This window comes from Variovorax sp. 22077 (assembly GCF_052044195.1).
Taxonomy (GTDB): Bacteria; Pseudomonadota; Gammaproteobacteria; order Burkholderiales; family Burkholderiaceae_C; genus Variovorax; species Variovorax atrisoli.
In genome coordinates this window covers 1-110,692 of the sequence record NZ_JBQEQC010000008.1, presented here as the reverse complement: position 1 = coordinate 110,692, position 110,692 = coordinate 1, and the positions used below count along the sequence as shown (strand labels likewise).

107 protein-coding genes and 1 tRNA gene (1 of these 108 cut by a window edge) are annotated in these 110,692 nt (G+C 68.7%); 70 read left to right on the top strand and 38 right to left on the bottom strand.

Going from position 1 to position 110,692, the window contains the following annotated elements:
• The 4 genes in view from tsaB to pyrF are tightly spaced (at most 33 nt apart) and all read left to right on the top strand, a layout consistent with a single transcriptional unit that may run on beyond the window.
• A protein-coding gene (gene tsaB / locus ACTJLF_RS13870) for a tRNA (adenosine(37)-N6)-threonylcarbamoyltransferase complex dimerization subunit type 1 TsaB (protein WP_440883261.1) crosses the window boundary here: on the top strand, positions 1-645 show its 3' portion. It extends 72 nt beyond the left edge of the window; only the last 645 of its 717 coding nucleotides appear in the window; its start codon lies beyond the left edge, outside the window; it ends in the stop codon at positions 643-645.
• 10 nt (positions 646-655) lie between these two features.
• Positions 656-1,198 carry a ribosomal protein S18-alanine N-acetyltransferase gene (rimI, locus tag ACTJLF_RS13865; protein WP_019653932.1) on the top strand — a complete coding sequence of 181 codons (543 nt, stop codon included), beginning with the start codon at positions 656-658 and terminating at the stop codon, positions 1,196-1,198.
• Positions 1,195-1,998, top strand: coding sequence for a uracil-DNA glycosylase family protein (locus tag ACTJLF_RS13860; RefSeq protein ID WP_440883260.1), 804 nt, complete (start codon positions 1,195-1,197; stop codon positions 1,996-1,998). The genes rimI and ACTJLF_RS13860 overlap by 4 nt, the downstream gene beginning before the upstream one ends.
• A 33-nt stretch (positions 1,999-2,031) precedes the next feature.
• The gene (pyrF, locus tag ACTJLF_RS13855; protein WP_019653934.1) at positions 2,032-2,853 is read left to right on the top strand and encodes an orotidine-5'-phosphate decarboxylase; all 822 of its coding nucleotides are present in this window, start codon (positions 2,032-2,034) and stop codon (positions 2,851-2,853) included.
• Positions 2,854-2,961: 108 nt separating this feature from the next.
• Here pyrF and ACTJLF_RS13850 read toward each other — a convergent pair whose 3' ends face one another.
• On the bottom strand, positions 2,962-3,696 hold the full coding sequence (locus ACTJLF_RS13850) for a helix-turn-helix domain-containing protein (RefSeq protein ID WP_019653935.1): 735 nt from the start codon (positions 3,694-3,696) through the stop codon (positions 2,962-2,964).
• 145 nt (positions 3,697-3,841) lie between these two features.
• Here ACTJLF_RS13850 and ACTJLF_RS13845 point away from each other — a divergent pair, with 145 nt between their 5' ends.
• The 7 genes from ACTJLF_RS13845 to ACTJLF_RS13815 all read left to right on the top strand — a co-directional run bounded on the left by ACTJLF_RS13845 (position 3,842) and on the right by ACTJLF_RS13815 (position 10,205).
• Positions 3,842-4,696: a hypothetical protein gene (locus ACTJLF_RS13845; RefSeq protein ID WP_019653936.1), complete on the top strand. Its 855-nt coding sequence runs from the start codon at positions 3,842-3,844 to the stop codon at positions 4,694-4,696.
• A 14-nt stretch (positions 4,697-4,710) separates the two neighbouring features.
• On the top strand, positions 4,711-6,669 hold the full coding sequence (locus ACTJLF_RS13840; RefSeq protein ID WP_440883259.1) for an MFS transporter: 1,959 nt from the start codon (positions 4,711-4,713) through the stop codon (positions 6,667-6,669).
• 125 nt (positions 6,670-6,794) lie between these two features.
• Positions 6,795-7,304 carry a YiaA/YiaB family inner membrane protein gene (locus ACTJLF_RS13835; protein ID WP_145759618.1) on the top strand — a complete coding sequence of 170 codons (510 nt, stop codon included), beginning with the start codon at positions 6,795-6,797 and terminating at the stop codon, positions 7,302-7,304.
• A 29-nt stretch (positions 7,305-7,333) separates the two neighbouring features.
• The gene (locus ACTJLF_RS13830) at positions 7,334-7,795 is read left to right on the top strand and encodes a hypothetical protein (protein ID WP_440883258.1); all 462 of its coding nucleotides are present in this window, start codon (positions 7,334-7,336) and stop codon (positions 7,793-7,795) included.
• 53 nt (positions 7,796-7,848) lie between these two features.
• Positions 7,849-8,592, top strand: a complete 744-nt coding sequence (locus ACTJLF_RS13825; protein WP_440883325.1) for a DUF2145 domain-containing protein — start codon at positions 7,849-7,851, stop codon at positions 8,590-8,592.
• Positions 8,593-8,614: 22 nt separating this feature from the next.
• Positions 8,615-9,685, top strand: a complete 1,071-nt coding sequence (locus ACTJLF_RS13820; protein ID WP_440883257.1) for a serine endopeptidase — start codon at positions 8,615-8,617, stop codon at positions 9,683-9,685.
• Positions 9,686-9,821: 136 nt separating this feature from the next.
• On the top strand, positions 9,822-10,205 hold the full coding sequence (locus ACTJLF_RS13815; protein ID WP_019653942.1) for a DUF3597 domain-containing protein: 384 nt from the start codon (positions 9,822-9,824) through the stop codon (positions 10,203-10,205).
• 133 nt (positions 10,206-10,338) lie between these two features.
• Here ACTJLF_RS13815 and ACTJLF_RS13810 read toward each other — a convergent pair whose 3' ends face one another.
• Positions 10,339-11,121: an SDR family oxidoreductase gene (locus tag ACTJLF_RS13810; protein ID WP_132754267.1), complete on the bottom strand. Its 783-nt coding sequence runs from the start codon at positions 11,119-11,121 to the stop codon at positions 10,339-10,341.
• Between the two features lie 122 nt (positions 11,122-11,243).
• Between ACTJLF_RS13810 and ACTJLF_RS13805 the strand changes: the two genes are divergently transcribed.
• Positions 11,244-11,621 (top strand): hypothetical protein, encoded by a 378-nt coding sequence (locus tag ACTJLF_RS13805; RefSeq protein WP_132754265.1) that lies wholly within the window; start codon positions 11,244-11,246, stop codon positions 11,619-11,621.
• A 9-nt stretch (positions 11,622-11,630) separates the two neighbouring features.
• Here the strand turns inward: ACTJLF_RS13805 and tgt are convergent, their stop codons facing one another.
• Together tgt and queA are read right to left on the bottom strand one after the other, a co-directional pair.
• Positions 11,631-12,803, bottom strand: a complete 1,173-nt coding sequence (gene tgt, locus ACTJLF_RS13800; RefSeq protein WP_019653944.1) for a tRNA guanosine(34) transglycosylase Tgt — start codon at positions 12,801-12,803, stop codon at positions 11,631-11,633.
• A gap of 5 nt (positions 12,804-12,808) precedes the next feature.
• Positions 12,809-13,852: a tRNA preQ1(34) S-adenosylmethionine ribosyltransferase-isomerase QueA gene (gene queA, locus ACTJLF_RS13795; protein WP_440883256.1), complete on the bottom strand. Its 1,044-nt coding sequence runs from the start codon at positions 13,850-13,852 to the stop codon at positions 12,809-12,811.
• Positions 13,853-13,987: 135 nt separating this feature from the next.
• Between queA and ACTJLF_RS13790 the strand changes: the two genes are divergently transcribed.
• From ACTJLF_RS13790 to recG, 3 genes are read left to right on the top strand one after another with little or no spacing between them, the layout of a single operon-like run.
• Positions 13,988-14,665, top strand: a complete 678-nt coding sequence (locus tag ACTJLF_RS13790; protein WP_354414497.1) for a DUF4166 domain-containing protein — start codon at positions 13,988-13,990, stop codon at positions 14,663-14,665.
• Positions 14,662-16,152 (top strand): TIGR01777 family oxidoreductase, encoded by a 1,491-nt coding sequence (locus ACTJLF_RS13785; protein ID WP_440883255.1) that lies wholly within the window; start codon positions 14,662-14,664, stop codon positions 16,150-16,152. The genes ACTJLF_RS13790 and ACTJLF_RS13785 overlap by 4 nt, the downstream gene beginning before the upstream one ends.
• A gap of 11 nt (positions 16,153-16,163) precedes the next feature.
• Entirely contained in the window at positions 16,164-18,296 is a 2,133-nt protein-coding gene (recG, locus tag ACTJLF_RS13780; RefSeq protein ID WP_354324947.1) for an ATP-dependent DNA helicase RecG, read from the top strand.
• 36 nt (positions 18,297-18,332) lie between these two features.
• Here recG and ACTJLF_RS13775 read toward each other — a convergent pair whose 3' ends face one another.
• Positions 18,333-19,043 carry a GntR family transcriptional regulator gene (locus tag ACTJLF_RS13775; RefSeq protein ID WP_019653949.1) on the bottom strand — a complete coding sequence of 237 codons (711 nt, stop codon included), beginning with the start codon at positions 19,041-19,043 and terminating at the stop codon, positions 18,333-18,335.
• Between the two features lie 310 nt (positions 19,044-19,353).
• Between ACTJLF_RS13775 and ACTJLF_RS13770 the strand changes: the two genes are divergently transcribed.
• The 16 genes from ACTJLF_RS13770 to ACTJLF_RS13695 all read left to right on the top strand — a co-directional run bounded on the left by ACTJLF_RS13770 (position 19,354) and on the right by ACTJLF_RS13695 (position 40,830).
• On the top strand, positions 19,354-20,097 hold the full coding sequence (locus tag ACTJLF_RS13770; RefSeq protein ID WP_026346307.1) for a DUF969 domain-containing protein: 744 nt from the start codon (positions 19,354-19,356) through the stop codon (positions 20,095-20,097).
• A 2-nt stretch (positions 20,098-20,099) separates the two neighbouring features.
• A complete protein-coding gene (locus ACTJLF_RS13765) occupies positions 20,100-21,056 on the top strand; it encodes a DUF979 domain-containing protein (protein WP_019653951.1) in 957 nt (318 codons plus the stop codon).
• A 9-nt stretch (positions 21,057-21,065) separates the two neighbouring features.
• Complete coding sequence (pcp, locus tag ACTJLF_RS13760; RefSeq protein WP_354423870.1) at positions 21,066-21,752, top strand: pyroglutamyl-peptidase I; 687 nt, start codon at positions 21,066-21,068, stop codon at positions 21,750-21,752.
• A gap of 22 nt (positions 21,753-21,774) precedes the next feature.
• Positions 21,775-22,539 carry a LamB/YcsF family protein gene (locus ACTJLF_RS13755; protein WP_019653953.1) on the top strand — a complete coding sequence of 255 codons (765 nt, stop codon included), beginning with the start codon at positions 21,775-21,777 and terminating at the stop codon, positions 22,537-22,539.
• A 5-nt stretch (positions 22,540-22,544) separates the two neighbouring features.
• On the top strand, positions 22,545-24,107 hold the full coding sequence (locus ACTJLF_RS13750) for a 5-oxoprolinase/urea amidolyase family protein (RefSeq protein WP_440883324.1): 1,563 nt from the start codon (positions 22,545-22,547) through the stop codon (positions 24,105-24,107).
• 10 nt (positions 24,108-24,117) lie between these two features.
• The gene (locus ACTJLF_RS13745; protein WP_132754257.1) at positions 24,118-25,848 is read left to right on the top strand and encodes an ATP-binding protein; all 1,731 of its coding nucleotides are present in this window, start codon (positions 24,118-24,120) and stop codon (positions 25,846-25,848) included.
• 10 nt (positions 25,849-25,858) lie between these two features.
• Complete coding sequence (locus ACTJLF_RS13740; protein ID WP_132754255.1) at positions 25,859-26,857, top strand: TRAP transporter substrate-binding protein; 999 nt, start codon at positions 25,859-25,861, stop codon at positions 26,855-26,857.
• Positions 26,858-26,893: 36 nt separating this feature from the next.
• A complete protein-coding gene (locus tag ACTJLF_RS13735) occupies positions 26,894-27,082 on the top strand; it encodes a hypothetical protein (RefSeq protein ID WP_126183769.1) in 189 nt (62 codons plus the stop codon).
• A gap of 69 nt (positions 27,083-27,151) precedes the next feature.
• The gene (locus ACTJLF_RS13730) at positions 27,152-34,675 is read left to right on the top strand and encodes an amino acid adenylation domain-containing protein (protein ID WP_440883254.1); all 7,524 of its coding nucleotides are present in this window, start codon (positions 27,152-27,154) and stop codon (positions 34,673-34,675) included.
• 1 nt (position 34,676) lies between these two features.
• Entirely contained in the window at positions 34,677-35,999 is a 1,323-nt protein-coding gene (locus ACTJLF_RS13725; RefSeq protein ID WP_145759630.1) for a glycosyltransferase, read from the top strand.
• A gap of 28 nt (positions 36,000-36,027) precedes the next feature.
• Positions 36,028-36,249, top strand: a complete 222-nt coding sequence (locus ACTJLF_RS13720; protein WP_132754249.1) for an MbtH family protein — start codon at positions 36,028-36,030, stop codon at positions 36,247-36,249.
• Between the two features lie 169 nt (positions 36,250-36,418).
• The gene (locus ACTJLF_RS13715) at positions 36,419-37,672 is read left to right on the top strand and encodes an acyltransferase family protein (protein WP_132754247.1); all 1,254 of its coding nucleotides are present in this window, start codon (positions 36,419-36,421) and stop codon (positions 37,670-37,672) included.
• Positions 37,673-37,746: 74 nt separating this feature from the next.
• Complete coding sequence (locus tag ACTJLF_RS13710) at positions 37,747-38,712, top strand: LysR substrate-binding domain-containing protein (protein WP_019653961.1); 966 nt, start codon at positions 37,747-37,749, stop codon at positions 38,710-38,712.
• 150 nt (positions 38,713-38,862) lie between these two features.
• Positions 38,863-39,438, top strand: coding sequence for a Dps family protein (locus ACTJLF_RS13705; protein WP_019653962.1), 576 nt, complete (start codon positions 38,863-38,865; stop codon positions 39,436-39,438).
• Entirely contained in the window at positions 39,428-40,327 is a 900-nt protein-coding gene (gene ubiA / locus ACTJLF_RS13700) for a 4-hydroxybenzoate octaprenyltransferase (protein WP_132754245.1), read from the top strand. Before ACTJLF_RS13705 ends, ubiA begins: the two co-directional genes overlap by 11 nt.
• A gap of 17 nt (positions 40,328-40,344) precedes the next feature.
• Entirely contained in the window at positions 40,345-40,830 is a 486-nt protein-coding gene (locus ACTJLF_RS13695; protein ID WP_019653964.1) for a MaoC/PaaZ C-terminal domain-containing protein, read from the top strand.
• Between the two features lie 16 nt (positions 40,831-40,846).
• On the opposite strand, the gene proC is transcribed toward ACTJLF_RS13695, so the two are convergent.
• Together proC and ACTJLF_RS13685 are read right to left on the bottom strand one after the other, a co-directional pair.
• Entirely contained in the window at positions 40,847-41,704 is an 858-nt protein-coding gene (gene proC / locus ACTJLF_RS13690; protein ID WP_019653965.1) for a pyrroline-5-carboxylate reductase, read from the bottom strand.
• Positions 41,701-42,882: an esterase-like activity of phytase family protein gene (locus ACTJLF_RS13685; RefSeq protein WP_132754243.1), complete on the bottom strand. Its 1,182-nt coding sequence runs from the start codon at positions 42,880-42,882 to the stop codon at positions 41,701-41,703. The genes proC and ACTJLF_RS13685 overlap by 4 nt, the downstream gene beginning before the upstream one ends.
• A gap of 220 nt (positions 42,883-43,102) precedes the next feature.
• Here ACTJLF_RS13685 and rplN point away from each other — a divergent pair, with 220 nt between their 5' ends.
• The 18 genes from rplN (at position 43,103) to ACTJLF_RS13595 (ending at position 52,035) form a co-directional block, all read left to right on the top strand.
• The gene (rplN, locus tag ACTJLF_RS13680) at positions 43,103-43,471 is read left to right on the top strand and encodes a 50S ribosomal protein L14 (RefSeq protein WP_009124801.1); all 369 of its coding nucleotides are present in this window, start codon (positions 43,103-43,105) and stop codon (positions 43,469-43,471) included.
• A 12-nt stretch (positions 43,472-43,483) separates the two neighbouring features.
• Complete coding sequence (gene rplX, locus ACTJLF_RS13675) at positions 43,484-43,816, top strand: 50S ribosomal protein L24 (RefSeq protein WP_019653967.1); 333 nt, start codon at positions 43,484-43,486, stop codon at positions 43,814-43,816.
• An 11-nt stretch (positions 43,817-43,827) separates the two neighbouring features.
• Positions 43,828-44,367, top strand: coding sequence for a 50S ribosomal protein L5 (gene rplE, locus ACTJLF_RS13670; RefSeq protein ID WP_019653968.1), 540 nt, complete (start codon positions 43,828-43,830; stop codon positions 44,365-44,367).
• Between the two features lie 8 nt (positions 44,368-44,375).
• The gene (gene rpsN / locus ACTJLF_RS13665) at positions 44,376-44,681 is read left to right on the top strand and encodes a 30S ribosomal protein S14 (RefSeq protein WP_019653969.1); all 306 of its coding nucleotides are present in this window, start codon (positions 44,376-44,378) and stop codon (positions 44,679-44,681) included.
• Positions 44,682-44,701: 20 nt separating this feature from the next.
• Positions 44,702-45,097 (top strand): 30S ribosomal protein S8, encoded by a 396-nt coding sequence (gene rpsH, locus ACTJLF_RS13660; protein ID WP_019653970.1) that lies wholly within the window; start codon positions 44,702-44,704, stop codon positions 45,095-45,097.
• Between the two features lie 24 nt (positions 45,098-45,121).
• The gene (rplF, locus tag ACTJLF_RS13655) at positions 45,122-45,655 is read left to right on the top strand and encodes a 50S ribosomal protein L6 (protein WP_019653971.1); all 534 of its coding nucleotides are present in this window, start codon (positions 45,122-45,124) and stop codon (positions 45,653-45,655) included.
• Between the two features lie 14 nt (positions 45,656-45,669).
• Positions 45,670-46,035: a 50S ribosomal protein L18 gene (gene rplR / locus ACTJLF_RS13650; protein ID WP_026346312.1), complete on the top strand. Its 366-nt coding sequence runs from the start codon at positions 45,670-45,672 to the stop codon at positions 46,033-46,035.
• Between the two features lie 18 nt (positions 46,036-46,053).
• Positions 46,054-46,572 carry a 30S ribosomal protein S5 gene (gene rpsE, locus ACTJLF_RS13645; protein WP_019653973.1) on the top strand — a complete coding sequence of 173 codons (519 nt, stop codon included), beginning with the start codon at positions 46,054-46,056 and terminating at the stop codon, positions 46,570-46,572.
• Positions 46,573-46,607: 35 nt separating this feature from the next.
• Entirely contained in the window at positions 46,608-46,790 is a 183-nt protein-coding gene (gene rpmD, locus ACTJLF_RS13640) for a 50S ribosomal protein L30 (protein ID WP_019653974.1), read from the top strand.
• 11 nt (positions 46,791-46,801) lie between these two features.
• Positions 46,802-47,233, top strand: coding sequence for a 50S ribosomal protein L15 (gene rplO, locus ACTJLF_RS13635; RefSeq protein ID WP_019653975.1), 432 nt, complete (start codon positions 46,802-46,804; stop codon positions 47,231-47,233).
• Between the two features lie 27 nt (positions 47,234-47,260).
• Positions 47,261-48,574, top strand: coding sequence for a preprotein translocase subunit SecY (secY, locus tag ACTJLF_RS13630; protein ID WP_019653976.1), 1,314 nt, complete (start codon positions 47,261-47,263; stop codon positions 48,572-48,574).
• A 64-nt stretch (positions 48,575-48,638) separates the two neighbouring features.
• Positions 48,639-48,752 (top strand): 50S ribosomal protein L36, encoded by a 114-nt coding sequence (rpmJ, locus tag ACTJLF_RS13625; RefSeq protein WP_013544106.1) that lies wholly within the window; start codon positions 48,639-48,641, stop codon positions 48,750-48,752.
• Positions 48,753-48,775: 23 nt separating this feature from the next.
• Complete coding sequence (gene rpsM / locus ACTJLF_RS13620; RefSeq protein ID WP_019653977.1) at positions 48,776-49,141, top strand: 30S ribosomal protein S13; 366 nt, start codon at positions 48,776-48,778, stop codon at positions 49,139-49,141.
• Positions 49,142-49,153: 12 nt separating this feature from the next.
• On the top strand, positions 49,154-49,558 hold the full coding sequence (rpsK, locus tag ACTJLF_RS13615) for a 30S ribosomal protein S11 (protein WP_009124825.1): 405 nt from the start codon (positions 49,154-49,156) through the stop codon (positions 49,556-49,558).
• 131 nt (positions 49,559-49,689) lie between these two features.
• Positions 49,690-50,313 carry a 30S ribosomal protein S4 gene (gene rpsD, locus ACTJLF_RS13610; RefSeq protein ID WP_019653978.1) on the top strand — a complete coding sequence of 208 codons (624 nt, stop codon included), beginning with the start codon at positions 49,690-49,692 and terminating at the stop codon, positions 50,311-50,313.
• A gap of 142 nt (positions 50,314-50,455) precedes the next feature.
• The gene (locus ACTJLF_RS13605) at positions 50,456-51,445 is read left to right on the top strand and encodes a DNA-directed RNA polymerase subunit alpha (protein WP_440883253.1); all 990 of its coding nucleotides are present in this window, start codon (positions 50,456-50,458) and stop codon (positions 51,443-51,445) included.
• A gap of 96 nt (positions 51,446-51,541) precedes the next feature.
• Positions 51,542-51,940 (top strand): 50S ribosomal protein L17, encoded by a 399-nt coding sequence (gene rplQ, locus ACTJLF_RS13600; RefSeq protein ID WP_019653979.1) that lies wholly within the window; start codon positions 51,542-51,544, stop codon positions 51,938-51,940.
• 18 nt (positions 51,941-51,958) lie between these two features.
• Positions 51,959-52,035 (top strand) — tRNA-Met (locus ACTJLF_RS13595).
• 167 nt (positions 52,036-52,202) lie between these two features.
• Here the strand turns inward: ACTJLF_RS13595 and ACTJLF_RS13590 are convergent.
• Genes ACTJLF_RS13590 through ACTJLF_RS13565 form a run of 6 tightly spaced genes read right to left on the bottom strand, consistent with a single transcriptional unit; the run spans position 52,203 to position 59,146 of the window.
• A complete protein-coding gene (locus tag ACTJLF_RS13590; protein ID WP_019654036.1) occupies positions 52,203-52,601 on the bottom strand; it encodes a RidA family protein in 399 nt (132 codons plus the stop codon).
• Positions 52,598-54,223 (bottom strand): AMP-binding protein, encoded by a 1,626-nt coding sequence (locus ACTJLF_RS13585; protein ID WP_440883252.1) that lies wholly within the window; start codon positions 54,221-54,223, stop codon positions 52,598-52,600. Before ACTJLF_RS13585 ends, ACTJLF_RS13590 begins: the two co-directional genes overlap by 4 nt.
• A gap of 5 nt (positions 54,224-54,228) precedes the next feature.
• Entirely contained in the window at positions 54,229-55,422 is a 1,194-nt protein-coding gene (locus ACTJLF_RS13580) for an acyl-CoA dehydrogenase family protein (protein WP_126183778.1), read from the bottom strand.
• A gap of 4 nt (positions 55,423-55,426) precedes the next feature.
• The gene (locus ACTJLF_RS13575) at positions 55,427-56,281 is read right to left on the bottom strand and encodes an enoyl-CoA hydratase family protein (RefSeq protein ID WP_145759635.1); all 855 of its coding nucleotides are present in this window, start codon (positions 56,279-56,281) and stop codon (positions 55,427-55,429) included.
• Positions 56,278-56,760 (bottom strand): MarR family winged helix-turn-helix transcriptional regulator, encoded by a 483-nt coding sequence (locus ACTJLF_RS13570; RefSeq protein ID WP_126183779.1) that lies wholly within the window; start codon positions 56,758-56,760, stop codon positions 56,278-56,280. The genes ACTJLF_RS13575 and ACTJLF_RS13570 overlap by 4 nt, the downstream gene beginning before the upstream one ends.
• 1 nt (position 56,761) lies before the next feature.
• Positions 56,762-59,146, bottom strand: a complete 2,385-nt coding sequence (locus ACTJLF_RS13565; RefSeq protein ID WP_440883251.1) for a bifunctional salicylyl-CoA 5-hydroxylase/oxidoreductase — start codon at positions 59,144-59,146, stop codon at positions 56,762-56,764.
• 132 nt (positions 59,147-59,278) lie between these two features.
• Here ACTJLF_RS13565 and ACTJLF_RS13560 point away from each other — a divergent pair, with 132 nt between their 5' ends.
• Together ACTJLF_RS13560 and ACTJLF_RS13555 are read left to right on the top strand one after the other, a co-directional pair.
• A complete protein-coding gene (locus tag ACTJLF_RS13560; protein WP_026346321.1) occupies positions 59,279-60,550 on the top strand; it encodes an SAM-dependent methyltransferase in 1,272 nt (423 codons plus the stop codon).
• A gap of 11 nt (positions 60,551-60,561) precedes the next feature.
• Positions 60,562-60,885: a DUF1840 domain-containing protein gene (locus ACTJLF_RS13555; RefSeq protein WP_019654043.1), complete on the top strand. Its 324-nt coding sequence runs from the start codon at positions 60,562-60,564 to the stop codon at positions 60,883-60,885.
• 124 nt (positions 60,886-61,009) lie between these two features.
• Here ACTJLF_RS13555 and ACTJLF_RS13550 read toward each other — a convergent pair whose 3' ends face one another.
• Both ACTJLF_RS13550 and ACTJLF_RS13545 read right to left on the bottom strand, forming a co-directional pair.
• Entirely contained in the window at positions 61,010-62,032 is a 1,023-nt protein-coding gene (locus ACTJLF_RS13550; protein ID WP_132801516.1) for a Bug family tripartite tricarboxylate transporter substrate binding protein, read from the bottom strand.
• A gap of 91 nt (positions 62,033-62,123) precedes the next feature.
• Positions 62,124-63,071: a LysR family transcriptional regulator gene (locus ACTJLF_RS13545; RefSeq protein ID WP_132801518.1), complete on the bottom strand. Its 948-nt coding sequence runs from the start codon at positions 63,069-63,071 to the stop codon at positions 62,124-62,126.
• Between the two features lie 126 nt (positions 63,072-63,197).
• On the opposite strand from ACTJLF_RS13545, the gene ACTJLF_RS13540 reads away from it, so the two are divergent.
• A complete protein-coding gene (locus tag ACTJLF_RS13540; protein ID WP_184606157.1) occupies positions 63,198-63,977 on the top strand; it encodes an SDR family oxidoreductase in 780 nt (259 codons plus the stop codon).
• Positions 63,978-64,043: 66 nt separating this feature from the next.
• On the opposite strand, the gene ACTJLF_RS13535 is transcribed toward ACTJLF_RS13540, so the two are convergent.
• The 7 genes from ACTJLF_RS13535 to ACTJLF_RS13505 all read right to left on the bottom strand — a co-directional run bounded on the left by ACTJLF_RS13535 (position 64,044) and on the right by ACTJLF_RS13505 (position 71,626).
• Positions 64,044-64,469 (bottom strand): MarR family winged helix-turn-helix transcriptional regulator, encoded by a 426-nt coding sequence (locus tag ACTJLF_RS13535; RefSeq protein ID WP_126183784.1) that lies wholly within the window; start codon positions 64,467-64,469, stop codon positions 64,044-64,046.
• Positions 64,470-64,493: 24 nt separating this feature from the next.
• A complete protein-coding gene (locus ACTJLF_RS13530) occupies positions 64,494-65,453 on the bottom strand; it encodes an alpha-ketoacid dehydrogenase subunit beta (RefSeq protein WP_126183785.1) in 960 nt (319 codons plus the stop codon).
• Positions 65,450-66,493 (bottom strand): thiamine pyrophosphate-dependent dehydrogenase E1 component subunit alpha, encoded by a 1,044-nt coding sequence (locus tag ACTJLF_RS13525; RefSeq protein ID WP_132754229.1) that lies wholly within the window; start codon positions 66,491-66,493, stop codon positions 65,450-65,452. The genes ACTJLF_RS13530 and ACTJLF_RS13525 overlap by 4 nt, the downstream gene beginning before the upstream one ends.
• A gap of 108 nt (positions 66,494-66,601) precedes the next feature.
• Positions 66,602-68,812, bottom strand: coding sequence for an aldehyde oxidoreductase molybdenum-binding subunit PaoC (gene paoC / locus ACTJLF_RS13520; RefSeq protein WP_440883250.1), 2,211 nt, complete (start codon positions 68,810-68,812; stop codon positions 66,602-66,604).
• Positions 68,813-68,814: 2 nt separating this feature from the next.
• Positions 68,815-69,765, bottom strand: a complete 951-nt coding sequence (locus ACTJLF_RS13515; protein ID WP_354423896.1) for an FAD binding domain-containing protein — start codon at positions 69,763-69,765, stop codon at positions 68,815-68,817.
• Positions 69,762-70,424, bottom strand: a complete 663-nt coding sequence (gene paoA, locus ACTJLF_RS13510; RefSeq protein ID WP_184606161.1) for an aldehyde dehydrogenase iron-sulfur subunit PaoA — start codon at positions 70,422-70,424, stop codon at positions 69,762-69,764. Before paoA ends, ACTJLF_RS13515 begins: the two co-directional genes overlap by 4 nt.
• A 266-nt stretch (positions 70,425-70,690) precedes the next feature.
• Positions 70,691-71,626, bottom strand: a complete 936-nt coding sequence (locus tag ACTJLF_RS13505; RefSeq protein WP_440883323.1) for an AraC family transcriptional regulator N-terminal domain-containing protein — start codon at positions 71,624-71,626, stop codon at positions 70,691-70,693.
• A gap of 382 nt (positions 71,627-72,008) precedes the next feature.
• Between ACTJLF_RS13505 and ACTJLF_RS13500 the strand changes: the two genes are divergently transcribed.
• The 9 genes from ACTJLF_RS13500 (at position 72,009) to ACTJLF_RS13460 (ending at position 82,474) form a co-directional block, all read left to right on the top strand.
• On the top strand, positions 72,009-72,641 hold the full coding sequence (locus tag ACTJLF_RS13500) for a response regulator (RefSeq protein WP_019654054.1): 633 nt from the start codon (positions 72,009-72,011) through the stop codon (positions 72,639-72,641).
• 47 nt (positions 72,642-72,688) lie between these two features.
• Positions 72,689-73,969 (top strand): phospholipase D-like domain-containing protein, encoded by a 1,281-nt coding sequence (locus ACTJLF_RS13495; RefSeq protein WP_440883249.1) that lies wholly within the window; start codon positions 72,689-72,691, stop codon positions 73,967-73,969.
• A gap of 45 nt (positions 73,970-74,014) precedes the next feature.
• Positions 74,015-74,701, top strand: a complete 687-nt coding sequence (locus ACTJLF_RS13490) for an alpha/beta hydrolase family protein (RefSeq protein WP_440883248.1) — start codon at positions 74,015-74,017, stop codon at positions 74,699-74,701.
• A gap of 123 nt (positions 74,702-74,824) precedes the next feature.
• Entirely contained in the window at positions 74,825-75,328 is a 504-nt protein-coding gene (locus tag ACTJLF_RS13485; RefSeq protein WP_019654057.1) for a ferritin-like domain-containing protein, read from the top strand.
• A 197-nt stretch (positions 75,329-75,525) separates the two neighbouring features.
• Positions 75,526-76,560: a D-xylose ABC transporter substrate-binding protein gene (xylF, locus tag ACTJLF_RS13480; RefSeq protein ID WP_132754217.1), complete on the top strand. Its 1,035-nt coding sequence runs from the start codon at positions 75,526-75,528 to the stop codon at positions 76,558-76,560.
• Positions 76,561-76,725: 165 nt separating this feature from the next.
• The gene (locus tag ACTJLF_RS13475; RefSeq protein WP_019654059.1) at positions 76,726-77,925 is read left to right on the top strand and encodes a sugar ABC transporter permease; all 1,200 of its coding nucleotides are present in this window, start codon (positions 76,726-76,728) and stop codon (positions 77,923-77,925) included.
• A 1-nt stretch (position 77,926) separates the two neighbouring features.
• Entirely contained in the window at positions 77,927-78,727 is an 801-nt protein-coding gene (locus ACTJLF_RS13470; RefSeq protein WP_019654060.1) for an ATP-binding cassette domain-containing protein, read from the top strand.
• A gap of 13 nt (positions 78,728-78,740) precedes the next feature.
• Positions 78,741-79,907, top strand: a complete 1,167-nt coding sequence (locus ACTJLF_RS13465; RefSeq protein ID WP_019654061.1) for an ROK family transcriptional regulator — start codon at positions 78,741-78,743, stop codon at positions 79,905-79,907.
• 68 nt (positions 79,908-79,975) lie between these two features.
• Entirely contained in the window at positions 79,976-82,474 is a 2,499-nt protein-coding gene (locus tag ACTJLF_RS13460) for a membrane-bound PQQ-dependent dehydrogenase, glucose/quinate/shikimate family (protein WP_440883247.1), read from the top strand.
• Between the two features lie 7 nt (positions 82,475-82,481).
• Here ACTJLF_RS13460 and ACTJLF_RS13455 read toward each other — a convergent pair whose 3' ends face one another.
• Entirely contained in the window at positions 82,482-83,792 is a 1,311-nt protein-coding gene (locus ACTJLF_RS13455) for a helix-turn-helix domain-containing protein (protein WP_440883246.1), read from the bottom strand.
• A gap of 137 nt (positions 83,793-83,929) precedes the next feature.
• Between ACTJLF_RS13455 and ACTJLF_RS13450 the strand changes: the two genes are divergently transcribed.
• On the top strand, positions 83,930-86,047 hold the full coding sequence (locus ACTJLF_RS13450) for a PQQ-dependent dehydrogenase, methanol/ethanol family (RefSeq protein WP_132754209.1): 2,118 nt from the start codon (positions 83,930-83,932) through the stop codon (positions 86,045-86,047).
• A 51-nt stretch (positions 86,048-86,098) separates the two neighbouring features.
• Here ACTJLF_RS13450 and ACTJLF_RS13445 read toward each other — a convergent pair whose 3' ends face one another.
• From ACTJLF_RS13445 to ACTJLF_RS13435, 3 genes are all read right to left on the bottom strand, one after another.
• Positions 86,099-88,516, bottom strand: coding sequence for a hypothetical protein (locus tag ACTJLF_RS13445; RefSeq protein WP_440883245.1), 2,418 nt, complete (start codon positions 88,514-88,516; stop codon positions 86,099-86,101).
• Complete coding sequence (locus ACTJLF_RS13440; RefSeq protein WP_019654066.1) at positions 88,513-89,253, bottom strand: hypothetical protein; 741 nt, start codon at positions 89,251-89,253, stop codon at positions 88,513-88,515. The genes ACTJLF_RS13445 and ACTJLF_RS13440 overlap by 4 nt, the downstream gene beginning before the upstream one ends.
• Positions 89,254-89,386: 133 nt before the next feature.
• Positions 89,387-90,361, bottom strand: a complete 975-nt coding sequence (locus ACTJLF_RS13435) for a tripartite tricarboxylate transporter substrate-binding protein (RefSeq protein ID WP_126183797.1) — start codon at positions 90,359-90,361, stop codon at positions 89,387-89,389.
• 296 nt (positions 90,362-90,657) lie between these two features.
• Between ACTJLF_RS13435 and ACTJLF_RS13430 the strand changes: the two genes are divergently transcribed.
• On the top strand, positions 90,658-91,275 hold the full coding sequence (locus tag ACTJLF_RS13430; RefSeq protein WP_440883244.1) for a type 1 glutamine amidotransferase domain-containing protein: 618 nt from the start codon (positions 90,658-90,660) through the stop codon (positions 91,273-91,275).
• On the opposite strand, the gene ACTJLF_RS13425 is transcribed toward ACTJLF_RS13430, so the two are convergent.
• Positions 91,220-92,467, bottom strand: coding sequence for a citrate synthase (locus ACTJLF_RS13425; RefSeq protein WP_440883243.1), 1,248 nt, complete (start codon positions 92,465-92,467; stop codon positions 91,220-91,222). The two genes, ACTJLF_RS13430 and ACTJLF_RS13425, sit on opposite strands and share 56 nt — an antisense overlap.
• Before the next feature lie 81 nt (positions 92,468-92,548).
• On the opposite strand from ACTJLF_RS13425, the gene ACTJLF_RS13420 reads away from it, so the two are divergent.
• Both ACTJLF_RS13420 and ACTJLF_RS13415 read left to right on the top strand, forming a co-directional pair.
• Positions 92,549-93,670: a citrate synthase/methylcitrate synthase gene (locus ACTJLF_RS13420; RefSeq protein WP_440883242.1), complete on the top strand. Its 1,122-nt coding sequence runs from the start codon at positions 92,549-92,551 to the stop codon at positions 93,668-93,670.
• 102 nt (positions 93,671-93,772) lie between these two features.
• A complete protein-coding gene (locus ACTJLF_RS13415; RefSeq protein WP_019657690.1) occupies positions 93,773-94,783 on the top strand; it encodes a hypothetical protein in 1,011 nt (336 codons plus the stop codon).
• Here the strand turns inward: ACTJLF_RS13415 and ACTJLF_RS13410 are convergent.
• From ACTJLF_RS13410 to ACTJLF_RS13380, 7 genes are all read right to left on the bottom strand, one after another.
• On the bottom strand, positions 94,774-96,024 hold the full coding sequence (locus ACTJLF_RS13410) for a phenylacetate--CoA ligase family protein (RefSeq protein ID WP_126183800.1): 1,251 nt from the start codon (positions 96,022-96,024) through the stop codon (positions 94,774-94,776). The genes ACTJLF_RS13415 and ACTJLF_RS13410 overlap by 10 nt on opposite strands.
• Positions 96,025-96,358: 334 nt before the next feature.
• Positions 96,359-97,171, bottom strand: a complete 813-nt coding sequence (locus tag ACTJLF_RS13405; RefSeq protein ID WP_132754199.1) for an ABC transporter ATP-binding protein — start codon at positions 97,169-97,171, stop codon at positions 96,359-96,361.
• A 172-nt stretch (positions 97,172-97,343) separates the two neighbouring features.
• On the bottom strand, positions 97,344-98,675 hold the full coding sequence (locus ACTJLF_RS13400) for an ABC transporter substrate-binding protein (RefSeq protein ID WP_019657693.1): 1,332 nt from the start codon (positions 98,673-98,675) through the stop codon (positions 97,344-97,346).
• 52 nt (positions 98,676-98,727) lie between these two features.
• The gene (locus ACTJLF_RS13395) at positions 98,728-99,792 is read right to left on the bottom strand and encodes a branched-chain amino acid ABC transporter permease (protein ID WP_019657694.1); all 1,065 of its coding nucleotides are present in this window, start codon (positions 99,790-99,792) and stop codon (positions 98,728-98,730) included.
• Positions 99,793-99,886: 94 nt separating this feature from the next.
• The gene (locus ACTJLF_RS13390) at positions 99,887-100,816 is read right to left on the bottom strand and encodes a branched-chain amino acid ABC transporter permease (RefSeq protein ID WP_019657695.1); all 930 of its coding nucleotides are present in this window, start codon (positions 100,814-100,816) and stop codon (positions 99,887-99,889) included.
• Between the two features lie 162 nt (positions 100,817-100,978).
• Complete coding sequence (locus ACTJLF_RS13385) at positions 100,979-101,812, bottom strand: ABC transporter ATP-binding protein (RefSeq protein WP_019657696.1); 834 nt, start codon at positions 101,810-101,812, stop codon at positions 100,979-100,981.
• A complete protein-coding gene (locus tag ACTJLF_RS13380; protein ID WP_440883241.1) occupies positions 101,809-103,764 on the bottom strand; it encodes an AMP-dependent synthetase/ligase in 1,956 nt (651 codons plus the stop codon). The genes ACTJLF_RS13385 and ACTJLF_RS13380 overlap by 4 nt, the downstream gene beginning before the upstream one ends.
• Positions 103,765-103,848: 84 nt before the next feature.
• Between ACTJLF_RS13380 and ACTJLF_RS13375 the strand changes: the two genes are divergently transcribed.
• Both ACTJLF_RS13375 and ACTJLF_RS13370 read left to right on the top strand, forming a co-directional pair.
• The gene (locus ACTJLF_RS13375; RefSeq protein ID WP_019657698.1) at positions 103,849-104,628 is read left to right on the top strand and encodes a Crp/Fnr family transcriptional regulator; all 780 of its coding nucleotides are present in this window, start codon (positions 103,849-103,851) and stop codon (positions 104,626-104,628) included.
• Entirely contained in the window at positions 104,625-105,092 is a 468-nt protein-coding gene (locus tag ACTJLF_RS13370) for a hypothetical protein (RefSeq protein ID WP_132754193.1), read from the top strand. The genes ACTJLF_RS13375 and ACTJLF_RS13370 overlap by 4 nt, the downstream gene beginning before the upstream one ends.
• A 45-nt stretch (positions 105,093-105,137) precedes the next feature.
• Here the strand turns inward: ACTJLF_RS13370 and ACTJLF_RS13365 are convergent, their stop codons facing one another.
• Together ACTJLF_RS13365 and ACTJLF_RS13360 are read right to left on the bottom strand one after the other, a co-directional pair.
• Entirely contained in the window at positions 105,138-106,358 is a 1,221-nt protein-coding gene (locus tag ACTJLF_RS13365; protein WP_132754191.1) for a type II toxin-antitoxin system HipA family toxin, read from the bottom strand.
• The gene (locus ACTJLF_RS13360) at positions 106,348-106,623 is read right to left on the bottom strand and encodes a helix-turn-helix domain-containing protein (protein WP_309936448.1); all 276 of its coding nucleotides are present in this window, start codon (positions 106,621-106,623) and stop codon (positions 106,348-106,350) included. Before ACTJLF_RS13360 ends, ACTJLF_RS13365 begins: the two co-directional genes overlap by 11 nt.
• A gap of 178 nt (positions 106,624-106,801) precedes the next feature.
• Here ACTJLF_RS13360 and ACTJLF_RS13355 point away from each other — a divergent pair, with 178 nt between their 5' ends.
• Together ACTJLF_RS13355 and ACTJLF_RS13350 are read left to right on the top strand one after the other, a co-directional pair.
• On the top strand, positions 106,802-107,566 hold the full coding sequence (locus tag ACTJLF_RS13355; protein WP_132754189.1) for an SDR family NAD(P)-dependent oxidoreductase: 765 nt from the start codon (positions 106,802-106,804) through the stop codon (positions 107,564-107,566).
• Positions 107,567-107,585: 19 nt separating this feature from the next.
• The gene (locus ACTJLF_RS13350; RefSeq protein ID WP_019657701.1) at positions 107,586-107,843 is read left to right on the top strand and encodes a hypothetical protein; all 258 of its coding nucleotides are present in this window, start codon (positions 107,586-107,588) and stop codon (positions 107,841-107,843) included.
• A gap of 86 nt (positions 107,844-107,929) precedes the next feature.
• On the opposite strand, the gene ACTJLF_RS13345 is transcribed toward ACTJLF_RS13350, so the two are convergent.
• Together ACTJLF_RS13345 and ACTJLF_RS13340 are read right to left on the bottom strand one after the other, a co-directional pair.
• Positions 107,930-108,940 carry an MBL fold metallo-hydrolase gene (locus tag ACTJLF_RS13345; protein ID WP_132754187.1) on the bottom strand — a complete coding sequence of 337 codons (1,011 nt, stop codon included), beginning with the start codon at positions 108,938-108,940 and terminating at the stop codon, positions 107,930-107,932.
• 60 nt (positions 108,941-109,000) lie between these two features.
• Positions 109,001-109,996, bottom strand: coding sequence for a tripartite tricarboxylate transporter substrate binding protein (locus tag ACTJLF_RS13340; RefSeq protein WP_132754185.1), 996 nt, complete (start codon positions 109,994-109,996; stop codon positions 109,001-109,003).
• 254 nt (positions 109,997-110,250) lie between these two features.
• Between ACTJLF_RS13340 and ACTJLF_RS13335 the strand changes: the two genes are divergently transcribed.
• Positions 110,251-110,628 (top strand): VOC family protein, encoded by a 378-nt coding sequence (locus ACTJLF_RS13335; RefSeq protein WP_132754183.1) that lies wholly within the window; start codon positions 110,251-110,253, stop codon positions 110,626-110,628.
• Positions 110,629-110,692 lie beyond the last annotated feature (64 nt).

Below are 110,692 nucleotides of genomic sequence, written 5' to 3'. Positions count from 1 at the left end.
GGCGACAGGCTGCTGGCGCACGACGGCGCCGGCGGTGCGCAGGCCTCCAGCACCCTTCTTCCCGTGATCCGGCAGCTGCTGGGCGAAGCCGGCCTTGCGCTGGCCGAGCTCGACGCCATCGCCTTCGGCCGCGGTCCGGGCTCCTTCACCGGACTGCGCACCGCCTGCTCGGTGGCGCAGGGCCTGGCCTATGGCGCCAAGGTGCCGCTGCTGCCGGTCGACACCCTGCTCGCGGTGGCCGAGGAGGCGCGCCACGCCTTTGGTGCTCAGCAGGTGGTGGCGGCGCTGGACGCGCGCATGGAGCAGGTCTATGCCGCGCGCTACGACTTCGCGGCGCACGGCCCGTTCGGCCAGCCCGAAGGCGGCGAGGAGCCGCTGCTGCTGGCCCCCGAGGAACTCGAAGTGCCCGCCGGCTGGGCGCTCGCCGGCAATGCCTTCGCCGCCTACGGCGAACGCTTGGCCCCTGCCGCGGCCTGCCACGAGGCGCTGCCGATGGCCGCCGCCATGCTGCGGCTGGCGCCCGCGCTGCTCGCCGCCGGGCGCACCGTGCCGGCCGCGCAGGCCTGGCCGCTCTACGTTCGCGATAAAGTGGCGCAAACCACCGAAGAGCGCGCCGCCATCAAGGCTGCCGCCGCAGCACGCTAGTCACCCACGCATGAGCGCCGTCCTCCAGCCCGTCGAAGCCCGCCTCGAACCGCTCACCGTCGAGCGGATCGACGCCGTCTGCGCGGTCGAGCAGACGGCCTACAGCCATCCCTGGACGCGCGCCAACTTCACCGATTCCATGGCCGTGGGCTACCACTGCCAGTGCCTGCTGGCCCCCGGCGTGGCGCCGGGCGTGAACTCGCCGGTCACGCAGCTGGGCGAGACGCTGATCGGCTACTTCGTCGCCATGAAGGGCGTCGACGAGGTGCACCTGCTGAACATCACCGTGGCGCCGGCCTTCCAGCGCCAGGGCTGGGCGCCGCTCATGCTCGAGGCGCTGGGCGGCTGGTCGCGCGCCGAGGGCGCGCAGTGGCTCTGGCTCGAAGTGCGCCAGAGCAACCAGCGCGCGCTCGACATCTACCTGCGCCAGGGCTTCCGCAGCGTCGGCGTGCGCAAGGGCTACTACCCGGCGCATGGCGGCAAGCGCGAGGACGCGGTCGTCATGAGCCTGCGGCTGAACGAGAGCCCCACTGCCTGGGGAGGCCTGCGATGAGCGCCGCGGTGCAGACGCTGAGGCTGGACGCCCGCCAGCGCGCCATGCTCGACGAGATGGGCGTGAAGGTCTGGTGGCCCGTGCCCGAGGCGGTCGAAGCGGCTGCCGCGCCCGAGGCTTCGGCGCCCGTCGAGGAAGAAGTGCCCGTCGTCGACGAGCTCCCCGAAGCCGAGATGCCCGTGGCCGCGCCGCCGCCGCCTGCCGCGAGGCCCGTCGCCGCGCCGGTGCAGGCTCCCGCGCCGGCTCCCCGTGCCTCCGCACCGGTCACCCAGGGCGCGGCCGTGCTGGTCGAAGCGCCCTGCCGCCTCTATGCCGATGCCGGCGCCGCCGACTCCGTGCAGGGCGGCTGGCTGGTCGTCGCCGACATGCCGCCCGAGGCCGACGGCCGCCACGGCGATCCCTTCGCGGGCGACGCCGGCCGCCTGCTCGACAACATGCTGCGCGCCCTGAAGCTGCACGACGGCAGCACGCCGGTGCACCTCATGCGCACCCACCGCGGCGTGGCCTCGGGCCAGCCCGGCAGCCCGCGCGCCATGGAGGAGGCCTTCGGCGAGCACGCGGCGGCCGTCGCCCCGCGCGTCGTGCTGGCCATGGGGCCGCTGGCGGCCCAGAGCCTGATGCGCAGCGGCGACCCGCTGGGCAAGCTGCGCGGGCGCACGGTGCCGCTGGACGGCGTGGAGGGCGCCTCGGTCGTCGCCACTTACCACCCCGCGTACCTGCTGCGCAATCCGGCCGACAAGGCCCGTGCCTGGGCCGACCTCTGCCTTGCCGCCGAGCAGCATTCCCCCACCCCGAACTGAGGGGCGCGGACGGCCCGCCTAAAATCGGGCCTCATGACTTTTCTCGACAAGCTGGCCGCCGCACAGCAAAAAAACGGTTCTTTGCTTTGCGTGGGGCTCGATCCGGAGCCTGCCCGGTTCCCGGGTCAGCTCAAGGGTGACGCCACCCGCATCTACGATTTCTGCGCTCGCATCGTCGACGCCACGGCCGACCTGGTCATCTCCTTCAAGCCGCAGATCGCCTACTTCGCCGCCCATCGCGCCGAAGCCCAGCTCGAGAAGCTCATGGAGCACATGCGCCGCAACGCGCCCCATGTGCCCGTGATCCTCGACGCCAAGCGCGGCGACATCGGCTCCACCGCCGAGCAGTACGCCCTCGAAGCCTTCGAGCGCTACGGCGCCGACGCGGTGACGCTGTCGCCCTTCATGGGCTTCGACTCGGTGGCGCCATACCTCAAGCACGAGGGCAAGGGCGCCTTCCTGCTGTGCCGCACCAGCAACCCCGGCGGCTCCGACCTGCAGGGCCAGCGCCTGGCGGACGTCGAAGGCCAGCCCTTCCTGTACGAACACGTCGCCAAGCTGGCGCAGGGGCCGTGGAACCTCAACGGCCAGCTCGGCCTGGTGGTGGGCGCGACCTACCCCGCCGAGATCGAGCGCGTGCGCGAACTCGCGCCCACGGTGCCGTTGCTGATCCCCGGCGTCGGCGCCCAGGGCGGCGATGCCGTCGCCACGGTGCGCGCCGGCTGGCGCCCCGATGCGCCGATCGTCGTGAACTCGTCGCGCGCGATCATCTACGCCTCGTCGGGCGACGATTTCGCCGAAGCGGCCAAGACTGCCGCGCGCACCATGCGCGACACCCTGGAATCAGCCAAATAGGGCTCGCCCCCAGGCTGCGCGCACTTCGTGTCGCGCACGCCTTCCCCCTACCGGGGGCAACACCAGAGGCCCGGCGGAGCCGGTTCCTCGGTGTTCCTGGATTGAGCCTCATGCTCTACGGAGCCGCGTGAAAGCTTCGAACTCCCAGTTCCGCATCCCCAGCAGCAGCGTGTAGCCCTCGCGGTCCTTGGCGGCCAGTTTCTGGTCGGTCTGGTGCTGCTGGGCGAAGTCCTGCGCCACGCGCTGCAGGCGTTCCAGGAAGGCGGGCGCCAGCGAGCGGCTGATCTGGCCGTGCACCAGCAGCAGGCCCTCGGCCGGGCCGTCGAAGCCGCCCTTGTAGTAGTCGAGCACCACGTTCTCGCGGAAGAACTCCATCACCGGCCCGTGCGGGCGCCAGCGGAAGGTCTTGGCGAGCTTCAGGCGATACCGGTTGAGCGGGCGCAGCTCGATGATGCCGATGCGGTCGAGCTGGGCCAGGAAGCCGATGCACTCGGCCTCGCTCACGCGGTAGGCCGCCACGATCTGCTCCAGCGTCCACTGGCTCAGCACGCTGATGGCCACCAGCAGCAGCTTCTTGTCCTTGACCACGGCTTTTTCCTGCTCGTGCGTCAGCTCCTTCAGCAGCGGCTGGGCGTCGGCCACGCGGCGCGCCAGCTCGGCGAAATCGATCTTCAGCGCCCGGCAGATGGCGTCCACGCGCGACAGCGGCATGTCGCTCTTGGCCAGCATGCGCTTGACGCTGGATTCGGCCATGTCGAGCGACCGCGCCAGGTCGGCGTAGGTCATGCGGGCGTTCTTGAGTTCGTTCTTGAGGGCTTGGACGAGATCGACGGTGGTACTCATGGGCCGGAAGCGTACACGGGCGTCGGCAAGTATCAATTGGAGATACCACCGGGTGTGAATTAGTACCTCGTATCGATTCTCGATGCCTCTGGAGGGGTGCGGACCCTAAATTCCGCGCCAGTTCAGACCACCACCGAGGACCGCCATGCTTCTGCCCTCCCTCAGCCGCCGCGAACGCGGATTGCTTTTCACCTTCGCGCTGCTCGCGCTGATCGGCTTCTTCGGCCCCGAGCTGCCGGCCGCCGACGTCGCCATCGCCTCGGTGTTCGCCGACAACCGCGCCTGGCACGGGCTGCCCAACGCGATGGACGTGCTGAGCAACATCCCCTTCGTGGTGATCGGCCTGTGGGGCCTGTACCGGCTCAACCGCATCGACCGCTCGCACCAGGAGGCGCTGTCGCAGTTTCCGCTGGCCCCGCCGGCCAGCGACCCGCCGGACAACACGCTCGACTGCGCGTGGCTCTTCTTCGCCGGCCTGATCGCCACCGCCGCCGGCTCGGCCTTCTACCACCTCATGCCCGACGGCCCCCGGCTTGCTGCCGACCGCGCCGGCATGGCGGTGGCCTTCGCCGGGCTGATCGGCGTGGCGGTCTGCGAACGGGTGAGCCAGCGCGCCGGCTGGCCGGCCGCCTGGTTCGTGCTGACGGCCGGTCTGCTGTCGGCCGAGGTGTTCCAGGAGACGGGCAACGTCATGCCCTGGGCGCTGGTGCAGTTCGGCGGCATGGCGCTGGTGCTGACGCTGGCGCTCGCCACGCCGATGCGCAAGTCGGTGGGGCTGAAGCTGGGCTGGATCATCTTCTTCTACGTGCTGGCCAAGGGCTTCGAGATGGCCGACCACCAGATCTACGAATTCACGCAGCAGACGGTGTCGGGCCACACGCTCAAGCACCTGACGGCCTCGTTCGCCGGACTGCCCGTGGTGTTCGCGCTGCGCAAGCTGGAGATGCGCTGGCAAGCCGCGCTGCGGCACAATCCGGGCGCCGCCGCCGTGGCCGCATGAGGAGCACTCTTCGAATGACAAATCCCGCCGCCGCAGCCCCGGCCACGCCCGTGGCTCACGAGGAGAACGCCCACGCCAACCAGTTCGCGCTCCTCGGGCAGCGGCGCTTCGCGCCCTTCTTCTGGACCCAGTTCGCTGGCGCGGCGAACGACAACCTCTTCAAGTTCGCCTTCACCGTGATGGTGACCTACCAGCTCCAGCTGAGCTGGATGCCGCCTTCGATGGCGGGCCTGGTGATCGGCGCTCTCTTCATCCTGCCCTTCCTGCTGTTCTCGGCCACCTCCGGCCAGCTCACCGACAAGTTCGACAAGACGAAGATGATTCGCTTCGTCAAGGACCTCGAGATCGTGATCATGCTGATCGCCGCCTGGGGCTTCGTCACGGCCAATGCGGTGGTGCTGCTGGCCTGCGTGTTCCTCATGGGGCTGCACTCGACGCTGTTCGGCCCGGTCAAGTTCGCCTACCTGCCGCAGGTGCTCGACGCGCGCGAGCTCACCGGCGGCAACGGCATGGTCGAGATGGGCACCTTCGTCGCCATCCTGCTCGGGCAGGTGGCGGGCGGCCTGCTGGTGGCCCTGCCGAACGTCGGCCACACGAGCGTCGCCGTGGGCTGCGTGCTGCTGGCGCTGGTGGGCCGGGGCGTGGCGCAGGCCATTCCGCGCGCGCCGGCCACCGATCCGGGCCTGGTCATCAACTGGAACCCGGTCAGCGAGACCTGGCGCAACCTCAAGCTCGCGAACGAGAACGTGGTGGTGTTCCGCTCACTGCTGGGCATCTCGTGGATGTGGTTCTTCGGCGCGGTGTTCCTGAGCCAGTTCCCGAGCTTCGCCAAGGAAGTGCTGCACGGCGACGAGCAGGTGGCCTCGCTGCTGCTGGTGGTGTTCTCGGTGGGCATCGGCGTCGGCTCGCTGCTGTGCGAGACGCTCAGCCGCCGGCAGGTGGAGATCGGCCTGGTGCCGCTGGGCGCCATCGGCATGAGCGTGTTCGCGATCGACCTGTACTTCGCCTCGCGCGGCCTGCCCAAGGTGGCCGAGATGGGCATCGGCACCTTCGTCCACCAGCCCGCGCACTGGCGCGTGATGGCCGACCTCGCACTGCTGTCGCTGTTCGCGGGGCTCTACAGCGTGCCCATGTACGCGCTGATCCAGCTGCGCAGCCAGCCCACGCACCGTGCGCGCATCATCGCGGCGAACAACATCCTCAACGCGCTGTTCATGATCGGCAGCTCGGTCATCGCGGGCGCGCTGCTGGGCGCGGGATTCACCATTCCGCAGATCTTCCTGTTCACCGGCATCGCCAACGCGGTGGTGGCGTTCTACATCTTCATGCTGGTGCCCGAGTACCTGCTGCGATTCGTGGCCTGGGTGCTTTCGCGCTTCGTCTACCGCTTCGACATCCGGGGCGAGACGCACATCCCCACCGAGGGCGCGGCCGTGCTGGTGTGCAACCACGTGAGCTTCATCGACGCGGTGCTGCTGATGGCGGCGAGCCCACGGCCGATCCGCTTCATCATGGATCACCGCATCTTCAGGGTGCCGGTGCTGGGCTGGCTGTTCAAGCTGGCCAAGGCCATTCCCATCTCGTCGCAGAAGGAAGACCCGGCCGCCTACGAGGCCGCCTTCGCCAAGGCGCAGGAAGTGCTGCGCGAGGGCGACCTGCTGGCCATCTTCCCCGAGGGCGCGATCACGCGCGACGGTGAACTGCAGCCCTTCAAGGGCGGCGTGATGAAGATCCTCGAGGGCGCGCGCGCCCAGGGCATCGAGCCGCCGGTGGTCCCGATGGCGCTGATCAACCTCTGGGGCTCGTACTTCAGCCGCATCGAGCTGCGCGGCGGCGAGCGCGTGGCCATGGCCAAGCCCTTCCGCCGCGGCTTCTTCAGCCGCGTGGGCCTGAACGTCGGCGCCCCGGTGCCGCCGGCCGAGGTGCAGCCCGAGGGGCTGCGCCAGCGCGTGGGCGCCCTGCTGGCCTCCTGAACCCCTGAAAAGTATCGCTTGCGGATACCGGCGGCGCCGGAAACCGCAACCGGTGCAAGCATTCAAGCCTCGCGGTGCGGAAGCGAACCATCATTCGCTCACCTTCACTACGCCGCGAGGCATCCATGCAACCCTTCTCATCGACCACGACCGTCTTCATCCAGCGCGACACGCGGGCCTGGCATTTCCAGGCCTGGGCTTCGTTCGCGATCGCCGTGTTCCTGTGCGCCACCGGCCTGAGCTGGCTGCCGGGCGAGGCGCTGGACCGTGCGTTCATGGTGATGGGCTACGTCTTCTGCCTGAGCACGGCCTTCATGCTGTCGAAGTTCGTGCGCGACAGCCAGCAGGCCGCCGAGCGGGGCTCCGAAGCGTCGCGTGACGTGCCGATGTGGAAGCTGGTCGTCTGGGGCAGCTTCTTCGTCGCGATGGGCCTGACCGGCTGGGGCCTCGTGCGCATGGAGATCAACGACGCCTACAAGGCCTTCCTGGGCGTGAGCTGGCTGTTCCTCATCAGCTCGGCCTTCACGCTGGCCAAGACGCTGCGCGACCGCCACGAGGCCGACCTGGCCGAAGCCCGCTTGCAGGGCCGCCGGATGGCGCGCGCCGAAGCCGCCGCCGCTGCTGCCGCCGAATGACTCACGCACCCGAAGAACGGAGACTCATCATGATCAGGAAGTCGATTGCCGCCGCCCTCGTCGCCGCCAGCACTGTCTTCGCCGGTGTCGCGGTTCCCCTGCAAGCCCAGGCCCAGAGCGATGCCTCGCTCGCCCTCTCGCTGATGCCGGTGGCGTCGGTGGTGGTCGCGGGCTCCGCCGTCGGTGCCTCGGCCACCACGGCGGTCGCGCTGCCCGCCGCGCTCTCGGTGGGCGGCTCGACCCTCGCCGTGGTCGCGGTCGAGGCCTCGGTGGACGGCACGGTGTACGTGCTCGAACGCGCCTCCGACGGCGCGCGCGCCAGCATCAAGGTCGCCGGCCGCGTGGCCGATGGCGCCTCGAAGGCCGTGGGTACCAGCGTCCTCGTCACCGTGATCGGCTCGGGCGTCGTGCTGTCGGCAGCCGGCGAGGTGCTGGCCTTCGTGCCCAACGCCATCGGCCGCGCGCTGCTGCACAACGAGAGGTTGTCGTGAATCCCGCGCTGGTCCCGCTGCTCGCGCTGGCGGCTGCGGTGGCCTTGTTGCCGATGCAGGCCCAGGCCGGCCGCTCCTGCGAGCAGATCCGGCCCACGCCGGCCGTGATCGCCAAGGGCATGCAGCTGGCCGAGCGCACCTCGCAGGCGCTCGACGCCAGCGGAGCCCGCGTGGTGATCCTCGCGCGCGCCGGACAGGACCTCGGCAAGTACGGCCTGCGCTACTCGCACCTGGGCTTCGCCTACAGGACCGAGGCCGGCCCGTGGCGCGTGGTGCACAAGCTCAACCAGTGCGGCACGGCGGTGGCCGAGGTCTATCGCCAGGGGCTCGGGGAGTTCTTCCTCGACGACCTTTGGCGCTATGAGGCCGCATGGGTCGTGCCCACGCCGGAGGTGCAGGCTCGGCTGCTGGCCGCACTGAACGAATCGCCCGCACGCATCGTGCGGCTGCACACGCAGCCCTACAGCATCGTGAGCTACGCGTGGGGCCGCAAGTACCAGCAGTCGAACCAGTGGGCCATGGAAACCATGGCCGCCGCGATGGAACCCGCCACCATCGCCGACCGCGCGCAGGCGCAGGCGTGGATGCAGTTCAAGGGCTACGAGCCCAGCACGCTGAAGCTCGGGCCGCTCACGCGGCTGGGCGGCCGCGTGGGTTCGGCCAATGTGGCCTTCGACGATCATCCCAACGACAAGCGTTTTTCGGATCGCATCGAGACGGTCACGGTCGATTCGGTGTTCGCCTGGATGCCCCGCGCAGGCCTGGGCGCGGCGCCGGTGACGCTGAAGCTCCAGTGAGAAGGAACAAGGAGAAAACAACATGAGCAAGTCCCTGAGACTTTCCGAGAAATGGTTCCGCCGCGGCCTCTGGCTGGTGGCGCTGGTGTTCGCGAGCTTTCTCATCGGGCTCGGCAGCACCGTGGTGAGCGACCTGCCGCAGGTCGAGCGGGTGCGCCAGCTCGACGACTTCATCGACAAGCAACGGGCCGAGCCGCTGCGCGCCACCATCAAGGCATCGGAGGCCGCCGAGCTGCAGGCCGCGCGCGAGCTCGACCAGATCCAGCTGCAGCTCAACGCCGCCCAGCAGGCCAGCCGCAATGCGCGCGAGACCTTCGCCAACTGGCTTTCCACGCGGCGCGCCACCGCGCTGCCCGACCAGGACGCCGAGCTCATCGCGCGCACCAAGGCGCTCGACGCCTTCAAGCAGAAGGAGGAAGAGCTGCAGCGCAAGGTCAACGCGCAGCAGCAGATCACGCTGGATGCGCGCCAGGGCGAGCAGCGCGCACGCATCGCGCTTTCGGAGCTGGAGCGCGATGCGCAGATCAAGCTGGAGGCCGAGTACCGCCGCGTGGAGCTGCGCGTGTTCGCCTACCGGCTGGCGCTCACGCTGCCGCTGCTGGTGGTGGCGGGCTGGCTCTTCGTGAAGAAGCGCAAGAGCACCTACTGGCCCTTCGTGTGGGGCTTCATCTTCTTCGCGCTGTTCGCCTTCTTCGTCGAGCTGGTGCCCTACCTGCCGAGCTACGGCGGCTACGTGCGCTACGTGGTGGGCATCGTGCTCACGGTGCTGGTGGGGCGCTACGCCATCGTCGCGCTCAACCGCTACCTCGCGCGGCAGAAGCTGGCCGAGCAGCAGCCCGACCAGGTGCGCCGCGAGGAACTGAGCTACGACACCGCGCTCGCGCGACTGGCCAAGAGCGTGTGCCCGGGCTGCGAGCGGCCGGTGGACCCGAAGAACAACGAGATCGACTTCTGCCCGCACTGCGGCATCGGCCTGTTCGACCATTGCGGCAATTGCGATACGCGCAAGAGCGCGTTCTCCAAGTTCTGCCACGCGTGCGGCACCTCGGCCGCGAATCGCGTGCTGCCGCCTCTCGGGACGGCGAAGGCGTAGTCTGCGAATTCGGTCACGGCGCGCGGAAGCTTCGACACGTCATGTAGCGGACATGCCGCGGGGCCGTGCTACAAACCCCGGCTGCGACACAAGTGTTGCCGCAGACTTCCAGCCAACCCTTCGACGGAGCACAAGCATGAGCATTTTTGGCAGCATCCTTTCCAAGATCTTCCCGGGCGCCAAAGCCGCTGAGGCCCCGGCACCAGCCCCCGCGGCTCCAGCCGATGCACCGGCGCCCGCCGTGGCCGCGCCGCCGCCGGCCATTCCGCTGGGCGACGTGGCCGCCGTGCTCGACGCGATGCCGGGCTCGAAGAACCTGAACTGGCGCACCTCCATCGTCGACCTGATGAAGCTGCTGGGCCTGGACAGCAGCCTCGAAGCCCGCAAGCAGCTGGCCGCCGAGCTGAGCTACGGTGAAGACACCAGCGACAGCGCCAAGATGAACATCTGGCTGCACCGCCAGGTCATGACCAAGCTGGCCGCCAACGGCGGTACGGTTCCGGCTGAGTTGCGGGACTGAGCACACCCCCGGGCTGCACGCACTTCGTGTCGCTGCGCCAACCCCCTTGCAGGGGGCAGCACCTTCGGCCCGGCGAAGCCGGTTCCGCGGTGTTCCAGAACAGAAAGCCTCGCGCAATGCGCGAGGCTTTTTTTCAGGTCCAGCCCGCGTCCACCACGTAATCCTGCGCGGTGCACATGCGCGAATCGTCGGCCGCGAGGAAGAGCGCCATCGCCGCGATGTCCTCCGCCATCACGCGCCCCGGCAGGCACTGCGCCGCATCGATCTCCGCGGCCGACTCGGGCTTGACCCACAGCCTGATCTGCCGCTCGGTCATCACCCAGCCCGGCACGATCGAGTTCACGCGGATGTTCTGCTTGCCCAGGTCGCGCGCCAGCGAGCGCGTGAGGCCGCGCGCCGCGGCCTTGCAGGCCTGGTACACCGGGTAGCCCCTGCCCTTCATCATCCAGCTGATCGAGCCGAAATTGATGATCGAGCCGCCGCCCAGCGCGCGCATGTCGTCGGCCACCGCCTGCGCTGCGAAGAACTGGTGCTTGAAGTTGACGGCCACGAGGCGGTCGAAGTCCTCGTCGGTCACGTCGGCCATCTCGTGGCGGCGGTCGTTGGCGGCGTTGTTCAGCAGCACCGACACCGGCCCGAAGCGCTGGCGCACCGCGTCGATGGTGGCCGCGAGGGCGGCCGTGTCGGTCACGTCGCAGGGCAGGAAGAGCACCGGGTGTTCGCCCTGCAACTGCGCCGCGAGCGCATTGCCGGCAGCGCTGTCGAGATCGCAGAAGCCCACCTTCGCGCCCTGCGCATGGAAGGCCCGCACCAGCCCTTCACCGATGCCGCTGGCGCCGCCGGAGATGAACACGGTGCGTCCGGCCAGCGAGGGATAGCGGGCGGTGTAGGGCGAAAGTTGTGATGCGTCGGTCATGGGGATGCAGCAACGGCGTTGGAGACGGACGGCAAGCGTAGCGGATAGCGGCCGGCCGGTGTATCCGGTGTATGGCTTCCGGCGAATGGGCGGCGCGCACGTGCGTGGCTACGCTTGCTTCCATGAAGACGAAGACCCTCCCCCGCCGCCGCACCCTCGTTGCGCTCGCGATGCTCGTTCCCGCCGCGCTGGCGGTGCGCTCGGTTCGGGCGCAGGGGGCAGCGCCGGGTGTCCAGCTCTTCAAGGTGGTCTCGCCGCGCGACGAGGTGATCGTCGGCGCCGACGCCGCGCTGCTCGGCGCAGGCTCGGGCCCCGCCGTGGAACGGCTGGCGACCCAGCTCGCCGCCAAAGGCCAGCTCACGCTGTGGCAGTACGCATCGAGCAAGGACGCAGGCGGCGCACTGGTGCAGGCGCCGCTCAGGCAGATCGTGGTGTTCAAGAACGATGCGCTGCGCGTCGAGCCCTACGCCACGCCGCTGCCGATCCTTCCGCTGAAGTGAGGCGAAGCCTCAGACGCCTCGTGCGCGCTCCGACTTGAAGCGCGCGCGGAACTCGGTGAACGTGCCCGCGTCGAGCGCCTCGCGGATCTCGCGCATCAGGTTCAGGTAGTAGTGCAGGTTGTGGATGGTGGTGAGCATCGGCCCCAGCATCTCGCCGCAGCGGTCGAGGTGGTGCAGGTAGGCGCGGCTGAAGCCTTCGCGGCCGCCGTCGTTCCAGCTCACGCCCGAGGTGCCCGCGCAGGCATGGCAGGTGCAGCTCGGGTCGATGGGCTGCGGGTCGCTCTTGTGGCGCGCGTTGCGCATCTTCAGGTCGCCGAAGCGGGTGAAGAGCGTGCCGTTGCGCGCGTTGCGCGTGGGCATCACGCAGTCGAACATGTCCACGCCGTCGGCCACGCCCTGCACCAGGTCTTCGGGCGTGCCCACGCCCATCAGGTAGCGCGGCTTGTTCGCGGGCAGCCGGTGCGGCGTGTGGCCCATGATGTGCAGCATCTCTTCCTTGGGCTCGCCCACGCTCACGCCGCCGATGGCGTAGCCGGGGAAGTCCATGTCGACCAGCGCCGCGAGCGACTCCTCGCGCAGGTTCTCGTACATGCCGCCCTGCACGATGCCGAAGAGCGCGTTCGGGTTCTGCAGGCGCGAGAACTCGGCCTGGCAGCGCTTGGCCCAGCGCAGGCTCAGTTCCATCGAGATGCGCGCCTCGGCCTCGGTCGTGATGTGGCCCTTGGTGTCGTAGGGCGTGCACTCGTCGAACTGCATCACGATGTCGCTGTTGAGGATGGTCTGGATCTGCATCGAGACCTCCGGCGTGAGGAAGAGCTTGTCGCCGTTGACCGGCGAGGCGAACTTCACGCCCTCCTCGCTGATCTTGCGCATCGCGCCCAGCGACCACACCTGGAAGCCGCCCGAGTCGGTGAGGATGGGCTTGTCCCACTTCTCGAACTGGTGCAGCCCGCCGAAGCTGGCCATCACGTCGAGGCCCGGGCGCATCCACAGGTGGAAGGTGTTGCCCAGGATGATCTGCGCGCCCATCTCTTCCAGGCTGCGCGGCATCACGCCCTTGACCGTGCCGTAGGTGCCCACGGGCATGAAGATCGGCGTCTGCACCTTGCCGTGGTTGAGCGTGAGCGTGGCGCGTCGCGCGTGGCTGTCGGGGTCGGTCTTGAGGAGTTCGAAGTTCAGCATGTCGTTCAGTCCTGGTTGCGTGCCAGCAGCATGGAATCGCCATAGCTGAAGAAGCGATAGCGTTCGGCGATGGCATGGGCGTACAGCCCCATCACCCGCTCGTAGCCAGCGAAGGCCGAGACCAGCATCATCAGCGTGCTCTTGGGCAGGTGGAAGTTGGTCACCAGCAGGTCGACGTGCTCGAAGACGAAGCCCGGCGTGATGAAGATGCGCGTGTCGCCCGCGGCCTCGCCGCTCCTGGCCCACGATTCGAGCGTGCGCACGGTGGTCGTGCCCACGGCCACGATGCGCCCGCCGCGCGCCTTGCAATCGGCAATCGCGCGCTGCGTCGACTCGGGCACCTCGTAGCGCTCGGCGTGCATCGTGTGCTCTGAAATGTTCTCGGTCTTCACCGGCTGGAAGGTGCCGGCGCCCACGTGCAGCGTGACGTTGGTGCGCTGCACGCCGTTCGCCTCCAGCTCGGCCAGCAGGCCTTCGTCGAAGTGCAGGGCGGCGGTGGGCGCGGCCACCGCGCCGGGCACGCGCGCGAACACGGTCTGGTAGCGGCTCTCGTCCTCGGCCGAGTCGGTGTGGGTGATGTAGGGCGGCAGCGGCACGTGGCCGCAGCGTTCCATCAGCATGTAGGGGTTCTCGCCGGTGCCGCTCTCGAAGGCGAAGCGGAAGAGGGCGCCGTTCTCGTCCGGCCAGCGGCCCAGCAGCGTGGCGCGGAAGCCGCCGACCATCTCCAGCGTGGTGCCCACGGGCGGCTTCTTGCTCACCTTCATGTGCGCCACCACTTCCTGGCCCTGCAGCACGCGCTCGACCAGCAGCTCGAGCTTGCCGCCGGTCGGCTTCTCGCCGAAGAGGCGGGCCTTCACCACGCGGGTGTCGTTGAAGACCAGCAGGTCGCCCGGCCGCAGCAGCGAGGGCAGGTTCCTGAAGATGCGGTCGACCGGTGCGGGCCCCGTGCCGTCGAGCAGGCGGGAGGAGGTTCGTTCGGGGGCCGGGTGTTGCGCCACCAGCTCGGGCGGCAGGGCGAAATCGAAATCGGAGAGCGTGAAAGCGCGCATGTGCTTGAGGGCCGGACGGGCCCGTTCCAAGAAAGACGGGAAGCGGTGGGACGCGGGGAGGGCCCGATTGTCCCATGCCGCGAAAGCCGGCCATTTCCGCGGGCTTCGCGGGGTTGTCCGAGGCAGAATCGGCGGATGGTCGATTCACTAGCCGCGCGTGTTTCTTCAGCTTCGTCGCCCGGTCCCTCCGAGGGGGAGCTCTTCAAGAAGATCCTCGGCGCCGCCTGGCTGGGCCTGCACCCCGACATCCGCCGCCGCTTCGACAAGAACCCGTCGCCGGGCAAGGCGCTGCACTACCTGGGCTCGCTGAGCGAACTGCGCTGCTCGCGCTTCGGCAAGCTGCTGGGACACATCACGCAGCCGATGATCCAGGGCGCGCTGATTCCCTACAGCGACGCCGACTTCCCCGTGGAGATCCAGGTCTACGCCAGGCCGCAGGACCCGGCCATCTACAAGCAGCGCATCTACCGCCTGCACGGCCGCAGGCCGATCCAGTTCACCAGCTTCATGCGCGAGAGCGAGCGCGGCGAGGTGCTGGAGTACGTGGGCATGGGGCTGGGCATGAAACTGGTGCTGAGCGTGGAGAACGGCAGCCTGCATTTCCAGAGCGACGGCTACTTCTGGGAGGTTTTCGGCTGGCGCATCCCGCTGCCGGGGGTGCTCACGCCCGGCAAGACCTTTCTCTGGCACCACAACGAGACGCCGGAGCGCTTCAACATCCGCATCGAGATCCGCCACTGCCTGATGGGCACGACCTTCACCCAGGTCGGCGTGTTCGAGGAGGTCGCCGAGCCGAAGGCGGTGCCCGCATGATCGACACGCACCTGCTCGCGCTGCAGCTCATGGCCGCGCAAGGCGCGCTCGGCGCCTTCGACACGCTCTACCACCACGAGGGCACCGAGGCGCTGCCGCGGCGCGGCACGGCCGGGCGCGAGCTGGCGATCCACGCGACGCGTTCGTCGATCTACTGCGCGCTCTTCATCGGCCTGTCGTCCTGGGCCTGGCACGGCGCCTGGGCGTGGGTGCTGCTCGCGGTGTTCGGCGTCGAGATCGTGCTCACGCTGTGGGACTTCGTCGTCGAGGACCGCAGCCGCCTGCTGCCGCCGACCGAGCGCGTGACGCACACGGTGCTGGCCATCAACGCGGGTGCCTTCATCGCGCTGCTGGCGATGAGCGCGACGGACTGGGCCGCCCGGCCCACCGCGATGGTGTGGCAGCCGCAGGGCTGGCTCGGCGCCTTCCTCGCGCTGTGCGGCGTGGGCGTGGGCCTCTCGGGCCTGCGCGATGCCTTCGCGGCGCGCGCTCTCTTCAGGCGCGGCGAGCAGGAGCAGGCGCGCGATGCACAGGCGCCGGTGCGCTTCGGATCGAAACCGCAGCGCGTGCTGGTGACGGGCGGCACGGGCTTCATCGGCCAGCTGCTCGTGCGCCAACTGGCGGCCGACGGTCATGCCGTGACGGTGTGGACGCGCGATGCGCGGTCGGCCGCGTGGAACTTCGGCGGCGCGGTGCGCTGCGTGCAGTCGCTCGACGAAGTGCCGGCGGCCGACGACATCGACGTGGTCGTCAACCTCGCGGGTGCGCGCATCCTGGGCATGCGCTGGAGCGAGCGGCGCCGGGCGCAGCTGCTGCAAAGCCGCGAAGGGCTGACGCAGCAGCTGGTCGCGTGGATCGCGGCGCGGCCGCGCAAACCCTGGCTGCTGCTGTCCGGCTCCGCCATCGGCTACTACGGCGTGCAGCCGCAGGGCGACGCGCGCGAACTCGCGGAAGACGCGCCGCCGCAGCCGATCTTCATGTCGCAGCTGTGCCAGCGCTGGGAGCAGGCGGCGCAGGCGGCGGTGGCGCACGGCGTGCACGTGGCCTGCATGCGCTTCGGCTTCGTGCTGGGCCACCAGGGCTCGCTGCCGCAGCTGCTGCTGCCGATCTCGCTCGGCTTCGGCGGGCGGCTCGGCAGCGGGCGGCAGTGGCTGTCGTGGGTGCACGTGCACGACCTGATCCGCGCGATGGCGCACGTGTGGACCCTGACCGAAGACGCTGCGGCACCCCCGGCCGCGCAGGCGTTCAACTTCACCGCACCCGGCGCCCTGAGCCAGGAGGAGTTCACCCGCGTCGCCGCGAGCGTGCTGCACCGGCCCTGCTGGATGCCGACGCCGGCCGCGCCCGTCAAGCTGCTGCTCGGCGAGCAGGCCGACCTGCTGCTCGAAGGCCAGCGCGTGGTGCCGGCGCGGCTGCTGCAGTCGGGTTTCCGCTTCATGTTCCCCGACGCCCGCAGCGCCTTGACGGACCTTTGCCGGCCACGCTAGAAGACTCGCCCGTGCCCGCCAAGAAAGCCCCGATTCCCCCCGCCGAAGCCACGGCCGCCGCGCCGGCGAAGCCGTCGCCGCCGGGCTCCGGCCTGAGCCAGGTCCAGCGTGCGCTGCGCAAGCTCGGCCTCGTGCGCGACATCGACTTCGCGCTCTACCTGCCGATGCGCTACGAGGACGAGACGCGCATCGTGCGCATCGCCGACACGCGCGACGGCGACATGGCGCAGGTCGAGGGCGTGGTCACCGAATGCGAGGTGGTGTACCGCCCGCGCCGGCAGCTGATCGCGACCATCGACGATGGCAGCGACACCTGCCAGCTGCGCTTCTTCAACTTCTACCCCTCGCAGCAGAAGCAGCTCGCGGTGGGCGCACGGGTGCGCGTGCGTGGCGAGATGCGCGGCGGCTTCGTGGGGCGGCAGATCATGCATCCGACGGTGAAGGCGGCCGGCACCGCGCTGCCGAATGCGCTCACGCCGGTGTACTCGACGGTGGCCGGCCTCCCGCAGCCGGTGCTGCGGCGCGAGGTGCGCTCGGGCCTGGCGCGCGCGGTGCTCGACGAGACCGTTCCCGTGCAGATCGGTTTCCGCGGCGCGTGGAACCTGCGCGATTCGCTGACTTTCCTGCACTACCCGACGCCCGACGTGGCGATCGCCACGCTCGAAGACCACAGCCATCCCGCCTGGCAGCGCATCAAGGCCGAGGAACTGCTCGCGCAGCAGCTCTCGCAGCTGCAGGCGCGGATGGAGCGCGCGGCGCAGCGCGCTCCGGTGCTGCCGCCCGTTGCGCCCGAACCCGACGCGGCCTCGCTGCATTCGCAGCTGCTCGCCGTGCTGCCCTTCGGCCTCACGGGTGCGCAGCAGCGCGTCGGCGAGGAGATCACGCGCGACCTGGGCCGCGAGATCCCGATGCACCGCCTGCTGCAGGGCGACGTGGGCTCGGGCAAGACCGTGGTGGCCGCGCTCGCGGCGGCGCGCTGCATCGACGCGGGCTTCCAGTGTGCGCTGATGGCACCCACCGAGATCCTCGCCGCCCAGCATTTCGGCAAGCTCGTCGGCTGGCTCGATCCGCTGCTGGCCGCGCGCGGCCAGCGCGTGGCGTGGCTCACGGGCAGCCAGAAGAAGAAGGAGCGCGACGAGATGTCGGCGGCCGTTGAAAGCGGCCAGGCCGCGCTGGTCATCGGCACGCACGCGGTCATCTCCGAGAAGGTGCGCTTCAAGAGCCTCGCGCTGGCGATCATCGACGAGCAGCACCGCTTCGGCGTGGCGCAGCGGCTGGCGCTGCGCGGCAAGGCGGAAGGGCACCTCGAGCCCCACCTGCTCATGATGAGCGCCACGCCCATCCCGCGCACGCTGGCGATGAGCTACTACGCCGACCTCGACGTCTCCACGCTCGACGAGCTGCCGCCGGGCCGCACGCCCATCGTCACCAGGCTGGTGGCCGACCACCGGCGCGACGAGGTCATCGACCGCATCCATGCGCAGATCGCGCAGGGCCGGCAGGTGTACTGGGTCTGCCCGCTGATCGAGGAGAGCGAGGCCGTCGACCTGCGCAACGCCACGGAGACGCGCGACGAGCTGGCCGAGACGCTGGGCGAGCCCATCCAGGTCGGCCTGCTGCATTCGCGCATGCCCACGGCCGAGAAGCAGGCGGTGATGGCGGCCTTCACCGCCAACGAGATCCAGGTGCTGGTGAGCACCACGGTGATCGAAGTGGGCGTGGACGTGCCCAACGCCTCGCTGATGGTGATCGAGCATGCCGAACGCTTCGGCCTCTCGCAGCTGCACCAGCTGCGCGGCCGCGTGGGGCGCGGCGCGGCGGCCTCGGCGTGCGTGCTGCTCTATGCGCCGGGCGACAGCGGCCGCGTCGGCGAGGCGGCGCGCGCACGGCTCAAGGCGATGGCCGAAACCAGCGACGGCTTCGAGATCGCGCGGCGCGACCTCGAGATCCGCGGTCCCGGCGAATTCCTCGGCGCGCGCCAGTCGGGCGCGCCGCTGCTGCGCTTCGCCGACCTCACGACCGATACGCTGCTGCTCGACTGGGCCCGCGAACTCGCCCCGGTCATGCTGCGCAAGCACCCCGACCTCGCGCAGCGGCACATCGACCGCTGGCTGGGCACCAAGGCCGAGTACCTGAAGGCCTGAACCCGCTACGCCTGCGGGCGTAGCGGGCGCCACGCCCTAGCTGTCGATGCCGCCCTCGGGCATGCTGCGCGCATAGACCGCCAGCACGATGCGCTCGGAGTGCACCAGGTAGTCGTTGAGCGCGGCCGAGCCCTCGGCGAACTTGCCGGCCTCGATGAGCTCGAGCAGCTTCATGTTCATGTCGACGTAGGGCGCGTGCAGGAACTCCGGGTCCTTCAGCAGGCCGAAGGCCAGCCGCAGCTCGACCAGGATGTGCGCGAACAGGTTGTTCAGCCGCTCGCTGTCGGCCAGCTCCACGATGGCCATGTGGAATTCCATGTTGGCCGTGCCCACGCCCAGCCAGTCGCCGGCCTCGCGGCACTTCAGCGCCATCTCGACCGCCTCGCGCATGTGCTTCTTGGCCGGGTGGCGCGGGTAGGCCTGCGCCAGCGCCTGGCATTCGATGAGCCGGCGCACGCGGTAGATGTCGATGATCGACGCGATGCTCGGCACCGCCACGAACACGCCGCGGTTGGGTGCGTGCTTGAGCAGCCCTTCCTTGGTCAGCGTGCGGAACACCTCGCGCAGGGTGTTGCGCGAGATCTCGAAGCTGTCGGCCAGCGCGGCCTCCGACAGCCGCTGCCCCGGGGAGAACTCGCCTTTCACGATCTTCTGGCGGATCAGCTCCGCGACCCGGTCATTGAGCGTCTGTGCGCCCGCAGCGGCTGCGGGCGGGGCGGGAGAGGTCGTGGAGGCCGGAGGAGTCATGCCGAAAGCGCAGGGCAAGGGAGAGCGGGGGTGGAGGGCGGTGAAACCGGCCGTTTGTAGCAGGTTTTCCCGCGCCGGCCGCTCAAGGCCGGGCCCCGTCGCATGCACCAGACGGCGGCGCGCTCAGGGTTTTCATGGAGCCATGCGGGCACCTTTGTTGGGCACACTCACATAAATTGTTCAACAATTTAATGGAAATGAGTGATTCAGTGGAAATGAATTGCTCATTCATTGGCACGCAGTTTGCAAGAAGCGGCCTGCCGGAGCTCCCGGCGCAAGGTGTCTCCGAATCACCCAACGAAAGACCAACATGACTCCTGACATCCCTCACCTCTGGCCGCTGATCGGCGTCGCCGTGATCATTGCGGGCTTCGTCCTGCGCTTCAATCCGATGCTGGTGGTGATCGTCACCGCCATCGCCACCGCGGCGGCGGCCGGCTTCGGCCCGATGGCGATCCTCACGGCCATCGGCAACGGCTTCATCAAGACGCGCAACCTGCCGCTGATCATTCTTCTGCCGCTGGCGGTGATCGGCCTGCTCGAGCGCCACGGCCTGCGCCAGCACGCGCAGAACTGGATCAGCCGCATCAAGTCGGCCACCGCCGGGCGCCTGCTGATCGTCTACCTGGCCGCGCGCGAACTCACCGCCGCCATGGGCCTGACCAGCCTGGGCGGCCATCCGCAGATGGTGCGGCCGCTGCTCGCGCCGATGGCCGAGGGCGCCACCGAGACGCGCTACGGCAAGCTGCCCGATCGCATCCGCCACAAGCTGCGCGCCTATGCGGCGGCCACCGACAACGTGGGCCTGTTCTTCGGCGAGGACATCTTCGTGGCCTTCGGCGCCATCGTGCTGATGACCACCTTCCTGCACGAGGCCGGCATCGACGTGGAGCCGCTGCACGTCGCGATGTGGGGCATCCCGACGGCCATCGCCGCCTTCATCATCCACGCCTGGCGCCTGCGCCGGCTTGACCAGGCGCTGGCGCGCGAACTCGACGGCAAGCCTGAAGTGCCCGCGGTTCCCTCGGTGCCCGCAACCCAGGAAGGCCGCTGATCATGATCCTCTCGATCCAGCACCTCTACATCCTGGTCGGCCTGATCCTCGCGATCACGGCGGTCATGACGCTGGCCGACCGCCAGCATCCCAAGCGCTACACCAGCGCGCTCTTCTGGGGCCTCTATTCGCTGGTCTTCCTGGTGGGCGACAAGCTGCCGCCCGCGCTGGTGGGCGTGGGCGCCATCGCCATGGCCGTCATCGCCGGCATGCGCGGCGTGGGCGCGGGCAAGCACAACGAGCCGACGCCCGCCCAGTACGAGGCCAGCGCCAGGCGCCTGGGCAACAAGCTCTTCATGCCGGCGCTGGCGATCCCGCTGGTCACCGTGATCGGCACGGTGCTCGTGAGCAAGGTCAAGATCGGCGACGCCTTCCTGCTCGATCCCAAGAACACCACGCTGGTGAGCCTGGGCGTGGGCTGCGTGGCGGCGCTGGCGCTGGCCTGCTGGCTGACGCGCGAGACGCCGGTGCAGGGCATGCGCGAGTCGCGCCGCCTGACCGACGCGCTGGGCTGGGCCGTGGTGCTGCCGCAGATGCTGGGCATGCTGGGGCTGGTGTTCTCCGACGCGGGCGTGGGCAAGGCGGTGGCGTACGTCACCACCAGCTACATCAACATGGACATCCGCTTCGTCGCGGTCGCGGTCTACGTGCTGGGCATGGCGCTCTTCACCATCATCATGGGCAACGGCTTCGCGGCTTTCCCGGTCATGACGGGCGGCGTGGGCGTGCCGGTGCTGGTGGGCGTGTACCACGGCGACCCGGCGGTGATGGCGGCCATCGGCATGTTCTCGGGCTACTGCGGGACGCTGATGACGCCGATGGCGGCCAACTTCAACATCGTGCCGGCGGCGCTGCTGGAACTGCCCGACAAGAACGCGGTGATCCGCGTGCAGATACCGACCGCGGCCACGCTGCTGGTGGTCAACATCTTCCTGATGTACTTCCTGATGTTCCGCTGAGGCCCCTGCATGACCACCGATGACAAGGCACCCCGGGTGCTGGTCGCGGGCTTCGAGCCGTTCGAGAACGATCCCGTCAACCCCGCGTGGGAGATCGCCCGCGCGCTCGACGGCTGGCGCTGCGAAGGCACCGTGGTGCAGGCGCTGCAGCTGCCCTGCGTGTTCGGCCGCTCGATCCACGTGCTCGACGCCGCCATGGCAAGCATCGTGGAGAGCGGCAGGCCGCTGCCGCTGGTGCTGTGCATCGGCGCCGCGGGCGGACGCACCGAGATCTCGCTGGAGCGCGCCGCGCTGAACATCGACGACGCGCGCATTCCCGACAACGCCGGCCACCAGCCCATCGACACCGAGGTGGTGCCCGGCGCGCCGGCCGCCTACTTCACGGCGCTGCCGATCAAGGCCATGGTGCGCGACATGCGTGCGGCGGGGCTGCCCGCGGCGGTGTCCAACAGCGCCGGCACCTTCGTGTGCAACCACATCTTCTACGCGCTGATGCACCGCCTCGCGAGCTGGCCGATGCTGGCGCACACGCGCGGCGGCTTCGTCCACGTGCCCTACCTGCCCGAGCAGGCCGCCTCCAAGCCGGGCGTGGCGAGCATGGCGCTGCAGACGCAGGTGGAAGCCTTCCGCGTGGCGATCCGCACCGCGCTGCTCGTGCGCGACGACGTGCGGGAGACGGCGGGCCGCCTCCACTGACCGACCTACTGAAGACCGAACGATGAACATCGACTTGAACAGCGACCTCGGCGAGAGCCTGGGCGCATGGCGCATGGGCGACGACGCCGCCATGCTTTCCCTCGTGAGCAGCGCCAACGTCGCCTGCGGCTTCCATGCCGGCGACCCGGCCGGCATCCTGCGCACGCTGCGCCAGGCGAAGGAGCGCGGCGTCGTCATCGGCGCGCACGTGGCCTACCGCGACCTCGTGGGCTTCGGCCGCCGCAACATGGACGTGGAGAGCGCCGACCTGCGCGCCGACGTGATCTACCAGATCGGCGCGCTCAAGGGCCTGGCCGCCGCGGCCGGCACCACGGTGCGCTACGTGAAGCCTCACGGCGCGCTCTACAACACCATCGCCCACGACGAGCGCCAGGCGCGCGACGTGATCGCCGCCATCCGCGAGATCGACGCCAGCCTCGTGCTGGTGGCGCTGGCGGGCTCTCCGCTGCTGGGCTGGGCGCGCGACGCGGGCCTGCGCGCGGTGGCAGAGGCCTTCGCCGACCGCGCCTACACGCCCAGGGGCACGCTGGTGTCGCGCCGCGAACCCGGTGCGGTGCTGCACGACGCCGAGGAAGTGGCCGCGCGCATGCTGCGGCTGGCTTCCGAAGGCGTGGTCACGGCCATCGACGGCAGCACGGTGCGCATCGAGGCCGAGTCGGTCTGCGTGCACGGCGACAGCCCCGGCGCTGTGGAGATGGCGCGCCGGGTGCGCGCGCTGCTGGAACAGTCGGGCGTGGCGATCCGCTCCTTCGTGGACGCCGCATGACGACGATGCGCTTCCTGCCGGTCAACCTGAATGCGGTGCTGGTCGAGCTCGAAGACCTGCCGCAGACCCTCGCGCTGCTGGCCTCGCTGCGCGCCGAGCCCATCGCGGGCATCGAGGAACTGGTGCCCGCGGCGCGCACGCTGCTCATCACCTTCAGGCCGGCGGCCATCGCAGCCGACGAGCTCGCGCGGCAGGTCGGCGCGCGCAGCCTCGACGCGAGCGAGGCGCGCAGCGAAAGGCGCATCGAGATTCCCGTGCGCTACGACGGCGAGGACCTGGCCGAGGTGGCCGGCCTGCTCGGCATCACGCCCGAAGAAGTCGTGCGCCGCCACACCGGCAGCGACTACACCGTCGCCTTCACCGGCTTCGCGCCGGGCTTCGCGTACCTCTCGGGCGGCGATCCGAGCCTGAACGTGCCGCGCCGCAAGGTGCCGCGCACGCGCATTCCCGCCGGCGCCGTCGGGCTCGCGGGCAGCTTCAGCGGCGTCTATCCGCAGGCCAGCCCGGGCGGCTGGCAGATCCTCGGCATCACCGACGCGCCGATGTGGGACCTCTCGCGCGAAACGCCCGCGTTGCTGCAGCCGGGCGATGCGGTGCGCTTCGTCGACGTGACCGGCCAGCCTCGCACGGAGGTGGAAGCCGCCGCCGCACCGGCGCAACCGACCGTATCGAAGAGCGGCTGCGCCTTCGAGATCCGCGCTGCGGGCCTGCAGGCGCTGCTTCAGGATGGCGGCCGCCACGGCCAGGCGAAGCAGGGCGTGTCGGCTTCCGGCGCGATGGACCGGCGTTCGCTGCAGGCGGCCAACAGGCTCGTCGGCAATGCCTCCGACACCGTATGCATCGAGGTCGCCTATGGCGGCTTCCAGCTCGCCTGCCGTGGCGATGCGGTGGTTGCCGTCACCGGCGCCGAAGGTCCGGTGACGCTGACCCGCGCCGACGGCGCCCAGTGGCCGCTGCCGCGCTACCAGCCCGTCGCGCTGGCCGAAGGCGACGTGCTCGCGCTCGGCGAGCCGACGGCCGGCATCCGCAGCTACATCGCGGTGCGCGGCGGCTTCGACATCGCGCCCGTGCTCGGCAGCCTCTCGAGCGACACGCTCGCGCGCGTCGGCCCCGCCGCCATCGCCGTGGGCGACGTGCTGCCCGTGCGCGCGGTGTCCGCCGGTGCGCTGGTCGGCGAGCCGGAAGCTCCGCCCACGGACCTGCCCACCGTGCGGGAGGAAGTGGTGCTCGACATCGTGCTCGGCCCGCGCACCGACTGGTTCACGCCCGACGCGGTCGAGCTGCTGTGCGGCCAGGCATGGACCGTCACGCCGCAGTCGAACCGCGTCGGCATCCGCCTGGCCGGCGAAGAGGCGCTGGCGCGCGCCAACCACGCCGAACTGCCCAGCGAGGGCACCGCGCGCGGCTCGATCCAGGTGCCTGCGAGCGGCCAGCCCGTGCTGTTCCTGGCCGACCATCCGCTGACGGGCGGCTATCCCGTGATCGCCTCCGTCGCCACCCATCACCTCGACCGCGCCGGGCAGATCCCCGTGAACGCGCGCGTCCGATTCAGGCCCATGGCCCAGTGAAAGCCTCCCCATGAAGAAAGTACTGATCGCCAACCGGGGCGAAATCGCCGTGCGCATCGCGCGCGCCTGTGCCGACCACGGCGTGAAATCCGTCGCCGTGTATGCCGACGCCGACCTGAATGCGCTGCATGCGCGCATGGCCGACGAGGCCTACGGACTCGACGGCAACAAGCCCGCCGACACCTACCTCAACATCGCCAAGCTGCTCGACGTGGCCGCGCGCAGCGGCGCCGACGCGGTGCATCCGGGCTACGGCTTCCTGTCGGAAAGCGCGGCCTTCGCGCAGGCCGTCATCGATGCCGGCCTCACCTGGATCGGCCCGCCGCCGGCCGCCATCGCGATGCTGGGCGACAAGGTGCAGGCACGCAAGCTCGCGATGAAGGTCGGTGCGCCGCTGGTCGCGGGCACGGCCGATCCGGTGAAGGACGCGGGCGAGGTGCTCGCCTTCGCCGAGAAGCACGGGCTGCCGGTCGCGATCAAGGCGGCCTTTGGCGGCGGCGGGCGCGGCATCAAGGTGGCGTGGCGGCTCGACGAGGTCGAGGGGCTCTACGAATCGGCGGTGCGCGAAGCGGTGACCGCCTTCGGTCGCGGCGAGTGCTATGTCGAGCAGTTCCTCGACCGCCCCCGCCACGTCGAGGCGCAGGTGCTGGCCGACACGCACGGCAACGTGCTGGTGCTCGGCACGCGCGACTGCTCGCTGCAGCGGCGCAACCAGAAGCTGGTGGAAGAAGCGCCCGCGCCCTTCCTGAGCGACGCGCAGCGCGAGCGCATCCACCAGGCCGCGCGCGACATCTGCGCGGAGGCCGGCTACACCGGCGCGGGCACGGTCGAGTTCATGCTGAGCGCGAGCGGCGCGATCTCCTTTCTCGAAGTGAACACGCGTCTGCAGGTCGAGCATCCGGTGACGGAGGAAACCACCGGCATCGACCTCGTGATCGAGCAGTTGCGCATCGCCGAAGGCCTGCCGCTGCAGATCAGGCAGACGCCTGCGCCGCGCAGCCATGCCTTCGAGTTCCGCATCAACGCCGAGGACGTGGGCCGCGGCTTCCTGCCTTCGCCAGGGCCGGTGAAGGTGTTCGACGCGCCCTCGGGTCCGGGCGTGCGCGTCGATGCCGGCGTGGAGTCGGGCTCGCAGGTGCCGGGCACCTTCGACTCGCTGATGGCCAAGCTCATCGTCACCGGTGCCACGCGCGAGCAGGCCATCGCGCGAGCGCGCCGTGCACTCAAGGAGTTCCGCATCGAGGGCCTGCCGACGGTGCTGCCCTTCCATCGCGCGGTGATGGCGCATCCGGACTTCGTCTCGGGCGACGCCTTCAAGGTGCACACGCGCTGGATCGAGACCGACTTCGCCAACGGCGAGGCGCCGGCCCTGCGCCCCGATCCGCTGCCCGATGCCGCGCTGCTGCGCACGGCGATCGAGGTCGACGGGCGGCGCATGGCCGTGGGCCTGCCGGCGGTGCTGCTGAGCGGCCTCTCGTCGGCAGCCGGAGGTGCCGTGGCGGCTCCCGCGTCGCAGGCGCCCGCGGCGGATGCAGCCGCGGTGGCCGCGCCCGTCTCGGGCACGGTGCAGGCATGGAAGGTGGCCGACGGCGACGAGGTCGCCGAGGGCGCCGTCATCGCGGTGATGGAGGCGATGAAGATGGAGATGCAGGTGCTTGCGCATCGCGCAGGGCGCATCGCCATCTCGGTGGCCGCAGGCGGCTATGTGGCGGTCGGCGCCGCCATCGCGGCCATCGCCTGAAGGCCGCGGCATGACCAGCGGCAGCATCACGCGGCGCGGCTTCGCATGGCTCGCGTGCGGGGCCGGCGTTCTCCCGCCGGCCGCGTGGTCGGCGCAGGCCGTCGTGTGGCGGCTGGCCACCGGCTATCCGGCGGAGAACTTCCACACCGCCAACCTCCTGGCGATGGCGAAGGAGGTCGAGGCCGCGACCGGCGGGCAGCTTCGCATCGAGGTCCATCCGGGCAACACGCTGTTCGCGCTCAACGCGATCCGTGCCGCCGTGCAGGAGGGCAAGGTCGAGGCCGGCGAAGCCATCATGAGCAGCCTCGCCGCCGACGTGCCGCTGGCGGGCGCCGATTCCGTTCCCTTCATCACGCGCAGCTATGCCGATGCGCAATTGCTGTGGCGCATCCAGCGTCCGCTGATCGAGCAGGACTTCGCGCAGCGCGGCATGCGCGTGCTCTATGCGGTGGCATGGCCGCCGCAGGGCCTCTTCTCGACGCGGCCACTCGGCGGCGTGGGCGATCTGCGCGGCATGCGCATGCGCGCCTACAACGACACCACGGCGCGCATCGCGACGCTGATGGGCGCGGTGCCCGTCGACGTTCCGGCCACCGGGCTCGGCAAGGCGCTGGCCGAAGGCCGAATCGACTGCATGCTGACCTCCGCCGTGACCGGCGTGGAGAACCAGGCGTGGCAGTCGATGCGCCACTTCTATGAGATCAACGCGTGGTTCCCCAAGAACCTTGTGTTCGTCAACGCCAGGGCGTGGGACGGGCTCGACCCGTCGTCGCGCAGTTCGCTGGCCGCCGCGTGCGCGGTCGCCGAGACGCGCGGATGGGCTCGCAGCGCAGAGGCCGCGGCCCGCTCGACGGACGAGCTGCGGCGCAATGGCATGAAGATCGAGCCGGTGCCCTTCCTGCTCGGGCGCGACCTGCAGCGCCTCGGCGAGAACTTTTCGCTGAACTGGGTCAAGCAGGTGGGCACGGCCGCCAACGGCATCTTCATTCCGTATTTCGAGAAGCGCTGAAGACCGCGGGCGGAGGGAAAACCCTACGCCCAGGAGATGAAGTTGCTGCGTTGCAACATTCCATTTCCCGCGCTTGCGCTTGCGGTTACGACGAAAGCCATCGGATTTTTCGGCCGCGAATCGGGTGACCACTTCCCGATGAAATCTTTCTCTCTCACTCACCCACGTGAAATATTTTCAGCGGCCAGGCTGTCGCTGAAATTGTTGAAACAGCTTGTACATTGATTCGGAGTTTGCGAGTGTTTCCCGAGGGAAACACTCGATGCCGATTCAATTCAAGACGTGGAGAAGTTCATGAGCACGGTCGATCCCCTGGGTGCCGCACCGGTCCTCACAACGGGCCAGATGGCGATGTGGCTCGGCGCGAAGTTCGCCTCGCCCGACACCAACTTCAACCTCGCCGAAGCCATCGAGATCGAGGGCTGGATCGATCCCGACGTCTTCATGGCCGCGATGCGGCAGATCACCGAGGAGGCCGAGGCCACGCGCCTGAGCTTCGTCGACACGGCCCAGGGCCCGCGGCAGGTGGTGGCGCCCGCCTTCACGGGCGAGATGCCCTTCCTGGACTTCAGCGGCGAGCCCGATCCTTCCGCTGCCGCACGCGCCTGGATGCAGGCCGACTTCACGCGCAAGGACGACCTCGCGCGCGACCAGCTCTGGATGTCGGCGCTGATCCGCCTCGCGGACGACCGCCACCTCTGGTACCACCGCAGCCATCACATCGTGCTCGACGGCTTCGGCGGCGGGCTCATCGCGCGACGCTTCGCCGACGTCTACAGCGCCCGCATCGCCGGCACGGAAGTGCCCGAGGCATCGCGCCTCGCGTCCATTTCTCAATTGATGGAGGAAGACAGGGCCTATCGCGAATCGGGGCGCTTCCCGCGCGACCGGCAGTACTGGACCGAGCGCTTCGCCGATGCACCCGACCCGCTGAGCCTGGCCTCGCAGCGCTCGGTGAACGTGGGCGGCCTGCTGCGCCAGACCGCGTACCTGCCGGCCGAAAGCGTGCGGGCGCTGGCCGGCATCGCGCAGCAGCTGGGCGCCACGCTGCCGCAGATCCTCATCGCCACCACCGCCGCCTACCTCTACCGCGCCACCGGCGTCGAGGACATGGTGATCGGCATCCCCGTCACCGCGCGCCACAACGACCGCATGCGACGCGTGCCCGCGATGGTGGCCAATGCGCTGCCGCTGCGCCTCGCGATGCGCCCCGACCTGCCGGTGACCGAGCTGATCGCGGAGGTGGGGCGGCAGATGCGGCAGGTGCTGCGGCACCAGTCGTACCGCTACGAGCACCTGCGCAGCGACCTCAACATGCTGGTGAACAACCGGCAGCTCTTCACCACCGTGGTCAACGTCGAGCCCTTCGACTACGACTTCCGCTTCGCCGGCCACGCCGCATGGCCGCGCAACCTGTCCAACGGCACGGCCGAGGACCTGGGCATCTTCCTGTACGAACGCGGCAACGGGCAGGACCTGCAGATCGACTTCGACGCCAACCCCGCGATCCACACCGCGCAGTCGCTGGCCGACCACCAGCGCCGGCTGCTGGCCTTCATGACCGCGGTGATCCGCCAGCCCGCGCAGGCCGTCGGCCACGTCGACCTGCTCGATGCCGCCGAGCGCGAGCGGCTGCTGGTGAGCTGGAACGACACGGCGCAAGCGGTGCCCGATACGAACCTCGTCGCGCTCATCGAGGCACAGCTTGCCGCCAATCCGGACGGCGTTGCGCTGCGCTTCGAGGGCGAGGCGATGAGCAACCGGGAGCTCGAGCGCCGCGCCAATCGCCTTGCACAGTTGCTGCGCGCGCATGGCGCGGGCCCGGAGCGCACCGTGGCGCTGGCCATTCCGCGCTCCTTCGAGCTGATGGTGGCGCTGCTCGCCACGCTGAAGACCGGCGCCGCCTACCTGCCGGTGGACCCCGACTTTCCGCAGGACCGCATCGCCTTCATGCTTGGCGACGCGCGGCCCGCCTGCCTCGTCACCATCGCCGCGCTCGCGGAGTCGCTGCCGGCAGATGTGCCGAAGCTTCTGCTCGATGTAGCGCAAACGTTTGCTGCATTGGCGAATAGCGACGATGCGGCGCCCGCCGTGGCCATCGACCCCGCGCATCCGGCCTACGTGATCTACACCTCGGGCTCCACCGGCAAGCCCAAGGGCGCGGTGGTGTCGCACCGCGCCATCGTCAATCGCCTGCAGTGGATGCAGGACCGCTACCGCCTGAAGGCCGACGACCGCGTGCTGCAGAAGACGCCGTCGAGCTTCGACGTGTCGGTGTGGGAATTCTTCTGGCCGCTGATCGACGGCGCCACGCTGGTGCTCGCGAAGCCCGGCGGCCACAAGGACGCGGCCTACCTCGCGGGCCTGATCGCCGCCGAGGGCATCACCACCGCGCACTTCGTGCCGTCGATGCTGGAAGTGTTCCTGCTCGAGCCGAAGGCGCGCGAGTGCGCCTCGCTGCGGCGCGTGATCTGCAGCGGCGAGGCGCTGTCGCCCGCGCTGGTGGCGCAGTTCCAGCAACAGCTTCCTTGCGAGCTGCACAACCTCTACGGGCCGACCGAGGCCGCGGTCGACGTCACCTCGTGGGAATGCCCGCGCGATGCCGGCGAGGCGCAGTCTCCGAAGGGCAGCGTGCCCATCGGCCGGCCGATCTGGAACACGCAGATGCACGTGCTCGACAGCGGCCTGCAGCCCGTGCCGCCCGGTACCGCCGGCGAGCTCTACATCGCGGGTGTCGGCCTGGCGCGCGGCTATCTCGAGCGCCCGCTGCTGAGCGCCGAGCGCTTCGTGGCCAACCCCCACGGCCAGCCCGGCAGCCGCATGTACCGCACCGGCGACCTCGCGCGCTGGCGCGAGGACGGCAGCCTCGACTTCCTGGGCCGCGCCGACCAGCAGGTGAAGATCCGCGGCCTGCGTATCGAGCCCGGCGAGATCGAATCGGCGCTGCTGCGGCATCCGCAGGTCGCGCAGTCGGCGGTGGTCGCACGCGAGGACGTGCCGGGCGAGAAGCGCCTCGTGGCCTACGTGGTTGCCGCCGAGGGAGCCGATCCGCAGGCGGCCGATCTGCGCACCCACCTTGCGCAGTCGCTGCCCGAGTACATGGTGCCTTCGGCCTTCGTCAACGTGCCGGCGCTTCCGCTGGGCCCCAGCGGCAAGCTCGACCGCCGCGCGCTGCCCGCGCCCGAGCTGCAGGCGGCCACGCCCTACGTGGCGCCGCGCACGCACACCGAGAAGATCCTCGCGCGCCTCTGGGCCGAGACGCTGCACCTGCCGCGCGTGGGCATCGAGGACAACTTCTTCGAGCTCGGCGGGCACTCGCTGATGATCGTGCAGCTGATCTCGATGATCCGGCAGCAGTTCATGATCGACCTGCCGCTGGACACGCTGTTCCAGGTCTCCACCATCGCCGGCCTCGCCGAGCTGCTCGACCAGGCATCGCAGGCGCGCCCGAGCCTCGTGCCGATGCCGCGGCCGGCGCGCATCCCGCTGTCGTTCGCGCAGCGCCGCCTGTGGCTGATGAACCAGCTGGAGAACGCCAACCCCGCCTACAACATGCCGCTGGCGCTGCGCCTGTCGGGCACGCTCGACCGCGCCGCTCTGCAGTCGGCGCTCGACGACCTGGTGCAGCGCCACGAGAGCCTGCGCACCATCTACCCGAGCGAGGACGGGCTGCCCCACCAGCACATCCTCCAGGGCGAGCAGGCCCGCGCGCTGCTGGTCGAGGCCGACAGCAGCGAAGACGAGATCGCCGCGCAGCTGCATGCCGCCGCCCGCGTCGGCTTCGACCTCGGCACCACCGCGCCGCTGCGCCCGCAGCTCTTCAGGCTGGCCGACGACGAGCACGTGCTGCTGCTGCTCACGCACCACATCGTGGGCGACGGCGCCTCGCTGCTGCCGCTGGCGCGCGACCTCAGCGTGGCCTACGCCGCGCGCAGCGAAGGCAATGCGCCTGGCTGGGCGCCGCTGCCGCTGCAGTACGCCGACTACGCGCTGTGGCAGCAGGAGCTGCTGGGCAGCGAGGACGACCCCGAGAGCATGGCCGGCCGCCAGCGCGAGTTCTGGCGCGAGACCCTGCGCGACCTGCCCGACCGGCTGAGCCTGCCGGTCGACCGCCCGCATCCGGCCGTGCCGAGCTACCGTGGCGACGTGGTGCCGCTGCTGATTCCGCCGCAGGTGCACGAGCGCATGCTGCAGCTCGCGCGCGATGGGCAGGCCAGCGTCTTCATGGTGCTGCAGGCCGCGCTCGCGGGACTGCTCAACCGGCTGGGTGCAGGAGACGACATCGTCATCGGAACACCGGTGGCAGGCCGCAGCGACCACGCGCTGGACGAGCTCATCGGCTGCTTCGTCAATGCGCTGGTGCTGCGCACCGACCTCGCGGGCCAGCCGAGCCTGCGCGAGCTGGTCGCGCGGGTGCGCGCCACCAACCTCGCGGCCTATGCGAACCAGGAGTTCCCGTACGACCGCATCGTGGAGCTGCTGCGTCCACAGCGCGGCGGGGCGAACCTGCCGCTGTTCCAGGTGATGCTGGGCTTCCAGAGCGGCAGCAACCGGCTTTCATTCGGACTGCCGGGCCTGTCGATCACGCCGCAGCCGGTGGAGGTGGACACGGCCAAGTTCGACCTGTCCTTCATCCTCGACGAGCAGCGCGGCGCTGACGGGCTGCCCGGCGGCATCGCGGGCGGCATCCAGTACAGCACCGACATCTTCGACCGCGCGACCGTCGAGGCCATCGGCGAGCGGCTGGTGCGCCTGCTGGAGCAGGCCTGCGACGCGCCCGATGCGGCGCTGAACGGCCTGGACATCCTCGGCGAGGAAGAGCGCCGTCGGCTGCTGGCCGACTGGAGCGGCAGGAGCACCGGCACGCGCGACGACATCGCGCCGCTCTCGTTCGCAGCCATGGTCGAGGCGCATGCCGCCGCGCGCCCGCATGCGGCGGCCGTGGTGCTCGACGACGCTTCCGTCGTGAGCTACGCATCGCTCGACCTGCGCGCCAACAGGCTCGCTCATCTGCTGCGCGGGCGGGGCGTCGGCACGGGCGACATCGTCGCCACGGTGCTGCCGCGTTCGCTCGACCTCGTGGTGGCGCACCTGGCGATCGTGAAGGCCGGTGCCGCCTACCTGCCCATCGATCCGAACCACATGGCCGGCCGAAGCGCCTTCGTGTTCGAGGAGGCCGCGCCCGCCGCGGTGCTGACGCACGCGTCGCTGCTGCCGGAGCTGGCCGGCATTCCGCACTGCCTCGCGCTCGACGGCGACGAGACCGTCGCCGCGCTGGCGATCCAGCAGGACGGACCCGTGGCGCAGACGCGCGCGGCCGATCCGCGCGACGCCGCCTACGTGATCTACACATCGGGCTCCACCGGCAAGCCCAAGGGCGTGGTGGTGCCGCACCAGGGCCTGGCAAGCCTCGGCGCCTCGATGGCGCAGCGCTTCGCCATCGACCACGGCTCGCGCGTGCTGCAGTTCTCCTCCAGCGGCTTCGACGCCTCGGTGATGGACATGCTGATGGCCTTCCATGCCGGCGCCGCGCTGGTGGTGCCTTCGGCTCAGCAGGTGCTGGGCGCCGAGCTGGGCGCGCTGATCGAGAGGCTGGCCGTGAGCCACGCGTTGATTCCTCCGGCCGCGCTCGCAACGCTGCCCGAGGGCGCGTACCCATGCCTGCAGACGGTGGTGGTCGGCGGCGATGCCTGCTCCGCCGAGCTGGCCGCGCGCTGGTCCAGGGGCCGCCGCATGATCAATGCCTACGGCCCGACCGAGATCACCATCTGTGCGAGCACCAGCGCGCCGATGAACGGCCACGAGCCGCCCAGCATCGGCACGCCGGTGTGGAACACGCGCGTGTACGTGCTCGACGACGCGCTGCAGCCGGTGCCGCCCGGCGTGGCGGGCGAGCTCTACATCGCGGGCAGCGGCGTCGCGCGCGGCTACCTGAACCGCGCGCTGCCGAGCGCCGAGCGCTTCGTCGCAGATCCCTTCGGCGAGCCCGGCAGCCGCATGTACCGCAGCGGCGATCTCGTGCGCTGGCGCAACGACGGCAGCCTCGACTTCATGGGGCGCGCCGACCAGCAGGTGAAGATCCGCGGCTACCGCATCGAGCCCGGCGAGATCGAATCGGTGCTGCTGCGCCATCCGCAGGTGACGCAGGCGGCCGTCATCGCGCGCGAGGACGTGCCGGGCGAGAAGCGCCTGGTGGCCTACGTGGTGGCGTCGTCCGATCCGCAGCCGGCGGAACTGCGCGCCCACATGGCGCAGTCGCTGCCCGACTACATGGTGCCCTCGGCCTTCGTGCACCTGCCTTTCCTGCCGCTGACGCAAAGCGGCAAGCTCGACCGCAGGGCGCTGCCCCTGCCGGGACAGCAGGCCGCATCGGCTTACACCGAGCCGCGCACCGCCACCGAAAGTCAGCTCGCCGCGCTGTGGGCCGAGACGCTGCACCTGGAGCGCGTGGGCATTCACGACAACTTCTTCGAGCTCGGCGGCCATTCGCTGATGGCCATCCAGCTCGGCATGCGCATCCGCCAGCAGGTGCGCGCGGACTTCCCGCATGCCGAGGTCTACAACCGCCCGACCGTCGCGGCGCTGGCCGCATGGCTGGACGACAACACGGCCGGCGCCGAGGCCCTGGACCTGTCGCGCGAACTCGACCTGCCCGCGCACATCCGCAGGCAGGACACCGCGCCGCCACTGGCCGCCAGGCGCGTGTTCCTCACCGGCGCCAGCGGCTTCGTCGGCAGCCACCTGCTGGCGGCGTTGCTGCGCGACACCACCGCTCGCGTGGTCTGCCACGTGCGTGCCGCCGACGAGGAAGCCGGCAGGCGCCGCCTGCAGCTCACGCTGGCGCAGCGGCAGCTGGGCGCGATCTGGGACGACGCGCGCATCGAAGTGGTGACCGGCGACCTCGGCAAGCCGAACCTGGGTCTGGACGACCGCGCGGTGCGGCTGGTGCGCGAGGACTGCGACGCCATCTACCACTGCGCGGCGCAGGTGGACTTCCTGCATCCCTATGCGAGCCTGAAGCCGGCCAACGTCGACAGCGTGGTCACGCTGCTCGAGTGGACCGCGCAGGGCCGGCCGAAGAGCATGCATTACGTCTCCACGCTGGCGGTGATCGACCAGAACAACGGCAGGGAAGGCGCCACCGTCACCGAGCAGTCGGCGCTGGCATCTTGGCGCGGGCTGGTCGACGGCTACAGCCAGAGCAAGTGGGTGGGCGACGCGCTGGCGCGCGAGGCGCAATCGCGCGGCATGCCGGTGGCGATCTACCGCCTGGGCGCGGTCACCGGCGACCACACGCACGCGATCTGCAACGCCGACGACCTGATCTGGCGCGTGGCGCATCTCTATGCCGACCTCGAAGCCATTCCCGACATGGACCTGCCGCTGAACCTCACGCCGGTGGACGACGTGGCGCGCGCCATCCTCGGCCTTGCGGCGCTGCAGTCGTCGTGGGGCCAGGTGTTCCACCTGACGAGCCAGGAGGCGCTGCGGGTGCGCGACATTCCGGCCGTGTTCGAGCGACTCGGCATGCGGCTCGAACCCGTCGGGCTCGAACCGTGGCTGCAGCGTGCCCACGCGCGGCTCGCGGTGGGGCAGGACCGCGACCTCGCGGCCGTGCTGGCGATCCTCGACCGCTACGACACCTCGGCCACGCCGCCGAAGGTGAGCGGGGAAGCCACGCATGCGCAGCTGCAGGCCATCGGCGCCGCGATCCGCCCGGTGGACCGCGACCTGCTGCAGCGCTACTTCGTCGACCTGGGCATCGACACCAAGTCGCGCAGCGCGGCTGTCGAGACCCGCGCATCGCAGGTGGCCTGAGATGGCGCGCTACCTCATCGCCGCGACCGCGCTGCCCGGGCACGTGCTGCCGATGCTGGCCATCGCGCAGCACCTGGTGGGCCTGGGGCACGAGGTGCGCGTGCACACGGCCAGCCGCTTCCGCGCGCAGGCCGAGGCCACCGGCGCGGGCTTCACGCCCTTCGACGCCTCCATCGACTTCGACCACCACGAACTCGACCGGCGCTTTCCGCAGCGCCAGCGGCTGCCTTCGGCGCATGCACAGATGTGCTTCGGGCTGAAGCATTTCTTCGCCGACGCCATGGCCGCGCAGCGGGCCGGCCTGGAGGCGATCCTGCGCGACTTCGCAGCCGACGCGATCGTGGTCGACACCATGTTCTGCGGCACCTTCCCCCTGCTGCTGGGGCCGCGCGAGCAGCGGCCTGCGGTGGCGGCCATCGGCATCTCGGCGCTGCCGCTGTCGAGCTGCGACACCGCCTTCTTCGGCACCGCGCTGCCGCCGTCGTCCACGCCGGAAGGGCGGGTTCGCAACCGGGCGATGAACGCCAACCTCAGGCAGGCGATGTTCGGCGAGGTGCAGCGCTACTTCGACGCGCTGCTGACCTGCGCGGGCCTGCCGGCGCTGCCCGAGTTCTTCATCGACGCGATGGTCAAGCTGCCGGACGTCTACCTGCAGCTCACCTCCGAATCCTTCGAGTACCCGCGCAGCGACCTGCCTGCCTCGGTGCGCTTCGTCGGCCCGCTGCTCGCGCCGGCCAGCCGCGACTTCGTGGAGCCCGACTGGTGGCATGAGCTGGACGACGGCCGCGCCGTGGTGCTGGTGACGCAGGGCACGCTGGCCAACCAGAACCCGGCGCAGCTGATCGGCCCGACCCTGCAGGCGCTGGCCGGTGCGGGCGACATCCAGGTCATCGCGACCACCGGCGGCCCGCAGCCCGAGGCGCTGAACATGGCGCTGCCCGCGAATGCGCGCGTGCTGCCCTTCCTGCCCTACGACCGCCTGCTGCCCAAGGTGCACGCGATGGTCACCAATGGCGGCTACGGCTCCGTCAACCATGCGCTGAGCCTCGGCGTGCCGCTGGTGGTGGCGGGCGCCACCGAGGAGAAGCCGGAGATCGCCGCACGCGTGGCCTGGTCGGGCGCCGGCATCAACCTGGGCAGCGGGCAGCCCACCGCGCGCCAGATCGGCGACGCGGTGCGCAGGCTGCTGAAGGAGCCCGCCTATCGCCAGCGTGCGGGCGCGCTGCGCGACGACTTCGCGCGCCACCACGCGCTCACCGAGATATCGGCCGCACTCGAGGCGCTGCGCGAGACCGCGGCGCCCGGCTGCCTGGCCATCGCCTGATCGAAGACCCCCTAAGGAAACAGAGAAGATGAGCAACCCGTTTGACGACACGAACGGCACCTTCCAGGTGCTGGTGAACGACGAAGGCCAGCACTCGCTGTGGCCCGCCTTCATCGACGTGCCCGCCGGCTGGAAGGTGGCGCTGCCCGCCACCGACCGCGCCACGTGCGGCGCCTACATCGAGGCGAACTGGACGGACATGCGCCCGCGCTCGCTCGCGGCCAGGGATCTCGACGCCGCCGGCGCATGAGGGTGTTCGCCCTGCATCGGCGCGGCGCAGCCTGGGCGCATGCGTCGCGCATGCGCTCGTCCGCCGCGGGTGAGGTGAGCGGCGTCGCGCCCGGCGGGCGCAAGGCGCGCGCCGGATCGGGCGAGGGACCGCAGGAAAAGCCGCCGCAGCGGATCAGGCCGCGCCGGGGATGAGCGTCTTCTCGACCTGGCCGTACTTCGCGCTCGTGCTGGTGGTGCTCGGCGCGATCGCGCTGCCGGCGTTCCGCGCGGCCGACGAGCAGCAGCCGCCGCAGCACGGCCCCCGCGACCATCGCACCGTCACGCTCGACGGGTTGCGCGGCTTTCTCGCGCTGAGCGTCTTCGTGCACCACCTGATGGTGACCCACGGCTACATCGCGCGCGGCGAGTGGACCTTTCCGCCCTCGGGCTTCCACACGCTGCTGGGACAGGCGGGCGTGGGCGTCTTCTTCATGATCACCGGCTTCCTGTTCTGGGGAAAGCTGCTCGACGCGAAGGGGCGGCCCGACTGGAGGAGCCTGTACGTCGGCCGGCTCTGGCGCATCGGGCCGACCTACCTGCTGGCGGTGGGGCTGATGTTCCTCGTCGTCGCATGGCGCACCGGCTTCGAGCCAAGGGAGCCGGCGTGGTCCGTGCTCGGCGCGATGCTGCAGTGGCTGGCCCTCGGCATCTGGCCGCTGCAGCCGGACATCAACGGCTACGCCGGCACCACGCTGATCCTTGCGGGCGTCACATGGACGGTCTTCGTCGAGTGGCTGTTCTACGGCGCGCTGCGGCCGATGGCGCCGCTCGCTCGCGGCGACCGCACGCCCCGCTTCGTGCTCGGCCTCATGCTGCTGCTGTGCCTGCCGCTGCTGGTCTTCGCGGCGCTGTCGCCGGGCGCCACGCCCTCGCGGCCGACGCTCGCGCTGGTGAGCGGTGCGCTGGCCTGGGTGCTGGCTTCGTTCCTCCTGGGCATGCTGTCGGCATGGCTGGTGCGGCGCGGGCCCAGGCTGCAGCTGCCGCAGCGGACGGCTTCGCTGCTCGCCGTGGCCTGCCTCGGTGGCGTGTTCGCCGGTTTCGGCCACATGGTCGGACCGGTGCAGGTACTGCTGCTGTGGGCGTTCTTCCACCTGGTGTGCACCGGCAGCACGCTCTTCGGCCTGCTGGCCACGCGCGCGGCCCGGCGCCTGAGCACGGTGAGCTACAGCATCTACCTGCTGCAGGGGCTGGTGCTGACCGTGGTGTTCGGGCCCGGGCCGGTGCGGGAGTTCGCGATGGCAGGGGCGATGCAGTACTGGCTGACGGGCACCGCCTGCGCGCTGCTGCTGGTGGCGGCCTCGGTGGCCAGCTACCGGCTGGTCGAGCAGCCGGGGATCGCGCGCGGCCGGCGCCTGCGATCGGGGACGCGCGCTGCGCTCGCGGCGCAGGCCGCGGGGCCCTGAATCGGGCGCGGCGCCAGCCGTGAAGACCCCAGGCCATCCTCATGACACACCCTTGCGCATAATTGACGCAAGCTATGACTCTCACCGAACTCAAATACATCGTCGCAGTGGCCCGCGAAAGGCACTTCGGCAAGGCGGCCGAGGCCTGCTACGTTTCGCAGCCGACACTTTCGGTCGCCATCAAGAAGCTCGAAGACGAGCTCGAGGTCAAGCTCTTCGAGCGCAGCGCCGGCGAAGTGACCGTGACGCCGCTGGGCGAGCAGATCGTCCAGCAGGCCCAGAGCGTGCTCGACCAGGCCGCCAGCATCAAGGAGATCGCCAAGCGCGGCAAGGACCCACTGGCCGGCCCGCTGAACCTGGGCGTGATCTACACCATCGGCCCGTACCTGCTGCCCGACCTCGTGCGCCAGGTGATCCAGCGCACGCCGCAGATGCCGCTGGTGCTGCAGGAGAACTTCACCGCCAAGCTGCTGGAGATGCTGCGCGCGGGCGAGATCGACTGCGCCATCATGGCCGAGCCCTTTCCCGACACCGGCCTCGCGATGGCGCCGCTGTACGACGAACCCTTCATGGCGGCGCTGCCGAGCAAGCACAAGTTCGCCGACCGCGAGTCCATCACGTCGGAAGAACTGCAGAGCGAGACCATGCTGCTGCTGGGCACCGGCCACTGCTTCCGCGACCACGTGCTGGAGGTGTGCCCGGAGTTCGCGCGCTTCTCGAGCAACGCCGAGGGCATCCGCAAGAGCTTCGAGGGCTCGTCGCTGGAGACCATCAAGCACATGGTCGCCTCGGGCATGGGCGTGACGCTGGTGCCGCGCCTGTCGGTGCCGGCCGATGCGATCAAGCCCAGGGTCAAGGGCCGCAAGGAGCCCGAGCAGATGGTGCGCTACCTGCCGGTGCGCGACGCGCAGGACCGCGACCCGCCCACGCGCCGCGTGGTGCTCGCATGGCGGCGCACCTTCACGCGCTACGAGGCCATCGCCGCGCTGCGCAACGCGATCTACGCGTGCGAGCTGCCGGGAGTGAAGCGCCTTTCGTAGACCGGCTTTCGAGAATTCGGCCTACGCCGCGGCTGTTTTGAATCGTTGATCGCTGAGATAGAGTGGCGCTGTTGCGAAGCCGCACGCCGGCTTCGAGAATCGAAGCCAACCTCCCTCCAAGAACTCGACTGAAGAAAAGGATCTCCCGCCATGGCCAAGGACTCTAAGAAACCGTCGCCCGCCTCTTCTGCCGGCAAGGTGCCCAAGAAGGGCGGCAAGCAGGTCGCGCAGGAGTCGGGCAGCCGCAATGCGCCCATCATCAACATCGGCATCGAGCGGCAGGACCGCGCCGCCATCGCCGAAGGCCTGAGCCGCGTGCTGGCCGACACCTACACGCTCTACCTCACCACGCACAACTTCCACTGGAACGTGACGGGCCCGCACTTCAACTCGCTGCACGCCATGTTCATGCAGCAGTACACCGAGCTGTGGGGCGCGACCGACGTGATCGCCGAGCGCATCCGTGCGCTGGGCCACTACGCGCCGGGCTCGTACGCCGAGTTCAGCAAGATCGCCACCGTGCCCGACGTGCCGCAGAACCCGCCCAAGGCGATGGAGATGGTGCGCATCCTGGTGAAGGGCCATGAGACCGTGTCGCGCATCGCGCGCGAATTCATTCCTGTCGCCGAGGAAGCCGGCGACGACCCGACGGCCGACATGCTGACCGCGCGCTGCACGGTGCACGACCAGACGGCCTGGATGCTGCGTTCCCTCCTTGAAGACTGATTCCGCTCCCCCCGTCATCGCGCCCGCGGCTCGCCGCGGGCGTTTTGCGTTGTATCTCGACCTGATCCGCTGGAACCGCCCGGCGGGCTGGCTGCTGCTGCTGTGGCCCACGCTGGGCGCGCTGTGGTTCGCGGCCGGCGGCTGGCCGGGCTGGCACCTGCTCGTCGTGTTCACGCTGGGCACGTTCCTCATGCGCAGCGCCGGCTGCTGCGTGAACGACGTGGCCGACCGCGACTTCGACCGCCATGTGAAGCGCACCGCGCAGCGGCCCGTGACCAGCGGCGAGCTGTCGGTCAAGGAAGCGCTGGGGCTGGGCGTGGTGCTGGCGCTGGTGTCCTTCGGGCTGGTGCTCACGACCAGCCGCACGACGGTGCTGTGGTCGTTCGCGGCGCTGGCCATCACGCTGGTGTATCCCTTCGCCAAGCGCTTCGTCTCGGTGCCGCAGGCGGTGCTGGGCATTGCCTTCAGCTTCGGCATTCCGATGGCGTTCGCGGCCGTGCAGTCGAGCGTGCCGCCCTTCGCCGCGGTGCTCCTCGCGGGCAACCTGTTCTGGGTGCTGGCCTACGACACCGAGTACGCGATGGTCGACCGCGACGACGACCTCAAGATCGGCATGAAGACCTCGGCCATCACCTTCGGCCGTCTCGACGTGGCGGCGGTGATGACGAGCTACGCGATCTTCCTCGCCGTCTGGACCTGGGCCGGGGCGAGCCGTTCGCTGGGCGTGCTCTTCTACGTCGGCATCGCGGCGGCCGTGGCGCAGGCGCTGTGGCACTGGCGCCTGATCCACGACCGCACGCGCGAAGGCTGCTTCAAGGCCTTCCGCCTGAACCACTGGCTGGGCTTCACCGTGTTCGCCGGCGTCGTGGCCGGCTACGCGCTGCGTTGAACTGAATCGAACCGAACATGACGTCCGACGCGCTGCTGCAGAGGCTGAAGCTCAAGATCGGCCAGGAGGGCCACTCCGGCTGGCATCGCATCACGCAGGAGATGGTCGACCGCTATTCGGAGCTCTCGGGCGACGGCGAAGGCGAGTGGATCCATCTCGACCCCGAGCGCGCCGCGCGCGAGGCCGGCTACGGCGGCACCATCGTGCAGGGCTTCTTCCAGGTGTCGCACCTGATCCGGCTGACCGGCGAGGCCATGCGCACGCTGCTGCCCTTCGACTCCAACCACGCCCTCAACTACGGCTTCGACCGCCTGCGCTTCGTGCGGCCGATGCCGGTGGGCGCGAGCTTTCGGGCGCGGGTGCGCATCGCCGACGTGACGCCGAAGGCTGGCGACAGCTTCCTGCTGAAGGAAGAGGTCTGGCTGGAACTCGAAGACGGCACCGTCACGCTGGCCGCCGAATGGCTGTTCGTGCTCGGCCCGCGCGCGCTGGCCTTGGACTGAGCCCTGCCTCGCCTCGTCAGCCGCGGCCGAATTCCTCGCCCAGTTCCGCGGCACGCTTCTGTGCCGCGCGGATCGCGGTCTTGAACTGCGACTTCACGTCCGCCGACTGCATCGAGGTGATGGCCGCGTAGGTCGTGCCGCCCTTGGAGGTCACGCGCTCGCGCAGCACCGACGGCGGCTCGGTCGCGCTGTGCGCCAGCGACGAGGCGCCCACGAAGGTGCCGATGGCGAGCCGCTGGGCCTGTTCGGGCGTGAGGCCCATCTCGACGCCGGCCTCGGTCATCGCCTCGATGAAATAGAACACGTAGGCCGGGCCGGAGCCCGACATGGCGGTGACGGCGTCGAGCGCCGGTTCGGTGTCGACCCAGAGCAGCTCGCCGGTGGGCGCCAGCAGCTGGCCGACCGTCGAGCGGTCGGCGCTCTCGACGCCAGGCCGCGCGAACAGGCCGGTCATGCCCTTGCCGACCAGTGCGGGGGTGTTGGGCATGGCGCGAACCACGCGCTCGGTGCCGAGCCAGCGCGCGATGCTGCCGGAGGGAATGCCGGCGGCCACGCTCAGATGCAGGGCCTGGGCGCCGAAGGGACGCACCGCCTTCGCGGCATCGGCGAAGGTCTGCGGCTTGACTGCCCAGACCATCACGCCGCAGCGCGACAGCGCCTCGCTCGCCTCCGGCCTGGCGACGATGCCGAAGGACTGCGCCAGCTTCGCGCGGGCTTCATCGAAAGGCTCGACGACCTCGAAGGCATCCGCCGGGGTGCCTTGCTGGATCAGGCCGCCGATGATGGCGCTGGCCATGTTGCCGCCCCCGATGAAGGCGACGGGAGGCAGCGGCGCAGGGCCGGTGCGGGGCAGGAAGGTCACGGCGATGGTCATGGTCGGTCGGCGTATTCGAAGGCGGCGAACTGGGTGATTTGAAGCGGATTGAAATTGTCGTCGCTCACGACCACCAGCATGCGCCCGCCGCCGGGCATCGGCGGGCCCCAGCACATGCCTTCGGTGTTGTCGAGCCTCGACAGGCCAAGCGCGGCGAAGTCGGCCACCAGCGTCTTGGCCGCCGGCCGGTGGTTGCCGGGCGCCAGCGCGTCGACGGCGAGCACGTCGCTGGCCGCGCGGGTGTCTATTTCATACAGGCGCAGCGAGTTGCCGCGGCCGGTGGCGTAGGCGCGCTCCAGCACCAGCATGCGGTCGGCGTCGAGCATCAGGATCTCGCTCACGCCGTTGTCGGCATAGCTGCCCGGGATCAGCGGGCGCAGCGGGATGGCGTCGGGAACGTAGGCGATCTGGCGGTCGGCCTGGCCGGTCTCCAGATCGATCCGGGTGAAGCGGCAGGGGCCCCCGGGGGCGCCAATGGTGGGTTCGGGGCCGTCCTGGATCAGGGCGTTTTCCATTCCCAGCCAGACGAAGCGGCCGTCGGGCGTGAGGCTGACGCCTTCGAAGGTCAGGTTGTCGCGCGGGCCGCGGCGCCCGGCCGGGTCGGGCTGGAACATCGCCGGCATGCGGAATTCGCGCAGAAAGCGCCCGTCGCGGGTCGATTCGTAAAGCGCCGGGCCGAATCCGCGGGCGACGTCGCCCTCGCTGGTCCACAGCAGGGTGTTGGTCGCGGGGCGCAGCCGCAGGGCCTCGGGGTCGGGCACCGGCAGGCCGTCGACCGCGTTGCGGCGGTTGGGCCAGGGGCCTCCGCCGGGGCGTTGCAACTGCACCACGCCGACCGGCTCCGGCGGCGCGACCTGCGGGGAGGGCCAGCGCGCGGTGTAGTAGCGCACGGGAGCGAGATCCGATCGGTCATCGCTGATGAGCAGGTACTCACCTCGGACCGGGTCGTAGTCGATGCCCGAAAGGCCTCCAGCCGTGGTTCCCTCTATATGAAGGCGGTGCGGCCAGCGTGCCTCGGCGAGGAGGCGCAGCCGGCCTGCGTCCGGTTTCGGCGTCGCTGCGCCCTTGCAGCCGGGGAGTGCCAATAGCCCCCCGAGCCCCGCCAGGCCGGCACCGCCGGCCAGCAGCAGGCGCCGCCGCAGCAGCGATGAGGTCGAAAGGGTGGTTTTTCCGGGCATGCGCACGCCCCGCAGTCTAGTGGCTGCATTTGCGGGCATGCAGGCCTGTTGACTTCCGGCTTCTTGCGTGCAACAATCGCGGGCTTCGCTTTCAAAAGGCGGAGCTTTCAGCCCAAAGCGGAAGTGCCCCGAGTGGTTCGGGGTATGGACGACGGGCCCAAGACTGACTGATTTGCCTCCCTCCTGGAGGCGCATCGGTACAAGTTGGGAATATCAAGAAATGATCCAAACTGAATCCCGGCTCGAAGTGGCCGACAACACGGGCGCGAAATCCGTCCTGTGTATCAAGGTGCTCGGTGGCTCCAAGCGGCGTTACGCCAGCGTGGGCGACGTCATCAAGGTCAGCATCAAGGAAGCCGCTCCGCGTGGTCGCGTCAAGAAGGGCGAGATCTACAGCGCTGTGGTGGTGCGTACCGCCAAGGGCATCCGCCGCGCCGACGGCTCGCTCGTGAAATTCGACGGCAACGCAGCAGTGTTGCTCAACGCCAAGCTGGAGCCCATCGGCACCCGCATCTTCGGACCGGTCACGCGCGAACTGCGCACCGAGAAGTTCATGAAGATCGTGTCGCTGGCCCCCGAAGTTCTCTAAGGACGCAACGCCATGAACAAGATTCGCAAGGGCGACCAGGTCATCGTGTTGGCCGGCCGCGACAAGGGCAAGCGAGGCACCGTCTCGCTGCGCAAGGACGACTCGCATGTGGTCGTCGAAGGCATCAACCTCGTCAAGAAGCACACCAAGCCGAACCCTCTGAAGGGTACGACCGGTGGCATCGTCGAGAAGGCCATGCCGATTCACCAATCCAACGTGGCGATCTTCAACGCCGCGACCGGCAAGGCCGATCGCGTGGGCGTCAAGGTCACCCAGGATGCTGACGGCAAGCGCGTGGCTGTTCGCGTGTTCAAGTCGAGCGGCGAAGAAATCAAGTTCGCCTAAGAGGTACTCACATGGCACGTCTCCAACAACACTATCGCGAAAAAATCGCGAAAGACCTGACGGAAAAGTTCGGCTACACGTCGCCGATGCAGGTCCCGCGCCTCACCAAGATCACCCTGAACATGGGTGTGGGTGAAGCTGTCGCCGACAAGAAGGTTCTCGAGAACGCAGTCGCCGACCTGACCAAGATCGCTGGCCAGAAGCCCGTGGTCACCAAGTCGAAGAAGGCCATCGCCGGCTTCAAGATCCGTGAGAACCAGCCGATCGGCTGCATGGTCACGCTGCGTGGCGTGCACATGTACGAGTTCCTGGATCGCTTCGTGACCATCGCGCTGCCGCGCGTTCGCGACTTCCGTGGTATCTCCGGCCGGGCTTTCGACGGTCGTGGCAACTACAACATCGGCGTCAAGGAACAGATCATTTTCCCCGAGATCGAGTACGACAAGGTCGATGCCCTGCGCGGTCTCAATATCAGCATCACGACGACGGCCAAGACCGACGAAGAAGCCAAGGCGCTTCTGGCCGGCTTCCGTTTCCCGTTCAAGAACTGAGGTGACCTGTGGCTAAAGCATCTTTGATCCAGCGCGAACTCAAGCGCGACAAGCTGGTTGCCAAGTTCGCAGCGAAGCACGCCGAACTGAAGGCGGCTTCCAACGACCTGAAGAAGACCGAGGAAGAGCGCGCCGCTGCTCGCCTGGCGCTGCAGAAGCTGCCGCGCAACGCGAACCCCACGCGCCAGCGCAACCGTTGCGAAATCACCGGTCGTCCCCGTGGCACCTTCCGTCAATTCGGTCTGGCCCGCGCCAAGATCCGCGAACTGGCTTTCAACGGCGACATCCCCGGTGTCACCAAGGCCAGCTGGTAAGCCAGGCAGGAGCAAACAACATGAGCATGAGTGATCCCATTGCCGACCTGCTGACGCGTATCCGCAACGCGCAGATGGTGGCGAAGCCCACCGTGTCGGTCCCGTCTTCGAAGGTGAAGGTCGCGATCGCACAAGTCCTGAAGGACGAGGGCTACATCGACGGCTTCCAGGTCAAGACCGAAGCCGGCAAGAGCGAACTGGAAATCTCGCTGAAGTACTACGCTGGCCGTCCGGTCATCGAGCGCATCGAGCGTGTGAGCCGCCCTGGCCTGCGTGTCTACAAGGCCAGCGCTTCCATTCCGCAAGTCCAGAACGGCCTCGGCGTCGCCATCGTCACGACCCCCAAGGGCGTGATGACCGACCGCAAGGCCCGCGCCTCCGGTGTCGGCGGCGAAGTTCTGTGCTACGTCGCCTAACCGAGACATCGAGGAGTAACTGAAATGTCCCGAGTAGGAAAATCGCCGGTCGCCATCCCCGCAGGCGTGGATGTGTCGATCAAGGAAGACCAGATCAGCGTCAAGGGTACGGGCGGCACGCTCAACCTGTCGCGCAACGCGCTGGTCAACGTCGTCAGCAAGGACGGCAAGCTGAGCTTCGAGCCCGCCAACGAATCGCGTGAAGCCAACGCGATGAGCGGCACGGTTCGCCAGCTCGTGAACAACATGGTGGTCGGTGTGACCAAGGGCTTCGAGAAGAAGCTCAGCCTGATCGGCGTGGGCTACAAGGCCGCTGCCCAGGGCGCCAAGCTGAACCTCCAGGTCGGCTACTCGCACCCCGTCAACATCGACATGCCCCAGGGCATCACGGTGACGACGCCCACCCCGACCGAAGTCGTGATCAAGGGTGCCGACCGCCAGCGCGTCGGCCAGGTGGCCGCTGAGATCCGTGCCGTTCGTCCGCCAGAGCCGTACAAGGGCAAGGGCATCCGCTATGCGGACGAGAAGATCGTGATCAAAGAGACCAAGAAGAAGTAAGGGGCAGCAAAATGATGTTGACCAAAAAAGCACAGCGTCTCCGCCGCTCGCGCCAGACCCGCATCCGCATTGCGACGCAGGGCGTGGCCCGTCTGACGGTGAACCGCACCAACCTGCACATCTACGCCACCGTCATCTCCGGCGACGGCGCCAAGGTGATTGCAACCGCATCGACGGCAGAAGCCGAAGTGCGTACCTCGCTCGGCGGTTCGGGCAAGGGCGGCAATGCCGCTGCAGCCACCGCCGTCGGCAAGCGCATCGCTGAAAAGGCGAAGGCTGCCGGCATCGAGAAGGTCGCATTCGACCGCGCAGGTTTCGCCTACCACGGCCGCGTCAAGGCGCTGGCCGAAGCCGCCCGCGAAGCCGGCCTGCAGTTCTAACCGGACACGAGATTCAAAATGGCAAAGATTCAGGCAAGAACGCAGAACGAAGGCCCCGAGGACGGTTTGCGCGAGAAGATGATCGCGATCAACCGCGTCACCAAGGTGGTGAAGGGTGGTCGTATCCTCGGTTTCGCAGCGCTGACCGTGGTCGGTGACGGCGATGGCCGCGTCGGCATGGGCAAGGGCAAGTCGAAGGAAGTGCCCGCTGCAGTGCAGAAGGCAATGGAAGAAGCGCGTCGCAACCTGCTGAAGGTTTCGATCAAGAACGGCACGCTGCACCACCAGGTGCAGGGCCACCACGGCGCTTCGACGGTCGTGATGTACCCGGCTCCCAAGGGTACCGGCATCATCGCCGGCGGCCCGATGCGCGCCGTGTTCGAAGTGATGGGCATCACCGACATCGTGGCCAAGAGCCATGGTTCGTCGAACCCGTACAACATGGTTCGCGCCACGCTCGACGGGTTGAAGAACTCGACGACCGCCAGCGAAGTGGCTGCCAAGCGCGGCCTGACCGTCGAAGAAATCTTCGCCTGAGCGCAGGCCGTCGCAAGCCTCAAGGAAGCATTCAAATGACGCAACAACAGACCCTCAAGGTGCAACTGGTCAAGAGCCCGATCGGCACCAAGGAATCGCATCGCGCGACCGTGCGCGGCCTCGGCCTGCGCAAGCTCAACAGCGTGAGCGAGCTGCAAGACACGCCCGCGGTGCGCGGCATGATCAACAAGATCAGTTATCTGGTCAAAGTCCTGTAAGAGAGACTGATATGGAACTCAATGGCATCAAGCCGGCGGATGGCGCCAAGCACGCCAAGCGCCGTGTCGGCCGCGGTATCGGTTCCGGCCTGGGCAAGACCTCGGGTCGCGGCCACAAGGGCCAGAAGTCGCGCGCAGGCGGTTTCCACAAGGTCGGCTTCGAAGGCGGTCAAATGCCGCTGCAGCGTCGCCTGCCGAAGCGTGGTTTCAAGTCGCACCTGCTGAAGTTCAACGCCGAAGTCACGCTGACCGCTCTCGAGCAGCTCGGCCTGGCCGAAGTGGACATCCTGGCGCTGAAGCAAGCCGGCCTCGTGGGCCAGCTCGCCAAGGTCGTCAAGGTCGTGAAGACCGGTGAGCTCACCAAGGCCGTCAAGCTGACGGGCGTGGGCGCAACGGCTGGCGCCAAGGCTGCCATCGAAGCCGCCGGCGGCAGCATCGCCTGATCATCATCGGACTGAAAGAAGTTCTTCGTGGCAACTAACGCGGCAACGATCGCAAAGACAGGCAAGTTCGGTGACCTCCGTCGCCGGCTCGTCTTCTTGCTGCTCGCGCTCGTGGTCTACCGGATCGGCGCCCACATCCCTGTGCCGGGTATCAACCCGGACCAGCTGGCTGCGCTGTTCCAGGGCCAGCAGGGCGGCATTCTGAGCCTGTTCAACATGTTCTCGGGCGGGGCGCTGTCGCGCTTCACTGTGTTCGCGTTGGGGATCATGCCGTACATCTCGGCGTCGATCATCATGCAGCTGATGACCTACGTGCTTCCGACCTTCGAGCAATTGAAGAAGGAAGGCGAGGCCGGTCGCCGCAAGATCACGCAGTACACGCGCTACGGCGCGCTGGGCCTGGCCCTCTTCCAGTCGTTCAGCATCGCGGTGGCTCTCGAGTCGTCGGCCGGCCTGGTGATTTCGCCCGGCTTCGGCTTCCGCATCACCGCCATGGTGAGCCTGACGGCAGGCTCCATGTTCCTGATGTGGCTCGGCGAGCAGATCACCGAACGCGGCCTGGGCAACGGCATCTCGATCCTGATCTTCGCGGGTATCGCGGCCGGCCTGCCGAACGCCATCGGCGGCCTGCTGGAGCTGGTGCGTACCGGCGCCATGAACGTGATCGTCGCGCTCTTCATCGTCGCCGTGGTGGTGCTGGTCACCTACTTCGTGGTGTTCGTTGAACGCGGCCAGCGCAAGATCCTCGTGAACTATGCGCGGCGCCAGGTTGGCAACAAGGTGTATGGCGGCCAGTCGTCGCACCTGCCGCTGAAGCTGAACATGGCCGGTGTGATCCCGCCGATCTTCGCCTCGTCGATCATCCTGCTGCCGGCAACGGTGGTCGGCTGGTTCAGCACCGGCGACGGCGGCTTCCGCTGGATCAAGGATGTCGCCAGCGCGCTGCGTCCCGGCGAGCCGATCTACGTGCTGCTGTATGCCGCTGCGATCGTTTTCTTCTGCTTCTTCTACACGGCGCTCGTGTTCAACAGCAAGGAAACGGCCGACAACCTGAAGAAGAGTGGGGCATTCATCCCTGGCATCCGCCCGGGTGACCAGACCGCTCGCTACATCGACAAGATTCTGGTTCGCCTGACGCTGGCGGGCGCGGTGTACATCACCTTCGTCTGCCTGCTGCCAGAGTTCCTGATCCTGAAGTACAACGTGCCGTTCTACTTCGGTGGTACCTCCCTGCTGATCATCGTGGTCGTCACGATGGACTTCATGGCCCAGGTGCAAAACTACATGATGTCCCAGCAGTACGAATCGCTGCTGAAGAAGGCGAACTTCAAGACATCGTAGGGCTGTGTTTCAGTATTGAGTCCGGGCGGTAGACCGCCACGTTAAACAGTTTTAGGAGAGTGAAATGAGAGTTTCGGCCTCGGTCAAAACCATCTGCCGTAATTGCAAGGTCATCCGCCGCAAGGGTGTGGTGCGCGTGATCTGCACCGACCCGCGCCACAAGCAGCGCCAGGGTTGATTGAAGAGTATTAGAGGACGCACATGGCACGTATTGCTGGCATCAACATCCCGCCGCACAAGCACGCTGAGATCGGCCTGACCGCCATCTTCGGCATCGGTCGCACCCGCGCCCGCAAGATCTGCGAAGCGAGCGGCATCGAGTATTCGAAGAAGATCAAGGATCTGACCGACGCCGATCTCGAGAAGATCCGCGACCAGATCGCCCTGTTCACGATCGAAGGCGACCTGCGTCGCGAGACGACGATGAACATCAAGCGCCTGATGGACATCGGCTGCTACCGCGGCTTCCGTCATCGTCGCGGCCTGCCGATGCGCGGCCAGCGCACGCGCACCAACGCCCGCACCCGCAAGGGTCCGCGCAAGGCTGCGCAGTCCCTGAAGAAATAAGGATAGAACAGCATGGCTAAAGCACCTGCAAACAACGCCGCTCAGCGCGTTCGCAAGAAGGTTCGCAAGAACGTCGCGGACGGTATCGCTCACGTGCACGCTTCGTTCAACAACACCATCATCACGATCACCGATCGCCAGGGCAACGCCCTGTCGTGGGCTTCGTCGGGTGGCCAGGGCTTCAAGGGCTCGCGCAAGTCGACGCCGTTCGCTGCGCAGGTCGCTTCCGAAGTGGCCGGCCGTGCTGCTGTCGAACAAGGCATCAAGAACCTCGACGTCGAGATCAAGGGCCCCGGCCCCGGTCGCGAATCGTCGGTGCGCGCACTGGCTGCGCTCGGCATCCGGATCAATTCCATTGCCGACGTGACGCCCGTTCCGCACAACGGCTGCCGTCCCCAGAAGCGTCGCCGCATCTGATCGTCAGTCCGCAAGGCGCAGCCGGCTTTGAATAGCGGCTGCGCGTTTGTTTTTTTACTAAGCCCACCGCCATCGGCAAATCGCTGCTGGCTCCCGCAGGCAACTGCGGCAGATGACACAAAGGAAAAATCGTGGCACGTTACCTCGGCCCCAAGGCCAAACTTTCCCGCCGTGAAGGCACCGACCTGTTCCTGAAGAGCGCTCGCCGTTCGATCCAGGACAAGGCCAAGTTCGACTCCAAGCCCGGCCAACACGGTCGCACCTCGGGTCAGCGCACCTCCGACTACGGTCTGCAGCTGCGCGAGAAGCAGAAGGTCAAGCGCATGTACGGCGTGCTCGAGAAGCAGTTCCGCCGCTACTTCGAAGAAGCCGATCGCCGCCGTGGCAACACCGGTGCCAACCTGCTGTCGATCCTCGAATCGCGCCTGGACAACGTCGTCTACCGCATGGGCTTCGGCTCGACCCGCGCCGAAGCGCGCCAGCTCGTGTCGCACAAGGCGATCACGGTGAACGGCCAGTCGGTCAACATCCCGTCGTACCTGGTCAAGACCGGCGACGTGATCGCCGTGCGCGAGAAGTCGAAGAAGCAGACCCGCGTTGTCGAAGCACTGCAACTCGCCCAGCAAGTCGGTATTCCGGCATGGGTCGACGTGAATGCCGACAAGGCCGAAGGCACGTTCAAGAAGGTGCCCGATCGCGACGAATTCGCAGCCGACATCAACGAATCGCTGATCGTCGAACTGTATTCGCGTTGATTTTTTCTACCCGCCTGCGCTTTCACGCGCCGGCGGGAGATTGTTTTTGTTGTTCACGTTCCTGTTCCGCGCTTTGCCGCGGCTCAGGTGCTTCACCAGCCTTACCGGTGTAACGAGCCGGGGGTATTGAGAGGAAGTCTGCATGCAAACCACCCTGCTGAAACCCAAGACCATCCAGGTCGAGCAACTTGCCGCCAACAAGGCCAAGGTGACGCTCGAGCCTTTCGAGCGTGGCTATGGCCACACGCTCGGCAACGCGCTGCGTCGCGTGCTGCTGTCGTCCATGGTGGGCTACTCGGCCACCGAAGTCACGATCGCTGGCGTTCTGCATGAGTACTCGTCGATCGACGGCGTGCAGGAAGATGTCGTCAACATCCTGCTGAATCTCAAGGGCGTGGTGTTCAAGCTCCACAACCGCGACGAAGTCACGCTGAGCCTGCGCAAGGACGGCGAAGGTCCGGTGCTGGCATCCGACATCCAGACCCCGCACGACGTCGAGATCGTCAACCCCGACCACGTGATCGCCCACCTGTCGCAAGGCGGCAAGCTCGACATGCAGATCAAGGTCGAGAAGGGCCGCGGCTACGTGCCCGGCACGATGCGCCGCTATGCGGACGAGCCGACCAAGTCGATCGGCCGCATCGTCCTCGACGCTTCGTTCTCGCCCGTCAAGCGCGTGAGCTACACCGTCGAGAGCGCCCGCGTGGAGCAGCGCACCGACCTGGACAAGCTGCTGGTCGAGATCGAGACCAACGGTGCGATCACCGCCGAAGACGCTGTGCGCGCATCGGCTAAAATCCTGGTCGAGCAGCTCGCCGTGTTCGCGCAGCTCGAAGGCGGCGAACTCGCTGCGTTCGATGCTCCGGCTCCGCGCAGCGCACAGCAGTTCGATCCGATCCTGCTGCGCCCTGTCGACGAACTCGAACTGACGGTGCGTTCGGCCAACTGCCTGAAGGCCGAAAACATCTACTACATCGGTGACCTGATCCAGCGCACCGAGAACGAACTGCTCAAGACCCCGAACCTGGGTCGCAAGTCGCTCAACGAAATCAAGGAAGTGCTCGCCTCGCGTGGCCTGACCTTGGGCATGAAGCTCGAAAGCTGGCCGCCGGCCGGCCTCGACAAGCGTTGATTATTTGAATTTTGGAAAGAGGCCCCCTGAAAAGGGCCAGTGCACCGGGCAGTACCTGACACGGCTGCCTGTTTTTATAAAGTAAAGGAAAGCACCATGCGTCACGGACACGGACTCCGCAAACTCAACCGCACCAGCTCGCACCGCCTCGCGATGCTGCAGAACATGATGAATTCGCTCATCGAGCACGAAGTCATCAAGACCACGGTCCCCAAGGCCAAGGAACTGCGCCGCGTCATCGAGCCGATGATCACCCTGGCCAAGAAGCCTACCGTCGCCAACAAGCGCCTGGCCTTCGACCGCCTGCGCAACCGCGACAGCGTCGTGAAGCTCTTCGGCGACCTCGGCCCGCGTTTCGCAACGCGTCCGGGCGGCTACACCCGCATCCTGAAGATGGGTTTCCGCGTTGGCGACAATGCACCCATGGCGCTCGTCGAACTGGTTGATCGTCCTGAAATTAAAGAAGACGCAGCCGAGCAAAACGCCGCTGAATAAGCTATAATCTAAGTCTGCCGCGCGATGGAGCAGCCTGGTAGCTCGTTGGGCTCATAACCCAAAGGTCGCAAGTTCAAATCTTGCTCGCGCAACCAAATTGAAAGGCCCTTTGAGAAATCAAAGGGCCTTTTTCTTTTTCGCTCTTTTGTCGTTCTTTCTTTGCCGATCCGCTGCCGCCAAAGGCAAAAGGAATCGGACAAGGAATCGCAAAAAGAAATGCCCTCGCAATGAGGGCATTCCTGTTTTGGCCCGGCGATAAGGGTCAGTCCGGAACGACCGCAGTCACCTCGATCTCGACCTTCGCCCGATGCTCCACCAGTGCCGCGACCTGCACGCAGGTCATGGCCGGGAAGTTGCGGCCCATCGCTTCGCGGTAGACCGGGCCGAGTTCGCCCAGCCGCCGGCTGTATTCGTCGCGGTCCGTCACGTACCAGGTCATGCGGACCATGTGCTCGGGACCGGCGCCGCCTGCGCGCAGCACTTCAACGATGTTGCGCAGCGCCTGGCCGCACTGGTCGATGAAGTCGTCCGATTCGAACTGCTGCTGTGCATTCCAGCCGATCTGGCCGCCGATGAACAGCATCGTTCCGCGCGCGGCGACGCCGTTCGCATAGCCCTTGGGAGGCAGCCAGCCTTCGGGTTGCAGGAGTTTGTTGATCATGATGTCGTTGTGTTGGGTTGTCTCAGTTTGAATCGCTGGAGCTTGCCGGTTTCGGTGCGCGGCAGCGCCGGCACGAACTCGATCTCCCTCGGGTATTTGAACGGCGCGATGGTCGCCTTCACGTGGTCCTGCAGTGTCTTCACGAGGGCGGCATTGCCTTCGTTGCCCGGCTTGAGGACGCAGAACGCCTTCACGATCATGCCGCGCTCCGGATCGGGCTTGCCGATCACACCGCACTCGGCCACCGCAGGGTGCTTGAGCAGCGCGTCCTCGACCTCCGGACCGCCGACGTTGTAGCCGGCTGTGATGATCATGTCGTCGGCGCGCGCCTGGTAGAAGAAGTAGCCGTCGTCGTCCTGCACGAAGGAATCGCCCGGATAGTTCCAGCCGTTCTTCACGTAGTCGGTCTGCCGTGGATCGTCGAGATAGCGGCAGCCCACGGGCCCCTGCAGCGCGAGCTTGCCGACCGTTCCGCGCGGCACTTCGTTGCCCTGGTTGTCCACCACCTTCGCGGTGAAGCCCGGCACGACCTTTCCGACCGCGCCACGGCGCACGTCGGCGCCCGCGGCCGAGATGTAGATGTGGAAGACCTCGGTGCCCCCGATGCCGTCGAGCATCTCGATGCCGGAGGCCTCCTTCCACAGCTGCCGCGTGGCGTCGGGCAGGGCTTCGCCGGCGCTCACGCTGATGCGAAGAGTGGGCATGCCGTGCTGCCTCACGAACGGCGCCATCTGGCGATAGAACGTGGGCGCCGTGTAGCAGATGGTCGCGCCGACCTCGTTGATGAGCTTCACCAGCCCTTCGGGCGTGAACGGCGCATCGGGGAAGTAGACGGAGGCGCCGGCCCACATCGGAAACACCAGCAGTCCGCCGAGCCCGAAGGTGAAGGCCAGCGGCGGCGAGCCCACGACGATGTCGTCGCTGCGCGCGCGCAGCACGTGGCGTGGCCAGGTCTGGCACATCGCGAGCACGTCGCGATGCGTGGTGACAGGGGCCTTCGGTTTGCCTGTGGTGCCCGAGGTGAAAGCCAGCAGCGCGATGTCGTCCGACGCCGTGGGGCAGGCCTGGAACACGCCGCTCTTCTTCGCTGCGCGCGCCGACAGCGAGTCGTCGGCGTCGGTCTTGTTGAATGCCACCACCGTGGCGAGCACCGGATGCTCCCGCTGTGCGATCGCCAGCTCTTCGAGCAGTCGCCCGTCGCACAGTGCGGCCACGGGCTGGGCCTTCTCGATGATGTCGCCCAGCTCCTTGGCGCGCAGCAGCGGCATCGTCGCCACCGCGATCAGCCCGGCCTTCACCACTGCGAGCCATGCGAGGGCCATGGCCACCGAATTGCCGCCGCGCAGCAGCACGCGGTTGCCCGGCACCAGCTTGAGATCCTCGACCAGCACCTGCGCGATGCGATTGACCTCGACGGCCGCCTGCGCATAGGTCAGCGTGCCCTGCGGCGAGCGCAGCATCGGCTTGTCGCCGAAGCCCTTCGCCGCAGCCTTGTCGAGCAGTTCCTCGACCAGGTTGAGCTGGTCGGGCAACTGCAGCTCGGGCAGTTCGTAGCGAAAGACGGGCAGCTGTGCCGCGGGCGGCAAGCGGTCGTGAACGAAGCGGTCGACTTGGGCAGACACGGTGTTTATCCCCGTAGAACGGATTTGCCGATGATCAGTTGTTGAACTTCCGTCGCGCCCTCGTAGATGCGCAGCGAGCGGATGTCGCGGTAGAGGCTTTCAACCTTCGTGCCAACCTTCACGCCGAGGCCGCCGTGCATCTGCAGCGCCATGTCGATCACGCGGCTCGCGTTTTCGGTCGCGCACATCTTGGCCATGGCCGCGGCGGCCGACACGTCGCCCACCGCCGGTGCGCCGCGCCGCTCGGCGTCGTCGCGCATCCATGCGGCGCGGTAGGTGAGCAGCGCTGCACCGTCGATGAGCGCGGCCATCTCGCCGAGCTTCGCCTGCGTGAGCTGGAAGTCCGCCAGCGTCTGGCCGAACATGCGGCGCTTCTTCGAATGGGCGATCGCTTCCGCCAGCGCGCGCCGGCCCATGCCGAGCGCCGCCCCGGCCACCGAGGCGCGGAATATGTCGAGCGTGCGCATCGCGAGCTTGAAGCCGCCGTTGAGCTCACCCAGCTGCGCGGTGCGCGGCACGACGCAGTTCTCGAAGCGCAGCGTGGCCAGCGGGTGCGGCGCCATCACGTCGATGTGCGCGGAGGTGTCGAGGCCCGGCGTCTTCGCATCGACGATGAAGGCGGTGATGCCGCGCGTGCCGCCCGCCGGGTCGGTCTTCGCGAACACGCAGTAGAAGTCGGCGATGCCGCCGTTGCTGATCCAGGTCTTCTCACCGTCGAGCTTCCAGCCGTCGGCGGTCGCTTCGGCGCGCATCGCCATCGCGCCCACGTCGGAGCCGGCTTCGGGCTCGCTGAGCGCGAAGGCCGCGATCTTGCTGCCCTTGGCCACGGCGGTCAGGTAGTCGGCGTGTTGCTGCGGCGTGCCTGCGAGCGTGATCGCACCGCTGCCCAGGCCCTGCATCGCGAAGGCGAAGTCGGCCAGCGGCGAGTGGTAGGCGAGCGTCTCGCGCAGCAGCACCAGGGCGCGCGAGTCGAGCCGCTCCAGTGCGCCACCGGAACTGCCCGGTACGCAGTAGCGCAGCCAGCCGCCGGCGCCGAGGCGCTGGACCCAGTCGCGGCAGGCCGCGCGGTCGTCATGCTCGTCGACCTGCTGCGCGTCGGCCCAGGGCAGCAGGCCGTCGGCCAGCGCGCGGTGTGCGTCGTCGAAGAAGGGCAGCGCAAGGTGCGCCGTCGAAGGTGGTGCGGGAGCCTTGGTCAACATCGCGTCAGTCCCCGCCGAAGACCGGCTTGCGCTTGGCGGCGAAGGCTTCGTAGGCGCGCTTGAAGTCCTCGGTCTGCATGCAGATGGCCTGTGCCTGCGCTTCGGCTTCGATGGCCTGGTCGATGGTCATCGACCATTCCTGCGACAGCATCGTCTTCGTCATGCCGTGCGCGAAGGTCGGGCCTTCGGCGAGGTCGCGCGCGACCTTGGTGGCAGCCTCGAGCAGCGCATCGCTTTCGTGCAGTGCGTTGAAGAAACCCCACGAATGGCCTTCCTGCGCCGTCATCGCGCGGCCGGTGAAGAGCAGCTCCGACGCGCGGCCCTGGCCGATCACGCGCGGCAGCAGCGCGCACGCGCCCATGTCCGCGCCGGCGAGGCCCACGCGAGTGAACAGGAAAGCGGTGCGCGTGGCGGGCGAGCCGTAGCGCAGGTCGCAGGCCAGCGCGATCATCGCGCCGGCACCTGCGCACACGCCGTCGATCGCGCCGACGATGGGCTGCGGGCAGGCGCGCATCGCCTTCACCAGATCGCCCGTCATGCGCGTGAACTCCAGCAGCTCGGGCATGCGCATGCCGGTCAGCGGGCCGATGATCTCGTGCACGTCGCCGCCGGAGCAGAAATTGCCGCCAGCGCCGGTCACGACGATCGCCTTCACGTCGGTGGCGTAGACCAGCGCGCGGAACAGGTCGCGCAGCTCGCTGTACGAGTCGAAGGTCAGCGGGTTCTTGCGATCGGGCCGGTTCAGCGTGATGGTGCCCACGCCGGCGTCGAAGCTCCATGCGAAGTGCTCCGCCTTGTAGGCCGCCTTGGGTTCGAATTGCGCGCGCATGGGATTGCCCGCGCCGATGTAGTGCTTCATTCGGTCTCCGCCATCAGTAGTTGGTTGTGCGAGTGCTGCTTGACCTTGCCCAGCAGCTTGTGCAGTTGCGCGATCTCCTTGGCGCTGAGGCCCGCGAAGGCCTCGACGATCCAGTCCTCGTGCTGCTGCGCCATTTCATTGAAGAGCTTGCGCCCGCGCGGCGTGAGGCGCACGCGCCACGCGCGGCGGTCGCCCTCCACGTTGATGCGCTCGACCAGCCCTTCGGACACGAGCTGGTCGGTGATGCCGGTCACGTTGCCGCCTGTCACCATCATGCGGCGCGAGAGCTCGTTCATCTTGAGGCCCTCGGGCGAGCGCTCGAGCTGCGACATCAGGTCGAAGCGCGGCAGCGTGGTGGCGAACTGCGAGCGCAGTTCGTTGCGAACCTGCTTCTCGATCAGCTGGGTGCAGGTGAGCAGCCGAAGCCACAGCCGCAGCGCCTCGGGATGTTCGCTGTGCGCGCGCGCTTCGAGGTCCATGTCAGTGCGTCTCCTCGCTGTTCTGCGCGGCCATCGCCGCATTGGCGGCGGCCGCGAGCTGCTGCTGCTTGGCGATCTCGCGGTACATCTGGTCGCGCCCGCTCAGGTACTGCCGCGGCCATTCGATGTCGCGGCTCTGCAGCTTGGCGGCTTCGTGCAGGGTCCAGGCAGGGTCGGCAAGATGCGGGCGCGCGATGGCGCACAGGTCGGCGCGGCCGGCCGCGATGATGCTGTTGGCCTGGTCGGCATCGGTGATGGCGCCCACCGCGATGGTCGAGATGCCGACCTCGTTGCGGATGCGGTCGGAGAACGGCGTCTGGTACATGCGGCCGTACACCGGTTTCGCGGCGCGCGTGGTCTGGCCGGAAGACACGTCGATGAAGTCGGCGCCGGCCTCCTTGAACAGGCGCGCGACCACGATGGCGTCGGCATCGGTGTTGCCGCCGGGCGCCCAGTCGTGCGCCGAGATGCGCACGCTCATCGGCCTGTCGGCGGGCCATGCGGCGCGCATGGCGCGGAACACTTCTAGGGGGTAGCGGCAGCGCGCCTCGATGTCGCCACCGTATTCGTCGGTGCGCAGGTTGGTGAGCGGGCTGATGAAGGCCGACAGCAGGTAGCCGTGCGCGCAGTGCAGCTCGAGCCAGTCGAAGCCGCACTCGGCGGCGCGGCGGGTCGAGTCGACGAACTGGTCGCGCAGCGTGTCCATCTCGGCGCGGGTGATGGCGGCGGGTAGCTGGTTCTGTTCGCCGTAGGGCAGCGCGCTCGCGCCCAGCAGCGGCCAGTTGCCGCTTTCGAGCGGCTCGTCGGTGCCTTCCCAGCCCACGCGGGTCGAGCCCTTGGGTCCGCTGTGGCCGAGCTGCATCGCGATCTTGGCGCTCGACTGCGTGTGCACGAAGTCGACGATGCGCTTGAAGGCGGCCTGCTGCGCGTCGTTGTAGAGGCCCGTGCAGCCGGGCGTGATGCGGCCTTCGGGCGTCGGGCTCGTCATTTCGACGAACACCATGGCGGCACCGCCGAGGGCGCGCGCGCCCAGGTGCACCAGCAGGAAGTCTTGCGGCACGCCGTCGACCGCGCTGTAGGTGGCCATGGGCGACACCAGGATGCGGTTCTTCAGCGTGAGCCCGCGCACCTTCAGCGGCATGAGCATCGGCGGCATCGCCTTGCCGCCTGCGAGCCACTGCTCGTAGCCGCTGAGCCACTGCGTGTCGCGCAGGCGCAGGTTCTCGTGGCTGATGCGCTGCGAGCGGGTGAGCAGCGAGTATGCGAACTGCTCGATCTGCATGCCCGTGTAGCGCGGCACGTTCTCGAACCACTCCGTGGAGTTGCGCGCGGCATTCTGGATCTTCAGCACCTCGACGCTGCGGCGCGCCTCGTAGCCTTCGAGCACGTGGTCGACCGTGCCGCCCTGTGCGAACTCGTTGGCCAGGTCGATCGCGTCTTCCAGCGCCAGCTTGGTGCCCGAGCCGATCGAGAAGTGCGCCGTGTGTGCCGCATCGCCCATCAGCACCACGGGCACGCTGCGGCCCTCGACGTCGATGCGATGCGTCCAGCGCTCGCACACCACGCGCGGAAAGCGGATCCAGTTGGCCGAGCCGCGCAGGTGCGTGGCGTTGCTGATGAGCGAATGGCCGCCGAGGTACCTGGCGAAGAGCTTCTCGCAGAAGGCGATGGCCTCGGGCTGCTCCATCTGGTCGAGGCCGTGGGCCTTCCAGACGGCCTCGGGCGTCTCGACGATGAAGGTCGAGGTCTTGTCGTCGAACTGGTAGGCATGCGCCTGAAACCAGCCGTGCTCGGTCTGCTCGAAGGCGAAGGTGAAGGCGTCGAAGGTCTGGTGCGTGCCCAGCCACACGAAGCGGCAGTTGCGCAGGTCGATGTCGGGCCTGAACACGTCGGCGTAGCGCTGGCGGATGCGGCTGTTGAGGCCGTCGCTGGCGATCACCAGGTCGGCCTTGTACTTGGCGGCCATCGCCTGGTCGTCGGAGACGTCGGTCTCGAACACCAGCTCGACGCCCAGCTCGAGGCAGCGCTCCTGCAGGATGTTGAGCAGTCGCTTGCGGCCGATGCCGCAGAAGCCGTGGCCGCCCGAGCGCACCTGGCGGCCCTTGAAGAAGACCTGGATGTCGTCCCAGTGGTGGAACTCGTTGCCGATGAGTGCCGCGGTCGGCGCATCGGCCGCGCGCAGGTTGGCCAGTGTCTGGTCGCTCAGCACCACGCCCCAGCCGAAGGTGTCGAAGGGACGGTTGCGTTCCACCACGGTGATCTGCAGCGCCGGGTTGCGCGCCTTCATCAGCAGGGCGAAGTACAGGCCTGCCGGCCCGCCGCCGATGCACAGGATGCGTTGGAGGTCCGAGGCGGGAGCGGACTTGGACGGGTCGAGGCTGTTCATGGCTAAATAGTTTAGACATAAACAATCCATTGTCAATCCGGGTTCGCGCAGGCCCGAAGCCGCCTCAGATCGCGGCTTGCGCCGACACGGGAAGTCATGCAAAAGCTTGGAAAAATCAATACCATGGCTGCCATGCAACACTTGATACCCAAGATCGAGTCGCAGCTGGCGTCGCTGCCTGTCCCTATCGCGCTCGAGCTGCCCGATGGCCGGCGCGTCGCACAGGCCGGAGCCCGCGTCACCCTGGCCTTCAAGGAATGGACGGTGCTGGCCAAGCTGGCGGCACGGCAGGTGGGCGCCATCGGCGAGGCCTACGTCGAGGGCAAGGTGCAGATCGAAGGCGCCATGCGCGACCTGATCGACGCCACGGTCGGCATGCTCCCCGGCAACCCGGCGGAGACCGACACCGGCTGGTGGAGCCGCCTGCAGCGCCGGGCCAAGTCGCACGGCTCGCACTCGCTGCGCAAGGACGCGGCGCAGATCGAGTTCCACTACGACGTCTCCGACGACTTCTACGCGCTGTGGCTCGACCCGCGCCGCGTGTATTCATGCGCCTACTTCCGCACGCCCGACCTCACGCTGGCACAGGCGCAGGAAGCCAAGCTCGACCACATCTGCCGCAAGCTGATGCTGCAGCCGGGCGAGCGCTACCTCGACATCGGCTCCGGCTGGGGCGCCCTGCTGCTGTGGGCCGCAGAGCACTACGGCGTGGACGCCACCGGCATCACGCTGTCGAAGAACCAGCATGCGCACGTGCAGCGGCTCATCGAGGAGAAAGGGCTACAGGGCCGGGTGCGCGTCGAGCTGCGCGACTACCGCGAAGTGCCCACCGACAGGCCCTTCGACAAGATTTCCTCCGTCGGCATGTTCGAGCACGTGGGTGCGGCCAACATGCCGACCTACTTCCGCAAGATCCATGCGCTGCTGAAGCCCGGCGGCCTGGTGATGAACCACGGCATCACCTCCGGCGAGCTCAACTACCGGCAGCTCGGCGCCGGCATGGGCGACTTCATCGAGAAGTACATCTTCCCGGGTGGCGAGCTGCTGCACGTGACGCACGTGCTGCGCGAGACGGCCGCGGCCGGCCTGGAGATGGTCGATACCGAAAGCCTGCGGCCGCACTACGCGCGCACGCTCTGGGCCTGGTCGGACGCGCTGGAGTCGCAGCTCGACACGGCGCGGGAAGTGCTGCAGCGAAGCGGAGGCCGCCAGAAGGAAAACGCGGAACGCATCCTGCGCGCCTACCGCCTCTACCTCGCGGGCTCCGCCATGAGCTTCGAGCAGGGCTGGATCTCGCTGCACCAGATGCTTTCCACCAAGCCCGACGGCAAGGTCGAACACGGCGTCCTTCGCGGCGCTCAATCGGTGTACCCTTTTGCGCGTGACTACATCTACAACAAGTGAGTGAGAACACCATGCTCTATCGATTCCAGTCCCGGGCCGCGCCCGATTTCGTGATGCTCGAAGTGCATGCGCGCCAGTTGCTCGAGATCGTCGGCAAGTCCGCTGCCCCGCAGGGCATCATCACCGTCGAGCAGATCCCCGGCGCCATCTCGGCCCTCGAGGCCGCCCTGGCACGCGAGGCCTCCAACTCCCACAACAACGACGACTACGCCGTCGAAGGCCACGCCAACGAGGCCGAGAAGCAGCACGTCGGCCTGCATCAGCGCGCGATCCCGCTGCTGCACATGCTCAAGGACTCGCTGGCCGAAAAGAAGGACGTGACCTGGAAGACCTGATCACCAAAGATCAGCCGCCCCCGGCCCTTTCGTGAAACACCACGGACCCGGCTCTGCCGGTCCGTCGGTGTTGCCCCCTGCAAGGGGGTTGGCGAAGCGACACGAAGTGCGCGCAGCCTGGGGGTCAGTCGACTTTTGCTCCGGAGTCCTTGACCACCTTCGCCCACTTCACATGCTCGCTCGCAATGAGCTTCGTGAAGTCCGCAGGCGAGTTCCCGCTCGGGATCGCGCCCTGCGCGAGCATCTTCTCCTTCATGGCCGGCGTGCCCAGCGCCTTGGCCACTTCCTGCTGGATGCGGTTCACGATCTCCGGTGACGTGCCCGCCGGCGCCAGCAGCCCGAACCACGAGCTTGCCTCGTAGCCCTTGAGCGTCGGGCCGCCCACTTCCGCCACCGTCGGAATGTCGGGCAGGGCCGGCGAACGCTGTGCGCTCGTCACCGCCAGCGCGGTGAGCTTGCCGGCCTTGATCTGCGCCATCGAGGAGGGCAGGTTGTCGAACATCACGTCGGCATTCCCGCCCACCATGTCCAGCAGCGCCGGGCCCGAGCCCTTGTACGGGATGTGGGCCATGAAGGTGCCCGTCATGCTCTTGAACAGCTCGCCCGCCAGGTGGATCGAGGTGCCGCTGCCGCTGGAGGCCATGTTCAGCTTGCCGGGGTTGGCCTTGGCGTACTTGATGAAGTCCTGCACGTTGTGGATGTTCAGCGACTTCGCCTTGTCGGCGTTCATCTCCATCACGTTCGGCACGGCGGCCACCAGGGTGATCGGCGCGAAGTCCTTGATCGGGTCGAAGGGCAGCTTGGGGTACAGCGCGCGGTTGATGCCGTGCGTGCCCACCGTGCCCATCAGCAGCGTGTAGCCGTCGTTCGGCGCGCGCGCCACGATCTCGGCGCCCACGTTGCCGCCGGCGCCCGCGCGGTTGTCCACGATGAACTGCTGGCCGAAGGCCTTCGAGAGTTCGGGCGCGATGGCGCGCGCCAGGATGTCGGTGGTGCCGCCGGCCGCGAAGGGCACGACGATGCGCACCGGCTTGGTCGGCCAGGTGCCCTGGGCCCACGAGGGAGCGGCGATGAGGGTCAGCGCGGCGGCGGCGGATGCGGCCAGCGCGGTGCGGCGATTCAGTGAGAGAAAGGTCTGATGGGTCATGCGCGCGTTTGTACAGGCGCGCGCCTCCGCCGTCGCGGGTGAAAACCCCGTGGCTGCGCGAGGGAGTTGGCAGCGCGCGGGCCGCGGCGCTTCAGGCCACCTGCATCCGCTGCGCGAAGCGCTCCTCGCGGAAGCGCTCCAGCACGAAATCGATGAACACCCGCGTCTTCGGCGGAAGCAGCTTCTTGCTCGGGTAGTAGAGCCACACCGCCCCCGCATCCTGGTACCAGTCGGGCAGCAGGCGCATCAGCTCGCCGCTGCGCAGCCCGCGCTCCACGAAGGGCAGCGGCAGCATCGCCGCGCCCAGCCCCATCAGCGCGGCATGCGCGATCGCCTCGGGGTCGTTGAAGATGGCGCGCGGCCGCGGCAGCTCGACGCTGACCTCGCCTTCGCCTGTGCCTCCGCCTGCGCCGCGCACGCGCCGCAGCGTCCAGCCGCGCACGCGCCCCGTTGGCGACGAGCGGCGCATCAGCGTGTCGAGCGCCGCCAGGTCCGACGGATGCCGGGGCGGCTTGCGCCCCTCCATGTATGCGGGCGAGGCCACCGCCACCACGTGGATGCGCGCCAGCTCGCGCGCCACCAGTCCGGCCGGCAGTTCGATGCCGCCGCCGATGGCCGCGTCGAAGCCTTCGCCCACCAGGTCGACCTGCTGGTTGTCGAAGTGCCAGTCGGGCACGATGGCCGGGTAGCGCGCGAGGAACCCGCCCATCATCGGCAGCACGTGCTCGCGCCCGAACGCCTGGCCCATGCTCACCTTCAGCGTGCCCGAGGGCTGGCCGTCGTCGGTGTCGACGCCGGCCACCGCCTCGCGCAGCGTGGCCAGCGCGCCGCCGATCTGCGCGAGGAAGCGCTCCCCGCCCTCGGTCAGCTTCAGGCTGCGCGTGCTGCGCTGGAACAGCCGCAGGCCCAGCCGCGCCTCCAGCCGCGCCACGTTCTTGCTGACGGCCGCCGGCGTCAGGCCCAGGCGCCGTGCGGCCTCGGAGAAGCTGCCGCCCTCGGCGCTCTGCACGAAGGATTCGAGGTGATTCAGCGGTTCCATGGCCGCATTGTGGCGCCCATCTTCAACCATTGGTTGAATCTGATTGACTGGATTGACGGCTACCGGAGAAGGAATGAAGCGCCCAAACTGAGGCCTTCTTCTTCCACCATTGCACAGGAAAAAATCATGGCCTCCAGCACCGCTTCTTCCTCCTCCTCGTCTTCTTCCCCCATCCTGGCCGGCAAGGTCGCCTTCGTCACCGGCGGCTCGCGCGGCATCGGCGCGGCCATCGTGCGCCGCCTGGCACACGACGGCGCCGCCGTGGCCTTCAGCTACGCCGCCTCGGCCGCACCGGCCGAGGAACTGGTGCGCAGCATCCAGTCGGAAGGCGGTCGCGCCCTGGCGCTGAAGATCGACAGCGCCGACGCCGCGGCCCTGACCGCCGGCATCGACGAAGCCGCCCGCACCTTCGGCAGGATCGACATCCTCGTGAACAACGCCGGCGTGTTCCTCGGCGGCACCCTCGACGATTTCTCGCTCGAGGACTTCGACAAGACGCTGGCCATCAACGTGCGCGCCGTCTTCGTCGCCGCCAAGGCGGCCTCGCGCCACATGGGCGAGGGCGGCCGCATCATCAACATCGGCAGCACGAATGCCGAGCGCATGCCCTGGCCCGGAGGCAGCGCCTACGCGATGAGCAAGTCGGCGCTGGTCGGCCTGGTGCAGGGCCTGTCGCGCGACCTCGGCCCGCGCGGCATCACGGTCAACAACGTGCAGCCCGGCCCGGTCAACACCGACATGAACCCCGTCGACGGCCCCAACGCCGCCTCGATGCACGGCCTGATGGCGCTGGCCCGCCACGCCCGTCCGGAAGAAATCGCCGGCATGGTCGGCTACCTGGCCAGCCCCGAAGCGGGCTTCGTGACCGGCGCGAGCCTCAACATCGACGGCGGCTTCGCGGCTTGACTCGGTTCGCCCCCAGGCTGCGCGCGCTTCGTGTCGCTTATGGGCCGTGGCCTGCTTGTGGAGCGGTCAGGGTGTGCCGCGCTGCACTGCCTCGATGAGCTTGTCGAGGGTGGTGTCGAGCTGCGCCAGTTCGACCGCACCGATGCCGCCGAACAGTGCGACTTCGCGCTCTCGGCCGAGCGCGCCCACCGTTTCGTGCAGCGCCTTGCCTGCGGCGGTGAGATAGAGGCGGCTGCTGCGCCGGTCGGTCGGGTCGTCGTGGCGCTGTACGCGCCTGTGGCGCCGCAGGCCGGCCAGCGCGCGGCTCACTGCCATCTTGTCGAGGCCGGTCTGGTCGGCGACCTGCGTGGCGTTGAGCCCGGGCTGCGCGGCGAGTACGGCCATCGTGCGCCATTCGTTGAGCGTGAGCCGGTGCTCGCGGCCCACGCGTTCATGGAAAGGCCGCGCCGTGAGATTCACGACCCGCACCAGCTTGAAGAAGAGCGGGTCCATCGCTTCCGGCGAGGCGGCCTGCCTTCAGCCCACCAGCTTCTTCGCCGCGGCCACGATCGCTTCCGTGCCGACGCGTGACTGCGCCTCCAGCACCGGCGCATAGCCCACCGGAATGCGCGGCGCGCCCAGCCGCGCCACGCGGCAGCCGGTGGCCTCCGCTGCACTCGCCGCGATCTCCGCGCCGAAGCCCGCCGCCTGCACCGCCTCGTGCACCACCAGCAGCCGGCCGGTGCGCGCGCACGACGACAGCACCGTCTCGCGGTCCCACGGCCACAGCGTGCGCAGGTCGATCAGGTCCGCCGCGATACCTTCGGCCGCCAGCGCGTCGCAGGCCGCCGAGCAGGCCTGCATCTGCCGGCTCCAGCTCACCAGCGTGAGCGCATCACCCTCGCGCACGCGCGCCGCCTTGCCCAGCGGCACGGCGATGCCTTCGTCGACCTCGCCGCGCGCGCCCCACAGCGTCTTGTGCTCGATGTAGACCACCGGGTCGCCGCACTGCAGGGCGGAGCGCAGCAGCCCGTGGTTGTCCTGCGGCGTCGAGGGGCACACCACCACCACGCCCGGCAGGTGCGCGAACCAGGCTTCGAGCGACTGCGAATGCTGCGCCGCCGAGGCGTCCCAGATGCCGCCGGGCATGCGCGCCACCAGCGGCACGCGGCCCTGGCCGCCGAACATGAAGCGGTTCTTGGCGGCCTGGTTCACCAGCTCGTCCATGCCGCACAGCGCGAAGTCGACTACGCGCATCTCGACCACCGGCCGCAGCCCCGCGAGCGCCATGCCCACGCCGGCGCCCATGATCGCCGCCTCGCTGATCGGCGTGTCGATCACGCGACCTTCGCCGAAGCGCTGCTGCAGTCCCTTGTACTGGCCGAAGATGCCGCCGCGGCCCACGTCCTCGCCGAGCACCACCACGCGCGGATCGGCTTCCATCTCGCGCTGCAGGGCGAGCAGGGCGGCTTCCGAATAGCTCAGTTCGTGCTTCATCGCCACTGGCCCTCCCCGACGGTCTGCACGTCGGTGAAGGCGGCGGCCGGCTCGGGCCACGGGGCCGCGTCGGCGACCGCGAGGGCGGTGTCGACCTCGTCGCGCGCGGCGTTCTCGATGGCGTCGAGCGTCGCGGCGGCGACGCCGGCCGAAAGCAGATGGCCGCGCGCCCGGGCGATCGGATCGGTCTCGAGCGCAGCGGCCAGCTCGGCCGGATCGCGGTACGCCGCCACGTCGACCGATACATGCCCCTTCACGCGATAGGTCAGCGCATGCAGCAGGCGCGGCCCGCCGCCGGTGCGCACCTCGGCCACCAGCTTCGCGGCGGCAGCGTGCACCGCGAACACGTCGTTGCCGTCGACCTGCGTGGACGCGATGCCGAGCGACTCGGCGCGCGCGGAGGCGCCTTCGCCGGCCGTCATCGGGCCGCTCGCGGTGGTCGCGCTCCAGCGGTTGTCCTCGCAGACGAAGAGCACCGGCAGCTCATACACGCGCGCCCAGTTCAGCGCTTCAAGGAAAGGCCCGCGGTTGATCGCGCCGTCGCCGAAGAAGCAGACGGTGATGTCGTCGCTCTTCTTCAGAAGCTTCTGCGCGTGCGCCGCGCCCACCGCGATCGGCAGCCCCGCCGCCACCACGCCGTTGGCGCCCAGCATGCCGACCGAGAAATCCGCGATGTGCATCGAGCCGCCCTTGCCGCCGTTGAAGCCGGTGGCCTTGCCGAACAGCTCGCACATCATCCGCGCGAGGTCGGCGCCCTTGGCCAGCGTGTGGCCATGGCCGCGGTGGGTGGAGGTGAGGTAGTCGGCGGGGCGCAGGTGGGCGCAGACGCCGGCCGGCACCGCCTCCTGCCCGGTCGACAGGTGCAGCGGCCCGCGGACCTTGGCGGCCCCCGCCGCCTGCTGGCCGTACGCGCTCACGCCGCCCTGGCTGGCGGTCTCCGCCGCGTTCTCGAAGGCCCGTATCCGCACCATGGCGCGGTACAGGGCCACACCCGCGCCATGCGCGCCATGGGCGGCGCTGCTGGAAATGCTCGAGTCCATCTTGTCTCCGACGCCCTTGGAGCGGGCGTTCCGGAAAAAATCGTATCAAGCGAGACGGACTCGCGGCACCGGGCTTACCCGCCGCCGCCTCCTGCTTTCCCGCGGGTTTCAGGCCACCGGCGGTAGCCGGTCCAGCAGCTTGTCGAGCGTGATCGGGTAGTCGCGCACCCGCACGCCCGTCGCGTTGTAGACGGCATTCGCCACCGCCGCAGCGACGCCGCACATGCCGAGCTCGCCGACGCCCTTGGCCTTCATCGGCGAGGAGATCGGGTCGGTCTCGTCGAGGAAGACGACGTCCTGGTGCGGAATGTCCGCGTGCACCGGCACCTCGTAGCCCGCCAGGTCGTGGTTGACGAAGAAGCCGTGCCGCTTGTCGAGCGCGAGCTCCTCCATCAGCGCGCCGCCCACGCCCATCGTCATCGCGCCGATCACCTGGCTGCGCGCGGACTTCGGGTTCAGGATGCGCCCCGCGGCGCACACCGCGAGCATGCGCCGCACGCGGATCTCGCCGGTGGCCGCGTCGACGCCGACTTCCACGAAATGCGCGCCGAAGGTCGACTGCTGGTACTTCTTGTCGAGGTCGCCGAATTCGATGCTGTCCTCCACCACCAGCCCCTGCGCGCCGGCCGCTTCGGCCAGCGGCACCGCGCGCGAGCCGGCGCGCACCATGCCGTCCGCGAACTCCGCCTCGGCCGCCGGAAGGCCCAGCCTGGAGGCGACCGCTTCGCGCAGCTTCATGCATGCGGCGAAGACGCCCGAGGTCGAGCTGTTGGCGCCCCATTGCCCGCCGGAGCCGGCCGAGACCGGGTGCGCCGAGTCGCCCAGGCGCACCAGCACCTTGTCGAGCGGCACGCCCATGGTCTCGGCAGCGGTCTGCGCGATGATGGTGTAGGTCCCGGTGCCGATGTCCGTCATGTCGGTCTCCACCGTGACCATGCCGCGGTTGTCCAGGCGTACGCGCGCGCCCGACTTCGTGACCAGGTTGTTGCGGAACGCGGCCGCCACGCCCATGCCGACGAGCCAGCGGCCGTCGCGCTGCTGCCCCGGCGCCGGGTTGCGCCTGTTCCAGCCGAAGCGCTCGGCGCCGGTGCGCAGGCATTCGATCAGCCTGCGCTGGGAGTAGGGGCGCTGCGGTTTCTCGGGATCGACCTGCGTGTCGTTGAGCACGCGGAACTCGACCGGATCGATGCCCAGCTTCTCGGCCATCTCGTCCATGGCGATCTCCAGCGCCATCATGCCGGGCGCCTCGCCGGGCGCGCGCATCGCGTTGCCCTCGGGCAGATCGAGCACGGCCAGGCGCGTGGTCGTGAGGCGGTTCGCGCCGGCGTACAGCAGCCGGGTCTGGTTCACGGCGGTCTCCGGCTGGCCGCCCGGCAGGTCGCCCGACCAGCCTTCGTGGGCGATGGCGGTGAGCCTGCCGTTCCTGCCCGCGGCCAGGCGGATGCGCTGGATGGTCGCGGGCCGGTGCGTGGTGTTGTTCGCTATCAGCGGCCGCGGCAGCGCCACCTTCACCGGGCGCCGGGCTGCGCGCGCCCCCAGTGCCGCGAGCAGCGCGTCGGCCCGCACGAAAAGCTTGCCGCCGAAGCCGCCGCCGATGAAGGGCGAGATCAGCCGCACGTTCGCCTTCGGGATGCCGAGCGTCTTGGCGACGTCGCCGGCGCCCCAGGCGATCATCTGGTTCGAGGTCCAGATGGTGAGCTTGTCGCCCTGCCACTGCGCGATGGAGGCGTGCGGCTCCATCATCGCGTGCGACTCGTCGGGCGTGGTGTAGGTCGCGTCGAGCTGCACGGGGGCGGCCGCGTAAGCGCTGGCGAAATCGCCCGTCCTGGTCTGCGGCTCGCCAGAGAAGGGGGTGGCTGCGGGCATCTGCGCCGCGTCCTTCTCGGCGGCCAGGTCGAAGCGGCCGGACGTGCGTTCGTACTCGATGCGCAGCAGCTGCGCCGCCGCGCGCGCCTGCTCGAAGGTCTCGGCCACGACCAGCGCCACCGCCTGGTGGTAGTGGTCGATCTCAGGGCCGCCCAGGAGCTTTGCCGTATTGAAGTCGCCCTTGGCGAGCTTGCCCGCATTGCGCGCGGTGACGATGGCCAGCACGCCCGGCGCCGCCCGGGCGGCGGCCAGGTCCATCGACGCGATGCGGCCCTTCGCGATGCCTGCGCCCACCACGTAGCCGTAGGCTGCGCCGGGCATCTCGGTGTTGCGCTCGTAGGCATAGCGCGCGGTGCCGGTGGTCTTCATCGGGCCGTCGATGCGGTCCGTGGGCCTGCCGATGATCTTCAGCTGGTCGATGGGGTTGGTCGTGGCGGGGGTGTCGAATCTCATGGTCAGCTCCTCGCTTGCGTGATGGCAGCGGCCAGCGTGCGCTCGGCGAGCTGCAGCTTGAACGCGTTCTCGTGGGTGGGTTGCGCGTCGGCGAGCAGCCGCGCGGTCACGGCCTTCGCGCCCTGCGGCATGGCGGATTCGGCAGCCTCCATGCGCCACGGCTTGTGCGCGACGCCGCCGAGCGCCACCCGGCCGGACCCGTCGCGCTGCACGATGGCCGCGACGGACACCAGCGCGAAGGCGTAGGAGGCGCGGTCGCGCACCTTGCGGTAGACGTGCGTGCCGCCGACCGGCTTCGGCAGGGTCACGCCGGTGATGAGCTCGTCGCGCTCCAGCGCCGTCTCGATGTGGGGCGTGTCGCCGGGCAGGCGGTGGAAGTCGGCGATCGGGATCACGCGGGTGCGCCCGTCGGGCCGCACGGTCTCGACCGAGGCGTCCAGCACGCGCATCGCCACGGCCATGTCGCTGGGGTTGGTGGCGATGCAGGATTTGCTGCCGCCGATCACCGCGAGCTGCCGCGTCACGCCGCCGATGGCGCTGCAGCCGCTGCCGGGGCGGCGCTTGTTGCAGGGCTGGTCGGTGTCGTAGAAGTAGGGGCAGCGCGTGCGCTGCAGCAGGTTGCCCGCGGTGGTCGCCTTGTTGCGCAGCTGGCCCGATGCGCCGGCCAGCAGCGCGCGGGAGAGCACGCCGTAGTCGCGGCGCACGCGCTCGTCGGCCGCCAGGTCGGTGTTGCGCACCAGCGCGCCGATGCGCAGGCCGCCCTCGGGCGTCGGCTCGATGCGGTCCAGCGCCAGGCCGTTCACGTCGACCAGGTGCACCGGCGCCTCGATCTGCAGCTTCATGAGGTCCAGCAGGTTGGTGCCGCCAGCGATGAACTTCGCGCCGGGCCTGCCCGCGACGGCGGACGCGGCCTGCGCCGGGGTCGCGGCGCGCTCGTAGGTGAAAGCCTTCATGCCTTGCTCCCCGCCACCTCGGTGATGGCCTCGACGATGTTGGAGTAGGCGCCGCAGCGGCAGATGTTGCCGCTCATGCGCTCGCGCAGTTCCTCGGCCGAGAGGATCGGCCGGGCCGTGAGGTCGGCGCTCACGTGGCTCGGGATGCCGCGTTTGACCTCGTCGATCACCGCCACCGCCGAGCAGATCTGCCCCGGCGTGCAGTAGCCGCACTGGTAGCCGTCGTGCCTGACGAAGGCGGCCTGCATCGGATGCATGTTCTGCGGCGTGCCGAGCCCTTCGATGGTCGTGACCTGCGCACCCTCGTGCATCACGGCGAGCGTCAGGCAGGAGTTGATCCGCCTGCCGTCGACGATGACCGTGCAGGCGCCGCACTGGCCGTGATCGCAGCCTTTCTTGGTGCCCGTCAGCTGCAGGTGCTCGCGCAGCGCGTCGAGCAGGGTGGTACGCGTGTCCACGTCGAGCGCGCGCGCCGTGCCGTTGACGTTCAGCGACAGCTTCGTGCGAAAGCCGCCCGCCGCGCTGGCGGCAGTTGGGGACGCGGGCGCGGGCTGCGCCGATGCGGGCGTCGCGTTGGACGCGGAAACCGCCGCGGCGGTTGCGGCGCCGACGATGAGGGCGTCGCGCCGCGAGATCATTGGGGTCGTGGGACTGTCCATGTCAGCTCCTGCTGTTCGAGGTTCGTGGGGATGGCCAATACCGCTCATATCCCGGGCGATGGGCGGCGTCGGTAGGAAAACGGCGGCTGTTGTCCCCTGCTCGCGGCTTCTTCGGCGCACCGGGGCTCGCGGCTTGCGAAAATGGTTCTCAGGTTCTCACCCTTGCAGCGCGCGGAGGGAACGAGCCGCTCGATTCCCATTCTTCTGGAGCCGCGCGGGGATCGATAGCGCGATCCTCTTCGTTTCTTGCCTGATCCGATGAGGCCTCAGGCGCGGCGGGCTTCGGCCGCGCCCCCGCCTTCCGCACCCGCACCCGCACCCGCATGCCCGTTCGCGCGCGCAGCTGTGCGCATGACCTCGATGTCCCGCCGGGGCGGGGCGCCGAACAGGCGGCTGTACTCGCGGCTGAACTGCGAGGGGCTTTCGTAGCCCACCTCGAAGGCGGCGCTCGCTGCGTCGAAGTGCTCGTTGAGCATCAGCCGCCTCGCCTCGTTCAGCCGCAGCCACTTCTGGTACTGCAGCGGGCTCATCGCGGTCAGCTGGCGGAAGTGGTGGTGGAAGGTCGGCGCACTCATCTGCACGCGGGCCGCGAGCTCGTCGATGCGCACGGCGGTCGCGTAGTTCAGCCTCAGCCAGTCGATGGCCCTGGCGATGCGGTGGCCCTGCCCGTCGACCGAGGCGATCTGCCGCAGCTTCGCAGCCTGGTCGCTCATCAGCAGCCGGTAGTGGATCTCGCGATGGATCATCGGCGCGAGCACGGGAATGGCCTCGGGTTCGTCCAGCAGCTCCACCAGCCGGGCGAGCGGCGCCAGCAGCGCCGGCGTCGCGTCGCCGAGTCCCACGCTGATGCCGAGCGGGCGCTCGCGCTGCGGCGGCAGGTTGCCCTGCGCGATGAGCTCGGCCAGCACGCGCACGTCGAGCTTGAGCATCAGGCCCAGGCAGGGCTGCCGCGGGCTCGCCGTCATCACCTCGGAGTTGGCGGGCATGTCCAGCGAGGTGACGAGGAAGCGCGAGGTGTCGTAGGGATAGGCATGGCCGCCCACCCACATCCGCTTCGCGCCCTGCGCGACCAGCACGATGCTCGGCTCGACCATGCAGACCGTGGGCGGCGCGGGCGCCTCGCGCCTGAAGAAGCTGAGGTTCGCGACGGGCGTCTCGTGGTCGCCCGGCGCGGGCGTGCGCGCGCCGATGATCCGCGCCATCGCCGACTGCAGGGCCCTGCACCGTGCCGAGGCGTCGGCGTCCTCCGTGTTCTGTCTGGGTGACATCTTGCTTGCTTCGAAACCTCGTCGGGACTCTACCCGCGGCTCGCCCCGGCATCCATGCGGCTGGCGCGTCTCCACAGGATCAGGCAAGAAATGCAGAGAAGCGGGCAAGCCCTGGCACCACCCGGCAGGGTGGCCACCCGCCTGCTCTCCTACATCGTTGCGAGACGTTTCTGCGAACCCGTGCAGGACAAATGCCCGACCCGCCTTGGGAGGCCCCGCTGCGCGAATGCATGTGGCATCGTGACGCCCTCCTTCCGCTGCCTGCCACCGCGCGCGCAAGCGGCCCCCAACAATCAGATCGCAGGAGGTTCATCCCATGATCAAGATCGGCATCGTCGACGACCACGCCGTCGTCCGCACAGGCCTGAAGTCGTTCTTCTCCACCTTCGTCGATTTCCGCGTGGTCGGCGAGGCCGGCAGCGGCCGCGAGGCCATCGACCTGGTGCGCACGACCGACATCGACGTGCTGGTGATGGATCTTTCCATGCCCGGCCAGAGCGGCATCGACGCGCTCGCCATGGTGCGCGCCAAGGCGCCCGACCTCGGCGTTCTCATCCTCAGCGGCTACCCCGAAGAACACTACGCGGTGAACCTGATCCGCCAGGGCGCCTCGGGCTACCTCAACAAGGAATGCGATCCCGAGGAGATCGCCAAGGCCATCCGCACCATCGCGCTGGGCCGCCGCTACATCTCGCCCTCGGTGGCCGAGCTGCTCGCGGGCCAGCTGGAGCGCAAAGACAACGCGCCGCCGCACGAGCACCTGTCGGAGCGCGAGTTCCAGGTTTTCCTGAAGCTGGCCAAGGGAGAGTCGGTGGGCGCCATCGGCGAGGCGCTGTCGCTCTCGGTGAAGACCATCAGCACCTACCGCACGCGGCTGATGGAGAAGATGAACCTCTCCACCAACAGCGACCTGACCTACTACGCGATCAAGACGCAGCTGATCGACTGATCGCTTGATCGGCTTATCGCTTGGGCAGGCAGTCTCCGCGTCCTGAGGTGCATCGCCCAAGGACGTTCAAGATCATCGTCTGGACTTTCGTCCTGACGCTGGCCGCCACGCTGCTGGTGCTCAACTTCACCAGCGGCGAGAAGAAGCTCGACGAGCAGGTCAAGCGCGAGTACGGGCTGCACGACGCGCAGTACCAGCGCGCGCTCGGCGTGATGCTCGGGCCTCCCATCACCGGCGGCAACCGGTTCGAGGCTTTCCAGAACGGCGACGAGATCTTTCCGCCGATGCTCGCCGCCATCCGCGGCGCCAGGCGGAGCATCACTTTCGAGACCTACATCTACTGGTCGGGCGACATCGGGCGCCAGTTTGCCGACGCGCTCTCCGAGCGCGCCCGCGCGGGCGTGAAGGTGCACGTGCTGCTCGACTGGGTGGGCAGCGCCAAGGTCGACGCCGACTTCGTGCGCGAGATGGAAAGCGCCGGCGTGCAGATCCGCAAGTTCCACAAGCCGAGCTGGTACGACATCGCGCGCATGAACAATCGCACCCACCGCAAGCTGCTGGTGGTCGACGGCAGCACCGGCTTCACCGGCGGCGTGGGCATCGCGCCCGAATGGACCGGCCACGCGCAGGACGCCCGGCACTGGCGCGATTCACACTACAAGGTCGAGGGACCGGTGGTGGCGCAGATGCAGGCCGTGTTCATGGACAACTGGGTGAAGGTGTCGGGCGACGTGCTGCACGGAGAAACCTACTTTCCGCCGATCGCCTCGGCGGGCGACGGGCGCGCGCAGATGTTCAGCAGCTCGCCCTCCGGCGGCAGCGAGAGCATGCACCTGATGTACCTGCTGTCGATCGCTGCGGCCACCAGGACCATCGACCTGTCGAGCGCCTACTTCGTGCCCGACGACCTGACCGTGGGCGCGCTGGTCGCGGCCATGCAGCGCGGCGTGCGGCTGCGCATCATCACGCCGGGTCCGATCATCGATTCGCAGACGGTGCGCGGCGCCTCGCGCGCGGCGTGGGGCCCCCTGCTGGAGGCTGGCGCCGAGATCAGCGAATACCAGCCGACCATGTTCCACTGCAAGGTCTTCACGGTCGATGGACTGCTGGTGTCCGTGGGCTCGACCAACTTCGACAACCGCTCCTTCCGCCTGAACGACGAGGCCAACCTCAACATCTACGACGAGGCCTTCGCCGCCCAGCAGACCGCGCAGTTCGAGGCCGACCTGCGCCTGTCGAAGCGCCTGACCTACGAGGCCTGGAAGGACCGCCCGCTGCGCGAGAAGGCGATGGAGCACCTGGCGGCGCTGCTGTCGTCGCAGCTCTAGGGTGAATCGACATTCAAACGGGGGCCGCGCGGGCACACTCGCGCGATGACCACCCAGCACGAACTTTCCATCGACGTGAAGCCCGGCATCGCGGTGTCGGCCCTCGCGATGTCGCCAGCCTCGGCCGAGGCCTGCCTGGTGCTCGCGCACGGCGCAGGCGCGGGCATGGCGCATCCCTTCATGCAGTCCGTGGCCAAGGGCCTCGCCGAGCGGCGCATCGCCACGCTGCGCTATCAGTTTCCCTACATGGAGCAGGGCAGCAAGCGCCCGGACGCACCTGCGCTGGCGCATGCCGCGGTGCGCGCGGCGGTGGCCTGCGCGTCGGCGCGCTTCGCGGGCGTGCGTCTCTTCGCGGGCGGCAAGTCGTTCGGCGGCCGCATGACCTCGCAGGCCCAGGCGCTGGAGCCGCTCGCGGCCGTCGAAGGGCTGGTCTTCCTCGGGTTTCCGCTGCACCCGTCGGGCGCGCCCGCGAAGGCGGCCGAGCGGGCGGCGCACCTGTGCGAGGTCGATGTGCCCATGCTCTTCGCGCACGGGCCGCGCGACACGCTCGCCGAGCCGGCACCCTTCGAGGACGCCGTGCAGGCGCTGGGTCCGCTCGCCACCGTGCTGGAGATCGACGGCGCCGACCATTCCTTCCATGTGCTCAGGCGCAGCGGCCGCACCGACGAGGAGGCGCTGGGCGAACTGCTCGACGGCATCGCGGTGTGGATGCAGGCCTGGCGCATCGACTGACGCCGGGCTGCGCGGGTCGTCCTACGTCGTGTCGCCCGACGCGACGACGCTGCGGCGCCGCGGATCTTTCAACGATGTGCCTTCACTGAACGGCAACCGAACTGAATTGAAAGGATCATCGCCATGGCATACGCAGATACCTCCCTCGACACCCTGCAGTCGACCGGCCCCGTGCTGGACAAGGACGAAGTGGTGGACGTGCTCAACGACCTGCTCGAGAACTCGCGTGACGGCGAATACGGCTTCCGCGCCTGCGCTGATGAAGTCGAGAGCCCCGCGGCGAAGCAGCTCTTCGCCAATCGCGCCGAGGAGTGCCGCAAGGCCGGCGCCGAGCTGATGGCGCTCATCGCGGCCTACGGCGGCGAGCCGGCCGACGGCGGCACCGCCGCCGGTGCGCTGCATCGCGGGTGGGTGCACGTGAAGGGCTCGCTCGGCGCGAACAGCGAACTCTCCATTCTCGAATCGTGCGAGCGCGGCGAAGACACCGGTGTCGCGCGCTATCGCAAGGCCCTGAAGCAGAACCTGCCGGCCGACGTCCGCAGCGTGGTCGCAGCCCAGGCCGAAGGCGCACAGCGCAACCACGACCAGATCCGCGACCTGCGCAACGCCGCGCGCGCCCGCGACTGATCGATCGCCATCGAGCGCTCAAGCGCTCGAGTGCAAGAAGGCCGGGCTCGCCCGGTCTTTTTCATGGGCGCCGCGCGCCTCGGGAATTCCCCGATGCCCATGATCCCGGCTCGATGGGATAGTTAGTTCGGCCTTCAAACTAACTAATTTCTTACTTGGCTGGCGCCTGCGGGCGAATCAATTCAGGAGAGACATCGATGCGACTGAAACAAACCCTGGCCGCCATGGCCTTCGCCACGGCACTCGGTTCCACGGCCGTGGGCGCGATGGCGCAGACCGTGGTCGGCGTGAGCTGGTCCAACTTCCAGGAAGAGCGCTGGAAGACCGACGAGGCGGCCATCAAGGCCGAGCTGGAGAAGCTCGGCGCCAAGTACATCAGCGCCGATGCGGGCGGCTCGCCCGAGAAGCAGCTGGGCGACATTGAGGGCCTGATGTCGAAGGGCGCGAAGGCGCTCATCGTGCTGGCGATGGACAAGGACGCCATCCTGCCGGCCGTCACCAAGGCCACGCGCCAGAAGGTGCCCGTGATCGCCTACGACCGGCTGATCGAGGCGCCCGGCGTCTTCTACATCACCTTCGACAACGTCGAGGTCGGCCGCATGGAGGCGCGCGAGGTCTTCAAGGTCAAGCCCAAGGGCAACTACGTGATCATCAAGGGCTCGCCCAGCGACCCGAACGCCGACTTCCTGCGCGCGGGCCAGCAGGAGGTGCTGGACGCCGCCATCAAGAAGGGCGACATCAAGATCGTCGGCGACGAATACACCGAAGGCTGGAAGCCCGAGGTCGCGCAGAAGAACATGGAGCAGATCCTCACCAAGAACGGCAACAAGGTCGACGCGGTGGTGGCCGCCAACGACGGCACGGCCGGCGGTGCGGTGGCGGCGCTCACGGCCAAGGGCATCCGCGGCATTCCGGTGTCGGGCCAGGACGCCGACTTCGCTGCGCTCAACCGCATCGCGCTGGGCACGCAGACCGCCACCATCTTCAAGGACTCGCGCGAGCTCGGCCGCGAAGCCGCCATCGCGGCCATCGCGCTGTCGCAGGGCAAGCCCGTCGACAAGGCCGCGCCGTGGAACTCGGGGCCGAAGAAGGTTTCGCTGCAGTCGCGCCTGCTGACGCCGGTGGCCGTGACCCGCGACAACCTCGACCTCGTGGTCAAGGCCGGCTGGATCAAGAAGGACGAGCTCTGCAAGGGCGTCTCGGGCGCCAGCGCGCCCGCGGCCTGCAAGTAACGCCGCACTACAGACGAGCAACGCGCCGGCGCCATCCACGGAAAGCGCGCCGGCCTTTCCTTTCCTTCCCATGCAACGCACCAGCTGCCGGCGCCTAGTGGCCCGGCCGGCAGGGGCCTGCGCATCTCTTCGTTTTGCGCGCAGTCCAGAAAAAGGATCCGAAACATGAGCAACCCATCGTCATCCACACCGGGCTGGTGGCGCCGCACCGGCGTCGACCTGCGGCTGATCCTGATGTGCGTGCTGCTGGTCGTCATGGCCGTGGTCTTCAGCGTGATGTCGGGCGGCGTGTTCCTCTCGCCCGAGAACCTCTACAACGTCGCGCAGCAGACGGCGGTGGTGGGCATCGTCTCCACCGTGATGGTGCTGATCATCGTGGCGCGCCACATCGACCTGTCGGTGGGCTCGGTGATGGGCTTCGTGGGCGTGCTGATCGCCTACCTGCAGTACACCTCGGGCTGGTCGTGGCCCACGGCCTGCCTCGCGGGGCTCGCGGTGGCGCTGCTGGTGTCCATCTACCAGGGCTGGCTCACGGCGGTGCTGGGCGTGCCTTCGTTCGTGGTGACGCTGGGCGGGCTCATGTCCTTCCGCGGCGCGGCCTTCCTGGTGGCCGACGGCAAGACGCAGCCGGTGAACGACGAGTTCTTCCAGCGCCTGGGCGGCGGCTACGACGGCGGCATCGGCGTCACCGCGAGCTGGGTGCTCGCCGCGCTGGTGGCGGTGGTGCTGTTCGTGCGCATGGTGCAGAAGCGCCGCGCGCGCCAGCGCTACGACATGCCCACCGAGGCGCTGTGGCTCGACGTGCTCATCACGGCCGTGCCGGTGGCGGTGGTGTTCGGCTTCGCGTGGGTCATGAACAGCTACCAGATCTCGTCCAAGAACGAGCCGCAGGGCATTCCGATCCCGGTGCTGATCTGGGCGGTGGTGGCCATCGTGCTGTCGTTCATCGTGCACCGCACGCGCTTCGGGCGCTACGTGTTCGCGATGGGCGGCAACCCCGACGCGGCGGCGCTGGTGGGCATTCCGGTCAAGCGCGTCACGCTGATGCTGTTCGCGCTGCTGGCGGTGCTGGTCACCATCGCGGCCATCGTGTCGATCGCGCGCCTGAACGCCGGCACCAATTCGCTGGGCACGGGCATGGAGCTGTACGTGATCGCCGCGGCCGTCATCGGCGGCACCGCGCTCGCGGGCGGCAGCGGCTCGATCTTCGGCTCGGTGCTGGGAGCGCTCATCATGCAGTCGCTCGACAGCGGCATGCTGCTGCTGGACGTGCCCATCGGCAAGCGCATGGTCATCATCGGCCAGGTGCTGATCGTGGCGGTGGTCTTCGACGTGCTGTATCGCCGCAAGTTTGGGGAGAACTGAAATGGCAGCCATCGACACATCCAAACCCCTGGTGGAGCTGCGCGAGATCCGCAAGGCCTTCGGCGGCGTGAAGGCCGTGGACGGCGTGAGCGTGAACCTCTACCCCGGCGAGGTGGTCGCGCTGCTGGGCCACAACGGCGCGGGCAAGTCCACGCTGATGAAGATGCTCGCGGGCGCCTACCCCATCGACTCGGGCGACACGCTGATCGCGGGCGAGAAGGTCAACATCCGCACGCCGGCCGAAGCGCAGGCACAGGGCATCGAGACCATCTACCAGACGCTCGCGCTGGCCGACAACCTCGACTCGGTGGCCAACCTCTTCCTCGGCCGCGAGAAGATGACGCCGTGGAACACGCTCGACGACCACTTCATGGAAGTGCAGGCGCGCAAGGTGTTCCAGCGCCTGAACAGGAACTTCACCAACATCCGCGTGCCGGTGCGCCGGCTCTCCGGCGGGCAGCGGCAGGTGGTGGCGATCTCGCGCGCGCTGTACTTCAATGCGCGCATCCTCATCATGGACGAGCCCTGCGCCGCGCTCGGCCCCGAAGAGACGGCGATGGTCGGCGGCCTGGTGAAGCAGCTCAAGGCCGACGGCGTGGGCATCTTCCTGATCACGCACGACATGCCCGACGTGTTCTCGCTGAGCGACCGCCTCGCGGTGATGAAGAACGGCAGGCTCGTGGGCACCTACCGCACCGCCGACGTGACCGAGGACGAGGTGCTCGGGATGATCATTGCCGGCAAGCGGCCCGAGGGCAAGGAGCAGGCCCATCACGCGGACACCGCCGCCGCGGCTGCCTGAGCGAAGACCCGACGTGACCACCACCGCCGACCAGCAGCTCGTGAAGCGCATGAACCGCAGCGTGCTGCTGCGGCTGCTGCGCGCGCAGCCGGGTCTGTCGCGCGCGCGGCTGGCCGGCGAGAGCGGCCTCACCAAGTCGACGGTGAGCCTGCTGGTGCGCGAGCTGATCGACGAGGGATGGCTCAGCGAGGCCGGGGCGACCGTGGCCGACGGCCTGGGCCGGCCCTCCACGCCGCTGCAGATCGACGTGGGCGTGCGCGCGCTGATGGGCGTGGAGATCGCGGTGGAAACCGTGCGCCTCGTGTGCATGTCGCTGCAGGGCGATGTGCTGCATTCGCAGAGCCTCGACCTGACCGACGGTTCGCCCGCCGGCGTGTGCGCGCAGGTCGCGCGCATGGCGGCCGCCGGGCATGCGAAGCTGCAGCTGCTGGGCCTGCAGCTGTCGGGCATCGGCGTGTGCGTGCCCGGCGCGGTGGACGACTGCACCGGCGTGGTCCGCTTCGCGCCCAACCTCGGCTGGCGCAACGTGAGCCTGCTGCCCGCGCTCGAGCAGGCCTTCGAGGCCGCCGGCCTGCCCGGCGTGACCGTGCAACTGCAGAACGATGCCGACGCCGCCGCGCTCGGCGAGTACGAGTTCGCCGCCAGCGTGGGCCAGGAGGGCGAAGACCCGCTGGTCTTCGTCAACTGCGACGTGGGCGTGGGCGCCGGCGTGGTGCTCAACGACCGGCTCTTCACCGGCGCGCAGGGCATGGCCGGCGAGATCGGCCACACCATCCTCCAGCTCGACGGCCCGCTGTGCTCCTGCGGGCGGCGCGGCTGCGCCGAAGCCTTCTTCGGCTCGCGCGTGCTGGAGCGCGAAGGCGCCGACCTGAAGCGCGCCGCGGCCTTCTTCGGCGTGCTGCTGCAGAACCTGTGGGTCACCTTCAACCCGCGCGCCATCGTGCTCGGCGGCAAGGCCTGCGCCGACCACAAAGGCTTCGCGCAGGCGGCCTTCGAATGCGTGAAGCGGCATGCGGACGACGCCGGCATGCCGGCGCCCGAACTGCGCACCGCACGCTACGGGGAGCTCGCACCGGCCGTGGGTGCCGCCGCGCTCGCGCTGCATGAATACCTGAGACCGCTGCAGCCCGATGCGAAGGCGCGCCGGGCGCGCGCCGCCCGGGTTCTCGCCACAGCCTGAGCCATCGGCCTACGCGCGGCGCGCGTGCGGCGGAATAGCGTGCGAACTCCGTCCCTGGAGTTGCCGTCATGAATCCGCGCCCGCCCGGCCAGCCCGCCCGTTCCTCTTCCCATCCTTCCCCCGCCTCTTCTTCCTCTTCCTCCTCTTCCGTGCTGCTGGCCGTGGTGGCCGTGCTGATCGGCCTTGCCGGCCTGGCGCTCGCCGTCGCGGGCGCATGGCTGATCGCCCTCGGCGGCTCGTGGTACTACCTCGTGGCGGGGCTGGGGCTGGCGGCGGCGGCGCTGCTGCTTCGGCGCGGGGGCGCCGCCGGGTTGATGATGTACGCGGCCGTGGTGTTGCTCACGCTGGCCTGGGCCCTGTGGGAGGTGGGGCTCGACTGGTGGCCGATGGCCGCGCGCGGCGACGTGTTCTTCGTGGTCGGCCTGCTGCTGCTCACGCCATGGGTGGCGCGTCCGCTCGCCCTGCGCAATGCCGCGGGCGTGGGAAGCGCGCGCACCGTGCTCGGCGTGGTGCTCGCAGCCTTCCTGGTCGCGGCGGTGTTCTCGTGGATGCGCGAACCCCGCCGCATCGAAGGCATCGCGCCCTCGGCCGATGCGGCGGCCGCCACGGCGAACGCGCCCGCGGGCCCCGCGGGCCCCGCGGCCGCGGCGGACGAGTGGACGGCCTACGGCGGCACCGGCTTCGGCCAGCGCTACTCGGCGCTCGACCAGATCACGCCGCAGAACGTGGGGCAGCTCGAGGAAGCCTGGCACTTCCGTACCGGCGACGTGCGGGGCCAGCCCGGCGACCCCGAGGAGACGACCTTCGAGGTCACGCCGCTGAAGATCGGCGAGAGGCTCTTCCTGTGCACGCCGCACCAGTCGGTGATCGCGCTCGACGCCACCACCGGCCGGCAGGTGTGGCGCTACACGCCGCAGATCGCGGGGTCGCTCGCGCTGCAGCACCTGACCTGCCGGGGGCTCTCCTACTACCCCGGCGCCGCGGCGCAGCCGTCCCCACAGCAGCAGGCTTCCTCACCTGCGCCCGCACCCGCATCCACCGGCAGCTGCGACGCCAAGCTCTTCATGCCCACCGCCGACGGCCGCGTCATCGCGCTCGACCCCGCGAGCGGCAAGCCCTGTCCGGCCTTCGGCGGCGGCAGCGGCCAGATCGATCTCTGGAAGAACATGCCGAACGTGCGGCCGGGCTCCTACTACTCGACCTCGCCGCCGGTGGTGGCGCGTTCGCTGCTCATCGTGGGCGGCACGGTGCTCGACAACGTCTCGACGAAGGAGACCTCGGGCGTGATCCGAGCCTTCGACGCGAACACCGGCGCGCTGGTGTGGAACTGGGACTCCGGCAACCCCGAGGAGACCGCCCCCATCGCCGCCGACCGCACCTACACGGCCAACTCGCCCAACAGCTGGTCGATCTCCAGTGTGGACGAGGCGCTGGGCCTGGTCTACGTGCCCATGGGCAACCAGCCGCCCGACCAGTGGGGCGGCGCGCGCAGCGAAGGCGCGAAGAAGTATTCGTCCGCGGTGGTGGCGCTCGACCTGGCCAGCGGCCGCGTGCGCTGGAGCTTCCAGACCGTGCACCACGACCTGTGGGACTACGACGTGCCCGCGCAGCCCAGCCTCGTCGACCTGCGCGCGGGCAGCGAGACCGTGCCCGTGCTGGTGCAGCCGACCAAGCAGGGCGAGCTCTTCGTACTCGACCGCCGCAATGGCAAGCCGATCCTTCCGGTAAACGAGCGCGCTGCGCCGCAGGGCGCGGCCGCGGGTGACGCCACCGCGCCGACGCAGCCGTCATCGGCCCTGTCCTTCGATCCGCCCGCGCTCAAGCCATCGGACATGTGGGGCGCGACCATCTTCGACCAGCTGGCCTGCCGCATCGCCTTCCACCGGCTGCGCTACGAGGGCCGGTTCACGCCGCCGTCGACGCAGGGCTCGCTGATCCATCCGGGCAACTTCGGCGTCTTCAACTGGGGCGGCGTGGCGGTCGATCCGCGCAGGCAGATCGTCTTCGCCACGCCCGCGTCGCTGGCCTTCGTCTCCAGGCTCGTGCCGCGCGCGGACGACACCTCGCTCTACGTGCAGGGCAAGCACCGCCCCGACGACAGCCTGCCCGCGCTCAACGAGAACTTCGGCGCGCCCTTCGCGGTGAAGCTCAGCGCCTTCACCTCGGTGCTCGGCCTGCCGTGCCAGGCGCCGCCCTGGGGCTACGTCGCCGCCGCCGACCTGCGCACCGGCCGGGTCGCCTGGATGCACAAGAACGGCACGGTGCGCGACAGCTCGCTGCTGCCGCTGCCCTTCGCGATGGGCGTGCCCAACCTCGGCGGCCCCATCCTGACGGCCGGGGGCGTGGCCTTTCTCTCGGGAACGCTCGACGAGTTCGTGCGCGGCTACGACGTGAACGACGGCAAGGAGCTCTGGCGCAGCCGCTTGCCGGCCGGTGGTCAGGCCACGCCGATGACCTACCGCGGCACCGACGGGCGCCAGTACCTGCTGGTGGTGGCCGGCGGCCACGGCTCGCTGGGCACGCGCACCGGCGACCATGTGATCGCCTACGCGCTGCCCAGGCGGTGAGCGGCGTTCAGTTCCTTCCGCCGTCCGGGGCTGCGGCTTCGTCGCGCCAGCCGCGCAGCCGCCGGTAGAGCGTGCCGCGCGACACGCGCAGCTGCCGCGCCGCCTGCGACACGTTGCCGCCGTGCGCGGCGAGCGTGTCCTCGATCAGCTTGCGGCTGTGCTCGCGCAGCGTGGGTTCGGGCTGGGGCTGGGGCGGGGCCTCCGTGCCGTCCGCGTCCGGGTAGGCCTCGGCTGCCGCGAGCTGCGTCTGCCGGGATTCGCGCGTCTCGATGGCCAGCGGCGACGTTTCGCCGGGCATCGCCACCGCATGGCGGAAGTCCACGCCATCGGCGCCGCCCTTGAGCTGCGCCTGCACCCACACGCCCAGCCCGCTGGCCAGCCGCAACGGCTGCGCCGCCTCGCGCCGCCCTAACCGCAGCAGGCTCGCGAGGTCGTGGCCCAGCAGGAACTCCACGTCGCGCTCGTCCGCCGCCTCGGGCAGCCGGCCCAGCAGCCGCGCGCCGGCGTTGTTGAGCCAGGCGATGGTGCCGTCGGGCGCGATGCCGGCCAGCGCTTCGAGCGGCGTGCCCAGCAGCGTCGGGCTGGCCTGGAAGCGCAGGATCAGGTGGTCGCGCGACTGCGCCTGCAGCAGCCTGTTCTCGATGGTGGTGGCGTACAGCGCCACCATCGATGCCGCGTCGAAGCCGAAGCGCCGCGCCTCCACCGTGAGGTCGAGCACGCCCGCGAGCTGGCCCGTCACGTCGCGGATCGGCGCCGCGGCGCACCGCATCTGGCACAGCAGGTCGAAGTAGTGCTCGGCGCCGTCGACCGTGCAGGCCTGCCCGGTGCTCGCCACGATCCCCGGCGCGGTGGTACCCACGATGCGCTCGGAGATGTTCACGCCCACCCGAGCCGTCTTGCGCAGCACCGGCTGTTGCGCGGCGGCCGGCTGCTGCGTGACGTGCACCACCACGCCCTCGCTGTCGGTGAGGATCACGCGGCAGTCGGTGCCCGCGAGCGCGTGCTCCATCTGCCCCAGCTCCTGGCGCGCCGCTTCGAGCAGCTGGCGGTTGCGCGCCAGCGTGGCGTGAAGGCGGCTCGGCGTGACCGGGTCGAAGGGCACGATGCGCTGGCGGTCGGCGTGGGTGCGGCTGCAGCGCATCCACGACTGGATCACCGCCTCGCCCACCAGCCCCGAGGGGCGCACGCCCTCCTCGAAGAACTGCTGCCGCGCGAGCGCCACGCGCTGCGTGGGCGTGCTGGCGAAGAGCTGGCGCGGGGCATCGGGCGTGCCGATGCCTGCATTGCGGCTTCCAGCAGGGCTTCTGTCGAGGGCCATGGGTTCGCTGCCTCCCGTTTCAGGATTCACACCGGCGTCGAATGTGTTCCGCAATGGAACAGCGCCGGACTGGGGAAATCCCCAAGATGAATGTGCGGCCGGTCCCGACGATTCTTGGCGCACAAAGGAGACCTGCGATGAAAAAAACACACTCCGGGCTGCTCGTGCTCGCCGGCGCCTTGCTGTGCCTGGGCGCGACGAACACGGCCACGGCCCAGAACAACGCACAGGACCGCGCCGCCGCCGCGACCAAACGGGTGGACGGCGCATTCATCCGCGCCAACGCCGCGCAGAAGAAGACGCCCGACTGGCCCAGCGTGGGCCTGGACTACTCGGAATCGCGCTTCAGCCAGCTCGACCAGGTGAACGCCGGCAACGTGAAGGACCTGGGGCTGGTCTGGTCGTACAACCTCGAATCCACGCGCGGCGTCGAAGCCACGCCGCTGGTGGTGGACGGCATCATGTACATCACCGCCTCCTGGAGCGTGGTGCACGCCGTCGATACGCGCACCGGCCAGCGGCTGTGGACCTTCGATCCGCAGGTCGACAAGTCCAAGGGCTTCAGGGGCTGCTGCGACGTGGTGAACCGCGGCGTCGCGATCTACGAGGGCAAGGTCTACGTGGCGGCCTACGACGGGCGCCTCATCGCGCTCGATGCCGCCACCGGCCAGAAGGTCTGGGAGAAGAACACCATCGAGGGCCAGAAGGGCAGCTACACCATCACCGGCGCGCCGCGCGTGTTCAAGGGCAAGGTCATCATCGGCAACGGCGGGGCCGAGTACGGTGTGCGCGGCTTCGTCACCGCCTACGACGCGAAGACGGGCGACCAGAAGTGGCGCTGGTTCGTGGTGCCTGGCGACCCGAGCAAGCCCTTCGAGGACGAGTCGATGGCGCGTGCCGCCAAGACCTGGGACCCGAGCGGCAAGTACTGGGAGGCCGGCGGCGGCGGCACCGCCTGGGACAGCTTCGCCTTCGACCCCGAGCTCAACCTGATGTACGTGGGCACCGGCAACGGCTCGCCCTGGTCGCACAAGGCGCGCAGCCCCAAGGGCGGCGACAACCTCTACCTGGGCTCGGTGGTGGCGCTCGACCCCGACACCGGCAAGTACGTGTGGCACTACCAGGAGACGCCCGGCGACAACTGGGACTACACCTCCACGCAGTCGATGATCCTGGCGAACGTGAAGATCGGCGGCAAGCAGCGCAAGGTGCTGCTGCATGCGCCGAAGAACGGCTTCTTCTTCGTCATCGACCGCACCAACGGAAAGTTCATCTCGGCGAAGAACTTCGTCGAGGTCAACTGGGCCACCGGCTACGACAAGAATGGCCGGCCCATCGAGATCGCCGCCGCGCGCGACGGCACCAAGCCCGGCGACAGCATCCCCGGCCCCTTCGGCGCGCACAACTGGCATCCGATGTCGTTCAACCCGCAGACCGGCTTCGCCTACCTGCCCGCGCAGCACGTGCCGATCAACCTCATGGACGACAAGGACTGGAAGTTCGACGAGAACGTGCCGGGCCGCCCGCATTCGGGGCTGGGCTGGAACCTGGGCAAGTTCGCCAACGCCGAGCCGCCCAAGAGCAAGCCCTTCGGCCGCCTCGTGGCCTGGGACCCGGTGGCGCAGAAGGAAGCCTGGGGCGTGGACTACGCCTCGCCCTGGAACGGCGGCACCCTCACCACCGCCGGCAACCTCGTGTTCCAGGGCACGGCCGACGGCCGGCTGCTGGCCTACAACGCGAAGACCGGCGAGAAGCTCTGGGAGACGCCCACCGGCACCGGCGTGGTGGCGGCACCTTCGACCTACATGGTCGACGGCAAGCAGTACGTATCGGTCGCGGTGGGCTGGGGCGGCGTCTACGGCCTCGCGCAGCGCGCCACCGAGCGGCAGGGGCCGGGCACCGTCTACACCTTCGCGGTGGGCGGCACGGCCAAGATGCCCGACTTCGTGCAGTACCGCATGGACAAGCTGGTGCAGGGCGTCAAGTACGACCCCGCCAAGGTCCAGGCCGGCACCATGCTCTACGTGAGCAACTGCGTCTTCTGCCACGGCGTGCCGGGCGTGGACCGCGGCGGCAACATCCCCAACCTCGGCTACATGGACGCCGCCTACATCGAGAACCTCGACAAGTTCGTGCTCAAGGGCCCGGCCATGTCGCGCGGCATGCCCGACTTCACGGGCAAGCTCTCGAACGACGACATCGAGAGCATCAAGGCCTTCATCCAGGGGACGGCCGACGCGATACGCCCGAAGTAGCCTGACTGTCCGCCTGCCACGCCCGCCGCAAGGTGGACGCGGCCGGCCGCCTCAGCGCCCGCCGTACCAGTACGGCGTGGCGGCGGTCCACGGCGAGTTCGGGTAGTTCGTGCGCAGGGCCTGCAGCCCCTTGCGCGACCAGTCGCCCGCCGCCTTGTCCTGGCAGGTGTAGCGCGCCATCTTCACCGCGACCGACAGCGCCTGCGGCACCAGCGGGTCCGTGCGGGCGCGCTGCATCAGCGCCAGGCTTTCCTGCGTGAAGTAGATCGAGTCCTGCGGCACGGTGCGCAGCTTCTCGACCAGCGCGGCCTGCCGGCTGCGTTCTTCCTGCGGCAGGAACGCGGGCATCTCGAAGTCGGCGGCGGTGGCCGCCTGCGGCCCGGTCGTCGGCACGCCCAACGGACGGCACCACTTGCCGTAGCTGCCGACCGTGCTGCGCTCGGAGTACACGGGGCCGACGCCGAGCTTGAGCGGCGTGGGCCGGATGCCCTCGGCGGCGGGCCAGTGCGGTGGCGACAGGACTTCGGTGGTGCTCGCCATGCGCTCCAGCAGCAGGTGCCGCCATGCCGCGGCGTCGGTCTCGGGCAGCTCCGCCGATCGGCGGATGCCGGCGATCGTGTCGGCGCCCTTGGCGGTGCCCGCCTGCGGCGGCGAGGCGATGCGCATCTGCGCCGCGCGGCGGGCCGTGGCGTAGTCCCCGGCCACCACGGCGCGGGTCCAGGCGGTCTCGAGCAGGCTGTCGCGCAACGCGGGCGCCAGGGCCGGCTCGGCGGCCAGGCGCAGCCACATGGCCAGCGGTGCGCGGGTGTTGAGGAAGCGCACCACGTCCTCGTCGAAGGCACTGGCCAGCGGCACCGCGCTCGGCTTCGCTTCCATCGCCTCGGGATCGCGGCGCGCGACCACGGGGCGGATCGCGAGGCGGCGCCATTCCTCTTCCGACGCGGCCGTCGGCAGCAGCAATGCCTTCACGAGGTTCTGGCCCGAGAGGCTGTGCGCGATCAGCGGCGAATCGGCCGAGGCGGCGACGAGCTCGCGCACTTCCTTGTAGCGGCCCTGCGCGAACATGCGCTGAGCGCGCAGCTGCGTGGCGGCGAAGCGCGCGGGGTGGTCCTCGGGCACGGCTGCGAGCGCGGCCTGCAGCTCGGCCTCGCGCTTGTCGCCGTTGGCGGTGGCCACCGGCACCAGGCTCGCGGCTGCCATCAGCCAGGCGAGGTCGTGCGTGCGCTGGTAGCGGCTCCAGCTCAGCGTTTCGCGCCACTTGCCGTCGGGTTCGAGGCCGCTGCCCGGTCCGTCGAAGCCGCGCACGGTGCTCAGCCACTGCACCAGGTCGGAGGTCTGCGCGGGGCCGATGTAGCTGCAGCCGCCGAAGAAGCCGCAGGCGCGGAACTCGTGGTTCAGCAGCAGCAGCTTCGCGGCGGCAGCGTCGGGCTGGCCGATGGTCCTGAGGCCGTCGGCCAGGCGCTGCATGCGCGTGGCGGGCAGCAGGTAGCGGATGCGCAGCGCCTCGGCCAGCCGGTGCACTGAAGGATGCAGCGCCTTCAGGCGCGGGTTCTTCATCAGCGGCTGGGCGATGGCGTCGAGCTGCTTGTCGAGCTCGGCCTGCTTCTTGAGCGCCTCGGCGCTTTCCTTCTTGGTCTCCGAGCCCTCCGAAGGGGGATCGCCCGGGTTCTGCCGCGCCAGCACGCGCAGCCGCATGTAGGCCGCGAGATCGCGCCATGGGCTGGCCTTGTCGGCTGCGATGGCGGCGAACGCTTCGTCGGCGTCGTCGAGGTCCCCGGCATAGAAGTGCCGCGCGGCCAGCTGGTAGGCGTGGTCGGCCTGCAGCCAGGCGGGTGCGCCCGCCGGCAGCTCGGGCATGGCGCCGGGCTCCTTGTCGCAGGTGTCGAACACCGCGTCCTGGGCCTTGAGCCAGTGCAGCACGAAGGGTGCTGCCGACTTGTCGCTGGCCGCGCGAGTCATGCGCTGGGCCAGCGTCTTCGTGGCGTTGCGGAAGGCGTCGCCGTAGAAGCAGATGGCATCGGCCTGCAGGGTGTCGGCGTTCCACTTCGGCTGCTGCTGCTTCTGTGATGAGGACTTGTCGCGCTGCGATTGCGGATCGAGCTTCGCCATGGCGTCGTCGCGCGCCTTGCGCCATTCGGTCGAGGCGTCGTCGATGTCGGCCATGGCGTTGTCCTCGCGCGGCAGCTTCTCAAGCAGGTCGGTGAAGGCGCGCACCGCGTCGGGGGAGAAGCTCTGGCCGCGAAGGCGCCAGTACCAGAGCACCTGGTAGGGCACCAGATAGCCGGTGTAGTAGCCCGCGGGCCGCTCGACGAACTCGCGCACCGGCTGGTCGGGCCGGGTGGTGGCGAAGAACAGGTCCTCGGCGTCGTAGCCGCCGCTGGCATGTGCTGCCGCGCTGCCGAGCAGCGTTGCCGCTGCCATCGCGGCTGCGGCGAGCAGCCTGCGGCCTCCCGTTTTCGAAAGAGTCATTTGTAGCTGTCCCTGTTTCCGATCTGCAGTTTTTCGAAGTCTTCGTTCTTCCACGAGCCCGCGTGGAACACATAGCGCCGCTTCACGTCGCGCAGTGCGGGCCAGTCCTCGCCGAGCATCAGGCCGGCCGCGTCGCGGCAGGCCGGCACGGCGGCCTTGCCTGTCGTGCCAAGCCGCTGGCGGATGCGCGCGGATTCCCCTCCCATGCGGAAATACATCGGCACGATCTCGTCGAGCAGGCCTGCCGGCAGCCACGGATCGTCCATGCACCACGACGCCAGCGCGGTGGCCGAGATCCGCATGCCGCCTTGGCGCAGCGGCTGCAGCCGGCGCAGCAGCGCGACGTAGGCCTCGCGCTGGCTGCGCCTCGCCTCGAAGTCGAGCTGCACCCAGCCCGAGCGGTTGCCATGTGTCGCGGCATGCTCGATGGCGGCGGCGATGGCCTGCTGCTGCGCATCGTCGAGGGGCGAGGGGGAGAGGTTGTCGAGCGCGACGTGGACCACCGGCACCACCGTGGCGCCCGGCGCGACGCGCAGCGGCCACTGGCGCCAGCTGGTGCGGCTCTCGGTGCCGCTCAGCCGCACCGTGGCATGCAGGTAGGCCACGCCCGTGGCTTCGGGCAGCGAGGCAAAGAGCTGCGGCCGGTCCCACACCCAGAGCAGCGTCCGTGTCTGCGCCACGCCCTCCTGCGCCAGCAGGGCCATGAAGAGCGGAAGGGCCGCGCTGCGAAGACGCATGGGGGATGAAGAACGAGAGAGGACGGAAGGCGGGAGGACGAAATCCCGCGCAGCATAACGAAAAAGCCGCCTGGCCCCGGGGGCTCAGGCGGCCTTGCGGCTGCTCGTGGCTGCGTGTGCTGTCGTGAGGCGATCAGTCGGCGTAGACGCCGGCGGCCTTGATGATCGGGCCCCACTTCGCGATTTCGGACGACACGAACTTCTTGTGCTCGGCCGGCTCGGTGCGCTTGTCGGTGGTGATCACCGCGCCCAGCGCTTCTTCACGCTGGATGAAGCCAGGGTCCTTCATGGCGGCCTTGATGGCATCGTTGAGCTTCTTCAGCACCGGTGCGGGCGTGCCCTTGGGCGCGTACACGCCGTGCCAGATCGTCACTTCGAAGCCCTTGAGGCCCGACTCGTCCAGCGTGGGCAGGTCCTTCAGCGCGGGCGTGGTCAGGCGCTTGCTCGTGGTCACGGCGTAGGCCTTGACCTTCTTGGCCTCGATCTGCGAGGTGGTGTTGGTCGTCTGGTCGCACAGCAGGTCGATCTGGCCGCCCAGCAGGTCGGCGATGGCCGGTGCGGTGCCCTTGTAGGGAACCGGCGTCATCTCGACCTTCAGCGCGCTCTGGAACAGCAGGCCGCACAGGTGCGAGGCGGCGCCCAGGCCGGCGTTGCCCAGGTTGATCTTGCCCTTGTTGGCGGAGATCCAGGTCGTCAGCTCCTTGTAGTTGTTGGCCGGCAGGCCGGGCTTGCCGATCAGCGTCATCGGCACTTCGTTGACCATGCCCAGGTATTCGAAGTCGGTCTCGACGTTGAAGGGCAGCTTGCGATAAAGCGCCGGCATCGTCGACATGCCGATGTGGTTCAGCAGCAGCGTGTAGCCGTCGGGATTGGCACGTGCCACCTTGGCGGTGCCGATGGAACTGCCCGCGCCGGCGGTGTTGTCCACCACGATGGTGGTGCCCAGCGTCTTCTGCATGGCTTCGGCCAGGTCGCGAGCGACACGGTCGGTGGGGCCGCCGGCGGCGAATGGCACCACCAGCGTCACGGTCTTGCCCGCGGGGAAATCCTGGGCGTGTGCACCGACGGCCGCGGCGGCAATCGCCGCGAGGGCGAACAGTTTCTTCATGTCGTCTCCGAAAAGGGGGGAATAAAAACGCCGCGATCTTAAGGGCTGACCAGGGCCTGACCTATAGCGAATAGCCCTTAGCCGAAGGCCGTCTTGCGCACCGTGGCGGGGCGTGCGGAGGGCGTTCGAACCCCTGCCTCGCAGGCCTCGACAAGCAGCGGCAAGTGGCGCGCAGGCCCACTCTTCGTAAGGGAAGATTGCCGGCTGTCGAACTGTCCGACAGGCGGAGCCGGCGACGGACGATGCGGGCTGCACGGGGCAGACCTAGGGTGAAGCTTCAAAAGGAGATTCCACCCATGTCCAATACCACCCCATCGACCACCCCATCGACCACTGCATCGACCACCACGGCATCGTCCTCGTCGCTCGATGGATTGAAGGTCGCCATCCTCGTGGCCGACGGCTTCGAGCAGGTCGAGATGACCGAGCCGCGCAAGGCGCTCGACAACGCCGGCGCGCGGACGCGGATCGTCTCGCCCGCCCAGGGCAGCGTGCGCGGCTGGAACCATCACGATCCGGCCGACAGCTTCACGGTCGATGTGCCGCTCAAGAGCGCCAGGCCCGACGACTTCGACGCGCTGCTGCTGCCGGGCGGCGTCGTGAACCCCGACACGCTGCGCATCGACGAGAAGGCGGTCGCCTTCGTGCGTGCATTCGTCGAGTCCGGCAAGCCCATCGCGGCGATCTGCCACGGCCCATGGACGCTGATCGACGCCGGCGGTGTCAAGGGCCGCGAGATGACCTCGTGGCCCTCGCTGCAGGCCGACCTGAAGAACGCGGGCGCGCAGTGGAGCGACAAGGAGGTCGTCGTCGACGGCAAGCTCGTCACCAGCCGAAAGCCCGACGACATTCCGGCCTTCAACCGCGAGATGACGAAGCTCTTCGAGCACGCGCGGGAGCCGGTGGCGCACTGACCGGTGCCGCTTGCGCCGTGGCGGGCAGCGGGCCCGTGTAGCGCGCGCGGGGGCGTATCAGATGGCCTGCGGCCTGCTGTTCGAGCACGTGCGCGGTCCATCCCACGCTGCGCGCGAGCGCGAAGAGCGTGAGCGGAGCGCCGGCCGGCAGCTTGTGCACGGCTGCGAGCGCGGCAAGCGCGAAGTCGATGTTCACGGCCTCGCCCAACAGCTTCTCGCCGGTCTCGCGCAGCTGCGCGAATTCGGGCGGCAGCGCGATGTTCTCCAGCAGGGCAGCGCAGCGTGCATCGCCCGCCGGATAGAGCGGATGCCCGAACGCCGCCAGCGGCCGTCCGTGCGAGAGCCATTCGCGCACGGCGGCTTCGGTGCCGACGGCGGCCGCATTGCGCATCAGCGCCTGTACCGCGGCGGAAGCACCGCCGTGCAGCGGACCCGTCAGCGTCGAAAGCCCCGTGAGCAGGCAGGCCGCCATCGAGGCACCGGTGGATGCGGTCACGCGTGCCGCGAAGGTCGAGGCGTTGAGTTCGTGGTCTGCCAGCAGCACGAGCGCGCGGCGCAGGTCGTCGGCCGCGCGCGGACGGCGCCATGCGGCGGCCAACCGCATGTGCATCGGCGTGTCGGCCCGCGGCGGTGCGGTGCGCAGCATGGCATCGGCCAGTGCGCCGATCGCCGCTGCCGCCTCGGCCTGCAACACGCCTGCCGAGCGGCCGCGCGAGGGCAGGTCCGAACCGGCGCGCGTTGCCAGCGCGAGCAGTCCGGCCTCCAAGGGGTGTTCATGCGAGTCCTGCGCATCGGAAGGCGAGGCGGCGGTGTGGAAGCGCGGCGGCGCGCTTTGCCACAGCAGCCCCGCCACGTCTTCCAGCGTGGCGTGCGCTGCGAGTTCGCAGGCGTCCTGTCCGCGATACAGCAGCCGTCCATCTGCCACTGTCGATACCGCGGATGGCAGCACCGGCTCGCCCCACTGGATCGCCTCGCTCGCCACCGTCTCGACGCTGCGCCTGCCTCTCGCGCGTGCGGCGATGCGCTGCACGTCGTCGCGGTGGTAGAGGCTGCGGCGCGGGTCGGCCGCGTCGGTCTTGGCGCGGATGCGGCCGCGGCTCACGCTCGCGTAGAGGGTCTGAGGACGCACCTGCATCAGTTCGAGCGCATCGGCCGCCGGAAGCCACAGCGGCGGGGTCTTCTTGATGGTCATGTTGACAGAATAAATCAAGATTGACGTCAATATCCATCCGACCAGAATTGATGCCATCGTGACAACCAGGAGCAAAGAGCGATGAACAACGACGATGGCAGCCTCGAAGGCGTGGTGGCTGCGCATACCGTGCTGTCCGAGGTGGATGGTGGGGCCGGCCGGCTGGTGATCCGCGGCCATGAACTCGACGAGATCGCGCAGCGCTGGCGCTACGAGGACGTGGTGCACCTGCTCTTCGAGGGCTTCTTCGACACCCTGCCTGCCGCCTCGGCGCTGCGCCGCGCCATCGGCCGCGCGCGCCGCGAGGCCTTCGAGCTGCTGCAGCCGAACGACGACGCCCTGCTGCGCCGCATGCCGCCTATCGAGGCCGTGCGCGCACTGATGGCGTGCCTGCCCGATGGCGACGACCTGCCGACCGCGCTGCGCCTCGTTGCCGCGCCGGCCGTCTACACCGCCGCCGTGATGCGCTGGCGCATCGGCGTGCCTGCACTGGCGCCCGACGAGGCGCTGCCGCACGCCGCGGACATGCTTCGCATGCTGCATGGCCGCTCGCCCACGCCCGCGCAGAGCGCCGCGCTCGACACCTACCTGGTCACCGTGTGCGACCACGGCCTCAACGCATCGACCTTCGCGGCGCGCGTGGTCGCATCGACCGGAGCGGGGCTCGCATCGGCCGTGCTCGCGGGCATCAGCGCGCTGAAGGGGCCGCTGCACGGCGGCGCACCCGGGCCGGTGCTCGACGCGCTCGATGCCATCGGCAGTGCCGCCAACGCCCGCGCGTGGCTGGAGCAGGCGGTGGCGGAAGGCCAGCGGCTGATGGGTTTCGGCCATCGCATCTACCGCGTGCGCGATCCGCGTGCCGACGCGCTCAAGGGCGCGCTGGGGCGGCTCGGCGAGGAGGGCAGCGTGAACGCGGCGCGCTTCGCGCTGGCCGAGGCGGCGGAGCAGGCCGCGCTCGCCATCCTGCGCGAGAAGAAGCCGGGCCGCGCGCTGGAGACCAACGTCGAGTTCTACACCGCGCTGCTGCTGGAGGCCCTCGGTTTCGGCCGCGAGAGCTTCACCTGCGTGTTCGCGGCCGGCCGCGTGAGCGGCTGGGTGGCGCATGCGCGCGAGCAGGTGAAGAAGGGGCGGCTGATCCGCCCGCAGTCGGTCTACATCGGACCCGAGCCGCAGGAGTCCGGCGAAGCCGCACTCGCGCACTGAGCCTACAGGGGGCGCACGCCGCCATCCGATACGCTCGCCTTTCCGCAGGACTCCGCCGCACAGGCCGCGCCCTGCATCGTGAAAGGCGAAAGTATTTCCTCCATGACGGCGACCTCCCTCCAGCCGCAGGCACTTCGCCTGCCGCGCGATCTCGCGCTCATCACCGTTGCCATCGATGCCGCGATGATGCTTGTCAACATGGCCGCCCAGCTCTGGCCCGACTCGCCCGAGGCCGAGCAGCTGCGCAGCGCCTATGCGCTGCCCGGCGTCTGGATCCCGATGGTGTGCAGCATCGCGATGGGCTGGGTGCTGGCCGCCGCGATGGCGTGGAGCCACGGGCGCAATGCGCTCGAAAGGCACGGCGCCGTCAGCGTGGCGCGGCTGCCGCAGCCGCGTATCCGCTATGCCGCAGCCTACCTCGTGGTGCTGCTGCTGAACTTCTACGCGCTGAGCCCGCTGCTCTACGACCTGCAGCTGCTCTTCATGCCGGGCGGGCGCTTTCATGAATCGCTGGGCTACACCTCGATGCGCGCGGCGATGCCGGTGTTCATGTTCCTGCAGTCCATGGCCCAGTTGATCGTGCTGGTGCTGGGCATCTGGCTCTCGGCCTGGATCGCGCTCAGGGGCGCCCGTGCCGGATCGGCAGACGTGCAGGCCGACGAGTCGCTGCAAGGACCACCGCCGCGCCGCGCGGTGGCGCTGGTGGCTGCCTCGGTGTTCGCGTCGCTGCAGATGTGGAGCGGTGCCGCGGTGAGCCGCTGGAGTTCCATGACGCAAGGCCTCGACGGCCCCGCGCTGCTGGTCGCCTGGGTGGTGCCGCCGCTCGCGGCCTTCGGGCTCGCGTTCTGGGGTGCATGGCTCGGCGCCGCGCCGGTCTTCTCGCGGGTGCGGCCGTTCAGGGCGGTGGGAGCGTCGGTGCTGGCCTTCGTGCTGGTGCAGCTGCTGTGCATCGCGGCCGCACTGGCATGGCTGGCGATGGCGGTCTGGCTGCACGGCTTCAACAGCGCGGGCAGCCTCGTCGGCTTCGCGCTGGCACTCGTGCTGGTCTACACGGTGCTCACGGTGGTGCTCACGCGTGCCACCACGCGCGGGCTGTACCGCCGCTACTTGTAGCTGCGCGCGTCCTCGATCACCTTGCCGTCGTTGGGCAGCGAGCCCGCGCCCACGACGACGACCTCCCCGCGCAGCTTGGTCACCTCGCGGATCGCCTCGCCCACGCGCGCTTCGAGTCCTTCAGGAGCCGCGTCCGCGCATTCGAGCTGCAGGGTCATCCTGTCGTCGCCCGTCTCGCCCGAGACGACCAGCCGTGCGCGCTGCACTTCGGGAAAGCGCCTCGCGATCTCCGCCACCTGCGAGGGGTGCACGAACATGCCGCGCACCTTGGTGGTCTGGTCGGCCCGGCCCATCCAGCCCTTGATGCGCTTGTTGGTGCGGCCCGTGGGGCAGGTGCCCGCCAGCACGGCCGAGAGGTCGCCGGTGCCGAAGCGCACCAGCGGGTAGTCGGGGTTGAAGGTGGTGACGACGATCTCGCCGACCTCGCCGTCGGGCACCGGGTCGCCGGTGCCGGGGCGGACGATCTCGACCAGCACGCCCTCGTCGAGCACCAGCCCCTCGCGCGCGCTGGTCTCGTAGGCGATGAGGCCCAGGTCGGCGGTCGCGTAGCACTGCGTGCCCTTCACGCCGCGCGCCGCGATCCAGTCGTGCAGGCTCGGCGGAAAGGCTTCGCCGGAGACGAGTGCCTTGGTCAGCCAGGGCAGCTTCAGGTTCTTCTCCTCGGCCTTCTCCAGCAGGATCTTGAGGAAGCTCGGCGTGCCCGCGTAGCCCTCGGGCCTGAGGTCCACCATCGCCTCGAGCTGCTGCTCGGTCTGGCCGGTGCCGCCCGCGAAAACGGTGCAGCCCATGGCGTGCGCGCCGCTTTCCATGATCGAGCCGGCGGGCGTCATGTGGTAGCTGAAGCTGTTGTGGATCAGCTCGCCACTGCGAAAGCCCGCCGCATGCAGCGCACGCGCGGTGCGCCAGTAGTCGCGCGCCTCGCCCTCGGGCTCGTAGATGGTGCCGGGGCTCGCGAACACGCGCGGCATGCGCGGGCCGCGCACGATCGACGAGAAGCCGCCGAACGGGTCGTCCGCGCGGCGAGCCTTCTGCAGTTCGAGCAATTCCGATTTGCGCGTGACCGGTAGTTTCGCGAGCGCTTCGCGCGTCGTGACGTCGCCGGGCTTCACGCCGTCGAGGATCTTCGCGAAGGCGGGAGCCGCGGTCTGTGCCTGCGCGATCTGCTTCGGCAGCGCAGCTAGCAGGTCGCGTTCGCGTTCGGCGGGGTCTCGGATCTCGAGCTTGTCGTAGTGGTCGGTCATGTCCGTACCCTTTGTCTTGCAATTCGGTTTTTCAACCACGCTGATGTGTTCAGGGTGCGTGCACAGGCCACCGGGTACTCCCCTCCGCGAATGTTCCCCGGCCTGCGGCCTCCTCCTTTATTTCGCTGCGGGGAGCACCCGGTACCCTGTGCACGAGACACGCTGTCGGTGTGCGGCCGATGAACCAGAGCTCCGAACCGATCACGTCGATGGGGTGCCTTGCGCAGCGAAATAAAAAAGGAGGAGCCCGAAGGGCGGGGGACATTCGCGGAGCAAGGCACCCCGTCGGCGTGATCGCGCCCCGAACGGCAACGCGGCGAAAACGTTGGAACGGTCAAGCCAGCCACCTCTTGCGGCGCTTGTAGCTCTTTACGTCGCGGAAACTCTTGCGGTCCGCGCCGCCGACACCGAGATAGAACTCCTTCACGTCCTCGTTCTCGCGCAGGCTCTTCGCCTCGCCGTCCATCACGATGCGGCCGTTCTCCAGGATGTAGCCGTAGTCGGCGTAGCGCAGCGCCATGTTGGTGTTCTGCTCGGCCAGCAGGAAGGTCACGCGCTCCTTGGCGTTGAGGTCCTTCACGATCTCGAACACTTCCTCCACGATTTGCGGCGCCAGGCCCATCGAGGGCTCGTCCAGCAGCACCATGGTCGGATTGGCCATCAGCGCGCGTCCGATGGCGCACATCTGCTGCTCGCCGCCCGAGGTGTAGGCCGCCTGCGAGGTGCGGCGCGTCTTCAGGCGCGGGAAGTACGCGTACACCTTCTCCAGCGTCTGCTGCACCGAGGCCTTGCCGTCGGTGCGCGTGTAGGCGCCGGTCATCAGGTTCTCCTCGATCGTCAGGTGGGCGAAGCAGTGGCGGCCTTCCATCACCTGGATCAGCCCGCGCTTGACCAGCTCGGCCGGCGAGAGCGCCTCGATGCGCTCGCCGCGCAGCTCGATGGTGCCCTTGGTGACCGCGCCGCGCTCGCCCGCCAGCAGGTTGCTCACCGCGCGCAGCGTGGTCGTCTTGCCCGCGCCGTTGCCGCCGAGCAGCGCCACGATGCCGCCATCGGGCACCGTCAGCGACACGCCCTTGAGCACCAGGATCACGTGGTTGTAGATGACCTCGATGCCGTTGACGTTGAGGAGGATGTTGGATTCGCTCATGGTGTGGTCCGAAGCATTCGAAAGAACCGACGCGATGCCGTTCTTTCGGATGCCCGCTTGGCCCACCTCCTTTCGGGGAACACCGCGGAACCGGCTATGCCGGGCCGCAGGTGTTGCCCCCTGCCAGGGGGTTGGCGAAGCGACACGAAGTGCGCGAAGACTGGGGGTCAGCTCAAGACTGGCAGTCGGCCGCTTCGCGGCGGGTCAGTTTCTTCTCACCCGCGTACTTGTCGGCGGCGGCCTTCACCATCGGCTTGATGATCTGCTCGTCGGCCTGGTACCAGTCGGACATGTCACCCCACTTCGCGCCGTCCCAGGTGTGCACGCGCGCCCAGGTCGAGCCCATGTGGTCCTGGCACGAGGTGCTCACCGGCCGCATCACGCCCGAGAAGCCAAGCGCATCGAGCTTCTTCTGGTCGAGCGCGAGGTTCTCCATGCCCCAGCGCACCTGCTCGCCGGTCATGACCTTGCCCTTGCCGAAGCGCTCCTGCGCACGCTTGACGGCCTCGATGGTCAGCATCTGGATGATCACGCCGCGCGTGTAGAGCACCGAGCCCACTTCTTCCTTCGGACCCGTGCCCTGGCCCTTGTCGTGCACCTGCTTGAGGATGTCCTGGATCACCTTGGGCTCGGTGCCCGAGGTGTTCAGCGCCAGCGCGTGGTAGCCCTTGGCGTTCGCGCCCACGTCCTTCACGTCGGGCTCGGCGCCGGCCCACCAGACGCCGTACATCTTCTCGCGCGGGTAGCCGGTGGCAACGGCCTCCTTCAGGGCGGTGGAGTTCATCACGCCCCAGCCCCACAGCAGCACGAAGTCGGGGCGCTGCTGGCGCACCTGCAGCCAGGCCGACTTCTGCTCCACGCCCGGCGCGGTCACCGGGATCAGCGAGAGCTCGAAGCCGTTCTGCTTCGCGCGCTCCTGCAGCAGCGGGATCGGCTCCTTGCCGAAGGGCGAGTCGTGATACACGAGGGCGATCTTCTTGCCCTTGAGCTTGTCCATGCCGCCTTCCTTCTTCCCGATGTGCTGGATCAGGATGTCGGCCGCGGTCCAGTAGGAGCCCATCAGCGGGAAGTTCCACTTGAAGACGCCGCCGTCCTGCGAGGCGGCCAGGCCGTAGCCCAGCGTGATCAGCGGGATCTTGTCGGTGGGCACCTTGTCGGTCAGCGCGAAGGTGATGCCGGTGGCCTGCGGGTCGAACAGCGCGACGCCCGGGCGGCCCTTGAGGCGCTCGTAGCACTCCACGCCCTTGTCGGTGGCGTAACCGGTCTCGCACTCCTCGTACGCGATCTTCACGCCGTTGATGCCGCCGTTGGCGTTGACCAGCTTGATGTAGTCCTGCTTGCCGTTGGCCCAGGGCGTGCCGTTGGGCGCGTAGGGGCCGGTGCGGTACACCAGCAGCGGGAAGAACTGCTCCTTGGCCTGCGCACCGGCCACGGATGGCGCGAGCGCGGCGCCGAGGGTGCCGGCCACCAGGGCGGCGGTCAGAGCGAGCGATTTGAGTTTCATGCCTGTCTCCTTTGTGGGCACCTCGGTGCCGGGTTTCTACGAACGGAACTCGTCAATGCGGGAAGGGCCACAGCCGCAGCTTCTCCTTGGCCGTGGACCACAGCCGCGCGAGGCCGTGCGGCTCCACGATCAGGAAGAACACGATCAGCGCGCCGAAGATCATGGTCTCCAGGTGCGAGGCGAGCGCGGTGGAAATCGAGAAGCCCAGCCATGCGGGCAGCTGGTTCAGGAACAGCGGCAGCAGCACGATGAAGGCGGCGCCGAAGAAGCAGCCCATGATCGATCCCAGCCCGCCGATGATCACCATGAACAGCAGCTGGAACGAGCGGTCGATGCTGAAGGCCGCCGGCTCCCACGCGCCGAGGTGAACGAAGCCCCACAGCGCGCCGGCCACGCCGACGATGAAGCTGCTCACCGCGAAGGCCGTGAGCTTGGCGTACACCGGGCGGATGCCGATCACCGCGGCCGCCACGTCCATGTCGCGCATCGCCATCCACTCGCGGCCGATGGCGCTGCGCACCAGGTTCTTTGCGAGCAGCGCGAACACCGACACGAAGACCAGGCAGAAAAGATACTTCTGCGCCGGCGACTCGATGGGTACGCCGAACACGTTGAGCCCCGCCACGCTCACCGAGCCGGAGGAAGAGTTGTTGGTGAACCACTGGATGCGCAGGAAGGCCCAGTCGGTGAAGAACTGCGCCGCCAGCGTGGCCACGGCCAGGTACAGCCCCTTGATGCGCAGGCTGGGAATGCCGAACAGCACGCCGATGACAGTGGCGCACAGCCCGCCCAGCAGCAGCGACGCGATCAGCGGCATGCCGTCGATGCGCACCTGGAAGTTGTAGGCCGCGTACGCACCCACCGCCATGAAGGCGCCGGTGCCCAGCGAGATCTGCCCGCAGTAGCCCACCAGGATGTTCAGCCCCAATGCGGCGAGCGACAGGATGAGGAAGGGCGTGAGGATCGCGCGCATCCAGTAGTCCGACACGCTCAGCGGCACCACCACGAAGGCCACGACGAGCAGCGCCAGGATCGCGAAGCGGTCCTGCGCGATCGGGAAGATCTGCTGGTCGGCGCGGTAGCTCGACTTGAATTGGCCGTTTTCTCTGTAGAACATTTTCAGACCCGATCGATGATCTTTTGGCTCCGGCCCGCTTCGCTTAACTTGCTTCGCAAGTTGGCCTGCACCGAAAAACTGTTGATCTCGTATTTCATACGCGATCAATAATTTTTTCGCCGAAGAGGCCTTGCGGACGGACCAGCAGGAACACCAGCGCGAGAACGTAGGCGAACCAGATCTCGATGCCGCCGCCGAACATCGGCCCGAGGTAGATCTCGGAGAGCTTCTCGCCCACGCCGATCAGCAGGCCGCCGATGATCGCGCCCGGGATGGAAGTGAGCCCGCCCAGGATCACCACCGGCAGCGCCTTCAGCGCCACCAGCGACAGCGAGAACTGCACGCCCAGCTTCGATCCCCAGATGATCCCGGCCACCAGTGCAGAGAAGCCGGCCACCGACCACACGATCACCCAGATGCGCTTGAGCGGAATGCCGATGGACTGCGCGGCCTGGTGGTCGTCGGCCACCGCGCGCAGGGCCCGGCCGGTGGCGGTCTTCTGGAAGAAGATGGCCAGCACCACCACGAGTCCGGCCGCCACCAGCGCGGCGATCAGGTCTTCCTGGCTCAGCAGCAGGCCGCCCTGGAAGGTGTTCTCCAGCACCATCAGCGGCTCCTTGGGCATGCCGACGTCGATCTTGTAGATGTCGTTGCCGAAGATGGTCTGGCCCATGCCGTCGAGGAAGTAGGCAATGCCCAGCGTCGCCATCAGCAGTGTGATGCCTTCCTGGTTCACCAGCCTGCTCAGCGCGAGCCGCTCGATCAGCCATGCCACGACCACCATCACCGCCATGGCCGCGACGAAGGCCAGGATGTTGGCGAGGATCTGGCTCTGGAAGCCGAACCACTGCGGGAACCACTCGGCGAAGCGCGCCATCGCCAGCGCTGCGAAGAGCACCATCGCGCCCTGCGCGAAGTTGAAGACGCCGGAAGCCTTGTAGATCAGCACGAAGCCGATGGCGATCAGCGAATAGAGCATGCCGACCATCAGGCCGCCGAAGAGGGTTTCGAGGAAAAAGCCCATGGTCAGTTTCTTTCTCCCTCTCCCGCTTGCGGGAGAGGGCGGGGGTGAGGGCAGGCGACGTTGGAAAAACCGCTGAAGGTAGCGAGGCCGTCGGCCCTCACCCCAACCCTCTCCCGCAAGCGGGAGAGGGGGCAAGACGGGGAGCGCTCGTGTGCTGCCACGTCAGTGCTCCACGCCGAGGTATGCCCGGATCACGTCTTCGTTGTTGCGCACCTCGTCGGGCGTTCCATCGCCGATCTTCTTGCCGTAGTCCAGCACCACCACGCGGTCGGAGATGTCCATCACCACGCCCATGTCGTGTTCGATCAGCACGATGGTGGCGCCGAACTCGTCGTTCACGTCGAGGATGAAGCGGCTCATGTCCTGCTTCTCCTCCACGTTCATGCCGGCCATGGGCTCGTCCAGCAGCAGCACCTGCGGCTCCATCGCGAGCGCGCGGCCCAGGTCGACGCGCTTCTGCAGGCCGTAGGGCAGGCGCCCCACGGGCGTCTTGCGGTGCGCCTGGATCTCGAGGAAGTCGATGATGTGCTCGACGAATTCGCGGTGCGCGAGCTCCTCGCGCTCGGCGGGTCCCCAGCGCAGCGCCTGCGCGAACAGGCCGCTCTTCATCTTGAGGTTACGCCCCGTCATGATGTTGTCGAGCACGCTCATGCCCTTGAAGAGGGCCAGGTTCTGGAAGGTGCGCGCCACGCCCATCTCGGCCACCTGGCGCGAGTTCATGTGCTTGAAGGTCTTGCCGCGGAAGGTGATGGAGCCTTGCTGCGGCCAGTACACGCCGTTGATGCAGTTCAGCATCGAGCTCTTGCCCGCGCCGTTCGGCCCGATGATGGCCCGCACCTCGTGCTCGCGCACGTTGAAGCTGATGTCGGTGAGCGCCTTCACGCCGCCGAAGCTCAGGGAGATGTTCTGCACGTCGAGGATGACCTCGCCGTCCTTGCGGCCGCCCCGGGTCGTTGTTGCAAGCATGGAGGCCTCGGTGTGGTTGTGCGCGTTCATGCGGCCGCCTTGACCAGTGGAAAGCGCTTCGCGTCGATGATCTTCAGCGTGGCGCTCACCGAGCCCGTGCGTCCGTCCTCGAACTTGACCTGGGTTTCGATGAACTGCTCGGCCTTTCCGCCGTAGAGCGCATCGACCAGCACCGCGTACTTGTCCGCGATGAAGCCGCGGCGCACCTTGCGCGTGCGGGTGAGTTCGTCGTCGTCGGGGTCGAGCTCCTTGTGCAGCACCAGGAAGCGGGCGATCTGCGTCTCGCCCATGCCGTCTTCCGCGGCGAGGTCGGCGTTCACCTTGGCGATGCACTCGGCCACCAGCGCGAGCACGTCGGCCTTGCCGGCCAGGTCGACGTAGCCGCCGTAGGCCAGGCCGCGGCGCTCGGCCCAGTTGCCGACGGCCTCGTAGTCGATGTTGATGGCGGCGCAGACTTCGTCGCGGCCGTTGCCGAAGCACACGGCCTCCTTGATCTGCGGGAAGAACTTGAGCTTGTTCTCGATGTAGTTGGGCGCGAAGATCGCGCCGCCCACGAGGCGGCCGACGTCCTTGGCGCGGTCGATGATGCGCAGGTGGCCCTCGCTGTCGAGCACGCCGGCGTCGCCGGTGTGGAAGTAGCCGTTCGCATCCAGCACCTCGGCGGTGGCGTCGGGGCGCTTGTAGTACTCCTTGAGCACAGACACCCCGCGCACCAGCACCTCGCCGTCGTCGGCGATCTTCAGCTCGATGCCCGGCGCGGCCGTGCCCACGGTCTGCAGCTTGACCTTGCCGTCCTGCTGCAGGCACACATAGGCGCAGGTCTCGGTCTGGCCGTAGAACTGCTTCAGGTTCACGCCGATGGAGCGGTAGAAGCGGAACAGGTCGGGCCCGATGGCCGCGCCTGCGGTGTAGGCCACGCGGATGCGGCTCATGCCCAGCACGTTGCGCAGCGGGCCGTAGATCAGCAGGTCGCCCAGGCGGTACATCAGCCGGTCGCCCGTGCTCACCGGTGCGCCGTTGAGGATGTCCGCGCCCACGCGCTGCGCCAGCGCCATGAACTTCGCGTACAGCCAGCGCTTGGGCGCGGCGGCGTCCTCCATTCGGATCGACACGGCCGTGAGCAGCCCCTCGAAGGTGCGCGGCGGACCGAAGTAGTAGCTCGGGCCGATCTCGCGCATGTCGTTCATCACCGTTTCCGACGATTCGGGGCAGTTGAGCGTGAAGCCGCCCACCAGCCACTGCGCCACCGAGAACAGGTGGTCGCCCACCCACGCCATCGGCAGGTAGCTCATGATGTTGTCGCCGGGGCCGAGCCTGTCGGTCTGCACGCCGCCGCGGCCCGCCGCGATGAAGCTCGCGTGCGTCTGGCACACGCCCTTGGGACGGCCGGTGGTGCCGGAGGTGTAGAGGATCACGCCGACGTCGGTGGCTTCGCCGCTGGCCACCGCGCGGTCGTAGTGGCCCACGTTGGACTTGTCGAACTCGCGGCCCAGCGCGCGCAGCTGCTCGTAGCTCATGAGCCCGGGCTGGTCGTAGTGGCGCAGGCCCTTGGGGTCGTCGTAGACGATGTAGCGGATGCCCGGCTGCCCGCCCTGCTGCAGCTCGCGGCATTCGAGCAGCTTGTCGACCTGCTCCTGGTCTTCGACGATCACGAACTCGATGTCGGCGTCCTGCAGCATGAAGACCATCTCGCCGGCCACCGCGTCCTGGTACAGCGGCACGGGCACGCCGCGCAGGCTCTGCGCCGCGACCGCCGACATGTACAGGTGCGGCCGGTTGGCGCCGACGATCGCGAGGTTGTCGAAGGGCTTGAAGCCCAGGCTCGCGAGGCCGCAGGCGATCTCGCGCACTTCCTGCGCCACGGCGCTCCAGCTCCAGGTTTGCCAGATGCCGAGGTCCTTCTCGCGCATGGCGGGGGCCTCGGGCCGGGCCTCGGCGTGCGCGAGCAGCAGACGGGGAAAGGTGGGGGCGGGTGTTTGCACAGTGGGCGGATCGTAGGACTCACTTTGACGCCCGCTTGTCGTTCCAACGACAATCCTAGGGACACTACTCCCCGGAGTTTCCCGATGCCTCACGGCCATCCCACCCACAGCGCGCTCGGCGGTTCGACCATCAGGGACCGGGTGCGCGCAGCCAATGCGGAAGAGCTGGCCGGCATTCCCTGGCTCTCGACCCTCACGCCCGCCGAGCGCCGCCGTGCCGAAGCCGCGCTGGTGGTCGGCGAGGCCGAGCCCGGCGACCTGGTGTGCCGCGTCGGTCGCTCGCCCACCTACTGGTTCGGCGTGGTCGAGGGCCTGCTGAAGATGAGCAACGACAACGCCGACGGCGGTTCCGTCACCTACACCGGCGTGCCGCCCGGCGGCTGGTTCGGCGAGGGCACGGTGATGAAGCGCGAGCCCTACCGCTACAACATCCAGGCGCTGCGGCGCAGCCTCATCGCCGGGCTGCCGACCGAAAGCTTCCACTGGCTGCTCGACCACTCCATCGGCTTCAACCGCTTCGTGATGAACCAGCTCAACGAGCGGCTGGGCCAGTTCATCGCCGCACTCGAGATCGACCGGCTCAACAACCCCGACGCGCGCGTGGCGCGCAACCTCGTGTCGCTCTTCAACCCGGTGCTGTACCCGGGCGTGGGCGAAGTCCTGCGGATCACGCAGCAGGAGCTGGCCTACCTGGTCGGCCTCTCGCGCCAGCGCGTGAACGAGGCGCTCAACGCGCTGTCGGCGCAGGGGCTGATCCGCGTGGAATACGGCGGCCTGCGCGTGCTCGACCTTCCGGGCCTGCGCGCGACCGCCATGTCGAACAGGAAGAGCCAGCCGGCGACAACCCAGGCACAAAGACCATGACCCAACTTTCCGACAAGCTCCAGATCGTGCCCGCGAACGCCGAGGCCGCATTCATCCCGCCCCCGGAGCAGCCCAAGGCCCTTCCCGAAAGCGCCGGCCCCACGCTGGAAGAAGCCATCGCACGCAACGAGGCCCTCACCGAGAAGATCGAGGCGCTCGACGCCGTGCTGGCCAAGCCGCTCAACGAGATCCTCGCCGACCGCGAGAAGGCCGAGGAAGCCGCGCTTGCGTGGGACCGCTTCGGCGCCATGTGGATGCTCTCGCAGCGCGCGATGCGCCGCGTGGCGCTCGACCTCGCAGCGCAGCTCGGCGTGAGCGAGGAAGAGGTGGTGGCGCGTGCCATGGCCAATGCCAACGCGGTGCTCAACGGCGCGGACGAGGTCGACCTGGGCGGCACCATCGCGCCGGCGCAGATGCAGCACATCGCGCGGCATCGGAACTTCCTGAGAAAGCAGTTCCGCTAGAGCCGCCTTCGGTATTCGAGCGGAAGAGTTCCGCGCATCCGGCGGCTACCGGGTCTTGGCGTGGATCATCCCGTCGGTCCACGTCTCTCGCATCCTCGCCAGCAGGTCTTTCGGGATCCGCTGGTCACCGCGTGCCTGGTCCAGCGCCTTTTGCATTCCCTGCGCTATCCGCTGGAGAACGATGGCGGGCTTGGCGACCCCGCACACCTTGCTGCCGAACTGCAGCAGCTCCTCGGTCGTCGGATAGGCCCTGGTGTGGCCTTTGCCGGCGAATAGCTTGAGCGCCAGCGTGCGGTCTTCCAGTTCGGGCCCGCCCTCATAGCGCGTGTACCTGTAGATCGCGGTGGTCACCACGTCGAACATGGGTGCGAGGCGGCAGTCCGCCGTCGAGGTGTACAGCAATCCGTAGTTCTTGAGGTGGCCGTCGCCGTTGCGCACCATGATGCTGAAGGCCACCTGCTCGAAGAAGCGCGCAAGGTTCTCGCCGGGCAGCTGGAGGTACTGCATCAGCTCGGCGATGCGCTGGTAGCTCCCGTGGTACTTCCGGTCGGACTGGATGTCGCGTACCCGGAGGTTCATCAACGCCGCGATGTCCTCGAATCCGATGCGCGACCCGTCCGCCGCGATGTCGAACCGGTCGACCAGGAGCAGTTGCCCGTCGTCCGAGAGATCGAAGGTGGGTGTCTCGATGCCGGCGTGGCTGGCGGCGGTCAGGCACATGAACTCGTTGGCCGACAGGCCCGGATAGGAGGGTGCGGCGGCCTTCACGATGATCGTGGGCACCGGGAGGGTGACCCGGTCCGGCACCATGATCTTCGGCTGCATGCCGGCAATGCCTGCACCCGTGCTCAGATACGCCCGCACCAGCTCGTCGAAGACCTCGGGCGTGTAGCGGGTCTGCAGCAAGGTCTTGCGGTCGATGGTCCGTGGCGCCGCAAGTGGCTGAGCTCCCGGCAGCCGGAAGCCCAGCCGCCCGATACCGTTGGAGCCAACCACCGCGAGCAGGTGCATCGGGGTGAGCTGCTGCTTGGGGAACATCGCACGCAGGCGCAGGTACAGGTCGCCCTCGGGCAGGTTCTGGTCCATGACGGCGAACAGGTCGCCGTCCTGGTATGTAGGCCGGGTCGGCGGCATGAGGAGCGCGACCGCGGGCTGATCCGCACGGCCATCGAGGTATCGGAACTCATAGACCGAGTGCCTGAGCAACTGCCCTGCGGGCGTGCTGGCGATCTCGACGTCGAGCTGCCTGATCTTTTCAGGAAGCATCGCCGTCCTCGTCCTGTGCGAAACGCTCGGTGACTTCCTCCAAAGTCGGCATGCCAAGTCGCTCCAGGCGGATCGTGAGATCCATGGCGCGCAGGATGTCGAAGAGCGAGGCCAGTGTGACGTCTTCCCCGCGTTCCAGACGGTAGAGGACATTGCGCGCGCGGCCCGATCGGGCAGCGATGTCGGTCGCCTTCAGGCGGCCTTCTTTTCGCACGCGCTTGATGGCCTGTCCAAGTTCTGTAGGAAGCCTAATTTTGTCCTGCATACGCCACATTTTGAGGAATAAGAGCAACTTTGTCCATTTAAAAGGACATCTCCAAAGCCGGCGTCGGCTACTGGCAAAGGACCGCGAGGCCATGGCAGCAGGTTCAACCGCGAGTCCCACCTGACTTCTTCGCATCGCCTAAGCTCACGGCTTTGTTTCCTGTCTCACCCCCATCTCCATGTCCACCTCCCACCTCACCCTCATCACCGGCGCCTCGCGCGGCCTGGGCCAGTCCATGGCCGAACAGCTGCTGCAGGCCGGCCACACGGTGATCGGCATTTCGCGCAAGCAGTCGCCCGCGCTGGCCGAAGCGGCCAAGGCCGCCGGCGCCGAACTCACGCAATGGGAGCAGGACCTGTCCGATCCCGTCGCCGCAGCCGAGCGGCTGTCGGCGTGGCTCAGAACCGTCGATGCGCAGCGCTTCGACAGCGTCACGCTCATCAACAACGCCGGGACGGTCGGCAATCCGGCGCCGCTGTCGCGCGCGGTGGAAACCGAGCTGTCGCAGGCGCTGCGCATCGGCCTGGAAGCGCCGATGCTGCTGACGGCGGCGTTCCTCGGCGCCACGCGCGAATGGCGCGGCGCACGCAAGGTGCTGAACATCTCCTCGGGCCTGGGCCGCAACGCCATGGGCAGCCAAGCGCCGTACTGCGCCGCGAAGGCCGGCATGGACCACTTCTCGCGCGCCGTGGCGCTGGAAGAGGCCAATGCGCCGAACGGTGCGCGCATCGTCTCGCTGGCACCCGGCGTGATCGATACCGACATGCAGGTGCAGCTGCGCGGCGCCTCGGCCGAGAAGTTTCCGGACCGCACGCGCTTCGAGAAGATGAAGAACGAAGGCATGCTCGACAGCCCCGCCACCGCGGCGGCCAAGGTGCTGAAGTACCTGGCGCGCGCGGACTTCGGTGCGAAGCCCGTGGCCGACGTGCGCGATCCCGACTGAGCGGAAGGCGAGCGACCTCATGGCAACCGCCCAGGCCATCGATACCGGCGAGTACAAGCTCTTTCCCTCGCCGCGCAACCTGCACCGCATCGTGTTCGAGCACCAGGTGTTCGTGCCGTACCCCTATGCGCTGATCGTGATGAACGAGTTCGGCTTCAAGGGGCGCTACAGCCTGTTCTCGGCCTGCCGCATGAGCGACGGGAAGATGGGGCAGGTGGTGACGTTCGAGGACGTGGCGGACGTGGACGTCTTCAATCGCAAGTTCGTGCCGGACTGAGGCCGCCCGGGGGGCTTTGTTCCCTCTCCCCGAGGGGAGAGGGAGTGCAGCCATCGGGGCGCGGCACATGCCCAAGATGCTGCTTGCTACTGCATCGCAAACCTGTCGCGCTGCGCCTGCGCGCATTCGCCCATCACGCCCAGCGCGCGCTCCACCGTCGGCGTGCCCATCACGAACGGGTTCGCGGCGCCTGCCGGCTGCTGCCGCAGCGCGGCCATCTTGGCCTGCGAGCTGTCGACGTTCGAGTGGTTCGACAGCATCACGTCGATGTTCTGCGCCTTCACGATCGAATCCATGCGCTTGGTGGACGCGATGTAGTTGTCCAGCCGCGGAATGTCCTTGCCGAAGTTGAAGCCCGTGCCGCCCCAGAGCATGGCGCGGTGCTTCCTGCCGTTCTCGCTCACGTCGAACACCGGCGACAGCGTGCCCATGGTGTGGCCCGGCGTGAGATAGAGCGTGACGGTGGTGTCGCCCAGCGTGACGCGGTCGCCGTCCTTCACCGAGATGTCCCGCTTGGGCGGCGCACCCCAGATCGGCGTGGCGAATTCCAGCCTGGTCTCGGTCATCGTCCAGTCGGCATCGCTCATCACCACGCGCGCGCGGTACTTCTGCGCGAGGTAGGGCGCGCCGCCGTAGTGGTCGCCGTGGCCGTGCGTGACGATCACGTACTTGATCTGCGCGGGGTCGAGGCCCAGCTTGCGCATGCCGCCTTCGATGAGCGCGGCCGCTTCCACCTGGTTGTTGAGCGCATCGATGAGGATGATGCCGTCCGAGGTCTTGATGGCCCAGGCGCTGACCCAGTCGGCGCCCACGAAGTAGAGGTTGTCGAAGGCCCTGGCCGGAGGCGGCGCGGGCCTGTTGATGAGCAGGGGCAGGCCCTTGTCGAGCTCTTCCTGGGGCGGGCGCGCGGCGGGAGCGGGCTTGCACAGCGACAACAGCGGCCCGAGGTCGGTGCCCGCGGCCCTGGTGGCTGCCGCGACGTGCGCGGCGACGGTGGCATCCGAAGGTTTCTGCGCGGCAGGTGTCTGCGCGCAGCCCTGGAAGAGGGCGACGGCCGCCGCGAGGGCGGCCGTCTTCAATGGAAGCGAAGGAACCATCGGTGTCTCCATGCCGTCGTTGCGGCCTGTTCGGGAGACACCATTCTGCGACGCGAAGGCTTATTCGATTGTCGCGCCCGAGGCTTGCACGATGCCCTTCCACTTCTCGTAGTCGGTCTTCAGCAGCGCGCCGAACTGCTCGGGCGTCATGCTCTGCGGCTCGGCGCCCTGGGCGATGATGGCCGCCTTCATCTCGGGCGTGGCCAGCAGCTTGTTGACTTCGGCGTTCAGCGTGGTCACCACTTCCTTCGGCGTGCCGGCGGGCACGAAGAGGCCGTACCAGGTGCTCACGTCGAAGTCCTTGTAGCCAAGCTCGGCCACGGTGGGCGTCTCGGGCAGCGAGGTGCTGCGTCTGGCCGAGGTCACGGCCAGCGGACGCAGCTTGCCGGCCTTGATCTGCGCCATGGCCGAGGGCACCGACGACACCATCAGGTCGACGTTGCCCGCGAGCACGTCCATCATGGCCGCGTTGGAGCCCTTGTAGGGCACGTGGCGCATCTTGATCTTGGCGGCGCTGTTGAATATCTCGCCGGCCAGGTGGATGGTGGTGCCGTTGCCGGGCGAGCCGTAGGTGACGGTGTCGGGCGCGGCGCGCGCGGCCTTCACCACGTCGTCGAGCGTCTTGAACTTGGAGTTGGCCTGCGTGACGATCACCACCGGCGTGTAGGCCACGTGGGCCACGGCCGTGAAGTCCTTCACCGGGCTGTAGCTCAGGTTCTTGTAGAGCCAGGGCGCCACGACCATGTTGTCCTTCTGGCCCATCACGATGTCGTAGCCGGTGGGCGCGGCGCGCGCGGCCTCGGCGATGCCGATGGTGCCGCCGGCGCCCGCGCGGTTGTCGGGAACCACGGTCCAGTGCTTGGCCTCGGTGAGCTTCTGGGCCACCAGGCGCGCCAGGATGTCGGTGCCGCCGCCGGGCGGGAAGGGCACGATCATGCGCACGGGCTTGTTGGGATAGGCGGTGGCCTGTGCGTGGGCGGTGGCCGTGAAGGCCAGGGGGAGTGCCAGCGAAAGGGCCGTCGATGCGGCCAGCTTGCCGAAGTGTCTGCGGATCATGGGTTGTCTCTTTGTCGAAGTAGATGGGGTTGCAGCCGTTGCCCGTGCCGTCACTGCACCTGGGGTGCAGTGTGCCGGAAGCCGCGTAAGAAGGATTTCTTCATTCGCGATGGGGCACGTATCGACTCGCGGGGCCCCCATTTTCCGATGCCTTGACAGGCCCCTCTCCGACGCAAATACTGCACCGCATGGTTGAGTATTTTTGGCTCGCCCGGCGCCGCTCGATGCCGTGGCGGGCCTTGCAGGAGACTCGCATGCTCGGAAACATCAACGCAGTGGCCAACCTCGCGGTGAAGGATCTCGCCGTGGCCCGCCGCTTCTACGAGGACACGCTGGGCCTGGCCCAGGTCGATGAGGAGGGCGACGAGGTCGTCGTCTACCGCAGCGGCAACACGCGCATCAACGTGTATCGCTCGCAGTTCGCGGGCACCAACCAGGCGACGGCCGTGACGTGGTCGGTCGACGGCGACATCGAGCGGGTCGTGGAGGCTTTGAAGTCGCGGGGCGTGCGCTTCGAGCACTACGACATGCCTCATGCGAAGCTGGTGGGCGACCTCCATGTCATGGGCGACATGAAGGTCGCGTGGTTCAAGGACCCTGACGGGAACATCCTGAACCTGATCAACGACTGATCGACGGTCGATCAGCCGAAGTTCTTGGCGGCGAAGTCCCAGTTGACCAGCTTGGCCAGGAAGG

Coding starts and splice junctions, on each gene's coding strand:
- rplO (WP_019653975.1), top strand. CDS start 46,802: ATGGAACTCAATGGCATCAAGCCGGCGGATGGCGCCAAGCACGCCAAG.
- ACTJLF_RS13565 (WP_440883251.1), bottom strand. CDS start 59,146: ATGAACAGCCTCGACCCGTCCAAGTCCGCTCCCGCCTCGGACCTCCAA.
- ACTJLF_RS13575 (WP_145759635.1), bottom strand. CDS start 56,281: ATGAAGCACTACATCGGCGCGGGCAATCCCATGCGCGCGCAATTCGAA.
- ACTJLF_RS13390 (WP_019657695.1), bottom strand. CDS start 100,816: ATGGGCTTTTTCCTCGAAACCCTCTTCGGCGGCCTGATGGTCGGCATG.
- rplR (WP_026346312.1), top strand. CDS start 45,670: ATGTTGACCAAAAAAGCACAGCGTCTCCGCCGCTCGCGCCAGACCCGC.
- paoA (WP_184606161.1), bottom strand. CDS start 70,424: ATGGACAGTCCCACGACCCCAATGATCTCGCGGCGCGACGCCCTCATC.
- ACTJLF_RS13840 (WP_440883259.1), top strand. CDS start 4,711: ATGACAAATCCCGCCGCCGCAGCCCCGGCCACGCCCGTGGCTCACGAG.
- ACTJLF_RS13345 (WP_132754187.1), bottom strand. CDS start 108,940: ATGGTTCCTTCGCTTCCATTGAAGACGGCCGCCCTCGCGGCGGCCGTC.
- ACTJLF_RS13605 (WP_440883253.1), top strand. CDS start 50,456: ATGCAAACCACCCTGCTGAAACCCAAGACCATCCAGGTCGAGCAACTT.
- ACTJLF_RS13425 (WP_440883243.1), bottom strand. CDS start 92,467: ATGACCATCAAGAAGACCCCGCCGCTGTGGCTTCCGGCGGCCGATGCG.
- ACTJLF_RS13355 (WP_132754189.1), top strand. CDS start 106,802: ATGTCCACCTCCCACCTCACCCTCATCACCGGCGCCTCGCGCGGCCTG.
- rpsH (WP_019653970.1), top strand. CDS start 44,702: ATGAGCATGAGTGATCCCATTGCCGACCTGCTGACGCGTATCCGCAAC.
- ACTJLF_RS13705 (WP_019653962.1), top strand. CDS start 38,863: ATGGCCAAGGACTCTAAGAAACCGTCGCCCGCCTCTTCTGCCGGCAAG.
- ACTJLF_RS13500 (WP_019654054.1), top strand. CDS start 72,009: ATGATCAAGATCGGCATCGTCGACGACCACGCCGTCGTCCGCACAGGC.
- ACTJLF_RS13775 (WP_019653949.1), bottom strand. CDS start 19,043: ATGACTCCTCCGGCCTCCACGACCTCTCCCGCCCCGCCCGCAGCCGCT.
- ACTJLF_RS13810 (WP_132754267.1), bottom strand. CDS start 11,121: ATGACCGACGCATCACAACTTTCGCCCTACACCGCCCGCTATCCCTCG.
- ACTJLF_RS13540 (WP_184606157.1), top strand. CDS start 63,198: ATGGCCTCCAGCACCGCTTCTTCCTCCTCCTCGTCTTCTTCCCCCATC.
- ACTJLF_RS13750 (WP_440883324.1), top strand. CDS start 22,545: ATGCGCTTCCTGCCGGTCAACCTGAATGCGGTGCTGGTCGAGCTCGAA.
- ACTJLF_RS13410 (WP_126183800.1), bottom strand. CDS start 96,024: ATGACCGACCACTACGACAAGCTCGAGATCCGAGACCCCGCCGAACGC.
- rpsK (WP_009124825.1), top strand. CDS start 49,154: ATGGCTAAAGCACCTGCAAACAACGCCGCTCAGCGCGTTCGCAAGAAG.
- ACTJLF_RS13685 (WP_132754243.1), bottom strand. CDS start 42,882: ATGCCCGGAAAAACCACCCTTTCGACCTCATCGCTGCTGCGGCGGCGC.
- ACTJLF_RS13340 (WP_132754185.1), bottom strand. CDS start 109,996: ATGATCCGCAGACACTTCGGCAAGCTGGCCGCATCGACGGCCCTTTCG.
- ACTJLF_RS13360 (WP_309936448.1), bottom strand. CDS start 106,623: ATGCAGGACAAAATTAGGCTTCCTACAGAACTTGGACAGGCCATCAAG.
- rplQ (WP_019653979.1), top strand. CDS start 51,542: ATGCGTCACGGACACGGACTCCGCAAACTCAACCGCACCAGCTCGCAC.
- ACTJLF_RS13420 (WP_440883242.1), top strand. CDS start 92,549: ATGAACAACGACGATGGCAGCCTCGAAGGCGTGGTGGCTGCGCATACC.
- ACTJLF_RS13365 (WP_132754191.1), bottom strand. CDS start 106,358: ATGCTTCCTGAAAAGATCAGGCAGCTCGACGTCGAGATCGCCAGCACG.
- ACTJLF_RS13790 (WP_354414497.1), top strand. CDS start 13,988: ATGGTCGATTCACTAGCCGCGCGTGTTTCTTCAGCTTCGTCGCCCGGT.
- rpmD (WP_019653974.1), top strand. CDS start 46,608: ATGACGCAACAACAGACCCTCAAGGTGCAACTGGTCAAGAGCCCGATC.
- ACTJLF_RS13580 (WP_126183778.1), bottom strand. CDS start 55,422: ATGTTGACCAAGGCTCCCGCACCACCTTCGACGGCGCACCTTGCGCTG.
- ACTJLF_RS13430 (WP_440883244.1), top strand. CDS start 90,658: ATGTCCAATACCACCCCATCGACCACCCCATCGACCACTGCATCGACC.
- ACTJLF_RS13535 (WP_126183784.1), bottom strand. CDS start 64,469: ATGGACCCGCTCTTCTTCAAGCTGGTGCGGGTCGTGAATCTCACGGCG.
- ACTJLF_RS13370 (WP_132754193.1), top strand. CDS start 104,625: ATGACCCAACTTTCCGACAAGCTCCAGATCGTGCCCGCGAACGCCGAG.
- ACTJLF_RS13860 (WP_440883260.1), top strand. CDS start 1,195: ATGAGCGCCGCGGTGCAGACGCTGAGGCTGGACGCCCGCCAGCGCGCC.
- ACTJLF_RS13475 (WP_019654059.1), top strand. CDS start 76,726: ATGAGCAACCCATCGTCATCCACACCGGGCTGGTGGCGCCGCACCGGC.
- ACTJLF_RS13830 (WP_440883258.1), top strand. CDS start 7,334: ATGATCAGGAAGTCGATTGCCGCCGCCCTCGTCGCCGCCAGCACTGTC.
- ACTJLF_RS13570 (WP_126183779.1), bottom strand. CDS start 56,760: ATGGACCTCGAAGCGCGCGCGCACAGCGAACATCCCGAGGCGCTGCGG.
- ACTJLF_RS13450 (WP_132754209.1), top strand. CDS start 83,930: ATGAAAAAAACACACTCCGGGCTGCTCGTGCTCGCCGGCGCCTTGCTG.
- ACTJLF_RS13740 (WP_132754255.1), top strand. CDS start 25,859: ATGACCAGCGGCAGCATCACGCGGCGCGGCTTCGCATGGCTCGCGTGC.
- tgt (WP_019653944.1), bottom strand. CDS start 12,803: ATGCTGAACTTCGAACTCCTCAAGACCGACCCCGACAGCCACGCGCGA.
- ACTJLF_RS13525 (WP_132754229.1), bottom strand. CDS start 66,493: ATGGACTCGAGCATTTCCAGCAGCGCCGCCCATGGCGCGCATGGCGCG.
- ACTJLF_RS13545 (WP_132801518.1), bottom strand. CDS start 63,071: ATGGAACCGCTGAATCACCTCGAATCCTTCGTGCAGAGCGCCGAGGGC.
- ACTJLF_RS13590 (WP_019654036.1), bottom strand. CDS start 52,601: ATGATCAACAAACTCCTGCAACCCGAAGGCTGGCTGCCTCCCAAGGGC.
- ACTJLF_RS13825 (WP_440883325.1), top strand. CDS start 7,849: ATGCAGGCCCAGGCCGGCCGCTCCTGCGAGCAGATCCGGCCCACGCCG.
- ACTJLF_RS13415 (WP_019657690.1), top strand. CDS start 93,773: ATGACGGCGACCTCCCTCCAGCCGCAGGCACTTCGCCTGCCGCGCGAT.
- ACTJLF_RS13815 (WP_019653942.1), top strand. CDS start 9,822: ATGAGCATTTTTGGCAGCATCCTTTCCAAGATCTTCCCGGGCGCCAAA.
- ACTJLF_RS13505 (WP_440883323.1), bottom strand. CDS start 71,626: ATGGCGCGGATCATCGGCGCGCGCACGCCCGCGCCGGGCGACCACGAG.
- ACTJLF_RS13755 (WP_019653953.1), top strand. CDS start 21,775: ATGAACATCGACTTGAACAGCGACCTCGGCGAGAGCCTGGGCGCATGG.
- ACTJLF_RS13770 (WP_026346307.1), top strand. CDS start 19,354: ATGACTCCTGACATCCCTCACCTCTGGCCGCTGATCGGCGTCGCCGTG.
- proC (WP_019653965.1), bottom strand. CDS start 41,704: ATGACCATCGCCGTGACCTTCCTGCCCCGCACCGGCCCTGCGCCGCTG.
- ACTJLF_RS13835 (WP_145759618.1), top strand. CDS start 6,795: ATGCAACCCTTCTCATCGACCACGACCGTCTTCATCCAGCGCGACACG.
- ACTJLF_RS13375 (WP_019657698.1), top strand. CDS start 103,849: ATGCCTCACGGCCATCCCACCCACAGCGCGCTCGGCGGTTCGACCATC.
- ACTJLF_RS13350 (WP_019657701.1), top strand. CDS start 107,586: ATGGCAACCGCCCAGGCCATCGATACCGGCGAGTACAAGCTCTTTCCC.
- ACTJLF_RS13720 (WP_132754249.1), top strand. CDS start 36,028: ATGAGCAACCCGTTTGACGACACGAACGGCACCTTCCAGGTGCTGGTG.
- ACTJLF_RS13470 (WP_019654060.1), top strand. CDS start 77,927: ATGGCAGCCATCGACACATCCAAACCCCTGGTGGAGCTGCGCGAGATC.
- rplN (WP_009124801.1), top strand. CDS start 43,103: ATGATCCAAACTGAATCCCGGCTCGAAGTGGCCGACAACACGGGCGCG.
- ACTJLF_RS13560 (WP_026346321.1), top strand. CDS start 59,279: ATGCAACACTTGATACCCAAGATCGAGTCGCAGCTGGCGTCGCTGCCT.
- rplF (WP_019653971.1), top strand. CDS start 45,122: ATGTCCCGAGTAGGAAAATCGCCGGTCGCCATCCCCGCAGGCGTGGAT.
- ACTJLF_RS13730 (WP_440883254.1), top strand. CDS start 27,152: ATGAGCACGGTCGATCCCCTGGGTGCCGCACCGGTCCTCACAACGGGC.
- ACTJLF_RS13460 (WP_440883247.1), top strand. CDS start 79,976: ATGAATCCGCGCCCGCCCGGCCAGCCCGCCCGTTCCTCTTCCCATCCT.
- ACTJLF_RS13765 (WP_019653951.1), top strand. CDS start 20,100: ATGATCCTCTCGATCCAGCACCTCTACATCCTGGTCGGCCTGATCCTC.
- ACTJLF_RS13820 (WP_440883257.1), top strand. CDS start 8,615: ATGAGCAAGTCCCTGAGACTTTCCGAGAAATGGTTCCGCCGCGGCCTC.
- ACTJLF_RS13395 (WP_019657694.1), bottom strand. CDS start 99,792: ATGTTCTACAGAGAAAACGGCCAATTCAAGTCGAGCTACCGCGCCGAC.
- ACTJLF_RS13725 (WP_145759630.1), top strand. CDS start 34,677: ATGGCGCGCTACCTCATCGCCGCGACCGCGCTGCCCGGGCACGTGCTG.
- ACTJLF_RS13710 (WP_019653961.1), top strand. CDS start 37,747: ATGACTCTCACCGAACTCAAATACATCGTCGCAGTGGCCCGCGAAAGG.
- rpmJ (WP_013544106.1), top strand. CDS start 48,639: ATGAGAGTTTCGGCCTCGGTCAAAACCATCTGCCGTAATTGCAAGGTC.
- ACTJLF_RS13745 (WP_132754257.1), top strand. CDS start 24,118: ATGAAGAAAGTACTGATCGCCAACCGGGGCGAAATCGCCGTGCGCATC.
- ACTJLF_RS13445 (WP_440883245.1), bottom strand. CDS start 88,516: ATGACTCTTTCGAAAACGGGAGGCCGCAGGCTGCTCGCCGCAGCCGCG.
- ACTJLF_RS13400 (WP_019657693.1), bottom strand. CDS start 98,675: ATGAAACTCAAATCGCTCGCTCTGACCGCCGCCCTGGTGGCCGGCACC.
- xylF (WP_132754217.1), top strand. CDS start 75,526: ATGCGACTGAAACAAACCCTGGCCGCCATGGCCTTCGCCACGGCACTC.
- rpsE (WP_019653973.1), top strand. CDS start 46,054: ATGGCAAAGATTCAGGCAAGAACGCAGAACGAAGGCCCCGAGGACGGT.
- ACTJLF_RS13405 (WP_132754199.1), bottom strand. CDS start 97,171: ATGAGCGAATCCAACATCCTCCTCAACGTCAACGGCATCGAGGTCATC.
- paoC (WP_440883250.1), bottom strand. CDS start 68,812: ATGAGATTCGACACCCCCGCCACGACCAACCCCATCGACCAGCTGAAG.
- rpsM (WP_019653977.1), top strand. CDS start 48,776: ATGGCACGTATTGCTGGCATCAACATCCCGCCGCACAAGCACGCTGAG.
- ACTJLF_RS13335 (WP_132754183.1), top strand. CDS start 110,251: ATGCTCGGAAACATCAACGCAGTGGCCAACCTCGCGGTGAAGGATCTC.
- queA (WP_440883256.1), bottom strand. CDS start 13,852: ATGCGCGCTTTCACGCTCTCCGATTTCGATTTCGCCCTGCCGCCCGAG.
- ACTJLF_RS13435 (WP_126183797.1), bottom strand. CDS start 90,361: ATGAAGAAACTGTTCGCCCTCGCGGCGATTGCCGCCGCGGCCGTCGGT.
- ACTJLF_RS13695 (WP_019653964.1), top strand. CDS start 40,345: ATGACGTCCGACGCGCTGCTGCAGAGGCTGAAGCTCAAGATCGGCCAG.
- ACTJLF_RS13555 (WP_019654043.1), top strand. CDS start 60,562: ATGCTCTATCGATTCCAGTCCCGGGCCGCGCCCGATTTCGTGATGCTC.
- rplE (WP_019653968.1), top strand. CDS start 43,828: ATGGCACGTCTCCAACAACACTATCGCGAAAAAATCGCGAAAGACCTG.
- ACTJLF_RS13515 (WP_354423896.1), bottom strand. CDS start 69,765: ATGAAGGCTTTCACCTACGAGCGCGCCGCGACCCCGGCGCAGGCCGCG.
- ACTJLF_RS13440 (WP_019654066.1), bottom strand. CDS start 89,253: ATGCGTCTTCGCAGCGCGGCCCTTCCGCTCTTCATGGCCCTGCTGGCG.
- pyrF (WP_019653934.1), top strand. CDS start 2,032: ATGACTTTTCTCGACAAGCTGGCCGCCGCACAGCAAAAAAACGGTTCT.
- ACTJLF_RS13715 (WP_132754247.1), top strand. CDS start 36,419: ATGAGCGTCTTCTCGACCTGGCCGTACTTCGCGCTCGTGCTGGTGGTG.
- ACTJLF_RS13490 (WP_440883248.1), top strand. CDS start 74,015: ATGACCACCCAGCACGAACTTTCCATCGACGTGAAGCCCGGCATCGCG.
- ACTJLF_RS13385 (WP_019657696.1), bottom strand. CDS start 101,812: ATGAACGCGCACAACCACACCGAGGCCTCCATGCTTGCAACAACGACC.
- ACTJLF_RS13735 (WP_126183769.1), top strand. CDS start 26,894: ATGAAGTTGCTGCGTTGCAACATTCCATTTCCCGCGCTTGCGCTTGCG.
- ACTJLF_RS13850 (WP_019653935.1), bottom strand. CDS start 3,696: ATGAGTACCACCGTCGATCTCGTCCAAGCCCTCAAGAACGAACTCAAG.
- ACTJLF_RS13785 (WP_440883255.1), top strand. CDS start 14,662: ATGATCGACACGCACCTGCTCGCGCTGCAGCTCATGGCCGCGCAAGGC.
- pcp (WP_354423870.1), top strand. CDS start 21,066: ATGACCACCGATGACAAGGCACCCCGGGTGCTGGTCGCGGGCTTCGAG.
- ACTJLF_RS13550 (WP_132801516.1), bottom strand. CDS start 62,032: ATGACCCATCAGACCTTTCTCTCACTGAATCGCCGCACCGCGCTGGCC.
- ACTJLF_RS13530 (WP_126183785.1), bottom strand. CDS start 65,453: ATGAAGCACGAACTGAGCTATTCGGAAGCCGCCCTGCTCGCCCTGCAG.
- ACTJLF_RS13485 (WP_019654057.1), top strand. CDS start 74,825: ATGGCATACGCAGATACCTCCCTCGACACCCTGCAGTCGACCGGCCCC.
- rplX (WP_019653967.1), top strand. CDS start 43,484: ATGAACAAGATTCGCAAGGGCGACCAGGTCATCGTGTTGGCCGGCCGC.
- ACTJLF_RS13805 (WP_132754265.1), top strand. CDS start 11,244: ATGAAGACGAAGACCCTCCCCCGCCGCCGCACCCTCGTTGCGCTCGCG.
- rimI (WP_019653932.1), top strand. CDS start 656: ATGAGCGCCGTCCTCCAGCCCGTCGAAGCCCGCCTCGAACCGCTCACC.
- ACTJLF_RS13455 (WP_440883246.1), bottom strand. CDS start 83,792: ATGGCCCTCGACAGAAGCCCTGCTGGAAGCCGCAATGCAGGCATCGGC.
- ACTJLF_RS13845 (WP_019653936.1), top strand. CDS start 3,842: ATGCTTCTGCCCTCCCTCAGCCGCCGCGAACGCGGATTGCTTTTCACC.